The organism is Streptomyces sp. CB02261, from assembly GCF_001905665.1.
Lineage (GTDB): Bacteria > Actinomycetota > Actinomycetes > Streptomycetales > Streptomycetaceae > Streptomyces.
On sequence record NZ_LIVX01000004.1, the window covers coordinates 394,690 to 508,869 of the forward strand.

Annotated in this window: 100 protein-coding genes and 2 pseudogenes (1 of these 102 only partly in view); 57 read left to right on the plus strand and 45 right to left on the minus strand. The window is 72.9% G+C overall.

Annotated features, from left to right (window positions below; translation table 11 throughout):
- The first annotated feature begins 130 nt into the window (after positions 1–130).
- From AMK29_RS15185 to AMK29_RS15250, 14 genes are all read left to right on the plus strand, one after another.
- Entirely contained in the window at positions 131–1,144 is a 1,014-nt protein-coding gene (locus AMK29_RS15185) for an ABC transporter ATP-binding protein (RefSeq protein ID WP_073812951.1), read from the plus strand.
- Positions 1,145–1,178: 34 nt separating this feature from the next.
- Positions 1,179–1,943 (plus strand): MlaE family ABC transporter permease, encoded by a 765-nt coding sequence (locus AMK29_RS15190; protein ID WP_073812953.1) that lies wholly within the window; start codon positions 1,179–1,181, stop codon positions 1,941–1,943.
- A 5-nt stretch (positions 1,944–1,948) separates the two neighbouring features.
- Entirely contained in the window at positions 1,949–2,755 is an 807-nt protein-coding gene (locus AMK29_RS15195) for an MlaE family ABC transporter permease (RefSeq protein ID WP_073812955.1), read from the plus strand.
- A gap of 1 nt (position 2,756) precedes the next feature.
- A complete protein-coding gene (locus AMK29_RS15200) occupies positions 2,757–4,010 on the plus strand; it encodes an MCE family protein (RefSeq protein ID WP_073812956.1) in 1,254 nt (417 codons plus the stop codon).
- Positions 4,007–5,062, plus strand: a complete 1,056-nt coding sequence (locus AMK29_RS15205; protein ID WP_073812958.1) for an MCE family protein — start codon at positions 4,007–4,009, stop codon at positions 5,060–5,062. Before AMK29_RS15200 ends, AMK29_RS15205 begins: the two co-directional genes overlap by 4 nt.
- Positions 5,059–6,105 carry an MCE family protein gene (locus tag AMK29_RS15210; RefSeq protein ID WP_073812961.1) on the plus strand — a complete coding sequence of 349 codons (1,047 nt, stop codon included), beginning with the start codon at positions 5,059–5,061 and terminating at the stop codon, positions 6,103–6,105. The genes AMK29_RS15205 and AMK29_RS15210 overlap by 4 nt, the downstream gene beginning before the upstream one ends.
- Positions 6,102–7,130 (plus strand): MCE family protein, encoded by a 1,029-nt coding sequence (locus AMK29_RS15215; RefSeq protein WP_073812962.1) that lies wholly within the window; start codon positions 6,102–6,104, stop codon positions 7,128–7,130. Before AMK29_RS15210 ends, AMK29_RS15215 begins: the two co-directional genes overlap by 4 nt.
- The gene (locus AMK29_RS15220; protein WP_073812964.1) at positions 7,127–8,356 is read left to right on the plus strand and encodes an MCE family protein; all 1,230 of its coding nucleotides are present in this window, start codon (positions 7,127–7,129) and stop codon (positions 8,354–8,356) included. The genes AMK29_RS15215 and AMK29_RS15220 overlap by 4 nt, the downstream gene beginning before the upstream one ends.
- The gene (locus AMK29_RS15225; protein WP_073812966.1) at positions 8,353–9,627 is read left to right on the plus strand and encodes an MCE family protein; all 1,275 of its coding nucleotides are present in this window, start codon (positions 8,353–8,355) and stop codon (positions 9,625–9,627) included. The genes AMK29_RS15220 and AMK29_RS15225 overlap by 4 nt, the downstream gene beginning before the upstream one ends.
- The gene (locus AMK29_RS15230; protein WP_073812968.1) at positions 9,624–10,175 is read left to right on the plus strand and encodes a hypothetical protein; all 552 of its coding nucleotides are present in this window, start codon (positions 9,624–9,626) and stop codon (positions 10,173–10,175) included. The genes AMK29_RS15225 and AMK29_RS15230 overlap by 4 nt, the downstream gene beginning before the upstream one ends.
- Entirely contained in the window at positions 10,172–10,858 is a 687-nt protein-coding gene (locus tag AMK29_RS15235) for a hypothetical protein (protein WP_241845372.1), read from the plus strand. The genes AMK29_RS15230 and AMK29_RS15235 overlap by 4 nt, the downstream gene beginning before the upstream one ends.
- A gap of 26 nt (positions 10,859–10,884) precedes the next feature.
- Complete coding sequence (locus AMK29_RS15240; RefSeq protein WP_073812970.1) at positions 10,885–11,415, plus strand: nuclear transport factor 2 family protein; 531 nt, start codon at positions 10,885–10,887, stop codon at positions 11,413–11,415.
- A 48-nt stretch (positions 11,416–11,463) separates the two neighbouring features.
- Positions 11,464–12,183, plus strand: coding sequence for a hypothetical protein (locus AMK29_RS15245; protein ID WP_073812973.1), 720 nt, complete (start codon positions 11,464–11,466; stop codon positions 12,181–12,183).
- A gap of 149 nt (positions 12,184–12,332) precedes the next feature.
- Positions 12,333–13,541 (plus strand): nitric oxide synthase oxygenase, encoded by a 1,209-nt coding sequence (locus AMK29_RS15250; protein WP_073812976.1) that lies wholly within the window; start codon positions 12,333–12,335, stop codon positions 13,539–13,541.
- Positions 13,542–13,596: 55 nt separating this feature from the next.
- Here AMK29_RS15250 and AMK29_RS15255 read toward each other — a convergent pair whose 3' ends face one another.
- Positions 13,597–13,887 carry a hypothetical protein gene (locus AMK29_RS15255; protein WP_073812979.1) on the minus strand — a complete coding sequence of 97 codons (291 nt, stop codon included), beginning with the start codon at positions 13,885–13,887 and terminating at the stop codon, positions 13,597–13,599.
- Between the two features lie 128 nt (positions 13,888–14,015).
- On the minus strand, positions 14,016–14,921 hold the full coding sequence (locus AMK29_RS15260; protein WP_073812981.1) for an NAD(P)-dependent oxidoreductase: 906 nt from the start codon (positions 14,919–14,921) through the stop codon (positions 14,016–14,018).
- Between the two features lie 60 nt (positions 14,922–14,981).
- Here AMK29_RS15260 and AMK29_RS15265 point away from each other — a divergent pair, with 60 nt between their 5' ends.
- The gene (locus AMK29_RS15265) at positions 14,982–15,332 is read left to right on the plus strand and encodes a winged helix-turn-helix transcriptional regulator (RefSeq protein WP_073812985.1); all 351 of its coding nucleotides are present in this window, start codon (positions 14,982–14,984) and stop codon (positions 15,330–15,332) included.
- A 146-nt stretch (positions 15,333–15,478) separates the two neighbouring features.
- Here the strand turns inward: AMK29_RS15265 and meaB are convergent, their stop codons facing one another.
- Genes meaB through AMK29_RS15280 form a run of 3 tightly spaced genes read right to left on the minus strand, consistent with a single transcriptional unit; the run spans position 15,479 to position 20,444 of the window.
- Positions 15,479–16,462: a methylmalonyl Co-A mutase-associated GTPase MeaB gene (gene meaB, locus AMK29_RS15270; protein ID WP_073812988.1), complete on the minus strand. Its 984-nt coding sequence runs from the start codon at positions 16,460–16,462 to the stop codon at positions 15,479–15,481.
- A complete protein-coding gene (scpA, locus tag AMK29_RS15275; RefSeq protein ID WP_073812991.1) occupies positions 16,459–18,633 on the minus strand; it encodes a methylmalonyl-CoA mutase in 2,175 nt (724 codons plus the stop codon). The genes meaB and scpA overlap by 4 nt, the downstream gene beginning before the upstream one ends.
- Positions 18,633–20,444 (minus strand): methylmalonyl-CoA mutase family protein, encoded by a 1,812-nt coding sequence (locus AMK29_RS15280; RefSeq protein ID WP_073812993.1) that lies wholly within the window; start codon positions 20,442–20,444, stop codon positions 18,633–18,635. The genes scpA and AMK29_RS15280 overlap by 1 nt, the downstream gene beginning before the upstream one ends.
- A 155-nt stretch (positions 20,445–20,599) precedes the next feature.
- On the opposite strand from AMK29_RS15280, the gene AMK29_RS15285 reads away from it, so the two are divergent.
- The gene (locus AMK29_RS15285) at positions 20,600–20,875 is read left to right on the plus strand and encodes a hypothetical protein (RefSeq protein ID WP_073812995.1); all 276 of its coding nucleotides are present in this window, start codon (positions 20,600–20,602) and stop codon (positions 20,873–20,875) included.
- 93 nt (positions 20,876–20,968) lie between these two features.
- Here AMK29_RS15285 and AMK29_RS15290 read toward each other — a convergent pair whose 3' ends face one another.
- The 3 genes from AMK29_RS15290 to AMK29_RS15300 all read right to left on the minus strand — a co-directional run bounded on the left by AMK29_RS15290 (position 20,969) and on the right by AMK29_RS15300 (position 23,591).
- Entirely contained in the window at positions 20,969–21,628 is a 660-nt protein-coding gene (locus AMK29_RS15290) for a class I SAM-dependent methyltransferase (RefSeq protein WP_073812998.1), read from the minus strand.
- Positions 21,629–21,690: 62 nt separating this feature from the next.
- The gene (locus AMK29_RS15295; RefSeq protein ID WP_073813001.1) at positions 21,691–22,161 is read right to left on the minus strand and encodes a hypothetical protein; all 471 of its coding nucleotides are present in this window, start codon (positions 22,159–22,161) and stop codon (positions 21,691–21,693) included.
- A 104-nt stretch (positions 22,162–22,265) separates the two neighbouring features.
- Positions 22,266–23,591, minus strand: a complete 1,326-nt coding sequence (locus AMK29_RS15300) for a hypothetical protein (RefSeq protein WP_073813003.1) — start codon at positions 23,589–23,591, stop codon at positions 22,266–22,268.
- A gap of 214 nt (positions 23,592–23,805) precedes the next feature.
- Here AMK29_RS15300 and AMK29_RS15305 point away from each other — a divergent pair, with 214 nt between their 5' ends.
- The 5 genes from AMK29_RS15305 to AMK29_RS15325 all read left to right on the plus strand — a co-directional run bounded on the left by AMK29_RS15305 (position 23,806) and on the right by AMK29_RS15325 (position 29,243).
- Positions 23,806–24,510 carry a DUF2470 domain-containing protein gene (locus tag AMK29_RS15305; RefSeq protein ID WP_073813006.1) on the plus strand — a complete coding sequence of 235 codons (705 nt, stop codon included), beginning with the start codon at positions 23,806–23,808 and terminating at the stop codon, positions 24,508–24,510.
- Positions 24,511–24,634: 124 nt separating this feature from the next.
- A complete protein-coding gene (locus tag AMK29_RS15310) occupies positions 24,635–26,911 on the plus strand; it encodes an MMPL family transporter (RefSeq protein WP_073813009.1) in 2,277 nt (758 codons plus the stop codon).
- Positions 26,912–26,965: 54 nt separating this feature from the next.
- Positions 26,966–27,520 carry an HD domain-containing protein gene (locus AMK29_RS15315; protein ID WP_073813012.1) on the plus strand — a complete coding sequence of 185 codons (555 nt, stop codon included), beginning with the start codon at positions 26,966–26,968 and terminating at the stop codon, positions 27,518–27,520.
- Positions 27,517–28,182 carry an RNA polymerase sigma factor gene (locus AMK29_RS15320; RefSeq protein ID WP_073813015.1) on the plus strand — a complete coding sequence of 222 codons (666 nt, stop codon included), beginning with the start codon at positions 27,517–27,519 and terminating at the stop codon, positions 28,180–28,182. The genes AMK29_RS15315 and AMK29_RS15320 overlap by 4 nt, the downstream gene beginning before the upstream one ends.
- Positions 28,179–29,243, plus strand: a complete 1,065-nt coding sequence (locus AMK29_RS15325) for a CU044_5270 family protein (protein ID WP_073813017.1) — start codon at positions 28,179–28,181, stop codon at positions 29,241–29,243. The genes AMK29_RS15320 and AMK29_RS15325 overlap by 4 nt, the downstream gene beginning before the upstream one ends.
- A 42-nt stretch (positions 29,244–29,285) precedes the next feature.
- On the opposite strand, the gene AMK29_RS15330 is transcribed toward AMK29_RS15325, so the two are convergent.
- Positions 29,286–30,221, minus strand: coding sequence for a glycerophosphodiester phosphodiesterase (locus tag AMK29_RS15330; protein ID WP_073813020.1), 936 nt, complete (start codon positions 30,219–30,221; stop codon positions 29,286–29,288).
- A gap of 147 nt (positions 30,222–30,368) precedes the next feature.
- Here AMK29_RS15330 and AMK29_RS15335 point away from each other — a divergent pair, with 147 nt between their 5' ends.
- Together AMK29_RS15335 and AMK29_RS15340 are read left to right on the plus strand one after the other, a co-directional pair.
- On the plus strand, positions 30,369–31,106 hold the full coding sequence (locus AMK29_RS15335; protein WP_073813022.1) for an IclR family transcriptional regulator: 738 nt from the start codon (positions 30,369–30,371) through the stop codon (positions 31,104–31,106).
- Between the two features lie 166 nt (positions 31,107–31,272).
- Complete coding sequence (locus AMK29_RS15340) at positions 31,273–31,743, plus strand: hypothetical protein (protein ID WP_241845374.1); 471 nt, start codon at positions 31,273–31,275, stop codon at positions 31,741–31,743.
- A gap of 64 nt (positions 31,744–31,807) precedes the next feature.
- On the opposite strand, the gene AMK29_RS15345 is transcribed toward AMK29_RS15340, so the two are convergent.
- From AMK29_RS15345 to AMK29_RS15360, 4 genes are all read right to left on the minus strand, one after another.
- Entirely contained in the window at positions 31,808–33,241 is a 1,434-nt protein-coding gene (locus tag AMK29_RS15345) for a GH1 family beta-glucosidase (protein WP_073813027.1), read from the minus strand.
- A gap of 77 nt (positions 33,242–33,318) precedes the next feature.
- Entirely contained in the window at positions 33,319–34,233 is a 915-nt protein-coding gene (locus AMK29_RS15350; RefSeq protein ID WP_073813030.1) for a carbohydrate ABC transporter permease, read from the minus strand.
- 4 nt (positions 34,234–34,237) lie between these two features.
- The gene (locus tag AMK29_RS15355; protein ID WP_073813032.1) at positions 34,238–35,242 is read right to left on the minus strand and encodes a carbohydrate ABC transporter permease; all 1,005 of its coding nucleotides are present in this window, start codon (positions 35,240–35,242) and stop codon (positions 34,238–34,240) included.
- Positions 35,243–35,334: 92 nt separating this feature from the next.
- Positions 35,335–36,684: an ABC transporter substrate-binding protein gene (locus tag AMK29_RS15360; RefSeq protein ID WP_073813035.1), complete on the minus strand. Its 1,350-nt coding sequence runs from the start codon at positions 36,682–36,684 to the stop codon at positions 35,335–35,337.
- Between the two features lie 370 nt (positions 36,685–37,054).
- Between AMK29_RS15360 and AMK29_RS15365 the strand changes: the two genes are divergently transcribed.
- A complete protein-coding gene (locus AMK29_RS15365) occupies positions 37,055–38,083 on the plus strand; it encodes a LacI family DNA-binding transcriptional regulator (RefSeq protein WP_073813038.1) in 1,029 nt (342 codons plus the stop codon).
- Between the two features lie 42 nt (positions 38,084–38,125).
- On the opposite strand, the gene AMK29_RS15370 is transcribed toward AMK29_RS15365, so the two are convergent.
- The 3 genes from AMK29_RS15370 to AMK29_RS15380 all read right to left on the minus strand — a co-directional run bounded on the left by AMK29_RS15370 (position 38,126) and on the right by AMK29_RS15380 (position 42,390).
- Positions 38,126–38,875 carry a D-Ala-D-Ala carboxypeptidase family metallohydrolase gene (locus AMK29_RS15370; RefSeq protein ID WP_073813041.1) on the minus strand — a complete coding sequence of 250 codons (750 nt, stop codon included), beginning with the start codon at positions 38,873–38,875 and terminating at the stop codon, positions 38,126–38,128.
- Between the two features lie 192 nt (positions 38,876–39,067).
- Positions 39,068–40,813, minus strand: coding sequence for a glycoside hydrolase family 6 protein (locus tag AMK29_RS15375; protein WP_073813044.1), 1,746 nt, complete (start codon positions 40,811–40,813; stop codon positions 39,068–39,070).
- 17 nt (positions 40,814–40,830) lie between these two features.
- Positions 40,831–42,390: a cellulase family glycosylhydrolase gene (locus tag AMK29_RS15380; protein ID WP_079196894.1), complete on the minus strand. Its 1,560-nt coding sequence runs from the start codon at positions 42,388–42,390 to the stop codon at positions 40,831–40,833.
- 271 nt (positions 42,391–42,661) lie between these two features.
- Between AMK29_RS15380 and AMK29_RS15385 the strand changes: the two genes are divergently transcribed.
- The 4 genes from AMK29_RS15385 to AMK29_RS15400 all read left to right on the plus strand — a co-directional run bounded on the left by AMK29_RS15385 (position 42,662) and on the right by AMK29_RS15400 (position 48,030).
- Positions 42,662–45,574 carry a glycoside hydrolase family 48 protein gene (locus tag AMK29_RS15385; RefSeq protein ID WP_073813050.1) on the plus strand — a complete coding sequence of 971 codons (2,913 nt, stop codon included), beginning with the start codon at positions 42,662–42,664 and terminating at the stop codon, positions 45,572–45,574.
- Positions 45,575–45,768: 194 nt separating this feature from the next.
- Complete coding sequence (locus AMK29_RS15390; protein ID WP_073813053.1) at positions 45,769–46,842, plus strand: LacI family DNA-binding transcriptional regulator; 1,074 nt, start codon at positions 45,769–45,771, stop codon at positions 46,840–46,842.
- Positions 46,823–47,362, plus strand: a complete 540-nt coding sequence (locus AMK29_RS15395) for a SigE family RNA polymerase sigma factor (RefSeq protein WP_073813055.1) — start codon at positions 46,823–46,825, stop codon at positions 47,360–47,362. Before AMK29_RS15390 ends, AMK29_RS15395 begins: the two co-directional genes overlap by 20 nt.
- Positions 47,362–48,030: a hypothetical protein gene (locus tag AMK29_RS15400; protein ID WP_073813058.1), complete on the plus strand. Its 669-nt coding sequence runs from the start codon at positions 47,362–47,364 to the stop codon at positions 48,028–48,030. The genes AMK29_RS15395 and AMK29_RS15400 overlap by 1 nt, the downstream gene beginning before the upstream one ends.
- A gap of 15 nt (positions 48,031–48,045) precedes the next feature.
- Here the strand turns inward: AMK29_RS15400 and AMK29_RS15405 are convergent, their stop codons facing one another.
- A complete protein-coding gene (locus AMK29_RS15405) occupies positions 48,046–48,525 on the minus strand; it encodes a DUF2269 family protein (RefSeq protein WP_073813060.1) in 480 nt (159 codons plus the stop codon).
- A gap of 95 nt (positions 48,526–48,620) precedes the next feature.
- Here AMK29_RS15405 and AMK29_RS15410 point away from each other — a divergent pair, with 95 nt between their 5' ends.
- The 3 genes and pseudogenes from AMK29_RS15410 to AMK29_RS15420 all read left to right on the plus strand — a co-directional run bounded on the left by AMK29_RS15410 (position 48,621) and on the right by AMK29_RS15420 (position 51,230).
- Positions 48,621–48,965 carry a PadR family transcriptional regulator gene (locus AMK29_RS15410; RefSeq protein ID WP_073813064.1) on the plus strand — a complete coding sequence of 115 codons (345 nt, stop codon included), beginning with the start codon at positions 48,621–48,623 and terminating at the stop codon, positions 48,963–48,965.
- On the plus strand, positions 48,962–49,660 hold the full coding sequence (locus AMK29_RS15415; RefSeq protein ID WP_073813067.1) for a permease prefix domain 1-containing protein: 699 nt from the start codon (positions 48,962–48,964) through the stop codon (positions 49,658–49,660). The genes AMK29_RS15410 and AMK29_RS15415 overlap by 4 nt, the downstream gene beginning before the upstream one ends.
- 71 nt (positions 49,661–49,731) lie before the next feature.
- Positions 49,732–51,230 (plus strand): annotated as a pseudogene (locus AMK29_RS15420) (carboxylesterase/lipase family protein).
- A gap of 49 nt (positions 51,231–51,279) precedes the next feature.
- On the opposite strand, the gene AMK29_RS15425 reads toward AMK29_RS15420, so the two are convergent.
- The 12 genes from AMK29_RS15425 to AMK29_RS15480 all read right to left on the minus strand — a co-directional run bounded on the left by AMK29_RS15425 (position 51,280) and on the right by AMK29_RS15480 (position 64,893).
- A complete protein-coding gene (locus AMK29_RS15425; protein ID WP_073813070.1) occupies positions 51,280–52,416 on the minus strand; it encodes a pectinesterase family protein in 1,137 nt (378 codons plus the stop codon).
- Between the two features lie 25 nt (positions 52,417–52,441).
- Positions 52,442–53,737 (minus strand): pectate lyase family protein, encoded by a 1,296-nt coding sequence (locus AMK29_RS15430; protein WP_073813073.1) that lies wholly within the window; start codon positions 53,735–53,737, stop codon positions 52,442–52,444.
- Entirely contained in the window at positions 53,734–54,540 is an 807-nt protein-coding gene (locus AMK29_RS15435; protein ID WP_073813075.1) for a rhamnogalacturonan acetylesterase, read from the minus strand. The genes AMK29_RS15430 and AMK29_RS15435 overlap by 4 nt, the downstream gene beginning before the upstream one ends.
- On the minus strand, positions 54,537–55,874 hold the full coding sequence (locus tag AMK29_RS15440) for an ABC transporter substrate-binding protein (RefSeq protein ID WP_073813078.1): 1,338 nt from the start codon (positions 55,872–55,874) through the stop codon (positions 54,537–54,539). The genes AMK29_RS15435 and AMK29_RS15440 overlap by 4 nt, the downstream gene beginning before the upstream one ends.
- 96 nt (positions 55,875–55,970) lie before the next feature.
- Positions 55,971–57,512: a glycoside hydrolase family 43 protein gene (locus tag AMK29_RS15445; protein WP_241845377.1), complete on the minus strand. Its 1,542-nt coding sequence runs from the start codon at positions 57,510–57,512 to the stop codon at positions 55,971–55,973.
- Positions 57,509–58,354: a PmoA family protein gene (locus AMK29_RS15450; protein ID WP_073813081.1), complete on the minus strand. Its 846-nt coding sequence runs from the start codon at positions 58,352–58,354 to the stop codon at positions 57,509–57,511. Before AMK29_RS15450 ends, AMK29_RS15445 begins: the two co-directional genes overlap by 4 nt.
- The gene (locus AMK29_RS15455; RefSeq protein ID WP_073813084.1) at positions 58,351–59,544 is read right to left on the minus strand and encodes a Gfo/Idh/MocA family protein; all 1,194 of its coding nucleotides are present in this window, start codon (positions 59,542–59,544) and stop codon (positions 58,351–58,353) included. The genes AMK29_RS15450 and AMK29_RS15455 overlap by 4 nt, the downstream gene beginning before the upstream one ends.
- On the minus strand, positions 59,541–60,461 hold the full coding sequence (locus AMK29_RS15460; RefSeq protein ID WP_073813086.1) for a carbohydrate ABC transporter permease: 921 nt from the start codon (positions 60,459–60,461) through the stop codon (positions 59,541–59,543). The genes AMK29_RS15455 and AMK29_RS15460 overlap by 4 nt, the downstream gene beginning before the upstream one ends.
- Positions 60,458–61,396, minus strand: a complete 939-nt coding sequence (locus tag AMK29_RS15465; RefSeq protein WP_073813089.1) for a carbohydrate ABC transporter permease — start codon at positions 61,394–61,396, stop codon at positions 60,458–60,460. The genes AMK29_RS15460 and AMK29_RS15465 overlap by 4 nt, the downstream gene beginning before the upstream one ends.
- A gap of 145 nt (positions 61,397–61,541) precedes the next feature.
- A complete protein-coding gene (gene araD, locus AMK29_RS15470; RefSeq protein ID WP_073813091.1) occupies positions 61,542–63,326 on the minus strand; it encodes an L-arabinonate dehydratase in 1,785 nt (594 codons plus the stop codon).
- The gene (locus AMK29_RS15475) at positions 63,323–64,246 is read right to left on the minus strand and encodes a dihydrodipicolinate synthase family protein (RefSeq protein WP_073813094.1); all 924 of its coding nucleotides are present in this window, start codon (positions 64,244–64,246) and stop codon (positions 63,323–63,325) included. Before AMK29_RS15475 ends, araD begins: the two co-directional genes overlap by 4 nt.
- On the minus strand, positions 64,243–64,893 hold the full coding sequence (locus tag AMK29_RS15480) for a GntR family transcriptional regulator (RefSeq protein ID WP_073813096.1): 651 nt from the start codon (positions 64,891–64,893) through the stop codon (positions 64,243–64,245). The genes AMK29_RS15475 and AMK29_RS15480 overlap by 4 nt, the downstream gene beginning before the upstream one ends.
- A 174-nt stretch (positions 64,894–65,067) precedes the next feature.
- Here AMK29_RS15480 and AMK29_RS15485 point away from each other — a divergent pair, with 174 nt between their 5' ends.
- From AMK29_RS15485 to AMK29_RS15505, 5 genes are all read left to right on the plus strand, one after another.
- Entirely contained in the window at positions 65,068–65,526 is a 459-nt protein-coding gene (locus tag AMK29_RS15485) for a pyridoxamine 5'-phosphate oxidase family protein (RefSeq protein ID WP_073813099.1), read from the plus strand.
- Between the two features lie 1,126 nt (positions 65,527–66,652).
- Positions 66,653–68,353, plus strand: a complete 1,701-nt coding sequence (locus AMK29_RS15490; protein ID WP_073813102.1) for an extracellular solute-binding protein — start codon at positions 66,653–66,655, stop codon at positions 68,351–68,353.
- Positions 68,350–69,408, plus strand: coding sequence for an ABC transporter permease (locus AMK29_RS15495; protein ID WP_073813823.1), 1,059 nt, complete (start codon positions 68,350–68,352; stop codon positions 69,406–69,408). Before AMK29_RS15490 ends, AMK29_RS15495 begins: the two co-directional genes overlap by 4 nt.
- Positions 69,405–70,322, plus strand: a complete 918-nt coding sequence (locus tag AMK29_RS15500) for a carbohydrate ABC transporter permease (protein ID WP_073813104.1) — start codon at positions 69,405–69,407, stop codon at positions 70,320–70,322. The genes AMK29_RS15495 and AMK29_RS15500 overlap by 4 nt, the downstream gene beginning before the upstream one ends.
- 37 nt (positions 70,323–70,359) lie before the next feature.
- Positions 70,360–72,651, plus strand: coding sequence for a glycosyl hydrolase family 95 catalytic domain-containing protein (locus AMK29_RS15505; protein WP_241845379.1), 2,292 nt, complete (start codon positions 70,360–70,362; stop codon positions 72,649–72,651).
- Positions 72,652–72,788: 137 nt separating this feature from the next.
- Here AMK29_RS15505 and AMK29_RS15510 read toward each other — a convergent pair whose 3' ends face one another.
- Positions 72,789–73,817 (minus strand): LacI family DNA-binding transcriptional regulator, encoded by a 1,029-nt coding sequence (locus tag AMK29_RS15510; RefSeq protein WP_073813106.1) that lies wholly within the window; start codon positions 73,815–73,817, stop codon positions 72,789–72,791.
- A 471-nt stretch (positions 73,818–74,288) separates the two neighbouring features.
- Complete coding sequence (locus AMK29_RS15515; protein ID WP_073813107.1) at positions 74,289–75,566, minus strand: ROK family protein; 1,278 nt, start codon at positions 75,564–75,566, stop codon at positions 74,289–74,291.
- A gap of 154 nt (positions 75,567–75,720) precedes the next feature.
- Between AMK29_RS15515 and AMK29_RS15520 the strand changes: the two genes are divergently transcribed.
- The 5 genes from AMK29_RS15520 (at position 75,721) to dgoD (ending at position 80,482) form a co-directional block, all read left to right on the plus strand.
- Entirely contained in the window at positions 75,721–76,626 is a 906-nt protein-coding gene (locus AMK29_RS15520; protein WP_073813110.1) for an SMP-30/gluconolactonase/LRE family protein, read from the plus strand.
- Positions 76,627–76,803: 177 nt separating this feature from the next.
- Positions 76,804–77,472: a bifunctional 4-hydroxy-2-oxoglutarate aldolase/2-dehydro-3-deoxy-phosphogluconate aldolase gene (locus AMK29_RS15525; RefSeq protein ID WP_073813112.1), complete on the plus strand. Its 669-nt coding sequence runs from the start codon at positions 76,804–76,806 to the stop codon at positions 77,470–77,472.
- The gene (locus AMK29_RS15530; protein WP_073813115.1) at positions 77,469–78,428 is read left to right on the plus strand and encodes a sugar kinase; all 960 of its coding nucleotides are present in this window, start codon (positions 77,469–77,471) and stop codon (positions 78,426–78,428) included. Before AMK29_RS15525 ends, AMK29_RS15530 begins: the two co-directional genes overlap by 4 nt.
- 159 nt (positions 78,429–78,587) lie before the next feature.
- Positions 78,588–79,340 carry an SDR family NAD(P)-dependent oxidoreductase gene (locus AMK29_RS15535; protein WP_073813118.1) on the plus strand — a complete coding sequence of 251 codons (753 nt, stop codon included), beginning with the start codon at positions 78,588–78,590 and terminating at the stop codon, positions 79,338–79,340.
- Positions 79,337–80,482, plus strand: coding sequence for a galactonate dehydratase (gene dgoD, locus AMK29_RS15540; RefSeq protein WP_073813121.1), 1,146 nt, complete (start codon positions 79,337–79,339; stop codon positions 80,480–80,482). The genes AMK29_RS15535 and dgoD overlap by 4 nt, the downstream gene beginning before the upstream one ends.
- Before the next feature lie 145 nt (positions 80,483–80,627).
- On the opposite strand, the gene AMK29_RS15545 is transcribed toward dgoD, so the two are convergent.
- Together AMK29_RS15545 and AMK29_RS15550 are read right to left on the minus strand one after the other, a co-directional pair.
- Positions 80,628–81,224, minus strand: a complete 597-nt coding sequence (locus AMK29_RS15545) for a DUF1349 domain-containing protein (protein WP_073813124.1) — start codon at positions 81,222–81,224, stop codon at positions 80,628–80,630.
- Positions 81,225–81,359: 135 nt separating this feature from the next.
- Positions 81,360–82,184, minus strand: coding sequence for an MBL fold metallo-hydrolase (locus tag AMK29_RS15550; protein WP_241845381.1), 825 nt, complete (start codon positions 82,182–82,184; stop codon positions 81,360–81,362).
- Between the two features lie 310 nt (positions 82,185–82,494).
- Between AMK29_RS15550 and AMK29_RS15555 the strand changes: the two genes are divergently transcribed.
- The 4 genes from AMK29_RS15555 (at position 82,495) to AMK29_RS15570 (ending at position 86,702) form a co-directional block, all read left to right on the plus strand.
- Positions 82,495–83,970, plus strand: a complete 1,476-nt coding sequence (locus AMK29_RS15555; protein WP_073813127.1) for an ABC transporter permease — start codon at positions 82,495–82,497, stop codon at positions 83,968–83,970.
- Between the two features lie 37 nt (positions 83,971–84,007).
- Positions 84,008–84,715 carry an ABC transporter ATP-binding protein gene (locus tag AMK29_RS15560; protein ID WP_073813129.1) on the plus strand — a complete coding sequence of 236 codons (708 nt, stop codon included), beginning with the start codon at positions 84,008–84,010 and terminating at the stop codon, positions 84,713–84,715.
- Positions 84,716–84,795: 80 nt separating this feature from the next.
- Positions 84,796–86,229, plus strand: a complete 1,434-nt coding sequence (locus tag AMK29_RS15565) for a WGR domain-containing protein (RefSeq protein ID WP_073813132.1) — start codon at positions 84,796–84,798, stop codon at positions 86,227–86,229.
- Positions 86,226–86,702 carry a hypothetical protein gene (locus AMK29_RS15570; protein WP_073813135.1) on the plus strand — a complete coding sequence of 159 codons (477 nt, stop codon included), beginning with the start codon at positions 86,226–86,228 and terminating at the stop codon, positions 86,700–86,702. Before AMK29_RS15565 ends, AMK29_RS15570 begins: the two co-directional genes overlap by 4 nt.
- A 19-nt stretch (positions 86,703–86,721) precedes the next feature.
- On the opposite strand, the gene AMK29_RS15575 is transcribed toward AMK29_RS15570, so the two are convergent.
- From AMK29_RS15575 to AMK29_RS15585, 3 genes are all read right to left on the minus strand, one after another.
- A complete protein-coding gene (locus AMK29_RS15575; RefSeq protein ID WP_073813137.1) occupies positions 86,722–87,144 on the minus strand; it encodes a DUF350 domain-containing protein in 423 nt (140 codons plus the stop codon).
- A gap of 441 nt (positions 87,145–87,585) precedes the next feature.
- A complete protein-coding gene (locus tag AMK29_RS15580) occupies positions 87,586–88,974 on the minus strand; it encodes a pyridoxal phosphate-dependent decarboxylase family protein (protein ID WP_073813140.1) in 1,389 nt (462 codons plus the stop codon).
- A 287-nt stretch (positions 88,975–89,261) separates the two neighbouring features.
- Entirely contained in the window at positions 89,262–89,987 is a 726-nt protein-coding gene (locus tag AMK29_RS15585; protein ID WP_073813143.1) for a dienelactone hydrolase family protein, read from the minus strand.
- A 542-nt stretch (positions 89,988–90,529) separates the two neighbouring features.
- Between AMK29_RS15585 and AMK29_RS15590 the strand changes: the two genes are divergently transcribed.
- Together AMK29_RS15590 and opcA are read left to right on the plus strand one after the other, a co-directional pair.
- On the plus strand, positions 90,530–91,063 hold the full coding sequence (locus AMK29_RS15590; RefSeq protein ID WP_073813827.1) for a DoxX family protein: 534 nt from the start codon (positions 90,530–90,532) through the stop codon (positions 91,061–91,063).
- 147 nt (positions 91,064–91,210) lie between these two features.
- The gene (gene opcA / locus AMK29_RS15595; protein WP_073813146.1) at positions 91,211–92,122 is read left to right on the plus strand and encodes a glucose-6-phosphate dehydrogenase assembly protein OpcA; all 912 of its coding nucleotides are present in this window, start codon (positions 91,211–91,213) and stop codon (positions 92,120–92,122) included.
- 82 nt (positions 92,123–92,204) lie between these two features.
- Here the strand turns inward: opcA and AMK29_RS15600 are convergent, their stop codons facing one another.
- The gene (locus AMK29_RS15600; protein WP_241845384.1) at positions 92,205–93,392 is read right to left on the minus strand and encodes a cytochrome P450 family protein; all 1,188 of its coding nucleotides are present in this window, start codon (positions 93,390–93,392) and stop codon (positions 92,205–92,207) included.
- A gap of 275 nt (positions 93,393–93,667) precedes the next feature.
- Here AMK29_RS15600 and AMK29_RS36380 point away from each other — a divergent pair, with 275 nt between their 5' ends.
- The 3 genes from AMK29_RS36380 (at position 93,668) to AMK29_RS15615 (ending at position 96,260) form a co-directional block, all read left to right on the plus strand.
- A complete protein-coding gene (locus tag AMK29_RS36380) occupies positions 93,668–94,858 on the plus strand; it encodes a cytochrome P450 (RefSeq protein WP_158071316.1) in 1,191 nt (396 codons plus the stop codon).
- A 273-nt stretch (positions 94,859–95,131) separates the two neighbouring features.
- Positions 95,132–95,413: a hypothetical protein gene (locus tag AMK29_RS37640; RefSeq protein WP_073813155.1), complete on the plus strand. Its 282-nt coding sequence runs from the start codon at positions 95,132–95,134 to the stop codon at positions 95,411–95,413.
- Positions 95,414–95,579: 166 nt separating this feature from the next.
- A complete protein-coding gene (locus AMK29_RS15615) occupies positions 95,580–96,260 on the plus strand; it encodes a class I SAM-dependent methyltransferase (RefSeq protein ID WP_073813829.1) in 681 nt (226 codons plus the stop codon).
- Between the two features lie 114 nt (positions 96,261–96,374).
- Here the strand turns inward: AMK29_RS15615 and AMK29_RS15620 are convergent, their stop codons facing one another.
- Positions 96,375–96,827: a phospholipase gene (locus AMK29_RS15620; protein ID WP_073813158.1), complete on the minus strand. Its 453-nt coding sequence runs from the start codon at positions 96,825–96,827 to the stop codon at positions 96,375–96,377.
- 204 nt (positions 96,828–97,031) lie between these two features.
- Here AMK29_RS15620 and AMK29_RS15625 point away from each other — a divergent pair, with 204 nt between their 5' ends.
- Positions 97,032–97,685: a RusA family crossover junction endodeoxyribonuclease gene (locus tag AMK29_RS15625; protein ID WP_073813161.1), complete on the plus strand. Its 654-nt coding sequence runs from the start codon at positions 97,032–97,034 to the stop codon at positions 97,683–97,685.
- Positions 97,686–97,746: 61 nt separating this feature from the next.
- Here AMK29_RS15625 and AMK29_RS15630 read toward each other — a convergent pair whose 3' ends face one another.
- The gene (locus AMK29_RS15630) at positions 97,747–99,753 is read right to left on the minus strand and encodes an acyl-CoA dehydrogenase family protein (protein ID WP_073813164.1); all 2,007 of its coding nucleotides are present in this window, start codon (positions 99,751–99,753) and stop codon (positions 97,747–97,749) included.
- A gap of 320 nt (positions 99,754–100,073) precedes the next feature.
- Between AMK29_RS15630 and AMK29_RS15635 the strand changes: the two genes are divergently transcribed.
- Complete coding sequence (locus AMK29_RS15635; RefSeq protein WP_073813166.1) at positions 100,074–100,688, plus strand: response regulator transcription factor; 615 nt, start codon at positions 100,074–100,076, stop codon at positions 100,686–100,688.
- Between the two features lie 35 nt (positions 100,689–100,723).
- On the opposite strand, the gene AMK29_RS15640 is transcribed toward AMK29_RS15635, so the two are convergent.
- The 4 genes from AMK29_RS15640 to lanKC all read right to left on the minus strand — a co-directional run bounded on the left by AMK29_RS15640 (position 100,724) and on the right by lanKC (position 107,290).
- Positions 100,724–102,409 carry an ABC transporter ATP-binding protein gene (locus tag AMK29_RS15640; RefSeq protein WP_338012732.1) on the minus strand — a complete coding sequence of 562 codons (1,686 nt, stop codon included), beginning with the start codon at positions 102,407–102,409 and terminating at the stop codon, positions 100,724–100,726.
- Between the two features lie 137 nt (positions 102,410–102,546).
- On the minus strand, positions 102,547–104,313 hold the full coding sequence (locus AMK29_RS15645) for an ATP-binding cassette domain-containing protein (protein ID WP_073813168.1): 1,767 nt from the start codon (positions 104,311–104,313) through the stop codon (positions 102,547–102,549).
- Between the two features lie 174 nt (positions 104,314–104,487).
- A complete protein-coding gene (gene ramS / locus AMK29_RS15650) occupies positions 104,488–104,616 on the minus strand; it encodes a mycelium formation morphogenetic lantipeptide SapB (RefSeq protein WP_015037662.1) in 129 nt (42 codons plus the stop codon).
- Between the two features lie 43 nt (positions 104,617–104,659).
- On the minus strand, positions 104,660–107,290 hold the full coding sequence (gene lanKC / locus AMK29_RS15655; protein ID WP_073813169.1) for a class III lanthionine synthetase LanKC: 2,631 nt from the start codon (positions 107,288–107,290) through the stop codon (positions 104,660–104,662).
- 474 nt (positions 107,291–107,764) lie between these two features.
- On the opposite strand from lanKC, the gene AMK29_RS15660 reads away from it, so the two are divergent.
- Together AMK29_RS15660 and AMK29_RS15665 are read left to right on the plus strand one after the other, a co-directional pair.
- Positions 107,765–108,196, plus strand: a complete 432-nt coding sequence (locus AMK29_RS15660) for a subtilase-type protease inhibitor (protein ID WP_073813171.1) — start codon at positions 107,765–107,767, stop codon at positions 108,194–108,196.
- A 76-nt stretch (positions 108,197–108,272) separates the two neighbouring features.
- A complete protein-coding gene (locus AMK29_RS15665; protein ID WP_198942248.1) occupies positions 108,273–110,669 on the plus strand; it encodes a SpoIIE family protein phosphatase in 2,397 nt (798 codons plus the stop codon).
- A 60-nt stretch (positions 110,670–110,729) separates the two neighbouring features.
- Here the strand turns inward: AMK29_RS15665 and AMK29_RS15670 are convergent, their stop codons facing one another.
- A complete protein-coding gene (locus tag AMK29_RS15670) occupies positions 110,730–111,821 on the minus strand; it encodes a PP2C family protein-serine/threonine phosphatase (protein ID WP_073813172.1) in 1,092 nt (363 codons plus the stop codon).
- A 270-nt stretch (positions 111,822–112,091) separates the two neighbouring features.
- Here AMK29_RS15670 and AMK29_RS37080 point away from each other — a divergent pair, with 270 nt between their 5' ends.
- The 3 genes and pseudogenes from AMK29_RS37080 (at position 112,092) to AMK29_RS36710 (ending at position 112,653) form a co-directional block, all read left to right on the plus strand.
- Positions 112,092–112,262 (plus strand): glycosyltransferase, encoded by a 171-nt coding sequence (locus AMK29_RS37080; protein WP_241845386.1) that lies wholly within the window; start codon positions 112,092–112,094, stop codon positions 112,260–112,262.
- Between the two features lie 41 nt (positions 112,263–112,303).
- Positions 112,304–112,357, plus strand: a pseudogene (locus tag AMK29_RS37085) (hypothetical protein); the annotation flags it as partial.
- A 59-nt stretch (positions 112,358–112,416) separates the two neighbouring features.
- Positions 112,417–112,653, plus strand: a complete 237-nt coding sequence (locus AMK29_RS36710) for a hypothetical protein (protein ID WP_198942268.1) — start codon at positions 112,417–112,419, stop codon at positions 112,651–112,653.
- Between the two features lie 18 nt (positions 112,654–112,671).
- Here AMK29_RS36710 and AMK29_RS15685 read toward each other — a convergent pair whose 3' ends face one another.
- Positions 112,672–114,180, minus strand: the 3' portion of a protein-coding gene (locus AMK29_RS15685) for a SpoIIE family protein phosphatase (RefSeq protein WP_241845388.1). 618 nt of this gene lie beyond the right edge of the window; only the last 1,509 of its 2,127 coding nucleotides appear in the window; the start codon falls outside the window, past its right edge — the gene reads right to left on this strand; the stop codon is at positions 112,672–112,674.

A 114,180-nucleotide genomic window follows, 5' to 3' on the forward strand; every position in this document is an offset into this window, starting at 1 on the left:
GTGTTTGTCTCCGTGGTGACAAATACGGAAGCGGATCAAGGATTCTGGCGCCCGGCTATTGTCCGGGTGATCCGCACCGACTTACCGTGCGCCCGCGGCGCACACCCGACGCACGCTTGCTGGAGGTGGGATGGGAATCGAAGTAGTCGTTGAGGGTCTGACCATGTCCTTTGGCAAGCAGAACATCTGGCAGGACGTGACGCTGACATTGCCGGCCGGAGAGGTGAGCGTGATGCTCGGCCCTTCCGGTACCGGAAAGACGGTCTTCCTGAAATCGCTCATCGGACTGCTCAAGCCCCAGCAGGGCCGCGTCCTCATCAACGGCGTCGACATGGTCAGCAGTCCGGAACGCGACATCTACGAGACCCGGAAGCTCTTCGGCCTCATGTTCCAGGACGGCGCCCTCTTCGGCTCCATGACCCTCTTCGACAACATCGCCTTCCCGCTGCGCGAGCACACCCGCAAGCGGGAGTCCGAGATCCGCCGCATCGTCATGGAGCGGATCGAACTCGTCGGCCTGCTGGGCGCGGAGGGCAAACTGCCGGGCGAGATCAGCGGCGGCATGCGCAAACGCGCCGGCCTCGCCCGGGCCCTCGTGCTCGACCCGCAGATCGTGCTGTGCGACGAACCCGACTCCGGGCTCGACCCCGTCCGCACCGCCTACCTCTCCCAGCTGCTCATCGACCTGAACGCCCGGATCGACGCCACGATGCTGATCGTCACCCACAACCTCGACATCGCGGCCACCGTCCCCGACAACATGGGGATGTTCTTCCGGCGCAACCTCGTCACCTTCGGACCGCGCGAGGTCCTCCTCACCAGCGACGAACCGGTCGTCACCCAGTTCCTCGCCGGCCGCCGCGAAGGCCCCATCGGCATGTCCGAGGAGAAGGACGCCGCCCTGCTCGCCGCCGAGTCGGCCCACGCCGCCCCCCACCGGGCGGGCGGCCCTCCCGGCATCGTCCCGCAGCTGGAACCGTCGCCCGGCCTGCCGCCGCGCGCCGCCGTCGCCCGCCGGCGCGAACGGGTCCTCGGCATGCTCGACCAGCTGCCGCCCGCCGCCCGCGCCGCGATCCGCGACACGTACGCGCGCGGTGCCGCGGCACCCACCCTGACCATGCCGGCCCCGGGGAGCGGCTCGTGATCACCCAGACCGCCCCGGCGCCGGGGAGCCGCTCGTGATCACCGGCGCGCTGCGGCAGACCGGCCGTCTCTTCGCCCTCACCGCCGAGGTGAGCCGCGCCGTCTTCCGGCGGCCCTTCCAGTTCCGCGAGTTCCTCGAGCAGTTCTGGTTCGTCGCGAGCGTCACCATCCTGCCGGCCGCTCTCGTCTCCATCCCGTTCGGCGCCGTCATCGCCCTCCAGGTCGGCTCGCTCACCCAGCAGCTCGGGGCCCAGTCGTTCACCGGCGGGGCCAGCGTCCTCGCCGTCATCCAGCAGGCGAGCCCGCTCATCGTCGCCCTCCTGATCGCCGGCGCCGGCGGCTCCGCCATCTGCGCCGACCTCGGCTCCCGCAAGATCCGGGAGGAGCTCGACGCGATGGAGGTCATGGGCGTCTCGCCCGTCCAACGACTGGTCGTCCCGCGCGTCCTCGCCACCATGGCCGTCGCCGTCCTCCTCAACGGGATGGTCTCCGTCGTCGGCACCCTGGGCGGCTACTTCTTCAACATCATCCTCCAGGGCGGCACCCCCGGCGCCTACCTCTCCAGCTTCTCCGCCCTCGCCCAGCTGCCCGACCTCTACATCAGCGAACTCAAGGCCCTCATCTTCGGGTTCATCGCGGGCATCGTCGCCGCCTACCGGGGGCTCAACCCCCGCGGCGGCCCCAAAGGCGTCGGCGACGCCGTCAACCAGTCCGTCGTCATCACCTTCATGCTGCTGTTCTTCGTGAACATGGTGATGACGGGCCTCTACCTCCAGATCGTCCCGCCGAAGGGAGGCTGAGACCGATGGCCTCCCCGTTCGTCTGGCTCGACCGGTCCGGCGACCAGCTCCTGTTCTACGTCAGAGCCCTGCTCTGGATCCCACGGACGCTGCGCCGCTACCTCAGAGAGGTGCAACGCCTGCTCGCCGAGGTCGCCTTCGGCTCCGGAGGCCTAGGAGTCATCGGCGGCACCATCGGCGTCATGATCGCCATGACGCTGTTCACCGGGACCGTCGTCGGCCTCCAGGGCTACGCGGCCCTCGAACAGATCGGCACCGCCGCCTTCACCGGCTTCGTGTCCGCGTACTTCAACACCCGGGAGATCGCCCCGCTCGTCGCCGGGCTCGCCCTCTCCGCGACCGTCGGCGCCGGATTCACCGCCCAGCTCGGCGCCATGCGCATCAACGAGGAGGTCGACGCCCTCGAAGGCATGGGCATCCGCTCCATGCCGTATCTGGTCACCACCCGCATCATCGCGGGCGTCGTCGCCATCGTCCCGCTGTACGCCGTCGGACTGCTCTCCTCCTACCTGGCCTCCCGCTATGTGACGGTCCTCTTCAACGGCCAGTCCCAGGGGACGTACGACCACTACTTCAACCTCTTCCTGTCACCGACGGACGTCCTCCTCTCGGTGCTGAAAGTGCTGATCTTCAGCGTGATGGTGATCATCGCCCACTGCTACTACGGCTTCCGTGCCTCCGGCGGCCCCGCCGGCGTCGGCATCGCCGTCGGCCGTTCCGTACGGAACGCCATCGTGCTGATCAGCGTCACCGACTTCTTCCTGTCGCTGGCCCTCTGGGGCGCGACCACGACCGTGAAGGTGGCGGGGTGAGATGAGCGACTCAACGGCCGAGACCCTGCGCCGCCGGTCCGCCGGCGTCGTGTTCCTGCTGGTGCCCGCGCTGCTCGCCTGGCTGGCGATCGCCGTCTACGACAAGCGCTTCACCGCGTCGGACCCGATCGTCGTCGAGACCGGCAGCGTCGGCAACGAGATGCACCTCGGCGCCGAGGTGAAACTGCGCGGCGTCGTCATCGGCGAGGTCCGCGCCATCGACGCCACCGACGGCGGAGCCCGGCTCACCCTCGCCATGCGGCCCGGGAGCCTCCGCCACGTCCCCTCCGACGTACGCGCGCAGATGCTGCCCACGACGCTCTTCGGCGAACGGTTCGTGGCCCTCGTACCGCCCGGGAACCCCTCCGCGCGACCCCTGGGGCCCGGAGCCGTCATCCCCGAGGACCGTTCGAGCAACGCCGTGGAACTCCAGCAGGTCCTCGACAACGTCCTGCCCCTGCTCACCGCCGTCCAGCCGCAGAAGCTCTCGGCGACCCTGTCGGCCGTCTCCCGGGCCCTCGAAGGGCGCGGCGAGCACCTCGGCGAGACGCTCGCCCGACTCGACGCCCACCTGCGCGAGTTCAACCCCCACCTGCCCGCCCTCACCCGCGACCTGAAAGAACTCGTGAAGGTCAGCCACCTCTACGCGGACGCCGCCCCGGACATCGTCACGGCGCTCACCGACTTCACCACCACCAGCGGCACCCTCGCCGAGAAGGAGGGCGAGCTGGCCGGCACCCTCGGCGTCACCACCCGCACCGCCCAGGACCTGACGGCCTTCCTGCGGCAGAACAAGGACAACATCATCCGGCTCGGCGCCACCGGCAGGCCCACCCTGGAACTGCTCGCCGAGTACTCCCCGTCCTTCCCCTGCACCCTGCGCACCCTCGCCCAGTTCGTCCCCGCCATGGACAAGGCGCTGGGCAAGGGCACCGACCGCCCCGGACTGCACGTGAACGTGACCACCGTGCCCTCGCGCGGCGCCTACGTCCCCGGCCGCGACACCCCCTCCTACGGATCGGGCGGCGGCCCCCGCTGCTACCCGGTGCCCTACCTCGGCGTCCCGGCCGCCCCCGCCGTGAGGGCCTCCTCCGCCGCCGACCAGCCCCTCGGGCCCGCCAACTCCCCGCAGGAGAACGACCTCGTCAACGAGCTCCTCGCCCCCGCCGCGAAGAAGCGGCCCGGCGACCTGCCGGACTGGAGCAGCCTGCTCGCCGGCCCCGCGTTCCGCGGCGCGGAGGTGACCCTGCGATGACGACCCGACCCACGCACACCCGCCGCCGCGGCCTGACCGGGACCCTCCTGAAGTCCCTCGCGTTCGTCCTGGTCACCGCCCTCGCCACCACCGTGCTCGGCTTCAGCATCGCCAACACCGGCGTCGGCTCCGCCACCCGCACCTACAAGGCGCTGTTCACCGACGTCACCGGCCTCGTCGACGGCGACTCCGTACGCATCGCCGGAGTGAAGGTCGGCGAGGTGACCGACGTACGCGTCGTCGAACGACGCACCGCCCAGGTCACCTTCACGGTCCGCGAGGACCGCCCCCTGCCCCTGTCCGCCACCGCCGCCGTGAAGTACCTCAACATGGTCGGGCAGCGCTACATCTCCCTGGGCCGGGGCAGCGGCGACCTCACCGGCACCCTGCGCGCCGGCGACACCATCCCGCTCGACCGCACCACCCCCGCACTCGACCTGACCCTGCTCTTCAACGGCTTCAAGCCGCTGTTCGAAGGCCTCTCGCCCGGCGACGTCAACGACCTGGCCGGCTCGCTCGTCCAGGTCCTCCAGGGCGAGAGCGGAACCGTCGACAGCCTCCTGCGGCACATCGGCTCCCTCACCAGGACCGTGGCCGCCAAGGACCAGGTCGTCGGCCAGGTCGTCACCCACCTCAACACCGTCCTCACCACCCTCAACGACCGCGAGGCCGCGTTCGGCGACCTCGTCGTCACCCTGCAGAAACTCGTCACCGGTTTCAACACCGACCGCAAACCCCTCGGCGAGGCCGTCCGGGCCATCGGCGACCTCACCACGACCACCGCCGGGCTCTTCCAGGAAGGCCGCGCCCCCCTCAAGAAGGACATCCGCGAACTGGGCCGCCTCTCGGGGACCCTCGGCGACCACACCCCCGCCATCGAGAGGTTCCTCGCGAACACCCCCGCCAAGATGACGGCCCTGGCCCGGCTCTCCTCGTACGGCTCGTGGTTCAACCTCTACCTCTGCGAGGCGCGCGTGACCGGAGTGGAGACGTCCGACGGCTCCGAGCCGCCGACCGGCATCGCCGTGACCGAACCGAGGTGCCGAGGATGAGCCGCAGCCCCCGGTTCAAGCCGGTCAAGGAACGCAACCCCGTCGCCGTCGCCGTCGTCGGACTCGTGGTCCTCGCCCTGATGGCCGCCCTCGCCTACAACGTCGAACGGCTCCCCCTCGTCGGCGGCGACACCGCCTACAGCGCCGACTTCTCCGAGGCCGCGGGGCTCGACGCGGGCGACGAGGTCCGCATCGCCGGGGTCAAGGTCGGCAAGGTCACCGAGGTCTCCCTCGACGGACCCAAGGTCAAGGTGACCTTCGAGGTCGGGGACGCCTGGATCGGCGACCGGTCGACCGCCGCCATCGCCATCAAGACCCTGCTCGGCGAGAAGTACCTCGCGCTCGACCCGCTGGGCTCCGCCCCGCAGGACCCCGGAACCCGCATCCCGCGATCACGCACCACCTCCCCGTACGACGTGACCCAGGCCTTCCAGGACCTCAGCGGCACCGTCGACGCCATCGACACCGAGAAACTCGCCGAGAGCTTCCAGACGATCTCCGACACCTTCAAGAACTCGCCGCCGCACGTGCGCAACGCCGCCACCGGCCTGTCCGAACTGTCGAGGTCCGTCTCCAAGCGCGACACCGAACTCGCCCGACTCCTGCGCAACAGCGAGAAGTTCACCAAGACCCTGGAGAACAAGAAGTCCAGCTTCGAGACACTCATCGAGGACGGCGGTTCACTGCTAGGCGAGCTCAAGAAGCGCCGCGACGCCATCCGCGCCCTGCTCAAGGGCTCCCGGGACCTGGGCACCCAGCTCAGCGGCCTCGTCGGCGACAACGACCGGCAGCTCGGACCCACCCTCAAGGCCCTCAGCCGGGTCACCGGCGTCCTGGAGAAGAACAGCGGCCAGCTCGACAGGACACTCGCGCTCGTCGGCCCGTACTACCGGCTCGTCGGCAACACCCTCGGCAGCGGCCGCTGGTTCGACAGCTACCTGTGCGGCGTCGTGCCCCGTACCTACCTGCCCGAAGCCTCGCAGCCCACCACCGGATGCCTGCCGCCGAAACAGACGGCGACGGCCAAGGGGAGCGGTGAATGAAGACCAGGACCAGAACACCCCTCGTCGCCGGCCTCGCCCTCGCGGTGCTCGCCGCCTGCGGTCTCGTCGCCGTACGCGTCCTCGACACCGGCGGCATCCGCGTCACCGCGTACTTCGACCGGGCCGTCGGCATCTACGCCGGATCCGACCTGCGCGTCCTCGGGGTACGGGTCGGCGAGGTGGAGTCCGTGGAACCCCAGGGCACCCGGGTACGCGTCGCACTCCGCCTCGACGACGGCGTACGCGTCCCCGCCGACGCACGGGCCCTCGTCGTCGCCCCCAGCATCGTCGCCGACCGGTACGTCCAGCTCAGTCCGGCGTACAGCACCGGCCCCGCCCTCGGCGACGGAGCCCAGCTGCCCGCCGCCCGCAACCGCACCCCCGTCGAGATCGACCAGCTCTACGACTCCATCACCGAACTGAGCCGCGCCCTCGGCCCCGACGGCGCCAACGCGTCCGGAGCCCTCTCCGAACTCCTCGACACCGGCGCGAAGAACCTCAAGGGCAACGGCGCCGCCATCGGCACCTCCATCGCCGAGTTCGGCAAGGCCGCCAAGACCCTCGACGGCAGCAGCGACCACCTCTTCGCCACCCTCACCCAGCTCCAGACCTTCACCACCATGCTCAAGAAGAAGGACGGCGACGTCCGCACCGCACAGGAACGACTCGACGAGGTCGTCGGCTACTTCGCCGAGAACAAGGACGACCTCGCCGGCGCCCTCAAGGAACTCGGCAAGGCCCTCGCCCAGGTCAAGACGTTCCTCAAGGACAACCGCGGCGAGCTGAAGAAGAACGTCGACCGGCTGGTCCCCCTCACCCAGGCCCTCGTCGACCAGCGCGCCTCCCTCGCCGAAGCCCTCGACGTCGCCCCGCTCGCCGCGGGCAACCTCGTCAACGCGTACGACAAGGACACCCGCACCCTCGACGGCCGCGCCAACCTCAACGAGATCAGCATGGGCGGCCCGCTGCTCCCGCTGCCCGTCACCGGGGGCGCCGCGGCGGGCACCGGAAAGGGGGAGCGATGAGACGCGGCCCCCTGCCCTCCGCCAGGGCGACCGGAGCCGGCGCCGCCGGACTGGTCGCTCTCGGCCTCGGACTCGCCGTCGTCCTCGGCGCCCTCCCCGCGCCCCCCGTCCGGTTCGACGGCATCGAGGACCTGCCGCTGCCCGGCGGCGCCGACCTCGGCCCCCACCCCTACACCGTCACCGCCGAACTCGACGACGTCCTGAGCCTGGTGCCCCAGTCCGCGGTGAAGGTGAACGACGTCGCCGTCGGCCGCGTCACCGCCATCGACCTCGGCACCGGCACCTGGTCCGCCCGCGTCACCCTGGAGATCAACGGAGACGTCCGGCTGCCCGCCGACGCCGGCGCCCGCCTGGAACAGTCGAGCCTCCTGGGCGAGAAGTACATCCAGCTCGTCGCCCCCCGGAAGGACAGCGGACGGCGGCTCACCGACGGCAGCGTCATCCCCCTGGCCCGCACCAGCCGCAACACGGAGGTCGAGGAGGTGTTCGGCGCGCTGTCCCTGCTGCTCAACGGCGGCGGCGTCAACCAGCTCAAGACCATCACCAGGGAACTGAACGCGGCGCTCGGCGGCCGCGAGCCCGAGGTCCGCTCCATGCTGAAGCGCGTGAACACGCTCGTGGCGAACCTGGACGCCCACCGCGGCGACATCACCCGCGCCCTCGACGGCGTCAACCGGCTCTCCGCCACCCTCGCCGGTCGCAGGAAGGACGTCGACACCGTCCTCACCGGCCTCTCGCCCGGCCTGAAGACGCTGGAGAACCAGCGGGGCTCCCTGCTGACCATGCTGCGCGCCCTGGACACCCTCTCCGGCGTCGCCGTCAGCACCATCGACGCCGGCAAGGAGGACATGATCGCCGACCTCAAGGCCCTCGCCCCCACCCTGACGGCCCTCGCGGACGCCGGCGCCGACCTCCCCGAGTCGCTCCAGGTCCTCCTGACGTACCCCTTCACCGACGAGGTGCTGCGGGGCGTCAAGGGCGACTACCTCAACACCTACCTGCATCTCGCCGCCGCCCCCGGGACCCAGATCGTCCCGCCCCTGATCCCCAGGGCCGACCCCACCCCCACCCCCACCCCTTCGCCCCCGACCCAGGACCCGGCCTCCGGCACCGCCCGCAGCCCGCGGACGGCGCTGCCCCTGCCGCCCGTCCAGACGGCGAGCCCCTCCGGAACCGGCACGACCGGGCCGGCCACCGCACCGAAGGACGGAGGCGAGACCCGGTGATCACCCGCACCGTACGGCTGAAGAACCTCGCGTTCCTCGTCATCGCCGTCCTCGTCCTCGGCTTCGTCGGCGTCCGCTACGCCGACCTCGGCCGCTACGCCGGCGTCGCCGACCACTACACCGTCCGGGTCCATCTCGCCCGTACGGGAGGCCTGTTCACCCACTCCGACGTCACCTACCGGGGCGTCTCCGTGGGACGCGTGGGAAGCATCGGCCTCACCGCCGACGGCGTCGTGGCGGAACTGCGCATCAAGAAGTCCGCCCCCCGGATCCCCGCCGACGCGCGGGCCGTGGTCGCCGGGCTCTCCGCCGTCGGCGAGCAGTACATCGACCTGCGCCCCGAGAGCGACGACGGCCCGTACCTCGCCGACGGCGCCCGCATCGAACAGACCGACACCCAGGTACCGGCACCCGTCACCGACGTGCTCGCCGGCATGAACGACCTCACCGGCTCCGTACCGCTGGAGTCCCTGCGCACGGTCGTCGACGAACTCGGCAAGGCCTTCGAGGGACACGGCGACGACCTCCAGGTCCTCCTCGACAACGGCAGCAGCTTCGTCGAAGCCGCCGACAGGTCCCTGCCGGCCACCACCCGCCTCATCCACGACGGAGAGGTCGTCCTGCGCACCCAGGCCGAAGAGAGCCGCGCCATCCGGGACTTCGCCACCGGCGCGCGCGACCTCGCCGCCACCCTCAAGGGCTCCGACGCCGACCTGCGCCGCCTCCTCGCCGTCACCCCCGACGCCGCCGGGCAGGTCAGCGGTCTCCTGCGCGACCTCGACCCCAGCCTGAGCGTCGTCCTCGCCAACCTCCTCACCACCTCGGAACTCGCCGTCACCCGGCAGCGCGGCACGGAGGAACTGCTCGTGAAGCTCCCGGCGGCCGTCTCGGCCGGAGCCACCGCCGTCGACGGAGGACGCGTCAACATCGGCCTCGCCCTCACCTTCTTCAAGCCACTGCCCTGCACCGCGGGATACGGCGGGACGCGGTACCGCAACGGACTCGACCTCGGGACCGCGCCCGCCCTCAACACCGGCGCCTCCTGTACGGGCTCCGCCGCGGCCGGCGTCAACGTACGCGGCTCGGCCCACGCCCCCAAGGGCGGCCGGGTGCCCGAACCGGCCAAACCCGGCTCCCTGCCCTCGGGCAGCGGCCGCACCACGACCGGCCCACGCGCGACCCTGCCCGGTGCGCTCGCGCTGCCCGGCCAGACCGGCGGGCCGACGGACATGGCCGGCCTGCTCGGCCTGACCACGGGGAGCGCCCGGTGAGGCGGGCGAGGATCCTCGGCGCAGGCGCCCTCCTCGTCGCCCTCGGCTTCTGCGCGACCGGCGCGTGGACCTACGTGGAGGCCCGCACCGACCAGGAACTCGCCTTCAGCCGCGAACGGGACACGGCGCTCGCGGAGGGGCGGCACGGCATCACCGTCCTGAACACCCTCGACGCCTCGACCCTCGAGCGCGCCGAAGCGGGCATCCGGGCCTGGCGCGAGGCCTCCACCGGACCCCTCCGCACCGAACTCGGGCGCACCGAGCCCGCCGTGGGCGCCTCGGCGCGCGCCACGGTCACCGAGGCCGCCCTCACCGCGCTCGACGCGCGAGCCGGTACGGCGAAACTCATCGCGACCGTCCGGGTCGACGTCACCCCGCGCGGGGCCGCCGCGGCGACCTCCGACCGCAAGCGTCTGGAGGCGGTCCTGACGCGCACCGGCGAGGACACCTGGAGGGTCGCGGCACTGAGCGCGGTCCCGGTCGCCGGCGCGCGGGAGACCGGGAGTGGGAACGAGAGCGAGAACGAGAGGGAGGGCGGGGGCCGGTGACGCGACTGCCGAGCGGGACCACCACGGACGAGGACGCTCCGTCGACCACCGAGGACGGGCCGGGATTCCCGGAGGACCACGGCACGAAGAGCGCGGACGGGGACGGAACGGGGACCGCGGACGGCGGCGGTGTGGCCGGAGACAGCGGCGGTGCGGCCGGAGACGGCGGAGGCCGCCGATCCGCCACCGCCTGGCGCAGGGGCGCCCTCGCCGCCGCCGTCGCGGTCCTGCTCATCGGCGGGGGCGCGTTCCTCCACAGCGCCCACCAGCTCCGGTCGACCCCGTCCGCACGCAACCAGGCGCTCACCGACACCGAGGCCACCACCCGCGTCGGCGGCGACGTCGCCGAGGGCCTCGCCCGGATCTTCTCCTACGCCCCCGCCGGCGCCGACGCCGCCGAACGCTCCGCCCGCACCGTGCTGGCGGGACGGGCCGCCCGTCAGTACGAGGACCTGTTCGCGCAGGTCCGGGCGAGTCTGGCGGAGCAGCGGATCACCCTCACCACCCAGGCCGTCCGCACGGGAGTGATCGAACTCGACGGGGACAGCGCGCGCCTCCTCGTGTTCCTCGACCAGACCTCGCGGCGGGACAAGGCCGCCGCCGCCTCCGCCGCGGCCCAGCTCACCGTCACCGCGAAGTTCCAGGGGGACCGGTGGCTGATCGTCGACATCAAGGCCCGCTGACGATGAGCGGGAGACGGGAGCACCTCATGACACGCCCGGTGGGCATCCGGCCGGCCCTGGCCGTGGCCCTCGTCCTCACCCTCGTCGCGGGAGCCTTCGCGGCCTGGGCCGGCCGGGACTGGTACGCCGCCGCCCACGACGACTCCGCCGCGTACGCCGTGCAGCGCGACCGGGCCCTCGCGGCGGGAGAGCAGGCCGTGCAGAACCTCAACACGCTCGACCACCGGCGCGTGGAGCAGGGGCTCGACCTCTGGGAGTCCTCCACGACCGGTGACCTGCACCGGCAACTCGTCGACGGCCGCGCGGAGTTCACCGGCCAGGTGAGGACGGCGAAGACGGTGACCACGGCCCGGGTGCTGTCCGGCGCCGTCACGGAACTCGACGACCGGGCCGGCCGGGCCCGGGTGCTCGTCGCCCTGCGCGTCACCGTCACCACGCCCGACAGCAGGAGCACGGACAAGGACAGCCGCATGCTGGGCGAACTCACCCGCACCGACGGCCACTGGAAGCTCAGCGCGCTCGGGCAGGCCCCCGTGGGCGGCTCGGCGGCCGGCTGACCGGGCCGTACCCGCGAGAGCCGTCCGCACCCCGAAAGGACACGCAGGATGTCGACCACCCGCCACCTCGTCAACCGCCAGCGCCGCCGCCAGGCCCTCGCGGGCCCGCCGGCCGAGCCCACCGCCACGCGGACCCGGCAAGGGCCGGCGGCGACGCCCGTACGGGAGAAGCCCGTACGGGAGACGGCCGCGGCACCGAAGCGGAAAGCCGAGGGCCCGGCGCGGCCGCGTCATCTCGTCCCGCTCGTGGTCCTGTGCGTCCTGACGCTCCTCCTGGGCGGCTTCGCCGGGTGGGCGTCCAGCAGGGCGGGGGAGCTCCGTGACGACCCCGCCCGCAGCAACACGGCCCTCACCGACCTCGCCCGTACCAGTGAGATCAAGGGGCAGACCGCGGCGGCCGTCGCCGCGCTCTTCTCCTACGACCACGCCGACCCGGCCCCCTTCGAGCGGGCCGGGAAGACCCTCCTCACGGGGAAGGCCGTCGCCCAGCACCGGACGCTGCTCGGCGGGGTCCTCGCGCAGGCGGCCCGGCAGAAGACGGTGATCACCACGACGGTCACCGACAGCGCGGTCGAACGGATCGACGGCGACCGGGCCCGCGTCCTGGTCTACGCCGACCAGAGCAGCGTCAGCACGGCCGGCACCGGCGGCAAGCAGGGGAAGAAGGCCCAGGACCAGGGCGTCTACGCGGGCGCCATGTTCGCGGTGGACGTCGTGCACCGCGACGGGCGGTGGATCGTCGAGAACCTCGACACCTTCGGCCGCTGAGCCCTCCCGCTCCCGTCCCTCATCGCCGCCTCCATGACGTCGAGCAGCCCCGCGAGGTCCGGGCGAGGGGGCGGAAGCGTACCAGCGCGGTCCTCGCCCCGGGCGGACTTCACGTACTCTCCGCGCCCGACCGAGTCCGTACGGTAGTCATGGCGTCGGGAGGGAACACATTGATCTTCAGTCGTCGCCGCCGGAAGCCTGTCCCCAGCGCGGGTAGCTGCCCCTACGCGGCAGGGGCCCCGGCCCCCGCCACCCCCGAGCCGCCCGCCCCGGCGCCGGACCTCACGGACCGGCAGCAGGCGGAACGGTTCATCCGGCAGTTCCACGACGAGCAGCCGGGCGCCGGAGCGTGCGACAGCCGGCTCCGCGAGGTGCTCGCCGAGATCGACCGCACCGGAACCTACGCGCACACCGGGGACGAACTCGCCTTCGGCGCGCGCGTCGCCTGGCGCAACGCGGCCCGCTGCATCGGCAGGCTCTACTGGCGCAGCCTCGTGGTGCGCGACCTCCGGCACGTCACCTCCGCCGACGACATCGCCGCCGCGTGCTTCGCGCATCTGCGGCTGGCCGGCAACGACGGCAGGATCCGGCCGGTCGTCTCCGTCTTCGCCCCCGACCGGCCCGGCCGCCCCGGCCCCCGGATCGTCAACGACCAGCTGGTCCGCTACGCCGGACACCGCACGCCCGACGGCGCCTCGATCGGCGACCCGCGCAGCGCGTCGCTGACCGCGTACGCCCGCGAGCTGGGGTGGAAGCGGGACGAGGAGCCCTTCCAGGTACTGCCGCTGATGGTGCGTGAACACCCCGGAGAGCGGCCGGAGTGGTACGAACTCCCGGACGACTCCGTACGGGAGGTGCCGCTGACCCATCCCGAGCACGCCTGGTTCGCGGAGCTGGGACTGCGCTGGTACGCCGTGCCCGCGATCAGCGACATGACCTTGGAGATCGGCGGCGTACGGTATCCGGCGGCGCCGTTCAACGGCTGGTACATGGGCACGGAGATAGGGGCCCGGAACCTCGCGGACGCCGAGCGGTACGACCTGCTCCCGGTGGTGGCCGACCGGCTGGGCCTCGACCGCTCGACCGAGCGCACGCTCTGGCGGGACCGGGCGCTGGTGGAACTCAACCTGGCGGTGCTCCACTCCTACCAGGAGGCGGGGGTGACGATGGCCGACCACCACACCGAGTCCCGGCGCTTCCTGCGGCACATCGCCCAGGAGAGCCGGCACGGCAGGACCACGCCCGCCGACTGGAGCTGGATCGTCCCTCCGGTGTCCGGCTCGGCCACGCCGGTCTTCCACCGGTACTACGACCCGGTGGACCCCGCACTCCGCCCTGCCTTCCTCCCCCGTACCTGAGTACGGGCGCCGGCCCTCCTCCCGCGCGTCCGGGCGGCGGCTGGCCGCCCCGCCGTCAGCCGCCGAGTCCGGGGACCCAGTGGTTGTGCACCTGAAGGACCCGGGGACGGCCCTCGGTCGTCGGCCAGCCGAGGTCGGCCGCGACCGGCATCATGCGCTCGGCGAACGCGTTCATCTGCTGCTCGGACTCCCAGACGTCGAAGACCTCCAGGCCGTCGTCCGTCGTGACGCACGCGTGGGACACACAGCCGTCGAAGATGCCGGGCAGCTCCTGGAGTCTGGCGTGGAGGGTGTCGTACTGGTCGGTGGTGATGCCCGAGAGGACGGCGTGGACGAAGATCGCCATGGGGATTTCCTCCTCGTGAGGTGGGGCGGTACCTCACGCGCCGCCCCGCGGCCACACCCCCCTCCAAGCCAGCACACCACGACCCGCCGGGGACGGCATCCGAGGAGCCGTCCCCGGCGGGTGCCCGGTCAGCGGCGTCCCAGGACCTCGACGACCCGGGTGAAACCCTCCGCGCCGTGGCCCAGGGCCACCGTGCGCCGCGACAGTCCCTCGACGGCCCGCATCACGCCGGCGTCGATGCCGTGCGCCTCGGACGCGTGCACGATGTGCGTCATCGTCGAGACCGCCGAGGTGAGCGGACTGGCCTCGCCGGAGTACCCGCCGCTCTCGACGTCCTCCGCCCACTCCTGGAACAGCGGCGGCAGGATCGCGGCGATGCCCTGGGCGAACGGAGCCAGTTCCGTCGGGGCGATCCCCTCGGCGCGCGCCACCGCGAGCGCGTGGGTGTATCCCGCCATCGCCGTCCAGAAGATGTCGAGCAGCGCGATGTCGTACCCCGCCGCCCGGCTGATCTCCTCCCCGAGGTGGGTGTGGGTGCCGGCCAGGGCGTCGAGCACCGGCCGGTGCTCGCGGTAGAGCGCGCCGGGACCGCTGTAGAGGAACACGCCGTCCGGCGTCCCGATCGCCGGGGTCGGGGTCATGATGGCGCCGTCGAGGTAGCCGATGCCGTGCTCGTCGGCCCAGGCCCCGGTGTCCCTGGCCCGCTCGGGGGTGTCGGCGCTGAGGTTCACGACGGTCCGTCCCTTGAGGGCGCGGGTCACGGCCTCCTGCCGCAGGACGGAATCGGTGGCGTCGTAGTTGACCAGACAGATCACGGTCAGCGGGCTCGCCGCGACCGCTTCCTCGGCGCTCGCGGCCGACACGGCACCGGCGGCGACCAGCTCCCGGTCCCGGCCGGGCGTCCGGTTCCACACGGTGGTGCGTACGCCCGCCGCGAGGAACGCGCCGGCCAGCGCCCGCCCCATCGGCCCGAGGCCGACGACCGTGACGGCGTGCTCCTCGGCGGGAGAAGAGGGCGTGCGGGAAGAAGACATGGGTGAACTCCCTTGTAGACACATGAGGAAAGAAATCCCGGAGGAAGGAGAGGGACGCGGATGAATCGCGCCCGGGCCCGGAACACCGACATCTGCGGAGTGAGCGCCGCGCTGGTGGTCATCGAGGGCAAATGGAAGACGGCGTTGCTGTGGCTGCTCGAGTCCGGCCCGCACCGCCCCGGCGAACTGCGCCGGAAGCTTCCCGGGCTCAGCGAGAAGGTGCTGACCCAGGCGCTGCGCGAGATGGAGGAGGACGGCCTCGTGCACCGTGAGGTCCACGACGTCCTGCCGCCGAAGACCGTCTACTCGCTGACCGGCTTCGGACGCGAACTCTCGTCGGCGCTGGCCCCGTTGTCCGACTGGGGGTACCGGCGCCTGGACCGGCTCACGGCCGTGCCCACCGCTTCCTGAGGCCCTGTCGTACTCCCTTCCTCCGGGCCGCTCCCAGCATCGCCCGGGGAGCGCGCCCCCGACCAGTACGCACAAAAAAGTGGGTATGCCGGGGAGCGCGGAAAGGGGGCCTCCCCGTACGGGAAGGCCCCCTGAGATCGGAGGTGTCAGCCGCGCCGCTCGCCCAGGGCGTGCAGGATGCGCTCGGCGGCCAGGGTCGCCGTCAGCTCCCCGGCGCGGACCCGCCGTTCCAGGGCCGGTGCCAGGTCCCGGACCGCCGGGTCGGTGTGGAGACGGCGCAGGAGTTCGTCACGGACCATCGCCCAGGTCCAGTCGACCTGCTGGTCCTGGCGCTTGGCCGCGAGGCGGCCGGTCGAGTCGAGCAGCGTCCGGTGCTGCCGGAGCCGCTCCCAGACCTCGTCGAGGCCGGCCGACTCCCGGGCACTGCAACTGAGGACCGGCGGCGTCCAGAAGGAGTCGGCGCCGTGCATCAGCCGCAGCGCGCCCGCGAGTTCGCGGGCCGCGGCGCGGGCGTCCCGCTCGTGCGGGCCGTCGGCCTTGTTCACGGCGACCACGTCGGCGAGTTCCAGGACGCCCTTCTTGATGCCCTGGAGCTGGTCGCCGGTGCGGGCCAGGGTGAGCAGCAGGAAGGAGTCGACCATGTCGGCGACGGCGGTCTCGGACTGGCCGACGCCGACCGTCTCGACGAGCACCACGTCGTGGCCGGCGGCCTCCATCACGACGATCGACTCCCGGGTCGCCTTCGCGACGCCGCCGAGCGTGCCGGCGGTGGGGGAGGGGCGTACGAACGCCGCCGGGTCGACGGCGAGGCGCTCCATCCGGGTCTTGTCGCCGAGGATGGAGCCGCCCGTACGGTTCGACGAGGGGTCGACGGCGAGCACCGCGACCCGGTGTCCGAGCCCCGTCAGCATCGTCCCGAACGCGTCGATGAACGTCGACTTGCCGACACCGGGCACGCCGCTGATCCCGATCCGCACGGCGTTCCCGCTGTGCGGAAGGAGTTCCGTCAGGAGCTCCTGGGCGAGCGCCCGGTGCTGGGGGCGGGTCGACTCGACGAGGGTGATCGCGCGGGCGACCAGCGCCCGCTTCCCCTCGCGCACACCCCGCACGTACGTGTCGAGATCGATCACCGCTCGTGCCCGAGGTCGGCCGCCAGACGCGTCACCAGGTCGTGGGCCGCGTCGGGGATCACCGTCCCCGGCGGGAACACGGCGGCCGCGCCCATCTCCAGGAGCGTCGCCACGTCCTGCGGAGGGATCACCCCGCCGACCACGATCATGATGTCCTCGCGGCCCTCGGCGGCCAGCTCCTCGCGGAGCGCCGGTACGAGGGTGAGGTGCCCGGCGGCCAGCGAGGAGACCCCGACGATGTGCACGTCCGCCTCGACGGCCTGGCGGGCCACCTCGGCCGGGGTCTGGAACAGCGGGCCGACGTCGACGTCGAAGCCCAGGTCGGCGAAGGCGGTGGCGATGACCTTCTGGCCGCGGTCGTGACCGTCCTGGCCCATCTTGGCGACCAGGATGCGCGGCCGGCGCCCCTCGGCCTCGCCGAAGGCGTCGACCAGGGCCCGGGTGCGCTCCACGGAGGGGGACTCGCCGGCTTCGGTGCGGTACACACCGGAGATCGTACGGATCTGCCCGGCGTGCCGCCCGTACACCTTCTCCAGGGCGTCGGAGATCTCCCCGACCGTCGCCATCGCGCGGGCCGCGTTCACGGCGAGCTCCAGCAGGTTGCCCTCGCCGCCGGCCGCCCGGGTGAGCGCGTCGAGCGCGTCCTGGCAGGCCCGCTCGTCGCGCTCCTCCCGCAGCCGCTTCAGCTTGGCGATCTGCTGGGCGCGTACGGAGGAGTTGTCGACCTTGAGCACGTCGATCTGCTCATCGGTCGCGACCCGGTACTTGTTGACGCCGATCACGGGCTGGCGCCCGGAGTCGATCCGGGCCTGGGTGCGGGCGGCGGCCTCCTCCACGCGCAGCTTCGGGATGCCGGCGTCGATCGCCTTCGCCATGCCGCCGGCCTGCTCGACCTCCTGGATGTGCTTCCAGGCGCGGCGGGCGAGGTCATGGGTGAGCTTCTCGACGTACGCGCTGCCGCCCCACGGGTCGATCGTCCGGCAGGTGCCCGACTCCTGCTGGATGAGCAGCTGGGTGTTGCGGGCGATCCGGGCCGAGAAGTCCGTGGGCAGCGCGAGCGCCTCGTCGAGGGCGTTGGTGTGCAGCGACTGGGTGTGGCCCTGGGTGGCCGCCATCGCCTCGACACAGGTGCGGGTGACGTTGTTGAACACGTCCTGCGCGGTGAGCGACCAGCCGGAGGTCTGCGAATGGGTGCGCAGCGACAGGGACTTGGCGTTCTGCGGGTCGAACTGCTTGACCAGCTTGGCCCAGAGGAGCCGTGCCGCGCGCAGCTTCGCGATCTCCATGAAGAAGTTCATGCCGATCGCCCAGAAGAACGACAGGCGCGGCGCGAACGCGTCCACGTCGAGCCCGGCCTCCCGCCCCGCGCGGATGTACTCCACGCCGTCCGCGAGCGTGTACGCCAGCTCCAGATCGGCCGTCGCACCCGCCTCCTGGATGTGGTAGCCGGAGATGGAGATGGAGTTGTAGCGCGGCATCCGCTGCGAGGTGTAGGCGAAGATGTCGGAGATGATCCGCATCGAGGGCCCCGGCGGATAGATGTACGTGTTGCGGACCATGAACTCCTTGAGGATGTCGTTCTGGATGGTCCCCGCCAGCTTCTCGGGCGGCACGCCCTGCTCCTCGGCCGCCACGATGTACAGCGCGAGCACCGGGAGGACGGCGCCGTTCATCGTCATCGAGACCGTCATCCGGTCCAGCGGGATGCCGTCGAACAGCTGCCGCATGTCGTAGATGGAGTCGATGGCCACGCCGGCCATGCCGACGTCACCGGTGACGCGCGGGTGGTCGCTGTCGTAGCCGCGGTGGGTCGGCAGGTCGAAGGCGACCGACAGGCCCTTCTGGCCCGCCGCCAGGTTGCGCCGGTAGAAGGCGTTCGACTCCTCGGCCGTGGAGAAGCCCGCGTACTGCCGGATCGTCCACGGCTGGTTGACGTACATCGTCGGGTACGGGCCGCGCAGGTACGGGGCGATGCCCGGGTACGTGCCCAGGAAGTCGAGGCCCTCCAGGTCCTGCCCGGTGTACAGCGGCTTGACGCCGATGCCCTCCGGGGTCTCCCAGAGCAGGTCCTCGCCGCCCGTCGCCTTCTCGACCGCCGTACGCCAGGCGTCGGGGTCGCCGTCGGCGGTCGGCGTCCCGAGCTCGATCCCGGAGAAATCGGGGATGGACATCAGGACACTCCCATGCGGTCGAGGGTGGTGGAGAGCAGGGCGACGGCGTCACAGCCGGCGAACGCGTACGTGTCGACGCCGGTGTACGGCCCGGGGCGGCCGGCGAGGAACACGTGCCGGGCGCCCGCCTCCCGCAGGTCCCGCGCGGTGGCCTCGGCCTGCTCCTCGTACACCGTGTCGCTGGAGCACAGACAGACCTCCTGGGCCCCGCTCTCCTCGAACGCGCCGTCGGTGACCGGCTCGATGCCGCCCGTCCGGAACAGGTTGTCGGCGAAGGCGAGGCGGGCCGAGTGCGCCGCCGCCGGGCCGAGCGCCGCCAGATAGACGCGGGGCCGCGCGCCGGTCGCCGCCAGGTGGGCGTCGGAGCGGGCGCGCAGCGCCTCGAAGGCCTCGTCGCGCCGGACCCTGGGGAGACCGCCGGCCGGCGGCTCGGGCGCGGGGGCGCGGTCGACGGGCTTCTCCGTGAGGTTCGGGAACTCGCTGACGCCGGTGATCGGTTCGCGGCGGGTGGCGAGCTTCGCGCTCCGCGCCGCCCAGGTCGCGGCGAGGCGCTCGCCGACGGCCCCGGACCGCAGCGCGGCCTGCTGGCCGCCCGCCCGCTCGATGTCCTGGAAGAACTCCCAGGCCGCGTGGGCCAGCTCGTCGGTCAGCCGTTCCACGTACCAGGAACCGCCCGCCGGGTCGATCACCCGTGAGAGGTGCGACTCCTCGATGAGGACGGTGGAGGTGTTGCGGGCGATACGGCGCGCGAACGCGTCCGGCAGGCCGAGCGCCTCGTCGAAGGGCAGCACGGTCACGCTGTCGGCGCCGCCCACTCCGGCGGCGAGCGTGGCGACCGTGGTGCGCAGCATGTTCACCCACGGGTCGCGACGGGTCATCATCACCGGCGAGGTCACCGCGTGCTGACGCTGCGCGCCGGCCTCCCGGGCGCCGCAGACCTCGGCCACCCGGGCCCACAGCCGGCGCGCCGCGCGGAGCTTGGCGATCGTCAGGAACTGGTCGGCGGTCGCCGCGTAACGGAACTCCAGCTGCGCGCACGCCTCGGTGACGCTCAGGCCGGCCCCGGTCAGTCCGCGCAGATAGGCCACCCCCGTCGCGAGCGAGCAGCCCAGCTCCTGCGCGGCCGACCCGCCGGCCTCGTGGTACGGCAGCGCGTCGACGGTCAGGGCCCGGACGCCCGGGTACCGGTCGGCGCAGCGGCGCGCGAGACCGGCGACGGACGCGAGGTCGTACGCGGGTCGGCCGGTGCGGGCCTCGTGGCCCAGGGGGTCGGCGCCCAGGTTGCCGCGAGCGGCGTCCGCGGCGACGCCCCGCTCCTCGTAGAGCCGGAAGAGCCGCTCGGCGGCCGCCTCGGTGGCCTCGCCCGCGTCGAGGACGACGGGGGCGAGGTCGAGGTAGACGCCGTCGAGGACCGAGCCCAGGGAGGCGACCGGGATGCCGGTGCCGCCGACGCCCAGCCACAGGGACGTGACGCCGTTCTCCAGGTCGGCGAGGACGGCGTCGCCGTCGGCCGCGAGGTGGCGCTGGCGTACGTCCCAGCCGCCGGGGGTGTTGCCCTCGGCGCGTCCGCCGCGCGTGAAGGGCGCGAAGCCGGGGAGTCCGGCGTCGGGGGCGGTGTCGCGCGCCGTGTACAGGGGGCGGGTGTCGAGGCCGTCCTCGAGGAGCGTGGACAGGGCGGCCTCGGCGGCGTCGCCGGAGACCTCCTTGCCGGACTTGCGCAGGACACCTGCCACGAGGTGTTGCCACTGCTCGTGTGGCGCGTCAGGAAATTCGGACGCCAGGGGGAGCCCGTCGTCAGGCAGGACCGTCATGCTCGGATGCTAGGGGAGATCGACAAAGGAGCAGGAGGGCGTACGACTGTGACCTTCTTCTCGTCGACCTGCGGCGTTCCGTGTGGTGGGGGTTGCGGCGGCCACCTCGGGGCCCCTTCCGGGCGTTGTCAGTGGCGGCTGGGAGGCTGGGCCGTATGGACAGGGACGAGGAGCTGTTGAGAGGCCGGGTCTACGGCCAGGAGCACGACGACCCGCGCCCGGGCCCCCGGCCCGGCCGGGTCTACGCCGAGCTGGTCGGCGGGCCGCTCGACGGTCTGCTCCTCGACGTCACCGACCGGCCGCCGGCCGCCGGTGCCGACGGTGTCGCCCTGGAGACGGAGCTCGGCCGCTACGGCGCCGACGGCCGCTCGCTCTACGACCCGCGTCCGGGCGACCCGGGCCGCTTCGACTGGTCGGGCGACGCGCCCTGACCACCCGTGACCCGGCAGGGCCCGGGAGGGCCCTGCCGTGGCCGCTCAGCGACCCGCCCGCCGTGGCGGCTCAGCCACGCCCGCCGGGGTCGCTCAGCCACGCCCGCCGGGGCGGCGGGCGTAGCAGAAGAGGTGCTCCTCCGGGGCCGCCGTCTCGTCGTCCGGGTGGAAGACGGAGACGTCGTGATGGAGGACGTCGAGACCGCAGTCCTCGCGGAGGGTCCTCAGGTACTCCTCGGCCGAGAAGCTGGACACCCTGACGGGCCGGCCCATCCACTCGATCTCCACACCGTCGACGTCGGCCGGCACCGTGGCGCTCACGAGGTAGCCGCCGGGCGCCAGCCAGCCCGCCATCCGCTCCAGGGCCGCGGCGGCCTCCGCCCGGCTCATCATGAGGAGCGGGAAGAAGGCGCAGACGGCGTCGAAGCTCCCGGGAGGCGCGTCGAAGCCGCGGACGTCGCCCTGCTCGAACCGGGCCCCGGGCACCTGCGCCCGCGCCAGGTCGACCATCGTGCCGGACACGTCGATGCCGGTCACCGCGCACCCGGACCGCACCAGGAGGTCGGCGACGGGCCGCCCGGTGCCGCTGCCGACGTCGAGCACGCGGGCTCCCGCGTCCAGGCGGCCCGTGAGCCAGTCGACGGCCGCCAGCTGGGCGGGCAGGTGCCCGAAGGCCCGCTCGTACGCGAGTCCCAGACCGTCGAACAGCTCCGCCGCCGACAGCGGTCTCCGCTCGGAACCCTCTTCCCGCATGGTGCTCCCCTTTCCCGGGTGTCCCGGGACGAACTACCCGTCCCGGGAGGGTTCTACCGGTCTCAGCGCAGGACGGAGGAGAAGTTGTCGAGCTGGATCCAGGTCACCTTGTTCGTCGTCTGCGGGCCGTAGACGTTGACGGCGCCGGCCGTGTTGGCCTCGATGCGGATCGCGTTGATGCCCTGGCTGTTGTTGCGGGGGCAGACGCCGCGGGTCAGCTTGGGCGGGCGGATGGTGGCGGGCAGCGTGCCGAGCCGGCCGTCGGCGGTGAAGTCGCAGGTGACCGTGCCGCGCAGCTGGAGGAACTCCGTGCCCGCGAGCCGGATCACGCGGGCCTCGGCCGGTGCGCCGGCCACGTTCGTCACGGCGGGGTCCACGGTGATCGGGGTCCAGTCGACGACGGTCTGGCAGCCGTCGACGGGGTCGACGGCGGCGGCCGGGGTGGCCGTGAGCAGCGGGGCGCCGACGGCGACGGCGGGAGCGGCGAGGGCCGCGGTGAGCAGGGAGCGGCGGCTGGTCGTGGGCTGGGTCATGCGCGATCCTCCGGATCGGGTGGGGCCGGCTGGCGGGGTGACGTGGGGGGCGACGGGTCCGGGACGGCCCGTGCCGAGGGGGGTGGCGGGGGTCGGCCGGGCGCTCATCGCCAGGCGACCGTGACGCCGTCGAGGTCGATCCAGGTGGTGGCGTTGTCGCTGGTGGCGCCGTACGCCCAGAGCGCGCCGTGGACGTCCGCCTCGATCCGGCACACGTAGCGGCCGGTGTTGTTGTTGCGCGGCACGTTCTGCCGGGTGAGGTGGGTGGGGCGCAGCCGGTGCGGGAGGGTGCCGATCCTGCTGTCGGCGGTCAGGGAGCAGGTGACGGTGCCGCGCAGCTGGAGGTAGGTGGTGCCGGCGAGGGCGATCAGCCGTCCGCGCGGGGGCTGGGCGCCGGGGTTGACGCCCGGTTCGAGGGCGAGGTCCTCCCAGTCCGCGAGCACCTTGACGCCGTCGACGGCGGGCTTGGTCGGGTACCAGCCGATCGTGACGTCGCGTGAACCCGTGGTGCCGGGGACGGTGTTGCTGAAGCCGAACAGGAGCCGGGTCTCCGCGGTCGCGGGGTCGACCTCGACGGCGACGCCCTCGGGCTCGCGGCGGGTGAGGCCGTCGGCGTTGGTGACCACCTGCCGGTCGAGGCGGGCCCCGGTGCTCCACGAGTAGGAGGTGAGGAAGGCGATCCCGGGGAACTCGCTGGGGATCGTGGGGTTGCCGTCCTTGTCGTACGGCGCCCACTGGTACGAGTAGAGGACGTCTCCGAGTGCCGTGAAGCCCTGCGAGACGAGGGTCTTCTGCAGCGGGTAGGGCGAGGGCACGTCGGGGGTGACGTCCTCACCGGCCGGCATCACGAAGGTGGTGCCCACCGGGACCCATGACCCGGCGGCGGCCGCGGCGGGGTCGTATCGGGTGAAGTGCCGCTTTCCGTCCTTGTGGTACATCACGCAGAGCAGGTTGTTCACCGGGTCGAGCGACGGGCCGACGCCCGACGTGCTGCCGGGCGGTGTGAACTTCTGCCCCTGCGGTATGAGGGCGCCGTCGAGGACCGAGCCGTCGACGAAGCGGAAGCGGGTGACGGCCTTGCCGAAGGTCGCCGTGACCGTGGTGCCGCTCATGCTGGTGTGCAGCGGGCCGACCTCGGTCCAGAGGTACGTGTCGGCGCCGACGGGCTGGGCACCCATCGAGAGTCCGTGGCCGAAGCCCTTCAGCTGCATCGAGCCGGTGACCTTGCCGGTCCGGCGGTCGATGCGGTTGAGCCACATGTTGCCCTGCGGCATGGTGGCCGAGCTCTCCACCTGGAGCACGAAGACGTGCCCGTTGACGGTGTCGGTGGCGATCGCCTGGGGGGCGGGGCCCTTCACCAGGTCGACCGTCTGGATGAGCCTGCCGGTGACGCCGGACAGGTCGACGCCGTTGGCGTCCGTGTAAGCCATGTTCTCTCCCCGGGATCCGCGCGGGATCCGTTTGACGAAGAGCAGATCATCACACGGCACGTCAGCGACCCCTCCGGGTGGGCACCCCTCTCCTTCCGCGTCGGCCTTCCGTGACCCCGACCTTCCGTGCCCGGCGACGATAAGTTAGCTTAGGCTTACCTAAGTAATAGACCTGAGTAGCAGCGTCTCCGTCACCTGTCCCGGGAGAACTCGGATGCGACCCTTCAGCCCCCGCGCCACGCGGCCCACCCCCGCCGAGCGCGTGCGATCGATCCTGGCGGCCGCCCACTCGATGACCGTCGTCTCCGACGGAGTCCACCAGGAGGTCCACCTCCTGGACGGGACCGGGCCGATGGGGCACATCCACCTGCACGACCCGTCCGAGGAGAGCCACGCCGGTCAGACCGCGCGGATCCCCGTACGCCTGGAGTTCACGGACATCGCCCCGACTCCCGTACGCGAACGGCTGCGGGCGCGGGTCACCCTGACGGGGCTTCTGGCCGCGCCCTACGCACCGGAGGCGAGCGCCAGCATCTGCATGGAGTTCGGCCAGGCCCTCCTGGAGGACGCCGAGGGCCGGACGTACATCACCCTCGACGAGCTCCACGCGACCGACATCGACCCGATGGCCTCCTGCGAGGCCTCGATGCTGACCCACCTCGTCGACGGCCACGGCGAACTCGTGCCCCTGCTGCTGCGCCTCGTCCGCCCCCGCCCCGACCGGGACATGGTCCGCGCCCTCCCCGTCGCCCTGGACCGCTACGGCATCACCCTGCGGCTCGAACACCCCGCTGGACACCAGGACGTGCGACTGCCCTTCCCGAGCCCCGTCACCGACATCGAGGAGGCGGGCCCCCGGATGCACGCCCTCCTCGCCGCGGCCCGCCGCTCCTCCCACCCCAACCGGCTGCTGACCTGAGCGAACGCCCGCGCCCCCGGCCGAGATGCCGGAGCGCGGCGGCAGGCGAACAATGGACGGGTAGACCCGCCCACGGTCGGTGCGGGGACCGCTCGGGGACCTCCCAACCGGACACGGCCTCGCCATGAACACAGGAAGCCCGGCCGCACGCCGGCCCGCGCCACCCAAGGGCGCCCTGTACCGCCTCGGGCACTGGTGCGCCCGTCACTTCGTCGTCGTCATCGCCCTGTGGCTGGCGGCGATGGTGGGACTCCAGATCACCGACCGGGCCGTCGGAGGACAGTACTCCGACGACTTCGACCTGCCCGGGGTGCAGTCGGCGGAAGGCCTCGACGTCCTCAGGGCGCACGATCCCGCGGCCGGCGGCTACGCCGCCCAGATCGTCCTGAACAGGCCCTCCGGACCCCTCACGGACGAGGCGTCCGCCGTCAACTCGACCGTCGCCGCCCTGGAGAAGCTGCCCGACGTCCTCGGCGCGCAGAACCCACTGCCGCCACCGGGCACCACCCCGCCGCCCCCGCCGGCCGGCACCACCAACACGGGCCCGCTGTCCACGGACGGCAGGACCGCGTACATCACCGTCCGCTTCAGCGTGCCGCCGTCCACCCTCGGCACCGGCTACCTGCCCGGCGTCGACACCGCCGTACAGCCGCTCCGCGACGCCGGCGTCACCGTCGAGTACGGCGGCACGCTCGGCGAACTGGCCCGGCCGCAGGCCGACGACCGCACCAGCGAGGCGATCGGCTTCGGCGTCGCCATCGTGGTCCTCCTCATCGGCTTCGGCAGCGTCATCGCCGCCGTCCTGCCCCTGGTCACGGCCCTCATCGGCGCCATCTGCGGACTCGCCCTGCTGGGCCTGGCGGCGGCCGCCTTCACCTTCGGCACGGTCTCTCCCACCCTGGCGACCATGATCGGCCTCGGCGTCGGCATCGACTACGCGCTGTTCCTCATCACCCGCCACCGCCAGAACCTCATGAACGGGCACGATCCCGCCGACTCGGCCGGCCTCGCGACCACCACCAGCGGCCGGGCGGTCCTCGTATCAGGCTGCACCGTCATCATCGCCCTCTCGGGTCTGTGGGTCTCCGGCGTCACCTTCATCGGCAAACTGGGGCTGGCGGCCGCCTTCACCGTCGTCACCGCCGTCCTCGCCGCGCTCACCCTGGTCCCGGCCATGCTCGGACTCGTCGGCAGGCGCGTCGACCGCTACCACGTCCGCAAGCCCGTGGCCGAGACCGACGCCGAGCCCGGAGCGCCCGCGCACGGCACCTGGCACCGGTGCGCGCAACGCGTCGAGAAGCGCCCCTGGTGGTTCCTCACCGGCGGCGTCCTGGTGCTGCTCGTCCTGGCGTTCCCGCTGCTCTTCATCCAGCTCGGCCACATCGGCGACGGGGCCGACCCCGAGTCGTTCACGGACCGCCGCGCCTACGACCTCGTCTCCACCGCCTTCGGGCCCGGCGCCAACGGGCCGCTGACCCTCGTCGTCGACCAGACGACCGTGCCCGCCTCGGACCGGGCGGACCTCGCCGACAAGCTGAAGCAGGCGCTGACCGGAGTCCCGGACGCGGCGTCCATCACCCCGCTCCAGGCCACCTCCGACGGGGACGTGCTGGTCGGCACCGCCTACTCGGTCGCCGCCCCGCAGGACGAGAAGACCACCCGGTTGACCGACCACCTCGTCGACGACGTGCTGCCGCAGGCCGTGGCCGGCACCGACGCGCAGACCTACGTCACCGGCACCACGGCCGCCCAGGTGGACTTCCTCGACATCGTCTCCAGCCGCCTCCCCCTGATCATCGCCGTGGTGGTGGGGCTGGCCTTCCTCGTCATCCTCATCGTCTTCCGCGGCCTGCTCGTGGCGCTGAAGGCGGCCGTCCTCAACGTCCTCTCCATCGCCGCCTCGTACGGCGTGGTCGTCGCCGTCTTCCAGTGGGGCTGGGGCGGGCCGGCGCTCGGCGTCTCCGGCAAGGTCCCCATCGAGAGCTACGTGCCGATGATGATGTTCGCCATCGTCTTCGGGCTCAGCATGGACTACGAGATCTTCCTGCTGTCCCGCGTCCGCGAGGCGTGGCTGCGCACCGGGGACCCGAAGGCCAGCGTGGCCCACGCCCTGGAGATCACCGCCCGGGTCATCACCTGCGCGGCGCTGATCATGGTCAGTGTCTTCGCGGCCTTCATCGTGTCGGACAACATCGTCGTCAAGATGCTCGGACTCGGTCTCGCGGCCAGCGTCCTCATCGACGCCACCGTGGTGCGCCTGCTGCTGGTACCCGCGGTGCTGACCCTCCTCGGCCGGCGCGCCTGGTGGACCCCCCGTTGGCTCGACCGGATCCTGCCCCACCTGGACACCGAGGGCGAAGGCGAGGTGACCCCGGAGCCGGAACCGACGGGCAAGCGCTGACCGCACCGGGGGACGGGTACGACCGGCCGTCACCCGCCCCGCCATGATGGGGAGATGAAGACCCTCGCAGAGGTGGACGCGCTCGCCGACCGCGCGCACGCCGGACAGACCGACAAGACCGGCGTCCCGTACGTCCGGCACGTCCGCGCGGTCGCCGCGGGCCTGGAGCCGTTCGGCCCGCACCTGACCATGGCCGGACTCCTCCACGACGTCATCGAGGACACCCCGTGGACGGCGGACGCACTCCGCGCCGCCGGGGTCCCCGACAGGGTCGTCACCATCGTCGAAGCCGTCACCAACGCCCCCGGTACCCCCTACGAGGAGAAGATCCGCCGCATCACGGAGGATCCCGACGCCACCCTCGTGAAGATCGCCGACAACGCGCACAACAGCCGCACGGACCGGGCCGACCGGCTGCCGCCCGACCGGCGCGAGCGACTCGCCCTCAAGTACCGGGCGGCCCGGGACGTGTTGTGGGCGGCGGCCGATCCCGAGCGGATCGCGACGATCCTGCGCGTCGTCAACCCCGAGCTCCTCGACGAACTGGAAACCCGGTGTGACCGGGGTCACGGGAACCCGTCCCGGGGCCCGGACAGACCAGAGAGGTGAACACAGACACGCGCGCACGCATCCGGGACGGAGACCCTGCGGCCTTCGCCGAACTCTTCGACTCCTACGCCCGGAGCGTCTACAACCACGCCTTCCGGCTGACCGGCGACTGGTCGGTCGCCGAGGACGTGATGGCGGCCACCTTCCTGGAAGCCTGGCGGCTACGGCGGAAGGTGGACCCCGAAGGCGGGTCGCTCCGGCCCTGGCTGCTCGGCGTCGCCACCAACGTCGCCCGCAACCACTGCCGCGGCAACCGCCGGTACCGGGCGGCCGCCGCCGCGTACGCCGAAGCCGGCCCGGCCGGAACCCCGGTACCCGACCACGCCGCCGAGGTCGCCGGCCGGATCGACGACCGGCGCCGCATCGCGGCCACCCTCCGGGCCCTCGGCACGCTCCGCCGCACCGAACGCGAGGTCCTGGTGCTCTGCCTCTGGGAAGGCCTCGCCTACACCGAGGTGGCCAAGGCCCTCCGCGTCCCCGTCGGCACCGTCCGCTCCCGGCTCTCCCGCGCCCGCGCCCGGCTCCGCACCGGAGCCGAGGCCGAACTCGCCCGAGAGGCGGCAGAACCCACCCGGCGAGAACGGGAACCCGCCCCCCGCGCCCGACAGACAACAGGTGATCGCGTGAACGCGGTCCGGCCCGCGCAGGAAGGAATCCGATGAACCTCGGCCCGCACCAGCCCCGTACGGCGAACCGACACGAGAACGGAGACCTCCCCGCGACCGAGGAGCACGACCTTCCTCCGGGCCGCCACCAGTTCCACAAGGAGCGCCTGATGAGCCAGATCCACGACGACCGCCGCGCCGCCACCCCGCGCGCCCCGCGCAACCCCTTCCTGCGGAAGGCGATCCTCCTGCCGGCCGCGACCGCGCTCGCCGGCGCCCTCGCCGTCGGCGTCCTCCTCCTCACCCCCGGCGGGCCCCAGGGCTCCGACGACCTCGCCGCCGGGCCCGCCCTCACCACCCGGATCGGCACCGTCGACGCGCACGGCGCGCCCCGCCTCCTCGACCGGATCTCGCTCGCCGCGGCCGGCGCGGACGCCCCGAAGGGCCGCGCCGGCCAGTACGTCTACATCGAGACGCGGAGCGCCAACACGTACGTGAAGAGCGTCGGGGGAGTGAGCAGCCTCGTCAGCCGGCCCCTGCACACCCGGCAGTCCTGGCGCTCGCCGGACGGCCTCGACGGCTGGCTGATCGAGCCCGGCACCACCGGCCCCGAGGGCATCACCCTGGCGGGCCCGGACGAGACCGGCAACGTCCCGAAGCCGCACCTCGGCGCCCCTTCGCACGACTACCTCGCCACCCTCCCCACGGACCCCGACGCCCTCCTGCGGAAGATCTACGAGGAGACCGAGGGGCAGGGCAACGGCAGGGACCAGCAGGCCTTCACCACGATCGGGGACCTGCTGACCGAGAGCTGGCCGACGCCCCGGCTCACCGCGGCGCTCTACAAGGCCGCCGGGAAGATCCCCGGTGTCGTCCTGGTGGACGGCGCCACCGACGCCGCCGGCCGCAAGGGGATCGCCGTCGCCCGGCTCGACGAGGCGAGCGGCGCCCGCACCGAATGGATCTTCGACAGCAGGACCCTCACCTTCCTCGGCGAGCGCACCGTGCAGGTGAAGGGCGACAGCGGCGAGGGCGGGCTCATCAAGCCCGGCACCGTCGTCTCCACCCACGCGATCATGGTCAGGGCCTTCGTCGACGAGCTCAAGGCCACCCCGTAGGCACCGGGGCCGGCACCGAGCGCCCGGCCGGGTACGCCCCGGTCAGGGCGTACGGCCCGCCGACCAGCCGCCCAGCTCGGTCGGGCGGTTGGTGATGATGCCGTCCACGCCGAGGTCGTCCAGCGCCTTCCAGCGGTCGGCCTTGTCCACCGTCCATACGTGGACGGCCACACCCGCCGCGTGCAGCTCGTCCACCAGCCCCGGACGGGTGGCGAGGGCGGCGTCCGAGACGTTGTACGCGTCGAGGTCCAGCTCCTCGGCGAGCGCGACCGGGTCGGCGTCGAGCGTCCCCCGCAGCAGACCGACCGGCAGCTCGGGCGCCAGCTCGCGGGTGTGCTTCAGGGACGCGATGTCGAAGCTCTGGACGAAGACCCGGTCCGTCATGCCCTGGTCCCGGACGTCCTGGACGATCCGGGCCACCTCGGCGCGACTGTGGCGGCCCTTGATCTCCAGGAGCAGCTTCCCGCCGCGCGCGCGGAGGTCCGCCAACTGGGCGGCGAGGGTCGGCACCCGGGTCCCGGCGTAGGCGGGCGCGAACCAGGAGCCGGCGTCCAGGGCGTCCAGCTGGGCGGACGTCAGGGAGCGGACCGGGCCCGTGCCGTCGGTCGTCCGGTCGACGGTCGTGTCGTGGAGGATGTACGGCACGCCGTCCTTGCTGGGCTGGACGTCGTTCTCGATCCAGACCGCTCCGCCCCGCCGGGCCACCTCGTCGGAGACCAGGGTGTTCTCGGGGGCCGCCGAGGAGGCACCCCGGTGGGCGATCACCGTCAGCGGCGCTCCGGCCGCGCGCATCCAGGGGCTCGCCTCCGCCGTGGCCTCCGCCGCAGTGACCTCAGGGGCCGGACGGGGCGCGGACCGCGAGGGCGGGGCGGCGACGACGAAGGCGGTCGCGAGCCCCGCCACGGCCGTGGCCACGGCGACCAGTCCGACGACCGTACGACGACGGTTCCGGGAGGTGGGCGGGTGAGCGTCTCTCATGTCCGGACACCCTACGGGGCACCGCCCTGCGACACGACGGGCGCCCCGAACCCTTGGCGGGAATCGCCCGGACTGCGGCACCGTGGGGGTGTGCCCGGAGCCGAACCATCGGGGGTCCACGGCCGGGCGTGGCAGTCGGGGGGACTCATGGACAGCGGAAGCACCGCCCACAGACGCGACGGCGAGGCGGCGCGGGGAACCGGCCGCGACACCGTGCAGGGCCGCGGCCGGGGGGTGCTCGAAGGGGCGTTCGCCCTGCTCGACGCCCTGCGCAGGAGCGGCGACGAGGCCGGGGTGACCGAGCTGGCGCTCCTCTGCGGAGTGCCCAAGGGCAGCGTCCACCGGCTGCTCGACCAACTCGTCACACTCGGCGCCGTCGAACGGAAGGGCAACCGCTACCGGGTCGGACCGCAGCTCTACCGCCTCGGCCAGGCCTGGGAGCCGCACCCCGGGCTGCGGCCCGCCGCCCGGCTGCCGCTCCAGCGGCTCCGGGCCGCCACCGGCGCGAGCGTGGTCCTCGCCGTACTGCGCGAGGACATGGCGATCACGATCGGCTCCGTGCCCGGAGACCTGGAACCGCTGCTCCCGGTACGGGACGGCCTCGCGTTCCGGCTCGACACCGCCGCCGGAAAGGCGCTGCGGGGACCCCTCCGCGGGGGCGCGATCCTCGACCGCGAGGACGTCATGGACGGCGTGTGCTGCGCCTCGCTGCCGATCCGCACCCCGGACGGGCGTACCGTCGCCGCCCTCGCCGGCATGGTCCCGGCCGGCCGGCCGCTCGACGCGCTCGCCCGGGGCGTCGCCGAGGCGGGCGCCGCGATCAGCCGCGCGCTCGCCAGGGGAGGGCCGAGGAGCAGGGTCCCGGCGGCCGCGCCGGTGCTCTGAACCGGCCGTCCGGCGGCGCTGTTCCGTCCAGCGGAACGCGCGTAGAACCGGCGGGGGCGGACGGGCACAGTAGGTGATGTGCCGAGGGGAACGGCACACCGGCCCCGCCGAGCGAGGCGGGCCGGGACCACCGTCACGAGAGTGACCCGATGTGTGGGGGGACCACATGCGCAAGAACCGGATCGTCCGAACGGCCGCCACCGCCCTTCTCGGACTCGGCAGCATCGGCGTCTTCGCCGGCACCGCCCAGGCCGAGCCGATCGACTACGTGAAGATCGAGCTGCTCGAACTGCACTGCCAGAAGAACAGCGAGGGCGACCACGACGAGGCGTACCTCAAGATCACGGACGCCAACGGCAATCCCGTCAAGGTCTGGCCCGGCAACGGCATCAAGTACCAGACCATGGGCACCGGGTACGTCCGCTCCATGGCCGACGGCAACGGCAACGCGGCCCTCATCCTCGGCAAGGAGCAGGCCCGCACGATGACCCTCTGGGACTACGACTCGACCAGCGGCGACGACAAGCTCGGCGCCACGCTCGTCACCGGCAGCGAGGTCGGCGCCGAGACCCAGTGGCGCACCGTGGAGGGCTCCGGCGGCGTCTACGTCATCGCCTACCGCGTCGTCGACATCTGACCGACGCCCACCCCATGAGGCAAGGCCGTGCCGGCGAACCCGGCACGGCCTTCTCGTTGTGACCTCAGGGGGCGTGCAGCTCACCCGTGCGCGCCACCCGCGCGTACCAGCGGGCACTCGACTTCGGCGTCCGCTCCAGGGTGTCGTAGTCCACCCGCACCGCGCCGAACCGCTTCGCGTAGCCGTACGCCCACTCGAAGTTGTCGAGCAGCGACCACAGGAAGTACCCGCGCACGTCCACCCCGTCGCCGATCGCCCGGTGCACCGCCTCCAGATGGGCGTGGACGTACGCGGCGCGCTCCGGGTCGTGCACCGAGCCGTCCGGGGACACCACGTCCTCGTACGCGGCCCCGTTCTCGCTGATGACCAGCGGGAGCTCGGGATACGCCTCGGACACCCGGCTCAGCAGGTCGTACAGCGCGCCCGGGTCGACCGCCCAGCCCATCGCGGTCGGCTCGCCAGGACCCCGGTGGAAGGCGACCGAGTCCGCGCCGGGCCACGGCGAGAACTCGCTGTTGCCGTGACCGTCGTCCTGCGGCTTCTCGGCGCCCTCCGCCACCTCCGAGACGATCGTCGGCGCGTAGTAGTTGATCGCGAGCAGGTCCAGCGGCTGGTGGATCGCCGCGGTGTCCCCGTCCTCGACGAAGGACCAGTCGGTCAGCCGCGCCGTGTCACGGATCAGGTCCTCCGGGTAGGCGCCCTCCAGCATCGGGCCCAGCCAGACCCGGTTGCCGACGGCGTCGATCCGGCGGGCCGCCTCCAGGTCACCGGCGGAACCGGTCAGCGGCCGCACCTCGTGCAGGTTCAGCGAGACCGAGAGCAGCCGGTCCGCGGGCAGCGCCGACCGCAGCGCCTGCACCGCGAGGCCGTGCCCGAGGTTGAGGTGGTGGGCGGCGCGCAGCGAGGCCACCGGGTCGGTGCGGCCCGGGGCGTGGACCCCCGAGCCGTACCCGAGGAAGGCGCTGCACCAGGGCTCGTTGAGCGTGGTCCAGCGGGTCACGCGGTCGCCGAGCGCGTCGGCGACGATCCCCGCGTACTCGGCGAACCGCTCGGCGGTCGCGCGCTCGGGCCAGCCGCCCGCGTCCTCCAGCTCCTGCGGGAGGTCCCAGTGGTAGAGGGTGAGCGACGGTTCGATCCCGGCGGCGAGCAGCTCGTCGACGAGCGCCCGGTAGAAGTCCAGGCCCTTCTGGACGGCGGGCCCCCGGCCGGTGGGCTGCACCCGGGACCAGGAGACGGAGAACCGGTAGGAGTTCAGGCCGAGTTCGGACATGATGCCGACGTCCTCGCGGAACCGGTGGTAGTGGTCCACGGCGACGTCGCCGGTGTGGCCCTCGAAGACCTTGCCGGGGGTGTGCGAGAAGGTGTCCCAGATGGAGGGGGTACGGCCGTCCTCCGCCGCGGCTCCCTCGATCTGGTACGCGGCGGTGGCCGCGCCCCAGAGGAAGTCGGGCGGGAACGAGCGGGTGGCGGTGAGCGGCCGGGTTTCGGACGCGGTCATAGGAGAGAGCTCCCAACGCGGGTACGGGGTCACGTGCGGTGTGTGCGTCACGTGCGGTACGGAGAGGTGGCGGGCCGTCAGCTCTTGACGGCGCCGGCCGTGATGCCGCCCACGATGTGCTTGCCGAGGAAGGCGAAGACGAGCAGCAGCGGCACGGTGGATATCAGGGCGCCCGTCAGCACGACGGCGTGGTCCACCGTGTGGTTGCCCGCGCCGAGACCGGCGAGCGCCACCTGGAGGGTCGGACTGCCGTCCGGGGTGAGGGCGATGAAGGGCCAGAAGAAGTCGTTCCACGCCTGGACGAAGACCAGCATGCCGAGCACGGCCATGGCCGGCCTCGCCACCGGGAAGACCACGTGCCAGATGATCCGGAGGCTGTGGGCGCCGTCCATCCGGGCCGCCTCCACCAGCTCCATCGGCAGCGCCTCCAGCAGGAACTGGCGCATGAAGAAGACACCGAAGGCGGCGACCAGCGAGGGCAACACGACCGACTGGAGCTGGTCGAACCAGCCGAGGTCGGTGATGATCCGGTACAGCGGGATGACGCTGAGCTGCGGCGGGATCGTCATGGTGGCGACCACGAGGGAGAGCATCATGCCCCGGCCCCGGAAGGGCAGCTTGGCGAAGGCGAACCCGGCGAGCGTGGAGAACAGGACGGTGGACAGCGCCACCAGGCTCGCCACGACCGTCGTGTTGATCAGCGCCTCGCCCATGTCGACCTGGTTCCAGGCGAAGCTGAGGTTGTCCATGAGGCGGGAGCCGGGCAGCAGCGGAGCCGGGGCCTCCACGACCCGCTCGCCGGAGTGCGAGGCGGCGACCACGTTCCAGTACAGCGGGAAGAGGGAGACGAACGCGGCCACGACGAGCAGGACGTAGGTGAGCGGCCCCGCGTGGTGCTGGCGGCCGGCCGTCTGACGGAAGCGGTTTCCCCTGCGGGCCTCCGCAGGTGCCTCGGTCTCGATCGGCGGTGTCGTGTCGAGTGTGCGGGCCATCGGGTCAGCCCCCCAGCTTCTTGCGGTTGTGGCGGGAGACGAGCGCCTGGACGCCGCCGACGAGCAGCAGGAGCAGCAGCATGACCCAGGCGATGGCCGAGGCCTGGCCCAGCGCGCCGGTGATCCACCCCTTCTCGTACATCAGCAGGCTCAGCGTCTGGAACTGGTTGCCGCTGCCGCCGCTGATGCCGACGCTGCCGCCGAAGAGCATCGGCTCACCGAAGAGCTGGGTGGCGCCGATGGTGGAGACGACGATCGTGAAGAGGATCGTCGGCCGGATGGAGGGGATCGTGACGCTGATGAACTGGCGCCACCGCGAGGCCCCGTCCAGCGAGGCCGCCTCGTACAGGTCCTGCGGCACGGCCTGCATGGCGGCCAGGTAGATCAGCGCGTTGTAGCCGGTCCAGCGCCAGGTGACGATCACCGAGATCGCGATCTGCGCCGGCCACTTGGACGACTCCCAGTTCACCGGGTCGAAGCCGACCCAGCCCAGGACGCCGTTGATCATCCCGTAGTCGGTGTTGAACAGCTGGGCGAAGACCAGGGTCGCCGCCGCGATCGAGGTGGCGTACGGGGCGAGGATCGCGACCCGGAAGAAGCCGCGCCCGCGGAGCTTGTAGTTGAGCAGGTGCGCCAGGCCCAGGGCCATGAGCAGCTGCGGAACGGTCGAGAGCACCCCGATGGTGAAGGTGTTGAAGAGCGCGTTCCAGAAGAACTCGCTGGTCGCGAGGTCGGTGTAGTTCTCGAAGCCCTTCCACGTCGGGTCGCCGCCGAGCTCGACCCGGTTGAGCGAGAGCCAGCCGGTGTAGATCAGGGGGAAGAGCCCGAAGGCGGCGAAGGTGAGGAAGAAGGGGGCGACGAAGACGTACGGGATCGCCTTGAGGTCCCAGCGGTAGAGCGTGCTGCGCCAGCTGCCCCGGGAGGAGTGGCGGCCACGCTGGCCGGGGGAGGAGGGCGGTGCGGCGGGCGGCGGGGAGCCGTCGGGCCTCGCCCGAACGGAGGTGGCCACGGGGGCGTCCTTCCAGGTCGATGCGTGCGGTGGTGCGGACGGTGCCGGTCCGCCGCCGCCCGGGAGCGGCGGCGGACCGGCAGACGCCCCCGCTACTGGTCGATCTTGTCGTCGACCAGCTTCTTGACGTTCTCCCAGGCCTTGGCCGGGTCGGTGCCGCGCTGCTCGATGTCGAGGATGCCGTTGTCGGTGAGGAAGGTCTTCACCTGGCCGTCGTAGCGGCTGATGACGGCGGGCGTGATCCCGGCCGCCGCGCTGGAGAAGATCTTGCCGACGGGGGTGTCACCGAAGTACGGCAGCTTGGCGTCCTGGACGGTGGACGAGGTGAGCGTGTCCTTGGACGAGGGGATGTTGCCGTTCACAGCGAACACCTTGGCGTGCTGCTCGGGGGCCGTCAGCCAGGCGGCCAGCGCGGCGGCCTCCTTGGTGTGCTTCCCGGACTTCGGCACGGCGAGGAAGGCGCCTCCCCAGTTGCCGGCCACCGGCGGTGCGGCGATGTCCCACTTGCCCTGGTTGGCCGGACCCGCCTGGTCCTTGATGATGCCGGTCATCCAGCTGGGGCACGCGACGGTGGCGAACTTGCCGTTCTTGAAGGCCGCGTTCCAGGTGCCCTTCTCGTCGAACTGGCGCAGCTTGGCGGTGAGGCCGCCCTGGGCCGCCTTGACGGCGGTCTCCCAGGCCTTCTTCACGCCGGGGCTGTTCTCCCAGTCGAGTTCGCCGCTGGTGTTGGCGTACTGCACCGGGTCGCTGGAGACGACGGCGTTGAAGAGGCCGCTCGCCGAGTCGTGGAAGGCGGTGCCGGCCGGCGCGGCGGCCTTGTACTTCTCGCCGGTCGCGATGAACTTGGCCCAGTCGCCGGACCACAGCTTGCCGACGGCGTCGCGCTCGGTCGGCAGCTTGGCCTTGGCGAAGAGGTCCTTGTTGTAGCAGATGGCCATGGGGCCGATGTCCGTGCCGAGGCCGATGAGCTTGCCGTCGGCGGTCGTCGCCTGCTTGACCTTCCAGTCCAGGAAGTCCTCGGGCTTGGCGCCGCCCTCCTTGCCCAGGTCGACCCACTTGCCGGCCATGGCCGGTCCGGTCGCCTCGGCGATGTATCCGACCTCGACGGCCTGGATGTCGGCGAGGCCGCTGTTCTGGGAGAGGCGCAGCTTCAGGGTGTCCCAGTACTTCTGACCGTCGGAGACGTTCGACTCCTCGATCTTGATGTTCGGGTGGAGCCGCTCGTACTCGGCGTAGAGCTTGGCGCCGGTCTTGTTGTCGTAGCCGAAGGAACCGAAGGTACCGACCCGGAGCGTGATCTTCTCTCCGGCCTTGCCGCCGGTGCCGCCCTTGCCGTTGTCGTCGTCGCTGCCGCAACCGGTGAGCAGGGTCGTGCCGGTCACGACGACGGCGACCGCCGCGATCGCCGCACGGCGTCCGCGTCTGCTGCTGGAAGTGCGCATTCCACTCTCCTCGTCCAAGGTGGTGCTCGTTGTGCGCCATGAGGCCCGGCCGGCTGATCGCGGCTCGGCGGCGCCTGCCAGGACCTGATGCAAGGCTGTGCGCGTCCCGGATGGGAGCGCTCCCACGTCGTTGCCGGAAGGTTGCTGCCTGGCGGGTACGGGTGTCAAGACATGAACGCGGTTTCGTTACCGGAAGGTTTTCCGGGGGTTTCGCGGCTCGACGGCGCGGAGTTCGCGTCACCTCCTGAACGCACGCGCGTGGCGCGGGGGCGAGGAAGTGGACTACGGTGGGAGCGCTCCCACTGCTGCTTTCGTTCCTGGCGGGCCGGTGGTGAGCTGCGCGTTGTCCTACGAGGGGAGTTCGGGAGTTGTGAGCGGACGGCAGAGCGGCAGACCCACCCTGGAGCAGGTCGCCGCCAGGGCCGGGGTCGGCCGGGGCACGGTCTCCCGGGTGATCAACGGCTCCCCGCGGGTGAGCGAGCAGACCAGAACGGCCGTCGCCCGGGCCGTCGCCGAACTCGGCTACGTGCCCAACCAGGCCGCCCGCGCCCTGGCCGGCAGCCGCACCGACGCCATCGCGCTCGTCATTCCCGAGGCCGAGGCCCGACTCTTCGCCGAGCCCTACTTCCTCGACCTCATCCGCGGGGTCAGCGCCGAACTCGCCGAAGCCGACAAGCAGTTGCTGCTGACACTGGTCCGCAGCGAGCAGGAGCGGCAGCGCTTCGAGCAGTACCTCGCGGCCCAGCGCGTCGACGGCGTGCTGCTCGCCTCCGTCCACGGCGATGACCCGCTGCCCGACCGGATCAGGGACATGGGCCTGCCGGTCGTCATGAACGGGCGCCGCGCGGAGGCCGAGCCCGTGCCGTACGTCGACTCCGACAACATCGGGGCCGGGCGCGCGGCCGTCGCGCACCTCGTGGGACGCGGCCGGAGCAGGATCGCGACCGTCACCGGACCGCTCGACATGTACGTGGCGCGCGCCCGCCTCGGCGGCTACCGGGCGGGACTCGCGGAGGCCGGACTCGGGCCCGACGAGGCACTGGTGTCGACGGGGGACTTCACCGAGGAGGGCGGCCGGCGGGCCATGCGGGAACTGCTCGACCGCAGGCCGGACCTGGACGCCGTCTTCGCCGCATCCGACGTGATGGCGGCGGGAGCGCGCGGAGCGCTGCGCGACGCGGGGCGCCGGGTGCCCGAGGACGTGGCCCTGGTCGGCGTCGACGACTCGGCGGTGGCGCGGCTGATGGACCCGCCGCTGACGAGCGTGCGCCAGCCCATCGAGGAGATGGGCCGCACGATGGCGCGGATGCTGCTCCAGGAGATCGCGGGCGCGCGGGACGGGGCCGCGGCCGTCCGCCGTGTCCTGCCGACGGAGCTCGTGGTGCGCGAGTCCTGCTGAGCGCGGGCACGCCGTGGCGTGCCCGCGCTCGCGCCGGACGGATCAGATGCCGCAGCTGGGGGCGGACCAGAAGCGGCTGCCGCGGTGGTCGAGGTGGGTGTGGTCGTCATGGCCGGCGTAGCCGGGCCCGAGGATGCCGTTGAAGCCGTGGTTCCGGGCCTGCTGCGCGAGCCGGCACAGCGAGTGCGGGCCGGAGCCGAGATCGGCCGCGTCCCCGTAGAGGTGGCGGCTCGACGCGGCGCCGCCGACCGCGTCGTTGCAGGCGTGGCTGCGGAAGCCGCTGGTGACCCGGATGGGTTCGTCGCCGAGGGCGTGGCGCAGCGCCTCCAGCTTCCACATGGTGCGCAGGGCGTTGGCCTTGGCGGTGGTGGCGCTCACCGCGCCGCCCGCCCAGGTGCTGTTGCAGTTGTTCAGTTCGGCGTAGGAGAAGTGGATGGGCGTGCAGTCGTCGTCCTGGAGCGCGTAGAGCTTCGAGAAGGTCGCGGGTCCGGCGACGCCGTCGGCGCCGAGGCCGTAGGCGGACTGGAAGCGCTGGACGGCGGCGACGGTGGCGGGCCCGTAGGACCCGTCGATCGCCAGCACGCCCCCGCTGCCGGGGTACCCGGCCACGCGGATCTGCAGCTGGGTCACGTCGGCGCCGGAAGCTCCCTGGGACAGGGTGCGCGACCAGGTGTAGCAGCCGTCCGCCCGGGCGGTCCCGGCGGTGGCGACGACGCCCGCCAGGCCGCTGACGAGGAGGGCGAGGACGAGGAGGAATCTGGGAAGGGGTGCGGGGAGAACGCGTCCGTGCATCGTGCGGGCCTCCGTCAGAGTGTTGATGTGCACCTGCCACGGGCAGAGTGGACGCTGCGGTATACGCGCGTCAACCACGCCGGGGCACTGCCAGTTGTCCGACCAATGACGGGCCGTCGGCGCGCGCGGCGGTGCCGCACCCGTCCCCCCGGACGGATGCGGCACCGCTGGTGCTCGGGTTTCCCGGTCGGCCTACAGCGCCGGGTACGCGTTCTTCATGAGCTCCTGGAACTGGGCCGAGAACCACTGGCCCGAGATCGGGGCGTCCGGCAGCGCGCCCGACATGCTGTTCCCGTTACGGGCGTTGCCCGTGTAGGTGGGGTCGCACATCCGGTCGAAGCCCTTGCCCTCGTTGTTCGGGATCTCCTTGGAGGCGCCGTCGGACTCGCCCGGCGGCTTCATCCAGACGTACGCGTCGATGCCCGCGGCCGGGGCCGCCGTGGGTCGTTCGCCGAGGCCCGCGCCGGACTGGTTGCACCAGTTGCCGAGGTGGATGCGGCGGTCGTACTTGCCCCCGTTGACGTAGGTGTCGACGCTGGTCAGGGCGCCCGGGCCGGTGGGCCGCTGGGTGCCGCCCCAGCCGTTGCGGGAGGTGTCGATCAGCATGCCGAGGTTGCTGTCGAAGCCGAGCGAGACCAGCTTGGTCCGCATGGCCTGGGCGTAGGACAGCTCGTCGGTGTACCGGTTCCAGTCGACCCACTTCGACTGGCGCACGGAGACGCCGTTGACGGAGTCCTCGATCTTGAAGTTGTTCTCCTTCAGGGCGCTGTAGTTGGCGGTGTTGACGATGAAGCCGTGGACGTTGGAGACCGTGGAGCCCTCGGCCGTGGCGGCCTGCTTGAACAGCTCGGCGGAGGCGCCGAAGTTGTCGTCCCAGCCGAGCCAGCCGTGGTGGCCGGCGTCCACGTAGTTGTAGACGTTGCCGATCGAGCCCAGCTTCTTGAGCGCGTAGCCCACGCCGGTGATGTAGTTGCCGTTGGCCTTCATGACGTCACAGTTGGGCGTGGCCGTCGGGCGGCCGGAGACGTTGGTGACCAGGTTCGGCAGCGAGTCGATCTCGACCGTGGTGACGATCCTCAGGCCCGCGTACTTGGGGTCGCCGAGGATCGCGGCGATCGGGTCGATGTACTCGGTCTTGTAGCGGCCGATCTCGGTCGGGCCGAGCTCGCCGTTGGAGGCGAGCGCGGCACAGTCGCGGCCCGGCAGGTTGTAGACGACCAGCTGGACGACGAGCTCGCCGCTGCCCTTCTGCTTCAGGGCCTCGTCGAGGTGGGCGCGCAGACCCATGGAGGTGGCGGAGCCGTTGATGGCGGCGATGCGGTCCAGCCAGACGCCGGTGGGCTGGCCGGAGATCCTGGTGCCCCCCGGCTCGGCCGCCGCCTTCGCGGACCATTCGGGGTTCACGTACACCTTGGCGCCGGCGTACGGGTTGTCCGCCTTGGTGCCGGCCGGCGGCGGGGTCGTCGGGGGAGTGGTCGGCGGGGTGGTCGGGGGCTCCGTCGGCTCGGTGGCCCCGTTGCAGACGACGCCGTTCAGCTTGAAGGTCGCGGGCACGGCGTTGGTGCCGCTGTACGAGCCGTTGAAGCCGAAGGAGGTGGAACCGCCGGTGGCCAGGGTCCCGTTGTAGGAGACGTTCTTGGCGGTGACGGCGGCGCCGGACTGGGTGATGGTGGCGTTCCAGCCCTGGGTGACCTGCTGGTTGCCGGCGTAGGTCCACTCCAGGGTCCAGGCGGAGACCGGGTCACCGGTGTTGGTGACGGTCACGTTGGTCCCGAAGCCGGTGCTCCACTGGTTGGTGACCTGGTAGGTGACCTTGCAGCCGGGGGCGGCGGCGCCGGCGGTGGCGGTGCCGAGGACGGTGGCGGTGGCCCCGGTGGCCGTGATGAGGCCGAGGGCCGCCAACAGGGCGGTGCGGCTGGTGCTACGGGTGCGGCTCATGCGGGTGGGGATTCCTTTCAGGGGGTGCGGGCGCGCAGGTGGTCGCGCAGCCCGATGCCGAATGCGGTGGGAGTGCCGTCGTACGAACTGATCAGGGCGGGACCCGAGGCGCAGTTCCAGGTGTTCCAGGTCCAGCCCAGGTACGAGAGGCCGCGGTCGTCGAACCACTTCATGACGCGGTCGACGAACGCGTGTCCGCAGGTGTTCTCACCGATCTCGCCCGCCAGCAGAGGTACCTGGGCGGCTACCGGGGCGAGGGTGTCGTTCCAGCACGTCTCGGTGGAGCAGGTGTTGAAGTTGTAGACGTGCCAGGCGGCGGCCAGATTCTCCGCCGGGTCCGTGGGGCGGTACGTGAGCCACTGGCTCAGGTCGTTGGAGTACGCGATGCCCGGGACGAGGACGAGGTTCTTCGCCCCCGTCGCCCGGACCGCGTCCACCAGGTCCTGCATGCCGGCGACCTCGTAGCCGATGCCGGGGCAGGTGCCGCCGTCGCGCCAGCAGGACCAGGCCTGTGCCGCGGTGGAGGTCGCCCGGTCCGGATAGGGCTCGTTGAACAGGTCGAGGACGACCCGCTCGTCGTGCTTGAAGGTGTTCGCCACCGAGGTCCAGAAGGCCGGGGTGTACCGGGCGTTCGGCATCGGCTTCTGGCAGGAGGCGTGCGCGTCGGAGCAGCCGGCCGAGTTGCCGGTGTACTGGCCGTGGGTCCAGTGCAGTTCGAGGACAGGGGTCATGCCGTGGGCGAGGACCCTGGTCACCAGGTCCTTCACGGCGTTCGTGTAGTTCGCGCCGCGGTACTCGGGCTTGATGTTGTCCAGGCCGAGCCAGCACTCCTCGTTGAGGGGGATGCGGACCGTGTTGGCCTTCCAGCCGGCGATCGCCTTGATCGAGGCGTCGTCGACGGGACCGTCCCAGATGCCGTGGCCCTGGACGCACATGAACTCGCCGCCGGAGCGGTTGACGCCGAGCAGGCGGCGGACCGCGCCGTTCTGGTCGACGAACTTGTTCCCGACCACGCCGAGTTCGGGCGCGCCGGTGACCGGGGTCGGCGGGGGAGGAGTCGGAGGGGGCGTCGGGGGAGTGGTCGGGGGAGTGGTGGGCGGTTCGGTCGGGGGACTGGTGGGGTCGGTCGGGGTCGGGGTCGGGGTCGGGGTGCTCCCGTCCGTGGCGCAGGGCGTGCCGTTGAGCGTGAACGCGGTGGGCGCCGTGTTGGCGCCCGACCAGGAGGCGATGAAGCCGCCCGAGACCTTCGCGCCCGTGCCGAGCGCGGCGTTCCAGCTCTCGTTCACGACCGTGACGTCCGTGCCGGACTGGGACCACTTTCCGCCCCAGCCCTGGCTGACGACCTGGCCGGCGGGGAAGCCGAAGCCGAGGCTCCAGCCGTTCAGCGCGGAACTGTTGTTGGTGACGGTGACGGCACCCTGGTAGCCGCCGGCCCACTGGCCGACAACCGAGTACTCCACCGTGCAGACGGGTGCGGCCGCGGCTCCTGAGGCCGTACCCATGAGGGCGAACGCGGTGCTCGCCATCGCGAGCGCCACTCCGGAGAGCAGCGCCGACAGGCGTGGGGGATGTCGCATGAGCGAGTCCTCGCAGCGAGGGCACACCCTGACGGTGCGCCGGCCGGACGGATTCGCTCCCACTGGTCGGGCAGACCGTAGCGGCAACTGACGCCAAGCAAAAGAGGGGTTGGGTAAATTCCTTCGTCGATTGCCTTCGACTCTTCGCGCACCTTGACGCCGTTGCGTCCCAACTGCACAGTGGGAGCGCTCCCACTGGTTCAGAGCTTGTCTCCATGCACCTTCCGCTCTTCGCTCCCCCGCCTCACGAGCCGCGAGGAGAACAACCCGCATGCCACGCCCACGAGCAAGAACGAGACCGCGCCGACCGCTGACCGCCCTCGCCGCGGCGCTCTCCCTCCCCCTCGGCCTGTTGGCCGTCGGCGCCACCACCGCCCAGGCCGCCGCCGTCCAGTGCAGCGTCGACTACAAGACCAACGACTGGGGTTCGGGCTTCACCGCCGAACTCACGCTGACCAACCGGGCCACCACGGCCCTCGACGGCTGGACGCTCACCTACTCCTACGCCGGTGACCAGAAGCTCACCAACGGCTGGAGCGGCGTCTGGTCCCAGTCCGGCAAGAACGTCACCGTGACGAACGCCTCCTGGAACCGCACGGTCGCCGCCGGGGCGGCCGTCACCACCGGCGCCCAGTTCACCTACAGCGGGACCAACGCCGCACCCGCCTCCTTCGCCGTCAACGGCACCCCCTGCACGGGCGCGCACCAGCCGCCGGTCGCGGTCCTGACCAGCCCCACCGCCGGAGCCGTCTACAGTCAGGGCGACGCGGTGCCGCTCGCCGCCACCGCCGCCGCGGCCGACAGCGCCACCGTGGCCAAGGTGGAGTTCTACAGCGACACCACGCTCCTCGGCACCGACACCACCGCGCCCTTCACCCACAGCGCGGCCGGCCTCGCCACCGGGGCCCACTCCCTCTACGCCAAGGCCTACGACAGCCTCGGCGCCTCCGCCGAGTCGGCCCCCGTCGGCATCACCGTCGCCGCCGGACCCGCGCTCGTCGCCTCCCCGACCCAACTCGGCGTGCGCCAGGGCGCCACCGGCACCTTCGACCTGAAGCTCTCCACCGCGCCGACCGCGAACGTCACGGTGAGTGTTGCCCGTACCTCCGGCAACACCAACCTCACCGCGACCCCCGCCACGCTCACCTTCACCCCGGCGAACTGGAACACCGCCCAGAAGGTGACCGTCGCCGCCGCGGCCACCGGCACCGGCTCCGCCGTCTTCACCGCGTCCGCCCCCGGCCACGCCAAGGCCGAGGTGACCGTCGCCCAGCTGGCCGCGGACTCCACGTACGACGCGCGCTTCCTCGACCTCCACGGGAAGATCACCGCCCCGGCCAACGGCTACTTCTCGCCCGAGGGCATCCCGTACCACTCCGTGGAGACCCTGATCGTCGAGGCCCCCGACCACGGGCACGAGACGACCTCGGAGGCGTACAGCTACCTGATCTGGCTCCAGGCCATGTACGGCAAGATCACCGGTGACTGGACCAAGTTCAACGGCGCCTGGGACACCATGGAGAAGTTCATGATCCCCACCCACGCCGACCAGCCCACCACCGGCTCCTACAACGCCTCGAAGCCGGCGACGTACGCCCCCGAGTGGGACCTGCCCTCGCAGTACCCGGCCCGGCTCGACTCCGGCGCGGCCTCCGGCCCCGACCCGATCGCCGCCGAACTGAAGAGCGCCTACGGCACCGACGACATCTACGGCATGCACTGGATCCAGGACGTCGACAACGTCTACGGCTTCGGCAACGAGCCCGGGAAGTGCTCCGCGGGTCCGACGGCGACCGGCCCCTCGTACATCAACACCTTCCAGCGCGGCCCGCAGGAGTCCGTCTGGGAGACCGTCACCCACCCGACCTGTGACAACTTCACCTACGGCGGGAAGAACGGCTACCTGGACCTCTTCACCGGGGACGCCTCCTACGCCAAGCAGTGGAAGTTCACCAACGCCCCCGACGCCGACGCCCGCGCCGTCCAGGCCGCCTACTGGGCCGACCTCTGGGCCAAGCAGCAGGGCAAGGGCACCCAGGTCTCCGCGACCGTCGGCAAGGCCGCCAAGATGGGCGACTACCTGCGGTACGCCATGTTCGACAAGTACTTCAAGAAGGTCGGGAACTGCGTCGGCCCGACCGCCTGCCCGGCCGGCACCGGCAAGGACAGCGCCCACTACCTGATGTCCTGGTACTACGCCTGGGGCGGGGCCACCGACACCTCGGCCGGCTGGTCCTGGCGCATCGGATCCAGCCACGCCCACGGCGGCTACCAGAACCCGCTGGCCGCCTACGCCCTCAGTTCCTACGCCCCGCTCAAGCCCAAGTCGGCGACGGGCCAGGCGGACTGGGCGACCAGCCTCGACCGGCAGCTGGAGTTCTACCGCTGGCTGCAGTCCGACGAGGGCGCCATCGCGGGCGGTGCCACCAACAGCTGGCAGGGCCGCTACGCCACCCCGCCGGCCGGCACCCCCACCTTCCACGGCATGTACTACGACGAGAAGCCCGTCTACCACGACCCGGCGTCCAACCAGTGGTTCGGCTTCCAGGCCTGGTCGATGGAGCGGGTCGCCGAGTACTACCAGCAGACCGGTGACGCCGAGGCGAAGACCGTCCTCGACAAGTGGGTCTCCTGGGCGCTGTCCAAGACCACGATCAACCCGGACGGCACCTACCGCATCCCCTCCACCCTCCAGTGGTCCGGCAAGCCCGACACCTGGAACGCGGCCGACCCCGGTGCCAACGCCGGTCTGCACGTCACCGTCGCCGACTACACGAACGACGTCGGCGTGGCCGCCGCCTACGCCAAGACACTCACCTACTACGCGGCCAAGTCCGGCCACGCCGAGGCCAAGCGCGTCGCCAAGGCCCTGCTCGACGGCATGTGGGACCACCACCAGGACCCGCTGGGCATCGCCGTCGAGGAGACCCGCGCCGACTACAACCGCTTCGACGACCCGGTGTACGTGCCGAGCGGCTGGACCGGCGTCATGCCGAACGGCGACACCGTGAACAACACCTCCACCTTCGCCTCGATCCGCAGCTTCTACCAGGACGACCCTGCCTGGCCGAAGATCGAGGCCTACCTGGCGGGCGGCGCCGCCCCCGTCTTCACGTACCACCGGTTCTGGGCCCAGGCGGACATCGCCCTGGCCATGGGCTCGTACGCGGAGCTGCTCGAATAGCAGCCGCCCCGCTCGGAGACGCTCCGCGTACGACGAGACCGGGCGGACCCCGCGAGGGGCCCGCCCGGTCCCGATACGCCCCATGACCCGGCCCCGCCTGGACAGTTTCCCGAGCGGCCGCTTAGGGTCGGGGTCCGAATCACCGACGGGCACCGGACGCCCGGAGCACCGGGAATCTGCCGAGGAGCGCGCACGTGGTCACCCTCGCCGATGTCGCCCGCCACGCCGGGGTGTCGGCCAGCACCGTCAGCTACGTGCTGAGCGGCAAACGCTCCATCTCCGCGGCCACCCGCGAGCGGATCCAGCACAGCATCGACACCCTCGGCTACCGGCCGCACGCCGGGGCCCGCGCGCTGGCCAGCAGCCGGACGGGCATCCTCGCCCTGATGATGCCGCTCCGCACCGGTCTCTACGTGCCGGTCCTGATGGAGATCGCGATGGCCGTCACCACCACGGCCCGCTCCCACGGCTACGACGTCCTGCTGCTCACCGGCGAGGAGGGCCCCGAGGCCGTCCGCCGCGTCGAGGGCAGCGCCATCGCCGACGCCATGATCGTCATGGACGTGGGGATCGACGACCCCCGGCTCCCCTGCCTCCGGGAGGCCGCGCGGCCCTCCGTCCTCATCGGGCTCCCCACCGAGTCGGCCGAGGCCGCCGACACCGCCGGACTCGACTGCGTCGACCTCGACTTCGAGGCCGCCGGCGCCCGCTGCGTCGACCACCTCGCCGGGCTCGGCCACACCGGGATCGCCGTCCTCGGTGAACCGCCCGCCGTGTACGAGCGGGGTACGGGCTTCGCCGCCCGCACCCTCACCGGCCTGCGCGCCGCCGCCGGCGCCCACGGCGTCGGGCTGCTCCACCGGCCCGTCGACGGCACCTACGCGGCCGTCACCGCCGCCGTCACCCGGATCTTCGAGGAACGCCCCGGCACGACCGGCCTCGTCGTCCAGAACGAGGCCGCCGTCGAACCGCTGCTCGCGCTCCTGCGCCACCAGCGCCGCGCCGTGCCCGAGGACGTCTCCGTCGTCGCGATCTGCCCCGACCAGATCGCGCTCCACGCCTCCGTACCGCTCACCGCCGTGTCCGTACCCGCGCGGGAGATAGGGCGGCTCGCCGTCGAGCGGCTCGTCCGGCGGCTCGCGGGGGAGGAGCCCCGGGGTACGGAACTCATCGCGCCCCGCCTCACCGCCCGCGCCAGCACGGGGCCGGCCGCGCCCGGCGTCCCCTCCGCCCGCACCGAGGACCGTCATGGCCACGGCGGACACTGAGACCGGCGACAGCGCGGCGGAGTTCCGGGCCTTCTTCGAGCGCCACTACGCCGAACTCGCCCGGCTCGCCCATCTGCTGACCGGTGAGACCGACGCCGCCGACGACCTCGCCGCCGACGCCATGCTCGCCCTCTGGCACCGCTGGGACCGGGTCCGCGCAGCCGACCACCCCGCCGCCTACGCCCGGGGCGTCGTCGCCAACCTCGTCCGCACCCGGATCCGGGGCACCGTCCGTGAGCGGCGCCGCATCGCCGCGTTCTGGGACCGGCGCCCCGACCACACCGAGGACCCGGACGTCCCCGCCGTCCTCGACGTCCGGGCGGCGCTGCGGGCCCTGCCGTTCCGCAAGCGCGCCTGCGTCGTCCTCCGGCACGCCTTCGACCTCTCCGAGCGCGACACCGCCCTCGCGCTCGGCGTCTCGGTCGGTACGGTCAAGAGCCAGACCGCCAAGGGCATGGCGGAACTCCAGCGGTCGCTCGGTCCCCGGGCCGCCTCCGAACTCGCCGCGGGAAGGCGCTGATGGACGAGACACGGCTCCGCCGCGAGCTGCGGGAGGCGGCGCTCGCGCACCGGCCCGACCACGCCCGCATGCTCGCCCGGGTGGAACGCGGCCTCGCCGCGCCCGCCCCGGTGGCCCGGCCGCCCCGGCCCGCCGGCCGGTGGAGCGGCCGGCGCTGGACGGCGGTCGTCGCCGTGACCGCGGCCGTCGCCGCCGTGGTCGGCCTCGGCGGCCTCGCGGCGACCACCCTGGGGGAACGGCCCGCCGGGCCCGCCACGACGCTGCCCGCGCCCGGTCCGGTGGCGCGGGTGACCGCCTCGATCGCCCCCGGCGGCAACCGCTGGTGGGCGCAGAGCGAACTCGCCGTGACCACGGACACCCCGGTCGGCGGGCTCGCCGTCGAACTGCGGATCGCCCGCACCCCCGGCGTGGTGAGCACCGGCCACTGGCGCACCCGCCCCGCGGAGGACTTCACCGTGACGGTGACCGAGGAGGCCGGGGTCCTGGTCTACCGGTGGACCCTCAGGCCGGGCCGCACGGTCCCGCCGGGCCCCCATGTCTTCGCGGGCCAGTACAACCACGCCGAGGGGGTACGGGACGCCTCGGCCGACACGTACACCGTGGTCCTCACCGGTGGCGACGGCGGCCGGTCCACGCTGCGGGGCGGCTTCGGGGCCTCCCCGAAGTGACCGCCGGGGGTGCGGTCACGCGCCCGTCGTGGAGCCGGGGCGGACGATCATCAGGACGACGACGATCGCCCAGAGGAGGTTGAAGACGCCGGTGAGCATCGCCAGCCGGGTCGCCGTTGGCCGGGCCTGCTCCTCGGTCGAAGGGCCTTCGGCCAGGGCGAGCAGGCGCCGCTGGCCGGGCAGGACGGCCAGCCCGAGGAGGGCGGCGGCGATCGTGGTGAGGACGAGCGAGGCGATCAGCCAGGCGTCGGTCAGGACGCCGAGCCGGGCGCCCGTGGCGATCCCGAACACCGGCACGACGACCCCCGCGACGGCGTAGACGGAGCAGACGCGGTGCAGGAGCACGGCCGTCCCGAGCCCCTCCGGAGAGCCGTCCGGCCCCTCGCCGCGGCAGGCCCGCAGCGCCTGGCGCGGGAACATCGACGCGGCCACGGCGATCGATCCGACGGTGAGGATCGCCACCAGGACGTGGACGGACAGCAGGAACTTGGTCACGGCACGGGCCTCCGGCTCGGTTCAATATGTTGGCTGCCAATACGTACAGCGCCAATACATACACTGCCTACCTGTCTCTTGGGTAGGCTGCCCCCATGAAGGCGGATGCGGTGCGAGGGCACCTCGACGGACTGTTGCTCGCGGTGCTCGAACCAGGCCCGCTGCACGGCTACGCGATCATCGCCGCGGTGCAGCAGCGCAGCGGCGGTGTCCTCGAACTGCGCACGGGCACGATCTATCCCGCGCTGAACCGGCTGGAGCGGACCGGTCTGCTGAGCAGCAGCTGGCAGTCCTCGGGCGAACGGCGGCGGCGGGCCTACGAGCTGACCGACGCGGGCCGCCGCACGCTGGCCGGCGAACGGACCGCGTGGAACGAGTTCACCGCCGCGATCGGCTCGGTCCTGAACCCCGTCACGCCGCCGCCCGGGCTCGCCACATGACCGCCGGCGTCGAGGGCGACACCGACCTCGTCCGGGAGTACGCCGATGACCTCGCGGCCGCCCTGCACGGACCGGCCCGCGCCAAGGCCCGCATGGTCGAGGAGATCCGCGGCGGCCTCCTGGACACCACGGACGCCCACGCCGACCGGGGGCTGCCCCGCCGCCACGCGTTCCGGGCGGCGGTACGGGAGTTCGGGACCGTCGACGAGCTCGTGCCCGGCTGCCAGCGGGAGCTGACGCTCGCCCAGGCCCGGCACACCGCCCGGTCCGTCGCCCTCACCGCACCCGTCCTGGTCGCCTGCTGGTTTCTCGCCGGCGCCCACGACCCCGCACCGTCCGGCCCGGTCTCCCGCGCCGCCCAGCTCCTGGCCGTGAACGCGGCGGGCGTCGCGGTGGTCGCCACCCTGCTCGCCGGCGCGACGCTCGCCGTCACCGGCGCCTTCACCGGCCGGACGCCCACGCCGCGCCGCCTGCCGCTCCTGGTCGCCTGGACCGGTACCACCGCCGGCATCGCCATGGCGGTCACGACGCTCGCGCTGGCCACCGCCGCCGCCCTCGCCGAGAACCGGCCCCTGCTCGCGTGCGCCGGCGTCCTCGCGGCCGCCTCCCACGCGGCGGTGGCGGCCTCGGCCCGCGCCTGCCGCCGGTGCGCCCGCCTGTCGGCGCCGAAGTCCCGGTCCGTCCCCGCGCATTGACATCATGAGTGCGTGAATCTTCGTGATCTTGGTGTTGGAGTCGTCCCAGGTCACGCTGACACGCTGAGGCCATGGACATCTTCAGGACGACCCACGGCGCGGTGCGGGGCTTCCGGGCCTCCGCCGACGTCGTCGCCGTACTCGGCATCCCCTACGCCGCCCCGCCGTTCGGCCCCGACCGGTTCCGGGAGCCCGCCCCGGCGTCCGCGTGGACCGGCGTACGGGACTGCACGGCCTTCGGCCCCATCGCCCCGCAGTCGGCCGAGCTGCCCGGCTCGCCCGCGTGGTCACCCGGCGACGAGGACATCCTCACCGTCAACATCTGGACGCCCGCCCCGGACGGCGGCGCCCTGCCCGTCCTGGTCTGGATCCACGGCGGCGCCTACACCTTCGGTTCCTCCGCCCAGCCCGACTTCGACGGCGACGCGCTCGCCCGCGCCGGTCTGGTCGTCGTCACCCTCAACTACCGCATCGGCTTCGAGGGTTTCGGCCACATCCCCGCCGACGGCACCACCGCCCACCCCGACAACCGGGGCCTGCTCGACCAGATCGCGGCCCTGCGCTGGGTACGGGAGAACATCGCCGCGTTCGGCGGCGACCCCGACCGGATCACGCTCGCCGGACACTCCTCAGGAGCCGCCTCCGTCGCCTGCCTCATGGTGATGGACCGCGCTCGCGGTCTGTTCCGCCGGGCCGTCCTCCACAGCCCCGCCAGCCCCTGCTACCCCCTCGACGTCGCCGTCGCGACCACCCGCGAGGTGGCCGCGGCGGCCGGCTGCGCCGCCACGCCCGAGGGCCTCGCGTCCGCGAGCCCCCAGGCCCTGGTCCTCGCCTCCGACGCGGTCGTCGACACCTACCGGCGCGATCCGTCCTCCGGCTCCCGGCACTACGACCCCGGGCTCTACGCCCCCGTCCTCGACGGCGACGTCCTGCCCACCGACCCCCTCACCGGGATGGCCGCGGGACTGAGCCGGGGGATCGACCTCCTGGTCTGCCACACCACGGAGGAGTACCGGCTCCTCGACGCCGTCGGCAGCAGCGCCAAGGTCACCACGGAAGAACAACTGGCCCGCTTCGCAGGAGACTTCGGCCTCCCCGACGGCCTCCCCGCCGGCTACCGCGCCGCGCTGCCCGGAGCGCCGGTGCTCGACGTCTACCTCGCCGTCTTCGGTGACCTCCTGTTCGTCGAGTACGCCCACCGGCTCGCCGAGCGGCACGCCCGCGCCGGCGGCCGGACGTTCCTCGCGCGCTTCGACCGCCGACGGCACGGCCCGGACGGGGCCGTGCGGGCCTGGCACTGCGCGGACATCCCCTTCGCCTTCGGCAATGTCGGCACGGAGGCCATGGCCTTCCTCGTCGGAGGCGCCCCCACCCCCGAGGACCACGGGCTCGCCCACCGCATGGTGCGCGCCTGGGCCGACTTCGCGGCCACCGGGGACCCGGGCTGGCCGGCCGTCGACGACTCCGCCACCCACATCAGGACGTGGCGCACCGACCTCCGGCCGCCGACGTCCCCGCGGCGCCCCGCGCCCTGTGGGCCGAGGTCCGATTCCCCCTGCCGTGTCCGTGACAGGCGAGACCACCGGACCCCGCGCGGGGTCCGGTGGGGGGTGTCCCCGTCAGCGGCAGGGCCGCCGGGGGACCCAGTCGCCCAGGTACGCCGCCGCCGTCACGGTGGCCGCGTCGGCCGGGGTGAGCTGCGGACGGTTCTCCGGGACGCCGATCACGGCACCCGGACCGGAGTTGCGGTACTCGGCGAACCGCTGCTCCTGCCACGGGAACGTCTCCCGCATGTTCGCGTACGGGGCCACGGCGTCGACGCCCGCGCCGAGGACGCTGTCCCGGACGACCAGGGACGGCCGCGCGGTGAGGTCCGAACTGGGGACCCACGGCCGGGCCAGCTTGTAGAAGCCGTCCGGTGCCGAGCTGCTGACCCGGCAGCGGGCCGCCAGGAACCCGTACGGGTTCGCCCGGGCCGTGGACGGGGCGAAGACGAAACCGTGCGGCGCCGACGCCAGGTCCGGACGGAGCAGCGCCCGGAAGTGACAGTGCTCGAAGACGGCGGTGCCCCGGCCGAAGACGAAGTCGACGTCACCCTCCACGAAGCAGTGCGCGAAGTACTGGCGGGCGAAGGCGGACAGCGCCGTCGAGTCGGCGTACAGGGTGTCCTGGTGGCCGAGGAAGCGGCAGTGGAAGAAGGCCGACCGGTCCCCCTGCACCTTGAGGGCGACCGCCTGGGTACCGGGGTTCCCCGGGAGGTCGGTGCGGAGGAAGTCGTTGGCGAAGGTGACCCCCTGCGCGGTGAAGCCGTCCGCCTGGACGGTGGTCGTGGCGGAGCCGGAGGTGCCGTATGTGCCGCCCTCCGGCCGGGGCGTCCCGGCCGCGTTGGCGTACACGACGACGACGTCCCGGGGGTCCCCGCTCGCGCCGATCCAGGTCATGCCGGTCCGGGTGGCACCGACGGCGACCGTCTCCCGGTACGTGCCGGGGGCGAGCACCAGGGTCCAGCCGGGGCCGTCCGCGGCGGTGACCGCCGCCTGGACCGTCGTGTGGTCGCCGAGCCCGCCGGGGTGCACGTACAGCGTCCGCCCGGTGAGCCGGTCGGCGGGCGAACCGAACCGGCCGAAGGGGCGGCGGCGCGGCAGGGGCGAGGCCGCGGCGGGCGCGGCCGGCAGAGCGAGGGCGAGCGCGGCTCCGGCGCCGCCCAGGAGCAGGGAGCGGCGTCCTGGGACGGCTCCGACGGGGTACGGGGACATGCGGGTCCTCCTGGGAAGGGGAAGCTCAGCGGGAACGGCCGGCGCCCGCGCGGAGACCGACCAGCCAGGGCACGGCCCTCGGGTGGTCGACCCGGGTGCGCAGCACGGGAGTCCAGCCCGCGTCGGCCCGCAGCAGTTCCCCGGGGAACTCCGTGTTGTGGACGGCGAGGAGGTCCACCGGCCTGCCGTTCACGTAGTTGCCGACGGTGGTGACGGGCGCGTCCTTCCACTTCTTCAGGATCTTCCCGGCCGGTACGCCCGCGGCGAGCGTGAACGCGTTCTTCTCCGCGACCAGCTGGGACTCCTGCCCGATGCCCAGGCTGTACGCGTAGGCCGTGCTCGGCACCACGAAGTGGTTGTTGTACGCGTCGACCTGACCGAACCGGACCCGGGGTGCCCGCTCGATCACGTTCCTGAAGAGGTTGTGGTGGAGGGTGACCCGCAGCTTCCCCCGGTCGGTGGCGCCCGCGCTGTCGCTGTTGCCGATCATCAGGGTCTTGTCGTGGTCGGCGAAGACGTTCCAGGACACCGTGACGAGGTCCGCGCCCCGCACGATGTCCAGCTCGCCGTCGTGCTGCTGGTAGACCTCCCCGTAGTACGAGGGCAGCGAACTGTCCGGATGGGCCCCGTCGGTGAACGTGTTGTGGTCGATCCACACATGGCTGGAGCCGTACACGACGAGGCTGTCGTACTCGGAGTTCCACGCCCCGGTCGCGCCGTCGGTGGGGTCCCACTGCGGGAAGCAGTCGAGGGGGCTCTCCAGGGTGAGGTCGCGGATCACGACGTTGTCGACGCCCTGCACCTGGAGGCTGGCGCCGGTGATCCCGGCGCTCTTGCCGACACCGGAGATCGTGGTGTTCGACGGCACCTTGACCTTGATCGCCTCGCCCTGGGCGGTCGCGGAGGCGGCCCGCAGCTCCTCCTGGGGGCCGCTGACGGTGTTCTCGTACCCCCAGACGGCCGGGTCGTAGTCGGCGAGGTAGCGGGCGAAGTCGTAGCCGGGGGCCTCGAAGGCGGCGCAGCCGGCGGCGGTCGCGTTCAGCGTGCCCACCACCTTGACGATCCTCGGCTCGGTGCCCGGCACGGCGAGCGCGGCCCGGAACTCCTCCCAGGTGGTGACGGTGAAGACGCGGGAGGCGTCGGCGGCGGCCCCTCCGGTGGTGCCGGTCCCCGTGGACGCCCAGCCGTCACCGGACGGCAGGGTCGCGCGGGCGGGGTCGGCGCCGGGCCGGTGGCCGGCGTGGGCGCCGGCCACGGGGGCGGTGACCGTCAGGGCGAGCGCGGTCGCGGCCACCACTCCCAGGTGCTTGCGTCGGTTCATGGACGGTTCTCCTCGGCATCGGGCCAGGTGATGAGGTCGGTGGGGATCCCGTCGTCCAGGCGGCGCGTCTCACGCGGCGCGAGGACATGGGTGCGGAGCAGCTCGGCGGTGACCAGACGGGCCACCTCGATCGCGCCCAGCGGATTGAAGTGGGTGTTGTCCTGCTCGGTCTCGGTCCAGTTGAAGTACGGCTTCGTCGCTTCGGGGCCGAGCCGTTGCCACAGCGCCAGCGACAGGGCCTCGACGTCGAGGAGCGGGACGTCGGACGCGCGGGCGGTCTCCCGCATCGCCGCCGGGTACGCGCCGAGCGTCCTCTGGGCGCCGCCGTCGGCGTCGAACTTCCGCCGCTCCACGGAGGTGGCGAGCACCGGGAGGGCGCCCCGGGACCGCGCGGCCTCGACGAAGACCCGCAGGTTGTCCTGGTAGGTCGTCCACGGTTCGGTGTAGCGGGAGGGGTCGGCGACCTTCTGGTCGTTGTGGCCGAACTGCACCAGCAGCAGGTCGCCGGGCCGGATCGCCGTCAGGATCGCGTCGAGCCGCCCCTCGTCGAGGAAGCTCTTGGTGCTGCGCCCGTTGACGGCGTGGTTGGCGACCCGTACGCCCCGGTGGAGGAAGAAGGGGAGTGCCATGCCCCAGCCGGTCTCGGGTGCGGCGTCGGCGTACTTCTGGGCGGCCGTGGAGTCGCCCGCGAGGAAGAGGGTGCGCATACGGGGGTGTCCTTGGGAACGGGCCGGGGGAGCCCCGGCCAGGGCGAGCGCGAGACCCGCCCCGGCCGTGACGACCGCGCGGCGGCCTACGCTCACGGGTTCTGCTGCTGCCACTCGGCCTGCGCCGCGTTCAGCTGCTCGGCGAGGTGGTCGAGGAACGCCTTGGCCGTGGTCGTGCCGAGCAGGACCTTCTGGAAGCCGGACTCGTTCTCCGCCTTGGAGATCGAGTTCCAGTCCGGCAGGTAGTACGGCAGCTCCACGATGGTGGCCTCGCCGCTGAACAGGACCTCGGCGCCCAGCTTGGTCGGCTCGGACTCCTGGAGCCACGGGTCCTTGGCGGCGTCCGTGTTGGCCGGGATGGCGCCGGCCGACTTGTTCCACTTGCTGTTGGACGCGTGCGAGGCCGCGAACTCGATGAACTTCCAGGCGGCGGCCTTGTTCTTGCTCGTGGAGAACATGCCGAGACCGTCGACCGGGTTGGAGACCTGCACCCGGGTGCCGTCGTCGAGCGTCGGGTTGGGGATGCCCCGGAACTTGTCCGTGCCGAGCGCCTTCACATGGTCCTGGTAGGAGCCCAGGTTGTGGTTCAGCATGCCGATCTGGCCGCTGTCCCACTGGGCGACCATCTTGGTGAAGTCGTTGTTGACGTCGGCGGCCGGGGTGGTCCGCTTGAACAGGCCGGCGTACTTCTCCAGGGCCGCCACGTTCTTCGGGTCGTTGACGGTGGTCTTCTCGCCGTTCCAGAAGCTGGTGATGCCGCTCTGGCCGTACATGGCGTCCAGGGCCTGCGCGATCGAGCCCGCGCCGCCGCGGATCGTGTAGCCGAAGCGGTTCTTGTCGGTGTCGGTCAGCTTCTCGGCCGCCGCGTAGAACTTCGACCAGGTGGTGGGCGCCGGCAGCCCCGCCGCCTTGAACAGGTCGGTGCGGTAGTAGAGGACGCCGTTGCTGGCCGAGGTGGGGACGGTGAACAGCTTGTCCTGACCGCCCGCCGCCGTGACGCTCGTGACCATGGCGGTGTTCAGCTTGCCCTTGAGCGAGCTCGCCTCGATCCGCGCGTCCAGCGGCTCCAGGGCGTTCTGCGCGGCGATCCCCGCGAGCATCGCCGCGCCGACGCCGCCCACGTCCGGCAGGCCGCCGCCCTGGATCGCGGTGTCGTACTTGGACTGGACCTCCTTGGAGGCGATCCCGACGTACTCGACGTCGATCTCGGGGTTCGCCTTCTCGAAGTCCGCGATGATCTCCTTCCACACGTCGGTGCGGACACCGCCGTTGTTGTCCCAGAAGGTGATCTTTCCCTTGCCCGATCCCTCGGTGCCCTTGTCGCCGGCGCCGCTGCCGTCGTCACCGCAGGCGGTGGCGGTCAGGGCGAGGACACCGGACAGGGCGAGGGCGAGGGCGGCTCTGCGCCGTCCGCCGGGGAAGATGGTCATCGTCGGCTCTCTTCTCTCGGGGTGTTGCGGGGACTTACGGGGGATGTGACGTGGGGGTACGGGAGGGCGTCGGGGACGCCCAGGGGGGAAGGACGTTCAGGCGGGGGTGACGCGGAACGCGGAGAACACGGCCGTCCCGGCATGTCCCGCGCCAGCCGGCGCCCCGGCGAACAGACCGAGCAGCGCGCCGACCCAGCGCCAGGGCGTGGCGGCGAACTCCGGCCCGAGCCGGACCGGCCCGCCGGCGCCGTCGGAGGAGTACGAGAACCGGCAGCGCGCGTCCGCCGTGACCTCGATCCGCAGCAGGACCCGGTCCCCGGACACGGGCAGCGCGTGCGCCGCGTCCCGTTCCCGGTCGGCGTTGGCCGGGGCGAAGCGGTGCACCAGCCGGGCCGTGCCGTCCGGGGCCCGCTCCAGGCCGATCCACGCGTACGCGTCGCCGAGGACGACGAGCCCCGCGCGGGCCCCGGGAGCCCCGGAGTCCAGCCGCAGCCCGACCTCGACCACGAGGGCCCCGGCCGGCAGCCGCTGGGTGAGCACGTGCGGCACGGTCCGCAGATCGTCGAGCCGGTCCGACCGCACACAGCCGAGACGCAGACCGTCCCCCGCGTGCTGACTGGCCCAGCCCTCGACCGGGTTGGCGGTCCACTGCCACTGGCGACCGAACCGCCCGCCGGGAAACGTGTCGTCCACGGCCGGCCGCGCGGGCGGCTGCTCCGGCAGATCCGGCTTGCGGTGCACCCGGACCGGGGCGCCGCCGTCGCCGAGCACCGGCCAGCCGTCCGCCTGCCAGCGCATCGGCTGGAGGTGGACGATCCTGCCGTGCGCGCCCGCCTGCTGGAAGTGCAGGAACCAGTCCTCGCCGCGCTGGGTGCGCACCCAGCCGCCCTGATGGGGGCCGTTGACGTCGGTGTCGCCCTGCGCGAGGACGATCCGCTCCTCGTACGGGCCGAAGAACGACCGCGACCGGAACGCCCCCTGCCAGCCGGTGGCCACGCCCCCGGCGGGCGCGAGGATCCAGAACCGGCCCTCGTGCCGGTACAGCTTCGGGCCCTCCAGGGTGAACCAGCCGGGGATCCGGTCGGCGTCGACGAGGACCTGTCCCTCGTCGAGCACCTTGGTGCCGTCCGGGCTCATCCGGTGTCCGACGAGCCGGTTGTTGAAGCCGGCCCGGGACTTGGCGAAGGCGTGCACGAGGTACGCCTCGCCCGACTCCTCGTCCCACAGCGGGCAGGCGTCGATCAGCCCCCGGCCCGCCTTCACCAGGTGCGGCGCCGACCAGGGCCCCCGTACGGACGGGGCGTTGACCTGGTGGATCCCGTGGTCGGGGTCGCCCCAGAAGATCCAGAAGCGCCCGTCGTGGTGCCGCAGCGACGGCGCCCACACCCCTCGGTCGTGCCGGGGCTCCGTGAACGCGGCGGCCGGTTCGAGCCGCTCCAGGGCGTGGCCGACCAGCGTCCAGTTGACCAGGTCCCGGGAGTGCAGCAGCGGCAGGCCGGGAGCCCGGCCGAAGCTGGACGCGGTCAGGTAGTAGTCCTCGCCCACCCGCAGCACGTCCGGGTCGGACCAGTCGGCCGCGAGGACCGGATTGCGGTACGTGCCGTCGCCCAGGTCCCCGGTGACGGTCGCCGCGCTCACGACGCCACCGCCTTGCGGACCAGGGCCGCGGCGCCGTCCCGGTCGAGCCGGCCGTCGGCGACGACGGTCACCACCCGCCGTACGCAGGTCTCCCCGTCCGCCACCGCGAGCCGTTCCGCGTGGGCGAGCGAGGAGCCGACCCCCGGATACTCTGCGGCACGGACGAACCACGGGTCCTCACGGGTCCGCGCGGTCGCCCCGGCGAACACCAGGGTCCAGCCCTCGCCGGCCAGCGCCACCCAGTCGGAGCGGACCCCGTGCACCGCCTCCTCGCCGTCGGCGTCCGCCCCGAACACCACGGGCGCCGCCGGCTCCTTCGGCGCACGCCAGAAGAAGCCGCCGTACGCGGCGCCGGGCCGGCCGTTCGTCGCCGGGCTGCCGATCGACAGGTCCCGGCCCGAGGTGTTGGTGAGGGAGAACGTGAGGTCGAGCGCCCAGGCGGAGTCGGTGAGCGCGACCGCCGCCACCGTACGGTGCTCACGGAGGAGCCGCTGGCCGCCGGCCGTCCAGCTCAGCTCCTCCACGAAACCGTCCGGGTCGCGGAGCTTGAACCCGTCGTGCCGCTGCACGCCGTGGTTGTCGAGCGCGACCGGGCCGCGGCCGCGGACGAAGGTGCGACCGCCCCAGAAGTTGTGGCCCGCCACATCGGGGACGGCGACCCCGGCGCCCAGGTGGTGCCGGTGGTCCTCCGGCACCGTCTCGGTCACCGGCCGCCCGCCGAGGGTGGTGACGGGGTGGAGGTACGGCCGGGGGGAGTGGTCGGGGGCGAGCTCGGGCCGGGTGGTGTAGCGGGCGACGGCGCGGCCCGCGCAGCGCAGGACCGTCGGGTCCTCCGGTGTCATCGGACCTCCGCCCGGGCCGGCGGCGCCCAGACGGCGCCGAGTTCGGAGAACAGCCTCAGCTCGTCGGCGGCCGCGTCCACCAGGGTGTCGACGCCGTCGACGACCCGGCGCGGCGCGCTGTCGCCCGCTTCGGTGTGCCAGTGCGCGGCGGGGATCTCCCGTGGGTCGGGGGCCGTCCGTACCGCCTCGACCACCCGCATGAACGCGCCGGTCGCCGCCGGCGGCACCCACAGCGCCTCACCGTCGGTGACGTGCGCGACGAGGTTCTCCAGGAGGTCGGTGCGGCCGTACTCGGTCTCCACCGGGCCGTGCCCGGCACGCTGCACGAGGACCCGGTCCTGGCGGTACCAGAACGTGATCCGGCCCTGGCTGCCGTGGACGACCACGTACGGCTCCGAGGACGTCTCGGCGCACAGCGTCACCGCGACCGTCACCCGGACGCCCGCCGAGGTCACCACCCGTACCGCCGAGGTGTCGTCGGCCTCGATGGCGTGGGCGCGCAGCAGCTCGGTCTCGATGTGCGCGACGTCCTCGGCCCGGTCGGCGCCGGCCAGCGCGAGCGCGGTGGCGACGGCGTGCGCGAGGGGGTTGGTGAGCACCCCGTCGACGACGTCGGCCGCACCGAGCCGCCGCCGTCCCGCCCAGGGCGAGCGCCGGAAGTACGCCTCGTCGCGGACCCAGGCGCCTGCCGCGCCGACACCGAGGAGTTCACCGATCGCGCCCTCCTCGACGAGGCGGCGGATCGCGGGCACGGCGTGCGAGCCGAGCGACTGGAAGCCGATCTGGCAGGCCACCCCGGCCGCCTCGACACCCTCGGTCATCCTGCGGAACTCCGCGAACGACGGGGCGGGAGGCTTCTCCAGGAGGATGTGCGCCCCGTGCCGGGCCGCGGTGAGGGCCATGTCGGTGTGCGTCTGGATGGGGGTGCTGAGCACGGCGATCCGGGCGCCGGTCGAGGCGAGCAGCGCTTCGAGGTCGGCGGACTGCTCGGGGTCCCCGATGCCGTCGAGTTCGGCCGCGTCGAGCGGACGCAGCTCGCAGACCCCCGCCAGGCGGACGAGTCCCCGCTCCTCGAGCCGGCGGATGTTGAGGAGGTGGCTGCGGCCGTGGCCGCGGGCGCCCGCGAGGACGACGGGCAGCGGGGTGCGCGTGGTGGTACCGCCCGCGCGGTCCGGCCGGCCGCCGCTCATCCCTTCACCGCCCCGGCGCTGAACCCGGTGACCAGCCACTTCTGGATGAAACCGAAGACGATGACGACGGGGACGGCGGCGATGACGCCGCCCGCCGCGAGCGCCCCGAGGTCGACGCTGTCGGCGCCCATGAGGGTGTTCAGACCGACCGGGATCGTCTGCTTGTCCTGGCTGCTGAGGAACATCAGGGCGAAGAGGAAGTGGTTCCAGGCGTGGACGAAGGCGAAGGAGCCGACCGCGACCAGACCGGGCCTCAGCAGCGGAAGGACGACGATCCGGAAGGCGCTGAAGCGGTTGCAGCCGTCCACCCAGGCCGCCTCCTCCAGGGAGTACGGCACGTTCCTGATGAACCCGCTGATGAGGATCATCGACAGCGGCAGCTGGAACACCGTCTCGGCGATGATGACACTGCCCAGGGAGTTGATCATCTTCAGCTCGGCGAAGATCTGGAACAGCGGCACGAGGAGCAGGGCGCCCGGCACGAACTGGGAGCAGAGCAGGGCCAGCATGAAGCCCTTCTTGATCCGGAAGTCGAAGCGGGCGAGCGCGTAGCCGCCGGCCAGCGCGACGACGGTGGTGCTGATGAGCACCGCCACGCCGATGAGCAGGCTGTTCTGGAAGAAGACGCCGAAGCTGCGCTCGTTCCACACCTTCTCGAAGTGCGCGGTCGTCATCGGCCAGGGCAGCAGCGAGGTGGAGCCGGTCGGCCGGACGGCGAAGAGCAGGATCCAGTAGAAGGGGACCAGGGTGAAGAGGAGGTAGATCCCGAGGGGCAGATAGATCTGCCAGCGGGGCACCTCGTCCCAGGCCCTGCGCCTGGCGCGGGCGGCGGCGGGCGGGGTCCGGTCGGGCGGCTGCGCGGCCCGCTGCGGGGTCGCGCCGGCCGGGGCCGGGCTGAGGGTGGACTCGGCTGTCACTTGCCGTCGCCTCCGAACTTGCTCAGGCGCAGATAGATCACGGAGCAGAAGAGAAGGATCACGAACGCCACCGTGGTGAGGGCGGAGGCGTATCCGAAGTTGTGGGCCTCGACGCTGGTCTCGGCGATGTAGAGCGGCAGCGTGGTCGTCACGCCCGCGGGGCCGCCGCCGGTCAGCGTGTACAGCAGGTCGACGTTGTTGAACTCCCACACCGCGCGCAGCAGCGTCGACAGGACGATCGCGTCCCGGATGTGGGGCAGGGTGATGTGGACGAACTGGCGGACCCGGCCCGCCCCGTCGACCTCGGCCGCCTCGTACAGGTCCTTCGGCACGGACTGGAGGTCGGCCAGGATGAGGATGGCGAAGAAGGGCACCCCGCGCCAGAGGTCGGCGACGATCGCCGCGGGGAACACCGTGGCCGTGTCGGAGAGCCAGGACGTGCCGTACGTGCCGAGGCCCATGTCCGCCAGGTAACGGCTGATGCCCGTCTGCGAGTTGTAGAGCAGCACCCAGATCGCGGAGGTGAGCACGCCCGAGACGGCCCACGGCGAGAAGACCAGGGCCCGGCCCAGGGCGCGGCCCACGAACGTCTGGTTCACGATGAGGGCCAGCGCGAGACCGAAGAGGAGCTGGAGCGTCACCTCGACGACGACCCACTTGAGGCTGAAGGTCAGCGTGCCCCAGAAGTGCGGGTCCTCCGTGAAGATCCGGGTGAAGTTCTCCAGGCCGGCGAAGCCGTTCCGCCAGGGCTTCGTGGGGTTGTGGTGCTGGAGGCTGTAGTAGAAGACGCTGAGCACCGGGTAGGCGATGAAGCCCAGCATCAGCAGTCCGGCGGGGGCGATCAGCAGGTACGGCAGGCGGCGGGGGGCCGCTCCCGTGCGGCGGGGCCCCCGTGCCGCGACGGCTTGGGGCGGTGGGGTCACAGCTGAGGCCATGACGGCGGCTCCGTTCTCGGTGAAGCGCTTCGCGAACGACGTTCGAGACGTGGACAGGTCGGACGGGGTGCGGGCGGCGCGCGCGAGACGGCCCGGTCGGGGGCGCGTGGCGCGGCTGCGGCCGGCGGGGCGTGCGGGCGGGGTCTCAGCCCGCGTACGGATCGGGGGTGGCGCCCGGCCGCGCCAGGAACTCGAAGTCGCAACCGGTGTCGGCCTGCGCGATCTGCTCCATGTAGAGCGCGCCGTAGCCGCGTTCGTACCGGGGCGGCGGCGGTGTCCACGCGGCCCGCCGACTCTCCAGCTCCTCGTCCGTGACGTGCAGGTGGAGCGAGCGCGCCGCGACGTCCAGGGTGATCGTGTCGCCCGTACGGACGAGGGCGAGGGGACCGCCGACATACGACTCGGGCGCCACGTGCAGCACACACGCCCCGTAGCTCGTCCCGCTCATCCGCGCGTCGGAGATCCGCACCATGTCCCGGACCCCCTGCTCCAGGAGGTGGCGCGGGATGGGCAGCATGCCGTACTCCGGCATCCCGGGCCCGCCCTTGGGGCCCGCGCCCCGCAGCACGAGCACGTGCTCGGCCGTGATGCCGAGCGCCGGGTCGTCGATCGTCCGCTGCATCGTGCGGTAGTCGTCGAACACGACCGCCGGACCGGTGTGCTTGAGCAGGTGCGGTTCGGCCGCGATGTGCTTGATGACGGCGCCGTCGGGACAGAGGTTGCCGCGCAGCACCGCCACCCCGCCCTCGGCGGCCAGCGGCCTCGACCGCTCCCGGATCACCTCGTCGTCGTGGACGAGGGCACCGTCGAGCTGCTCCCGCAGCGTGGTGTGGGAGACGGTGGGCCGGTCCAGGTGCAGGACGTCGGTCAGCCGGGACAGGAAGCCCGTCATCCCGCCCGCGAAGTGGAAGTCCTCCATCAGATACCGGCCGCCCGGCCGCAGGTTCGCGAGCACCGGGACCGTCCGCGCGATCCGGTCGAAGTCGTCGAGCGTCAGCGTCACCCCCGACCGCCCCGCCATCGCGATCAGATGGATGACCGCGTTGGTCGAGCCGCCGAGCGCGAGCACCGCCGCGACCGCGTCCTCGTACGCCTCCCTCGTCAGGAGCCGCGAGAGGCGGAGGTCCTGCCGTACGAGCTCCACGATCCGCAGCCCCGAGGCCGCCGCCATCCGGTCGTGCCCCGAGTCCACCGCCGGCACCGACGAGGCACCCGGCACGGTCACGCCCAGGGTCTCGGCGGCGGCCGTCAGCGTGGACGCCGTGCCCATCGTCATGCAGTGGCCGGGGGAGCGGGCGAGCCCGTTCTCCAGCTCCGCCATCTCGCAGTCGCCGATGAGACCGGCCCGCTTCTCGTCCCAGTACTTCCACATGTCCGTACCGGAGCCGAGGGTCTCCCCCCGCCAGTGTCCCGGCAGCATGGGCCCGGCCGGCACGAACACGGTCGGCAGGTCGACCGACGCCGCGCCCATGAGGAGCGCCGGGGTCGTCTTGTCGCAGCCGCCCATCAGCACGGCCCCGTCCACCGGGTACGAGCGCAGCAGCTCCTCCGTCTCCAGCGCGAGGAGGTTGCGGTAGAGCATCGGGGTCGGCTTCTGGAAGGTCTCCGAGAGCGTGGAGACCGGGAACTCCAGCGGGAACCCGCCGGCCTGCCACACTCCCCGCTTCACGGCCTGGGCGCGGTCGCGCAGATGGACGTGGCACGGGTTGATGTCGGACCAGGTGTTGAGGACGGCGATCACCGGCTTGCCGAGGTGCTCCTCGGGCAGATAGCCGAGCTGCCGGGTGCGGGCGCGGTGGCTGAACGAACGCAGCCCGTCCGTGCCGTACCACTGGTGGCTGCGGAGCTCCTCGGGCCGCCGCCCTCCGGGCGCTTCCCGCCGGCCTTCCGGTGCCCCCTGCGCGGGGGGCCGGGTCTCCGGGCCGCTCATGCCGACCAGCCGGCGGCTATCGCGGCGACCTCGGCCCGCTCGCTCTCCGGGAGTTCCCGGCTCGGCGGGCGGACGGCGCGGCGACAGAGACCGAGGGAGGCGAGGGCCTCCTTGACCACGGTCACGTTGTCCGCGCTGCCGTTCGCCGCGCGCAGCTCCTCGAAGCGGCGGATCCGCTCCCACACCTTCATGGCGGCCGGATAGTCGCCCGCCCGCAGGGCGCCCAGCATCTCCAGGGAGACCGCCGGGGAGACGTTGACCAGGCCGGAGGTGAAGCCGGTGGCGCCGCTCGCGAAGTAGGCGGGGGCGTACGGCTCGGCGAGGCCCGCCACCCACACGAACCGGTCGAGGCCCGCGTCCCGGGCGAAGCCGGCGAACCGGGCCGCGTCGGGGACGGCGTACTTCACCCCGATGACGTTGGGGCAGGCGGCGCCGAGCTCGGCGAGCCGGGCCCCGCTCAGCAGCGGGTTGCGGATGTAGGGGACGACACCGAGCTCCGGGACGGCCTCCGCGATGGCCCGGTGGTAGTCGACCCAGCCGCTCTCGGAGACGTACGGGTGGACCGGCTGGTGGACCATCAGCATCCCGGCGCCGACCTCCCGGGCGTGCCGGGCGGCCTCCACGGCCGTCGGCACGTCGTGGCCGACGCCGACCAGGATCGCGGCCCGGTCGCCGGCCTCCTCGACGGTCACCTCGGTGAGGAAGCGGCGCTCCTCGGGGGTGAGGGCGTAGAACTCCCCGGTGTTGCCGTTCGGTGTGAGGGTGCGCACCCCGCCGTCGAGCAGCCGGCGCAGCAGCGCGCGGTAGGTGGCGGTGTCCACGGAACCGTCCTCGGCGAACGGGGTGACCGGGATGGCCACGACGTCCGCGAGGGCCGCTCGCCGGGTCTCGAAATCGATGCTCACGTGCTGCCCGCTCATTCGCTGTCCAGGGGGGAGTGGGGGAAGGCGCGCTCGACGAACGAGGCGATGTGGTCGTGGACGGCCCGGCCGGCGCCGTCGACGTCACCCGCGGCGGCGAGCCGCAGGATCTCCTCGTGCTCCGCCGCCTCGCGCTCCCAGGACGGGACGGCGGCCCAGGCGACGGTGGAGACGAGCGCGGCCTGGTCGCGGACCTCGTCGAGCATGCGGCCGAGCAGCGGGTTGCCGCAGGGCAGGTAGAGCGCGCGGTGGAAGTCCCGGTTGGCCAGCGACCGTTCGGCCGGGTCCTCGGCTCCCGCCGCCCGCCGCAGGGCCTCGTGGGCCGTGTCGAGCGGGGCGCGGGAGGCGACGGCGCGGCGGACCGCCTCGGGCTCCAGGAGCAGCCGCACGTCGTATACGGCGCGGGCCATGTCCGCGTCGACCATCCGGACCGTGACGCCCTTGTACTGGCTCATCACCACGAGTCCGCTGCCCGCGAGGGTCTTGAGCGCCTCGCGGACCGGGGTCTTCGACACCCCGAACCGCGCGGCGAGTTCGGTCTCCACGAGCGCCTGGCCGGGTCTGAGTCCGCCGGTGAGGATGTCGTGCTTGATCGCTTCGAGGACGTACTGCGTGCGGGAGGGGATGGGACTGGGGGCGAAGGACATGGCGCGCTCTCAGATCTCATGTATCGCGTCTCATATATGACGTACGAAGTGCAACGGGCATGAAGCTAGGGGGGCGTGGGTGTTTCGTCAATGCTTCACGCAAGCGTTTTCTACGATGCGGGGCCAGGCCTCCCTCCCGGCCCGGCCGGCGGGGCACCCCCTAGGGTCGGGTCCATGACGAACACGCGGACGGTACGAGGTCCGGAGCAGCGCAAGAAGGACGTCCTCGCACGCCTGACGGAGGAGGTGGACATCTGGGTGGCCTCCGCCGCCGGCGACGGGACGCCGTACCTCGTGCCGTTGGCCTTCCACTGGGACGGGCAGGACGTCTGGCTCTGCACCCGGCTGACCAACCCCACCGGACGCAACCTCGCCGGCGGAGGCCGGACGCGCCTCGCGCTCGGCCACACCCGGGACGTCGTGCTGCTCGACGGCGACGTGACGACGCTCCCCGTCGCGGAGGTCCCGACGGCGGTGATCGAGGAGTTCGCGGCGAAGTCGGGCTGGGACCCCCGCGGCTCGGGCCCCGCGTACGTCTGGTTCCGCGTCCGTCCCACCGCCGTGGAGGCCTGGCACGAGGAACCCGAACTCGCCGGCCGCCACCTCATGCGGGGCGGCGTCTGGGTGGTCTGAGGCGCCGGGCCGCCTCTCCGACCGGCGACCCGGTCTGGTCCTCGCCGTGGCGGGGGTGCTGCCGCTCGCGGAGCGGCCGCCGTGGCGGGGGTGCTGCTGCTCGCCGGCCGCTCTGCCGTCGCCCTGCTCGCGGAGCGGCCCGCAGTCGCGGGGCTACTGTTGCTCGCCCGCCGCCCGCCGCCCGCCGCCCGCCGCCCGCCGCCCGCCGCCCGCCGTCGCCCTGCTCGCGGAGCGGCCCGGTCCTCGCCGTGGCGGGGTGACTGCCGCTCGTCGGCCGGCCCGCCGTCGGCCTGCTCGCGGAGCGGCCCGCCGTCCTGGTCGGTCTCGTCCTGGTGCAGGGCTCACTGCAGTTCGCGCTCGACGGCACCCTGATCGCCCGCGCCCTGTACGCGGTGGCGTAGGCCCCACCAGGGCCGGTGCCTACGCCACCGCTCTCGACCTCGGCGCCGTCGTGGGACCTCTGTTCGGCGCCGCCACCCTCGGCACCGCGGCCGGGCCCCTGGGTCCGTTCCGGGGCGGTGCCGGGTTCGTCGCGGCCGCCCTGTCCGTCGGCCTCGCGGCCGTCCCCGCCCGCCGCGAGGCCGACGGGCCGTGGAGCGGGCGGACGTTCGCGCCGGGCGCGGACGCAGGGGAGCTTCCGCACGGACTCGGGGGCGCGGCAACCATCCCGCACGGATTCCGGGGACGCGGCAACCTTCCCGCGCCCGGCGGCGACAGAGACGTAGCCACCCGTCCCCCGCCGCGAAGGAGGTGCCCGTCCCATGGCTCCCGTCGTCCTCGGTGGTACGCGGCCCGATCCGGCACCTTCCTCCGCACCCAGCGAATTCGAAGCGCTTCGACAATCCCGTCCCGCATCGCGCCTGACCAGAGGTCTCTCACGCTCATGTCCTCGCCTTCGCGCCCCAGTTGACCTGACTCGCAGGGGCTGAAACCGGTGGAGTTTATCGGGAACGACTCTTGCCGCGCCTGTGACGTTCACTTAACCTCGCAGCAATGTCGAAGCGCTTCGACTCACCCGTCGACAGCGCCCGGGGTTCGCCCCGCCCGCACCATCTCCACCACCGCCGCCGGCCGGCACCTCCGCGGTCGCCGTTTGTCCTGGCGCGTGCCATGAAGGGTTGACGCAATGACGCCGAACGCCGTCTCCAAGGGCTCCCGGACATCTCCCCCGAGCCGGCGGGGCTTCCTCGCCTCCACCGCCGTCGCCGCCGCGGCGGTCGCGGGCGGCGCACCGCTGCTCACGGCCTGCGGCGGCGGAACGGACAACGGGAAGAAGGACGGCACCACCAGCGGCAAGGACGCGGCGAAGCTCCTCCCCGCCTTCGTCCCCAGCACCGTCGTCGCCCCCGACATCGCCCCGAAGAACGGCTCGGCGGCCGGCTTCACCCGCGCCCTGCCGAGCGCCCAGCTCAAGGCCTCCGTCGCCGCCAAGCGGGGCAAGGGCGGCGCCGTCACCATCATGGCCCCCTTCTGGGGACCCCCGCCCGCCCCCGGCAACCCGTACTACGCGGCCATGAACGAGGCCATCGGCGTCCGGGCGACCTGGCAGAACCAGGACGGGAACGTCTACGACCAGAAGCTCGGCGCCGTCCTCGCCTCCAGCGAGATCCCCGACGTGGTCGTCGTCCCCGGCTGGAACCTCGGCGGCAAGATCCCCAGCGCCATCGACGCCAAGTTCGAGGACCTCGGCCCGTACCTCTCCGGCGACAAGGTCAAGGCCTACCCCAACCTCGCGGCGATCCCCACCGACGCCTGGCAGCGCTCCCTGTTCGGCGGCAAGCTGCGCGGCCTGCCCATGCCGGCCTCCTACGTCACCAACATCGCGCCCTTCTACCGCAAGGACCTCTTCGAGGCGAAGGGCTGGCAACTCCCGCGGAGCGCCGACGAGTTCCTGGCCCTCGCCAAGGAGATCACCAGCGCCAGGGCCAAGGTGTGGGCCTGCGGGGACATGACCTGGACGGCGTACAACATGTTCGGCGTGCTGTCCGGCAGCGACAAGGCGCTCGGCTGGCACCTGGTCGACGGCAAGATGATCAACCGTATCGAGACCCCCGAGTACCTCGAAGCCCTGGAGTGGACCCGCAAGCTCTACGACGCCGGGGTCGTCCACCCCGACGAGAAGACCCAGAACCAGGGGGACACCGGCAACCGCTTCACCGCCGGCCAGTGTCTGATCTACAACAACGACCTCTCCCACTGGTACGCCAAGTCCTCCGAACAGGCTGCGCAGAACCCGTCGTTCGCCATGGGCGCGATGGACATCCCCGGCCACGCGGGCGGGCTGCCGAAGCTGTGGGCCACCAACCCGGCCAACATCTGGGCGTTCGTCAGGAAGGGCAGCTCCAAGGCGGTGATCGAGGACGTCCTCGCCATCGCCGACTTCACCGCCGCCCCTTACGGCACCAAGGAGCGGATGCTCACCGACTACGGCGTCGAGGGCGTCCACCACACCGTCGAGGACGGCTTGCCGGTCAAGACCGACCAGGGGAACCAGGAGGTCAGCAGCTCCTGGATGTTCGTCGCGAGCCCCGCCCCCTACATCGCCCACCCCGACACCCCCGACGTCACCCGGGCCATGATCGAGTGGCAGCAGCGCATGGGCGCCGTCACCTCCAAGTCCTCCTTCTACGGCATGACCGTCACCGAGCCGTCCCGGTGGACCGGACTCATGAACGACTTCGAGCAGCTGGAGAAGGACGTCGTCCGCGGCCGCAAGAAGGTCTCCGACATGCAGCAGGCCGTCTCCGAGTGGAAGACGAAGGGCGGCGACCAGCTCCGCGACTGGTACCGCAAGCTCCTCGACGCCACCGGCTCCGCGGCGAGCTGACCGTGAGCACGCTCGACACCCGGAGAGCCGACCCGGCCGCGCGGGCCACCGCCGGCCGGCCCCCGCGCGGCGACCGCCGGGGCCGCCGCCAGCGCCGTACGGACCGCCGCCGGAGCCGTACGGACGGGCGCGTCCCGCTCGGCCGGCGGCTCCGGCGCGACCGGACCCTCCTCCTCATGACCGTCCCGGCCCTCGCCCTCGTCGTCGTCTTCCACTACGTCCCGATCCTGGGGAACGTGGTCGCCTTCCAGGACTACGACCCGTACGTCTCGACCAACGGCGTCACCGCCGTCCTGGAGAGCCCATGGGTCGGACTCGCCCAGTTCGAACGGGTCTTCTCCGACCCCGGGTTCTGGCACGCCGTCGAGAACACCCTCGTCCTCTTCCTCCTCCAGCTGCTGCTCTTCTTCCCGGTGCCCATCGCGCTCGCCCTGCTGGTCAACAGCGTCCTGCGGCCCCGGGTCAGGGCGGTCGTCCAAGCCGTCCTGTACCTGCCGCACTTCTTCTCCTGGGTGCTCGTCATCACGGTCTTCCAGCAGATCCTGGGCGGGGCCGGCATCATCGCGCAGACCCTCCGACAGCACGGCTACGAGGGCTTCGACCTCATGACCGACCCGGGGATCTTCAAGTTCCTCGTCACCGCCGAGGGCATCTGGAAGGACGCGGGCTGGGGCGTCATCGTCTTCCTCGCCGCGCTCGCCGCCGTCAACCAGGACCTGTACGAGGCCGCCGCCATGGACGGCGCCGGGCGGTGGCGCCGGATGTGGCACGTCACCCTGCCCGCCCTGCGGCCCGTCATCGCGCTGCTGCTCGTCCTCCGCGTCGGCGACGCACTGACCGTCGGCTTCGAACAGCTGCTGCTCCAGCGCGACGCCGTCGGGCCGGGTGCGGCCGAGGTCCTCGACACCTTCGTGTGGTGGACCGGCCTGCGCAGCCAGGACTTCAGCTACGCGGCCGCCGCCGGTCTCGTCAAGGGTGTCGTCGGCCTCGTCCTCGTCCTGTCGGCGAACAAGATGGCCCACCTCATGGGCGAGCAGGGGGTGTACCGGAAGTGAACCAGCGTCCCAGGTCCCGGTGGGCGGCGCCCGCCCGACCCGTCTGGGAGGAGCCGCCCGGCAGGGCGGGCCTCGCCGCCAAGGGCGCGGTCCTCGTCCTCGCCTGCCTCGCGGTCCTCTTCCCGCTGTGGATCGTGGTGGTCACCAGCCTCTCCTCCAAGAAGACGATCACGGAGACCGGCGGTCTGGTGATCGTCCCCAGGGACCTCACCTTCATCGCCTACCAGGAACTCCTCGGCGGCGGGCAGGTCACCCGCGCCGCCGTCGTCAGCGTCCTCGTCACCCTGACCGGCACGCTCTTCTCGATGGCCGTGTCGATCCTCTGCGCGTACGGACTCTCCCGGCCCGGCTCGCTCGGCCACCGCTTCATCCTGCTGACCCTGATGGCCACCATGTTCTTCGGGGCCGGCCTCATCCCCACGTACCTGCTGGTGCAGACGCTCGGGCTGACCGACACCTATCTCGCGCTGATCCTCCCGAGCGCCGTCAGTGTCTTCAACATCCTCGTCCTGCGCGGCTTCTTCATGGGGGTCTCACCCGAACTCGTCGACAGCGCCCGTATCGACGGCGCGGGAGACCTGCGGATCCTCTGGCAGATCGTGATGCCGCTCTCCCGGGCGGTCATCGCCGTCATCACCCTGTTCTACGCGGTCGGCTACTGGAGCGCCTGGTTCAACGCCTCCATCTACCTCAGCGACCAGAACATGATGCCGTTGCAGAACGTCCTCATCCAGCTCGTGCAGAAGCAGGAGATCCCCGTCGGCCTCGGCCAGGCCGTGAAGGCGGGGAACCTCTCCGGACTCGCGGTCCAGATGGCCGTCATGGTCCTCGCCCTGCTCCCCGTCGCCGTCCTCTCGCCCCTCGTCCAGAAGCACTTCAGGAAGGGCATGCTCACCGGCGCCGTCAAGGGCTGAGCCCACCCCGAAGCCCTCACCTCCCAGGGAGAGCCCGATGCCGAGCCCCGACGACATGACCCGAACGCGCCGCGCCCGCGGGACCGCGGCCGGAACCGGGACCGGTCCTGGCGGCGAGGAGGCGTCCGTCCGCCACGGCACCTGGGAACCGGCGCCCGCCGCCCGCTGGGAGGACGCCTTCCTCGCCGGAAACGGCCGGCACGGCGCGCTGGTCTTCGGCGACCCCGAGGACGACCGGCTGATCGTCACCCACCACACCCTCGTACGGCCGAACAACCCGCCCGGCACCACCGCGCCGCCCCGGCTCGCCGCCGCACTGCCCGCCCTCCAGGACGCCCTGCTCGCGGGTGACCGGTGGGCCGCCGACGAATTCACGGACGGGCGGCCGCTGCGCTGGGTGCGGCCCTTCCACCCCGGGTTCCTGACCCGGATCCGCCGTGCGCCCGCCGTCCCCGCCCTCCCCGTGCGCCGCGCCGTCGACTTCGCGACCGGGGTCGTCTCCTGCCGGTACGGGGAGCGGCGGGCGGAGGTCTTCGTCTCCCGCGCCGACGACGTCATCGTCCAGTACGTGACCTCCCCCGGCCCCGTCGTCGAGATCGAGCTCGACCACCGGCTCCCCGGCGTCCCCGCCGACCTCGGGGCCGGCCGCGGCGTCGCCACCGCCCGCGGGGAGACCGTCCTCACCCTGCGGGCCCGCTACCCCGGCAGCACCGCCGGCTACACCGGCCTCACCCTCCTGCTCACCGACACCGGACGCACCACCGTCACGGCCTCCGGCATCCGCGTCGAAGGTGCCGAGCGGCTGCTGCTCCTCACCCGGGTACGGCGGCACGAGGGGGATCTCGACCCGACCGGGGAGACAGAGGCCCTGCGGACTTTGGCGGGTGGCGGGTCGTCCGCCGACCCCGCCTCCCTCCACGCCCGGCTGCTCGCCCGTCACACCGCCCTGCACGGCGCCGCCTACCGGCGTGTCACCCTCGACCTCGGCGCGGACGAGACCGAACGGGCCCTGCCGGGCTCGGCCCTGCTGCGCCGGCCCGACAGCACCGCCCTCCTGGAACGCCTCTTCGCCGCGGGCCGTTACCACCTGCTCTCCTCCTCCGGTACGGGTCCGCCCCGGCTCACCGGCCTCTGGACGGGCGACTGGGAGACGGCCTGGTCGGGGGCGTACACCACCGACGCCAACCTCAACCTCCAGACAGCGTCCGCCGTCGCCGCCGACCTCCCCGAGGTGACGGACGCCCACGCGGCCCTGCTGCACGGGCAGGCGGGGGACTGGCGGGACAACGCCCGCGCGATCTTCGGCGCCCGTGGCGTCGTCGCCCCCGCCCACACGGACGGCGTCTCCGGGCACGCGTACCACTTCAGCCGGGAATACCCCCTCCACCTGTGGACGGCGGGTGCCGACTGGCTCCTCAAGCCGCTCCTCGACGCCGAGGAGGCGAGCGGACGGCAGGACCCCAGGACGACGGAACTCCTCGCCGAACTGGCGCTCTTCTACGAGGACTTCCTCACCCGCACCGGTCCCGACGGGCGGATCGCGATCGTCCCCTCCTACTCGCCGGAGAACCGGCCGCGCGGAGGGAGCGCGGGCGCGGTCAACGCCACCATGGACATCGCCGCCGCCCGGCACGCCCTGCGCGCCGCCGCCGACCGCGCCCCGGCGCGGGACGCGGCCCGCCTGCGGGCGCTCGCCGACCGGCTCCCGGAGTACCGGGTCAACGACGACGGAGCGCTCGCCGAGTGGGCCCGGCCCGGACTCCGCGACCGCTACGACCACCGGCATCTCAGCCACCTCTACCCCGTCTGGCCGCTGGACGAGATCAACCCGTACGACACCCCCGCCCTCGCCGCGGCCGCCCGGCGCGCCCTCGAACTCCGGGGCACCGAGAACGACTCGGCCCACGGGCACCTCCACCACGGCCTGATCGCGGCCCGGTTGGGGGACGCCGGGCGCACGGGCGCCGCGCTGGCGCGCGTCCTCACCGGCGACCACTTCCACGACTCCCTGATGAGCGCGCACTACCCGGCCCGCGACGTCTACAACGCCGACGCCGCCCACGCCCTGCCCGCGCTCCTCGTCGAGGCCCTCGTCCAGTCCGCGCCCGGACGGCTCGTCCTGCTGCCCGCGCCACCGGACCGGTGCCCACGCGGCCGGCTCACGGGCGTCCGGACCCGCTTCGGCGCCCGCCTGGACCTGACGTGGTCACCGGGGTCGTACCGCGCGGTCCTCCGTCCCGACCGGGACGCGGACATCGACCTCAGGTCCCCGACGGGCACGACCCGCCTCGCACTGCGCGCGGGCGAGGAACGGACGCTCGGCTCCTGAGCGCACGGCAGGGGACCGGCAGGTCCCGAGGACACGCGCGGGGACGGGCGGTCTCCCGGAGTGCGCGCACGGACCGGCGCGTGCCGGCTCCCGAGGAACGCGAACCACCTCGCGCCGCGCGGGTGACGCGTCGGCGCTCAGCTCCCGAGCGTCCGTGGCGAGGGTCCCGAGCTGTCCCGTACGGTCAGCTCGGGCGTGAGGAGTTCGACTCCGACGGCGTCCTCCGCCTCCGGCCGGGCCAGGCGGGCGACGAGCCGCTCGACCGCCCTGCGGCCCAGCTCCTGCGCCGGGATCGCCACCGAGCTCACCGCCACCGAGGCCTGGGCCGCGATCTGGTCCGCGCAGACCGCGACCACCGACACGTCCTCCGGTACGGCCCTGCCCGTGCGCCGCAGCAGCGTGAGCAGCGGCTCGACCGCCGTCTCGTTCTGCACGACGAAGGCACTGGTCGCCGGCCGCTCGTCGAAGATCCGGGCGAGCACGCCCGCCACGGCGTCGTGGCCGCCCTCGCAGGGCCGGTGCAGCAGCCGCACCCCGAGCCCGGCCGCCCGGTCGCGCAGCCCGCGCAGGGTCCGTTCGGCGAAGCCCGTGTGCCGGGCGTAGACACCGGGGGACTCGCCGATCACCGCGATCTCCCGGTGTCCGAGACCGGCCAGGTGCTCGACGCAGAGCGCGCCGGCCGCCGCGAAGTCCAGGTCGACGCAGTTCAGCCCCCCGGGATCGGCGGGCATGCCGACCAGGACGGCCGGCGGGCCCTCCGCGCGCAGCACCGGCAGCCGCTCGTCGTCGAGTTGCACGTCCATCAGGATCACCGCCTCGGCGAGCCCGCTGCCGGTGACCCGGCGCAGCGCCGCCGGGCCCTCCTCCCCGGTGAGGAGCAGGACGTCGTAGCCGTGGGCCCGGGCGGCGGTCGCGACGGCGACCGCGATCTCCAGCATCACCGGGACGTACATGTCGGTGCGCAGCGGCACCATGAGCGCGATGATCCGCGAACGGCTGCTGGCGAGCGCGCGGGCGCCGGCGTGGGGCTGGTAGCCGAGCCGGTCGATGCTCTCCCGCACCCGCTGCCGGGTGTCGTCCGAGATGGGCCGCTTGCCGCTGAGGACGTAGCTCACCGTGCTGGCCGACACCCCGGCGTGCCGGGCGACCTCGGCAAGCGTGACCATCCGTTCTCCCCGCGGGCAGTGACTGAGGCGAATCGCTTCGACGACGTCTGTCGAGCTCCGGTCGAATCCGTCGGACGATCACGTCGACAGGCTCAGCGAGACCGTAACGCGCAGGAGTTGACGTGTCCAGAGATCGTGCTCAGACAGATCGAAGCGCTTCGACACGGAAGGTCTCGTGGGGGATCGTGGCCGCCCGGACGGTTCGCCGCGGGCCCTCGTGGTGGTCGGTCCGGTCCGCGTGCGGGGTGCGTGGCCGCCTGGGCGGTCCGCCGCGGGCCCCCGCGCTGGCAGACCCCGGCCCGGGTCCAGCGGGGGCCCGTGGCCGCCCGGACGGTTCGCCGCGGGCCCTCGTGGTGGTCGGTCCGGCTCGCGTGCGGGGTGCGTGGGCGCCCGGGCGGTCCGCCTCAGGCCCCCCGCCGGCGGACCCGGCCCGGGTTCCGCGGGGGACCGTGGCTGCCCGGACCGTTCGCCTCAGGCCCCCGCCGCGGCGGACCCGGTCCGCTTGCCGTCACGCCGCTCCCGCGGCTGGCGCATCCGGCTCACCGGGCCGAAGACCTCCCGGTCGTCGAGGAAGCCCTCCAGGGCGAAGGCGGCCGCGCCCCGGGTGACCGCGTTGTGCGGCACCGCGCTGCGCCGCAGCGACGCCGCCCGGTGCGGCAGCGGCAGCGCGTGCCGGGTGACCGCCTCGTACGTGGCGCTCAGCAGGCGCTCGCCGAGCAGGTCGACGACCTGGTTGCCGAGGACGAGGACCCGGGGGTTGAGCAGATTGACCAGGTTCGCCGTCGCCGCGCCCAGGTAGCGCCCGGTGCGGTCGATGACCTCGACCGCCGTCGGATCCCGGTCGTCTGCCGCGCGCGCCAGGGCGGCGACCGTGGCCGCGTCGTCGGTGCCGGTAGCCCGCTCGTCGCCGGGTGCCAGCTCGCGCCAGGTCTGGGCGATGCCCCGGGTGCTGACGTACGCCTCCACGCAGCCCCGGTTGCCGCAGGTGCAGAGCCGGCCGTCGATCTCGAGGCAGGTGTGGCCCCATTCGCCCGCGCTGTTGGTGAACCCCCGGTAGAGCTGGCCGCCGATCGCGATCCCGGCGCCGACCCCGGCCCGCAGGGTGAGCACGACCAGGTCGTCCACCTCCCGCCCGGCGCCGAACCACAGCTCGGCGACGGTGCTGGCGCGCAGCGGGTTGTCGAGCCGCAGCGGCAGCCCGAGGCGTTCGTCGAGCAGGGCGCGCAGCGGCACCTCGTGCCAGGACCAGTACGGGGAGAAGGAGGACACCCCGCCCTCGCGCTCCACCATGCCCGGCACGCTGACGCCCACGCCGAGCACGCGCGCGCGGGGCACCGTGGAGACGCGCAGCAGTTCCTCGACGCACCCGGCGAGCTGCTCGACCACGTCGGCGGGCCGGACGTCGCCCGGGGGGAGCGGGCGCGCGACGGAGTGCCGGACGTCCAGGGCCAGGTCGAAGAGTTCCGCCTGGACGCTGGTCTCGGCGATGTCGACACCGATCAGCGCGCCCCGGTCGGCGTTGACCGCGAGCCGTGCGCGGGGGCGGCCGCCGCTGGAGTCCTCGTGGCCCGCCTCGACGAGGACGCCGGCCTCCAGGAGTTCGGAGGTCAGATTGGCGACGGTGGCGAAGGAGAGGCCGGTCGCGGCCGCGAGGTCCTGGCGGCTGACGGCGTCGGCCCCCGCGTAGAAGCGCCGAAGGACCTCGAAGCGGTTGAGGCGGCGAATGTCCTGCGACGTCCGCTTCAGCATGGCTGGTGTCCTCCGCTCGTACGGCCCCGGGTGGGCCTCCGCTACCGCGATCTTATTCAAAGGGTTGGAAGAAGCGGCGGGCGGCATATTTACAACCGTTAGACGAAGCCGTAGTTTTTTGCCTGCCGCACCACCCGCCGACCGAGGAGGCCAGATGCAGCACCTCAGGGCCGAACCCTGTTCCCCCCTGCCAGGACGTCTGACGGAAGGGCCCGTCTGGGACGACCGGCGTCAGGAACTGCTCTGGGTCGACATCCCCGACGGCCTCGTCCACCGGGCGGCGCTCACCGACGAGCAGGGACGATCCGACCTCGCGCCCGTCGCCACGCTCCGGTTCGACCGTCCCGTCGGCGCCGTCCTGCCCTGCGCCTCGGGAGCCCTGCTCGTCGCGGCCGGCACCTCCTTCCTGCGCCTGGAGCAGGACCGTCCGGTCACCGAGGCCGTCGAGATCGCCGCGCCCGTGCTCCCCGACGACGGCCTGCCGCGCCGGATGAACGACGCCGCCGTCGACCCCGCGGGCCGCCTCCTCGCCGGGACCATGGCGTACGACGAGAGCCCCGGCGCCGGCGCCCTCTACCGCCTCGACAGCGAGGGCCTCACCACCCTCGTCGACTCCGTCACCATCTCCAACGGCCTCGGCTGGAGCCCCGACGGAACCCGCCTCTACTACGCCGACAGCCCCACCGGCAGGGTCGACGTCTTCACCTACGACACGGTGACCGGCGCCCTCGGCGACCGCCGCCCCTTCGCGGTCATCGACAGCGGCCTCCCCGACGGCCTCACCGTCGACAGCGAGGGACGCGTGTGGGTCGCCGTGTGGGGAGGCGCCGAAGTGCTCGCCTTCACCCCCGACGGCGCCCCCCACGCGCGCGTGGAGCTGCCCGCCTCCCACGTGACGAGCTGCGCCTTCGCCGGACCCGACCTCGACGTCCTCGTCATCACCACCGCGACCGTGGGCCTCGACGAGGACCGCCGCCGCGCGGAACCCGACGCGGGCCGCCTCTTCACCTGCCGCCCCGGCGCCCGCGGCCTGCCCACCCCGCCGTACGCCGACCGCTGAGCCGCACGGCCACGGCCGAACCGTACGGCTCACCCTTCGAGCCGCACGGCCACGGCCGACCTGTCCGGCTCCCCTCCCCGAGCCGCACGGCCACCTCCGCGCCGCGCGACCGCGACCGGCCCCTACGGCTCGCCCCCGAGCCGCACCCCTGCCCCGCACCCAGGAAGAAGCACCACCATGACCACCCCGACAGCCACCCGGTACGAGGGATCCGCCCCGCACGACGCGCTCAGGGCCGCCCTCGCCGCCGCCCCCGTCATCGCGATCCTCCGCTCCACCTCCGCCGCCCGCTTCGCCGAGGCCACCGACACCCTGGTGGCGTCCGGCGTCCGCGCCGCCGAGTTCACGCTCACCACCCCCGGCGTGCTCGACGCCCTGCGCGAGTACGCCGCCGACGCCCCGCCCGGTCTCGCCCTCGGCGCCGGCACGGTCACCACGCCCGCCGAGGCGCAGGCTGCCGTCGAGGCCGGAGCCACCTACCTCATCACCCCCACCACCTCCACCGAGGTCATCGCGGAGGCCGTCCGCCTGGGCGTCCCGGTCCTCCCCGGCGCGTACACCCCCACCGAGATCCTCACCGCCTGGCGGGCGGGGGCCACCATGGTGAAGCTCTTCCCCGCGGCCACGGGCGGACCGGACTACCTCAAGGCCGTCCGCGCCCCGCTGCCCGACGTCCCCCTCGTCCCGACCGGCGGGATCGGCGCCGCCGACGCCCCGGCCTACCTCGCCGCCGGCGCCAGCGCCCTCGGCGTCGGCAGCCCCCTCGTCGGTGACGCCTGCGAGGGCGGCTCGCTCGCCGCGCTCGCCGACCGCGCCGCCGCCTTCCTCGACGGGATACGCCGATGACGGCCGGCAGCCCGCCCGCCCTCGTCACCCTCGGCGAGGCCATGGCGGTGGCCGCCGCGATCGTGCCCGGTCCACTCGCCACGGGCACCCCCCTCCGGCTCGCCTGGGCGGGCGCCGAGGCGACCGTCGCCATCGGCGTCAGCCGCCTCGGCCACCCGGCCGCCTGGACCGGCCGGGTCGGCGACGACGCGGCGGGCGCGATGATCCTCGCGGGACTCCGCGGCGAGGGCGTCGACGTCTCCGCCGCCCGTACGGACCCGGCGGCGCCCACCGGCCTGATGCTCCGTGAGCGCCGCACCGCCGACCGGCTCCGCGTCAGCTACTACCGGTCCGGGCTCGCCGGATCCCGGCTCGCCCCCGAGGACCTCGACGAGGCGCAGATCAGCGGGGCGCGGGTGCTCCATGTCACCGGCATCACCCCCGCGTTGAGCGCCACCGCGCGCGCCGCCGTCGAGCGCGCCGTCACGGTCGCCCGCGCCGCCGGCGTCACGGTCTCCTTCGACGTCAACCACCGCGAGCGCCTCTGGAGCCGCGCGGACGCCGCCGGTGCGCTGGCCGGCCTCCTCCCGTACGCCGACATCGTCTTCGCCGGTCCAGAGGAGGCGGCGCTCTTCGTGCCGGAGGAGTCACCGGAGCGGATGGCCCGCGCCCTCACCCGGCTCGGGGTGGGGCAGGCCGTGCTGAAACTCGGCGCGCAGGGGGCCCTGGTGGCCACCGGCGACGACGCGCTCCACGTGCGGCACGCCGTCCCCGTCACCGCCGTCGACCCCGTCGGCGCGGGCGACGCCTTCGTCTCCGGCTATCTCGCGGCCGTCCTCGACGGCTCCCCGGTGGAGGAGTGCCTGCACCTGGCGGCGGTCTGCGGGGCCTTCGCGGTCTCGGTCCCCGGCGACTGGGAAGGCCTCCCGCGCCGCGCCGAACTCGGCCTCCTCACGGCCCAGGACATCACGCGCTGACCGGCGGCCCGGCCCCCACCGACGGCCGGACCGCACCGCCGTAGGACCCGCGCCCGCCCGGCCGGACCACCGCCACGGCGCCGCCCGCCGGGCCCGCACCCGGGCGGGCGGCGCTCTCCCCTCCGTATCCGCACCCGGAAACACCAGGAACCCACAGCCATGAACCGTTTCTCCGGACAGACCGCCGTCGTCACCGGCGCGGCCTCCGGCATCGGGGCGGCCAGCGCCGCCCGGCTCGCCGCCGAGGGCGCGTCCGTGATCGTCGCCGACATCGCCGACGAGGCCGGCGAGGCCGTCGCCGCCGCGATCCGCGCCGACGGGGGCAGCGCCGCCTACGTCCACTGCGACGTCGCCTCCGAGGAGGACTGGACCGCCCTGCGCGCCGAGACCCACGCGCGCTTCGGCCGGGTCGCCATCCTCCACAGCAACGCCTTCACCCACACCTCCGCCGCCGCCCACGAGCTCCCCGTCGCCACCTGGGACCGTGAGATGGCCATCAACCTGCGGGCGCTGTACTTCGCCACCCGCACCTTCCTCGACGACCTGCGCGCCGAGCGCGGCAGCCTCGTCGCCACCTCCAGCGTGCACGCCGACTTCGGGCTGCCCGGATACGCCGCGTACGCCGCCGCGAAGGGCGGCATGTGCGCCCTGGTCCGGCAACTGGCCGTCGAGTACGGGCCCGACGTGCGCTTCAACTCCGTCCTGCCGGGACCCATCCTCACCGAGGTCTGGAACGACGTCGACGAGGAGGGACGCCGGCTCTCCGCCGACGCCACGGCCCTCGCCCGGCTCGGCCGTCCCGAGGAGGTCGCCTCCGCGGTCGCCTTCCTCGCCTCCGCCGACGCCGCCTACATCACCGGAACCAACCTGGTCGTCGACGGCGGCTGGACCGTGAAGAAGGAATCCAAGTGAAGATCACCTCCCTGCGCACCTACATCGTCGCCCCGCGCTGGTGCTTCCTGCGCGTCGACACCGACGAGGGCATCACGGGCTGGGGCGAGCCCGTCGTCGAGGGCCGCGCCCACACCGTGGCCGCCGCCGTCGACGAGCTCTCCGACTACCTCATCGGCCAGGACCCGATGAAGATCGAGGACCACTGGCAGGTCCTCACCAAGGGCGGCTTCTACCGGGGCGGCCCCATCCTCTCCAGCGCCATCGCCGGCATCGACCAGGCCCTGTGGGACATCACCGGCAAGGCCCTCGGCGTCCCCGTCTGGCAGCTGCTCGGCGGCAACGTCCGCGACCGCGCCCGCGTCTACAGCTGGATCGGCGGCGACCGCCCCGACGAGGTCGCCTCGGAGGCCCTGGCCCGCAAGAACGAGGGCTTCACCGCGATCAAGTTGAACGCCTCGGCGCAGCTGCGGCTCATCGACACCCCCGCCGCCACCCAGGCCATTGTGGACCGGGTCGCCTCGATCCGCGAGGCCGTCGGCGACGAGTTCGACATCGCCATCGACTTCCACGGCCGCCTCACGGCACCGATGGCCCGCCGGGTCCTGCCGCTCCTGGAGCCGTACCTGCCCTTCTTCGTGGAGGAGCCGGTCGTCCCGGAGATGAGCGACCACATCGGCGACATCGTCCGCTCCACCTCGATCCCGATCGCGACCGGCGAACGCCTCTACTCCCGCTGGGACTTCAAGAAGGTCCTCGACCAGGGCATCGCGGTCGCGCAGCCGGACCTCTCGCACGCCGGCGGCATCTCCGAGGTGCGCAGGATCGCCGCGATGGCGGAGGCGTACGACGTCTCCCTCGCCCCGCACTGCCCGCTGGGTCCGATCGCGCTCGCCTCCTGCCTCCAGGTCGGCTTCGCCGCGCCGAACCTGCTGATCCAGGAGCAGAGCCTCGGCATCCACTACAACACCGGCTCCGACCTGCTCGACTACCTGGTCGACCCCTCGGTCTTCCGGTACGAGGACGGGCACGTGGCCCTGCCCACCGGCCCGGGCCTCGGCATCGAGGTCGACGCGATGGCCGTCGAGCGGGCCGCCGAGGTGGGGCACCGCTGGCGCAACCCGGCCTGGCGCCGCGACGACGGCTCGCTCGCCGAGTGGTAGTCACGACGACCGGAAGGGGCGGACCCGCGCGCGGATCCGCCCCTTCCTCGTGGCGACCGGGTCCGGCCGGACCCGGTCGCCCTCCGGGCCGGAGCTTGCCGGTGCCGATCTCGTCGCCGATCGGGACGCACCGGCGGTCAGGCGGTCACCTGCCGTCGAAGAGGTGGGCCAGCGTCGTGGGGGCGAGACGGAACTCGTCGAAGTCGGCACGGCAGCCCTCACCGACGGGCGACTGCGCCACGATGCCGACCCGCGCGGGACCGGCGCCGTCCAGGGCGAACTGCCGGACCAGGCGCCAGGAGACACCGTCGTCCGACACGTGGAACACGTAACCCTCGCCGAGTCGACTGATCCGCAGCCACAAGGCGTCCGCCGCGACCGGGCCCCCGAGGGCGTCGTCGGACCGTCCGCGGGTCACGACCGAGTAGACGCTCGGCAGCCCGTCGTGCGACAGCTCGAAGGTGAGCTTGGCCCAGTGGTCGTCGTCCGACCACACGAGGATCCCGCCCGCGTCCCACGCGGACCCGAAGCCGACACGGAGCCGGGCCGAGAGCTGCCAGTCGCCCTCCGGCGGATCGGTCAGGGCCACGGCGGCGCCACGCCGCACGGCGCCGCCGACCGGGTCGGTGAAGTCGTCCGAGTGGGGGGCGGCCGTGACCGAGAGGACGCCTTCGGCGAGGGACCACGCCTTGGGCGCCCTCACCCAGTCCATGGCGAGCGGGAGCGAGTCGTCGTCGTTCATACGGCCATGATCGCGAGCCGGTCGGGCAGTGCGCTACGGGATCGGGCAAGGATCCACGAACCGGCGGGAAAGTCCAAGCCCTGACCGTCCACCGGGGTCGCTGTCAGGTTGGCTGACCGTCCGTCGGGGTCGCTGTCAGGCGGGAGCCGTCCGCGGTTCGACGAACGGCCGGGACAGATGGGCCGTCGCGAGCAGCGCCCCGCTGTCGGCGGCGCGCGCGAGCAGCTCCTCGCGGGAGGCGCGGGCGGTGGCCGGGTCGCGTTCGTGGCCGTAGGCCACCCCCGGGGCGGCGAGCTGGACCGCGTGCACGAGGAGGTCGCCGGTGACCAGGACGTCCCGGCCGTCCGGCCGTTCGACCAGGACGGACTGGTGGCCCGGGGTGTGCCCGGGTGTCGGCAGGAGCGTGACGCCGGGGCGCAGCCGGTGCCTCCCCTCGACCTCGTGCAGCTGCCCGGCGGTACGGAGCGGCTCCACCACCCAGTCCCAGACGGGATCCCGCCGGTCGAGGGCGGCGGTCTCCGCGCGCTGGACGACGTACCGGGCCTGGGGGAAGAAGGGCTGTCCGGCGGAGTCGGCGGCCCAGCCGGTGTGGTCCTCGTGCAGATGCGTCAGGACCACCGTGTGGACGTCCGCCCGGTCGATCCCGGCCGTCACGAGCAGCTCCGGCAGCCGGCCCGGCACAGGACACCAGGGCGCCCCGGGGCCCTCGGCGGGGCCCACGCCCGCGTCGATCAGGGTCCAACCGCCTGTACCGCCCGGATCCGCGACGGCGAAACAGCGGAAGGCCAGCCGCCACGCGTCCCCGGGGCCGAACGCCTCCGGGTCGAGCGCGGCCGCGGCCGCCCAGTCCGCCGCGCCGGCGCCGGGGAAGGCGTCCCGCGCCGACTTGAAGAACACCCCCGTGGCGTCGAGCAGCGCCGTCACGTCCCCGTCCCGCGCCAGGTCGAGGCACCCGGTCACATCACCGCTCCGGGCCACTCCACCACCCCGCGCCGGGTCGCCGATCCCCGTCACTCCACCGACCCCCGTCATCCCGCCGTCCCCCGCCGTCCCGCGTCACTCCGCCACCCCCGTCATTCCACCTCTCGGTGCGGTCCTCGTCAGCGGCAGACCGCCGATCCGCGCTCCGACTCTGCCATCAGGAGGGCGGACAGGCGAAGGAGTTCACGTACTCGCCCGGCGCTCCGCCCTACCCCACCCCGCTCCGCTCTCATCCCGCTCTCACTCCGGCCTTATCCCGTCATCACACACCGCCCCTAGCTTCACGCCCATGTTCCTCACCTACCTCCGGCGCGAACTGCGCCGCCGCAGAAGGGCGGCGCTCGTCGTCGCCTCCGGGCTCGCGCTCGGGATCGCGCTGGTCATCGTCGTCAACTCCGTCTCCTCCGGCATGAACAGGGCCCAGGGCAAGGTCCTGGAGTCGCTCTACGGCCTCGGGACGGACCTGACGGTGACCAAGGCGCAGGAACGGCCCGAGGAGGGCGCGCGCGTACAGCGGCCCCGGTTCGAGTTCCAGGGCGGGGAGGACGGCGAGGAACAGAGCAGTGACCGGCTGATGGTCCAGGGCTTCCAGACCCTCGCGGACTCCACCGTCGCCACCGTCGGCCGACAGCCCGGCGTCGACCGGGCGGTGGGCGGGCTCAGCCTCGTGAACCTGAAGATCAACGGGGAGTTCGAGCGCGGCCGGATCCAGCGCGGCCAGCCGCAGCCGGCCCAGCCGGGCGGCGGAACGGGCGGCGGCTCCGGAGGCGGCTCCGGGCCCGGCGACACCGTCACCGGCGGCGGCGCGGCCTTCGACGTGGACTCGTTCACCCTCTACGGCACCGACGTCACGGCGCCCGACCTCGGCCCGCTCACCACCTCCACGGTCTCCGAGGGCCGTACCTTCAGGACCACCGAGACCGACGCGAAGGTCGCCGTCGTCGACAGCGCCTACGCCCAGCAGCAGGACCTCGCCCTCGGGGACGAAATCACCGTCAAGGGGGTGGAGTTCGAGATCGTCGGCCTCGCGACCGCCGACCGGGGGCAGTCCGCCGCCCAGGTCTATCTGCCGCTGAAGCAGGCGCAGACGCTCTCCGCCTCCACGGCGAAGATCACCACGATCTACGTGAAGGCGACCGACTCGACGCGGATCGACGCGGTGAAGGCCGCCATCCAGAAGAACGTCACCGGCACCACGGTGACCACATCGGCCGACCTCGCGCAGACGGTGTCCGGCTCGCTCGACACCGCCGCCGGCCTCGCCGAGAACGTCGGCAGGTGGCTCTCGTACGCCGTACTGCTCGCCGCCGTCCTGGTCGCCGGACTCCTCACCTCCGCCGCCGTCACCCGGCGCGTCCGCGAGTTCGGCACGCTCAAGGCGCTCGGCTGGACGAGCGGCCGGGTCACCCGACAGGTGGTCGGTGAGGCCCTCGTCAACGGTGTCATCGGCGGCGTCCTGGGCATCGCGGTCGGCCTGGCCGGAGCGTACGCCGTGACCGTCGCGGGCCCGAAGCTCTCCGCCGAACTGGGCGGAGGAGGGGGCGCGTTCGGCGGTGGCGGACGGGGCGGAACGGTGTTCGGCGCCGGCCCCGCCGGCACGGCAGCCGGCAGGACCGTCGACATCGCCCTCACCGCCCCGGTCTCCCTCGCCACCGTCGGCCTCGCCGTCCTCCTCGCCCTCGGCGGCGGTCTCGTCGCGGGTGCCTTCGGCGCCTGGCGCGCCTCGCGCCTGCGTCCCGCCGACGCCCTGCGCCGCGTCGCGTAGCAGCCCCCGCCCACCCACGTCATCCAGGAGTCGCACCGTGTACGAACTCATCGGCGTCACCAAGCGGTACCAGCGAGGGCAGGAGAGAGTCGACGCGCTCGCCGGGGTCGACCTCACCCTCGCCCAGGGTGACCGGCTGGTCATCCAGGGCCCCACCGGCGGCGGCAAGTCCACCCTCCTGCAGATGCTCGGCGGCCTCGACCGGCCCACGTCCGGTCGGGTCCTCCTCGACGGCACCGACCTCGCCGGGCTCTCCGAGCGCAGGCTGACGGCCGTACGCGGCCGGACCATCGGCTTCGTCTTCCAGAGCTTCAACCTCATCCCCACACTCACCGCCCAGGAGAACGTGGAGACCGCCCTCGTCCCGCTCGGCGTTCGCCCGTCCGAGCGTCGCGGCCGTGCCGTCGAGGCCCTGGAGTCGGTGGGGCTCGGCGCCCGCCTCGGGCATCTGCCGTCCGAGCTCTCCGGCGGCCAGCAGCAGCGCGTGGCGATCGCCCGCGCCCTGGTGAAGCGCCCCAAGGTACTGCTCGCCGACGAGCCCACCGGAAACCTCGACGAGTCGATGCGTGACGAGATCGTCGACCTGCTCGAAGGGCTCTGGAAGGAGCACGGACTCACCTTCGTCCTGGTGACCCACGACAGCGCCATCGCCCGCCGCGCGCCCCGTCTCGCCACGATCCGCAAGGGCCGGATCACGATCGAGGAGAGACGCCCGGTGTCCGCACCGGACCCGGTCGAGGCCTGACGACCCGCGCCGCACGCACCGCACGCGCCGCGAGGCTTCGTGCGGAGGCGTTGTCAGTGGGTGCCCCTACCGTTTTCCCCATGACGACGACCTATCTGGAGCTGTCGCAGGACGGCGGCGGTGCCCACAAGTTCTACGAAGTGGCCGTGGACGACCTCACGGTGTCGGTCCGTTACGGCCGGATCGGCACCGCGGGCACGACGCAGCGCTCGACGTTCCCGACGCAGGCGAAGGCGCAGGCCGCCGCGGCGAAGAAGCTGGGGGAGAAGGTCCGCAAGGGGTATGCGCCGGCCGTGCGCGGAGAGCGTGCCGCCCGTGCCGTGACCCGCCGTGCGGTGACCTCCGCGCCGTCCACCGCGCGCGCCGTCGCTCCTGTCCTGTGGCGCTTCCGGACCGGGTCGGCGGCCTTCGGCATCCACGTCGACGAGGAGCGCTGCTGGGTCGGCAACCAGGCGGGGGACGTGTTCACCCTGGACCGCTCCGGCGAGGTGCAGGCCCGCTTCAGCCTGCCGGACGGCGTCAAGTGCCTGGTCGCCGACGACTTCTGGATCTACGCGGGCTGCGACGACGGCAAGGTGTACGACCTGTCGTCCAAGCTGCCCTTCGCCGCGTACGACATCGCGACCGACGTCGACATCTTCTGGCTCGACATCCACGAGGGCGTCCTGCACGTCGCCGACCGCTCGGGCCGGCTCACCGTCATCGACCACGAGGACGAGCACCAGTGGGCGCGCGGCGGCCAGGGGGAGCACGCCTGGATGGTCCGCGCCGACGGGGACGCCGTCTACTACGGGGACACGCGGGGCGTCGCCGCCCACGCGCCGGACGGCGGCGGCGAGCTGTGGCACACGGCCACCGAGGGCGGCGTCCTCTTCGGCTGGCAGGAGGACACCGCGGTCTACGCGGGCACGGCACGCAGGAAGGTCCAGCGGCTCGCGAAGAAGGACGGACGCGTCGAGGCGGTCTACGCCTGCGACAGCCCCGTGTACTCGTGCGCCACCTCGCCCGGCGGCGGATTCGTCTTCGCCGCCGACTCGGCCTCCTCCGTCTACTGCTTCGCCGAGGACGGCACCCGCCTGTGGAAGCTCGGGACGGGCGGAGGGTCGGCGCTCTCCATGCAGTACCGCGACGAGCGGCTCTACCTGGTGACCACGGACGGATCGCTGGTGTGCGTGGACGCGAGTGAGACGGCGATCCGGGCCGCCCAGGAGGGCACGGTGCCGGTCGCCCGGGACATCAAGCTCGCAGCCGCCCTGCCGGTGTACGAGCCGGCGACGACGGTGACCGCGGTGAGCACCGTCAGCGACGCCCCGGCCGGCTCGATCGTCGTGGAATGCGTGAGCGAGTCGGGCAGGACGCGGGTGCGCGTCGTCTCCCAGGGCTACGACTCCGCGTGGAACGTGCAGTTCCCGAGGGCGATCCGGGAGCCCGGCGCGCGCTATGTGGTCGACGACCTGCATGCCGCCGCGGGCGGCTTCTACCGGGTCCGCGGCGACATCCGGCGGCTGCTGTGACGGCGGGGCCCGGCGGCGGCACCTTCGAGGCCGCCACCGGCGACGGACCGCCGCTGCCGCCGGCCGACGCCGAGCAGCGGTCCCGTGAGATCCGTGCCGCCGTCGACGGACTGCTCCAGATCAGACGGCTCACCGCGGACCAGGGCGCCGACCCGAGGACGGTGCCCGCCGACTGGGAGCGCCGGCAGCCGGTGCGCGCCGTGGCCCTCGCCCTGGAGTCCGGAGGTCTCGTGCCCTCGTCCGTGGACGCCTCGGGTGCGCGGATCGCCACCGGATACCGGGTCCGTGCCGGGGACCGGCCCGCCACGGCCGTGGTGGAGTGGCTGGGACCGTCGGGCTCGGGCGCCGCGCGTGAGGAGGCGGAGGCGCTCGGAGCGTGCGTGCCGGCCCTGGCGCGGCTGGGCTGGGAGGCCCTCCTCTACAAGGGGCCGCGCGGACGCCGCTTCCTGGAGGTGGAACCGCTGGGAGGGTGACCCCGGAAGGGACCGGGTGTCAGGCGATGGAGGCGGAGACGATCGCCGAGACCGCGATGTTGCACGAGGCGGTCACCCAGACCGCCGGGTGCGGCTCGGGGTCGACCAGGGTGGCACCCAGCTTCCCCGGCGTGACCAGGTCCACGACCAGGAACGCCACGGCCATCATCACCAGACCGAGGAGCCCGAACGCGGCCGTCGAGACGAGGCCCTTGCCGAAGTCGTCGTACGTCGTCCAGATCGAGGTGAAGACGATGCCGCCGATGCCGAGGAGCGCCGAGCTGAGCAGGATCGCCGCGTTGCGGTTGCGGTCCTCCCAGATCTGGCGGCCGAGCTTCCCGGGGGTCAGCAGGTCCACGAGCACGATGCCGAGGATCAGCAGGACCACGCCGAGGGCGCCGTAGGCGCCGGCCCGGCCGAGGCCGTTGACGATGTCGCTCATGGGGTGCGGGCTCCGCAAGGTCACGATCCCGAAAGGGATCAGCGGTCAAGGACCGGCAAAATGTAGCGCACGCGTCAACAGCGCCCGTCGCCGCCCATGCGTCGGGCAGCGGAGCGACGTGTGCCGACAGGGCGTCAGACGCGCTGACCCGGCGCCGTCGTGCCGTGATCGGGCGGCGATTCCCCGCCCTCCGATCTGGATCCGGTACTCGACGACGCGTCCGTGCGTGACGCGATGGACGGCGCCGGCCGTCACCGTGACCCCGCGCGCCGGTCGGCGGATGGTCGTCCACGGTACGTCGGGCGAGATCGTGAGGGAGGGGTGGGGCGCTGCGGTCGGCGGGCGGCTCCAGCGGCGGCGGCCGTCGCTGCGGGCCTGCGGTCGTTCGCGTCTCCGAGGACGCCGGGTCGTTCCGGCCGCACCGGGGCGTCGAGCCGGCTCTCACACTTCGCGCGTCGCGGCGCACAGCGCCGCGGCTACCCGGCGGGCGTCGGCCTCGGTGGTCCGCCAGTTGCTGAAGGCGGCGCGCAGGGCGGGCACGCCGTCGAGGACGGTCGGCGTGAGGAAGGCCTCGTCGGCCAGCCGCTCCGCCAGCGCGGCGAGCCGCTCGACGCTGGGATCGTCGGCGAGGGTGAAGCAGACGACATTGAGGCGCACCGGTGCCAGCAGCCGCAGGCCGGGCGTGTCCTCGACGGCGTCGCCCAGGACACGCGCGCATCCGATGCACCGCTCGGTGATCTCGCGGTGGCCGTCCCGGCCGTAGGCCCGCAGGGTGAACCAGGCCGCGACCGCGCGCAGCCGCCGGGAGTTCTCCGGGGTGAGGTGCACCAGGTCGGGGGTGTCTCCCAGCGGCCCGAGGTAGGCCGCGGCGTTCTGGAAGACGCTTGTCTGCAGGTCGGGACGGCGGGTGAACTGCACGGCGCTGTCGTAGGGGACGTTCAGCCACTTGTGCAGGTCGACGCAGATCGAGTCGGCCAGGTCGAGGCCGTCGACGAGGTGTGCGTGGGCGGGGGACAGGGCCGCGAAGGCGCCGAAGGCGGCGTCCACGTGCAGCCAGAAGGAGTAGCGCTCGCGCAGCACGGCGATGGCGCGCAGGTCGTCGAAGTCGACGGTGTTGACCGTGCCGGCGTTGGCGACCACGATGCACGGACCGTCACCCTCGCCTGCGGCGAGCGCGGCCTCCAGGGCCTCCAGGTCGACGGCTTCCCGCCCGGCGAGGGTCGGCACCCGCACCAGGGCCCGGCGTCCCAGACCGAGCATCGACAACCCCTTGGGGATGCTGGAGTGCGCGGCTCCCGAGAGCACCCGTACGCTGCCGAGCGCGCCCGCTCCGTGCTCGGCCGGGGAGACCCCCCGCTGTTCTCCGAGCCACTCGCGGGCGACGGCGAGGCCGACGGTGTTGGACATGGTGGCGCCGCTGACGAACGTTCCGTGCTGGTCGTCGGACAGGCCGAACAAGGTCCGCAGCCAGGAGATCGTCTCGCGCTCCAGGTGCTGGCCCGCCCCGTCCAGGGAGGAGAACGCGTTCTGGTCCCAGGTCGCCGTCATCCAGTCGCCGGCCAGCGCGGCCGGTGTCACCCCGCCGGTGACGAAGCCGAGATAGCGCGGACCTGCGCTCGCGGAGAGCGTCGGCTCCCAGCGCGCGGCGAACGCGTCCAGTGCCCCCTGCAGCCCCGCCCCCTGCGAGGGCAGGGGGTCCGGTGCCGGCCACGGCGCCGCGGGGACCACCTCCCGCTCGGAGACCTGGGCGAGCCGGCCGACAGCGTGGCGCCGGACGGTCTCCAACAGGTGCGGCAATCCGTCGCGATCGGCGGCGAGTCGCGGGTCCATGGCATCTCCTTCGTGGCGTGTGACCACGACCGTACGGAGCCGCCGCCCCGTAACCCGGTCCCATCGGGGAAACCGGACCGGTGCGCCGCCTCGCGCGACTCCCTCGCACATCCTGGACACGCTGCCGAACCTGGGGGGTTGCGTGAAGTAGGAGGCCGCGCGCGGTCGACCCGGTCGACGACACCTACCGGCGGCAGACGAACCGGCGGCTCCCCGTGCGGGAGTCCCGCCGGAGCGGGCGAAGACGCCATTGGATGGGTAGGAGTGAGTATCTGAAACCGATCGGATCAGTCCGTGACGGGCAGGCACTCGGCGAGCAGGGCGACGATGTCACGCCAGGCTCGCTGTGCGTGCCGTGGATGGTGGCCGACGCCGTTGGGCGCGGCATGGTCGACCGGTGGGTGGTGGAAGGCGTGAAGGGCTCCTCCGTAGACCACGAGGCGCCAGTCGACGCCCGCGGCCTGCATCTCCGCGGTGAACGCCTCCCGTTGCACGGGCGGCATGATCGGGTCTTCCGACCCGACCCCGGCCCACACCGGGCAGCGAATGCGCGCCGCCTCGCCCGGTCGGCCCGTGGTCAGTGCGTTGACTGTTCCGATCGCGCGCAGGTCGACGCCATCGCGACCGAGTTCCAGTGCGACTGCGCCCCCGGTGCCGTAACCGATGGCGGCGGTCCGGTCGGGGTCGGCCCGTGGTTCGGCACGCAACACGTCGAGCGCGGCGTGGCCGATTCCTCGCATGCGGTCGGGATCGGCGAGCAGCGGCAGGCAACGGGCCAGCATGTCCTCCGGGTCTTCCAGATAACGTCCGCCGTGGAGGTCGAAGGCCAGCGCCACGTACCCCAGCTCGGCCAGAGCCTCGGCCCGCCGGCGCTCGACATCGCTGAGCCCCATCCCCTCGGGCCCGATCAGGACCGCGGGCCGGCGCCCGGCACCGGCCGGGAGCGCGAGGTGTCCGATCATCGTCAGGTTGTCGGCCGGGTATTCGACCGTGCGGGTTGCGACCGTCGTCATGCGACGGAACGGTAATGACCGCTGCGCCCGCTCGGGGCGGTGTTCACCGATGGCAGACAGCAGCCTGTCTCGACCACATCACCCGGACGCCTGGTCCGCCTGTCGTCAAGTGATCGAATGACGACAGGGGCGACCTGCTCACCCATGCACGGCCGGGTGACACCGTGCACATCTCCGAAACGTTCCGCCTGGTGCGCGGCACCGGGGACATCCTCGACGTCCCGCACCGCGACCGGCTCGCGTTGCGCAACCACGACGGCGCGGTCTCCGGCATGGACCTCCTCGCGGGCGTCGGTCACCGAGTACGGGCCGCCTACCTGGAGGGCCGGTCCATCGCCGCTCCGGGCCGCGAGTCCAGGGCCAGCCGTGGCGCGGTCGACGCCGCCGGCACAGAGCCCGGTGTGTTGCGCGACCCGCGGGGCCCGCGGTGGCGCGGCACTGACTCGTGCGGAGTACGCGCCTGGCGCCACGGCAGGCGCGCGCCGGGGAAGGCGGCGAGAGTGGAGGGCGTACGTGTCCGTCCTGCCGCACTGGAGATACCCATGGGCCACCCCAACCGACGCGACGTAGGCCTCCTCGTGCTGAGGGTCGGCACCGGTGCCGTGCTCGCCGCACACGGCACCCAGAAGCTCCTCGGCTGGTTCGGCGGAGGTGGGATCGAGGGCACCACCAAGGCGATGGAGGCCATGGGCTTCCACCCGGGCCGGCAGAGCGCCGTCGCCGCCGGGCTCGGCGAGGCCGGCGGCGGAGTGCTGCTCGCCCTCGGCCTCGCCACTCCCGCCGCCGGCGCCGCGGCCGCGGGAGCCATGGCGGGCGCCGTCGCCGTCCACGCCCCCGCGGGCTTCTTCGCCCAGGGCGGCGGGTACGAGTACCCGGCGTTCCTCGGCTTCGTCGCCGCCGCGATCGGTGTCACGGGCGCCGGCCGGTACTCCGTCGACCACGTCTCGGGCCACGTCCTCGACCGCCCCTGGGTGGTGGCCACCGCCTTCCTCGGCACCGCGCTCGCCGCCGCGGCCGTGGTGGGCCGCCGCGCCGAGGAGCAGGCCGCCGCCGAGGCGGACGCGGAAGCCCCGTGAACGCCTGGCCGGATCGGGAAAGCCGCGTGGCCCCCGGGTCCGAGACGGTTCCGGAACGCGTCTGACCGGCACCGCGACGGGGGCCCGCAACGTGTCCGCCGCGAGGGAGGGTTAGGCTCGCCGCAGAGGAAGGGACGGCCGCCGCGCATGAAGATCGATCTGACGGACACCGACTCCAGCAAGATCAACAAGGCCATTCTGCAAGGCCGCAGGGCCGTCGGCACCCCCGCCGCCGGTGCCGTGCTCACCCTTGTCGTCGTCACCGACGAGGAGAACGCCTACGACGCGGTCAAGGCCGCCAACGAGGCCTCACGGGAGCACCCTTCCCGCATCCTCGTGGTCATCAAGCGCCACGCCCGCTCACCCCGCGGGCGCCACGAGACCCGGCTCGACGCCGAGGTCCGCCTCGGCAGCGACGCCGGCTCCGGGGAGACGGTCCTGCTCCGGCTCCACGGCGAACTCGGCGCCCGCGCCGACTCCGTGGTCCTGCCGCTGCTCCTGCCGGACGCGCCCGTCGTCATCTGGTGGCCGGTCGACGCCCCGGACGTGCCCTCCCAGGACCCGCTGGGCGCACTCGCGCAGCGCCGTATCACCGACACGTACGCGGTCGAGGACCCCCTCACCGCCCTGGAGACCCGGGCCGCCTCCTACGCCCCCGGGGACACGGACCTCGCCTGGACCAGGCTCACCCCCTGGCGCTCGATGCTCGCCGCCGCGCTCGACCAGGCCCCGCTGACCGTCACCTCGGCCGCCGTCGAGAGCGAGGCGGAGAACCCCAGCGCCGAGCTCCTCGCCCGCTGGATCGAGGTCCGGCTCGGCGTCCCCGTCGACCGGATCGTCACCGACGGGCCCGTCGTCACGGCCGTCCGCATGGGCACCGCGGACGGCGAGATCCGCATCGACCGCCCCGAGGGCCCGGTGGCCAGGCTCGCGATCCCCGGCCAGCCCAGCCGGGTCCTCGCCCTGAAGGTCCGTACCACCGCCGAGCTGATCGCCGAGGAACTGCGCCGTCTCGACCCCGACGAGGCCTACGCGGCCGCACTGCGCGGCCGCGCCTGACGCGCCCCCTCCGGCAGGCGTCTTCAGCCCTGCGGCCGCACTGCGCGGCCGCGCTGACGCACCCTCCCTCCGGCAGGCGGCGTCAGCCCTCGGGAGTGAACGTCACGGGGAGTGTGGCCATGCCTCGCAGGATGCCCTCGCGCCGGCTCAGGTCCGCGTCGGGGTCCGCGAGCCGTAGGTCGGGGAAGCGGCGCAGCAGGGTGCCGATGGCGATCCTGGCCTCCGTGCGGGCGAGCGGCGCACCCAGGCAGAAGTGCACACCGTGGCCGAAAGCGAGCTGTTGCGGGACCTCGCGGCGCGCCACGTCGAGGATGTCGGGACGGTCGTAGCGGGCCGGGTCGCGGTTGGCCGCGGCGAGTCCGATGATGATCATCTCGCCCGGCGGGACGGTGACGCCGCCGATCTCGTACGCGTCGACGGTGAAGCGGGCGACGCCCCGGCTCACCGGTCCCTCGTAGCGCAGGAGTTCCTCGATCGCCCCCGGCAGCAGCGAGGGGTCGTCGCGCAGCGCGGCGAACTGGTCCGGGTGGCGCAGGAGCGCGTGGACCCCGTTGGCGATGAGGCTCGCCGTCGTCTCGTGTCCGGCGAGCGTGAGCAGGATGGCCATGGCGGTCAGCTCGCGGTCGCTGATCCGCTCCTCGGCCTGGGCGGCGCACAGCGCGCTCAGCAGATCGTCCTTCGGGGCCGCCTTGCGTGCTGCGATCAACGGCTCGAAGAACGCGATGAGTTCGTCGCGTGCCCGCGCTCCCTTCGCGAGCCGCTCGGGGGTGTTGGGCGGCATGATGAGGCCGACCGCGAGACGGGCGAAGTCCGGTTGCCCCTCGGCCGGGATGCCGATCAGCTCGCTGAGCACGGCCATGGGTAGCGGCAGGGCGAACTCCGAGACCAGATCGGCTGATCCGCGTCCCGCGATCGCGTCGAGGAGGGCGTCGGTGTGTGCCTGGACGCGGGGCGCCATCCGCTCCACGCGACGGAAGGTGAAGGCCTTCGAGACGAGATTGCGCAGCCGGGTGTGGTCCTCGCCGTTCGCCACGAGCATGCTGGTCATCAGGACGTTGGTGCGTTCCTGATGGGCCATCTCCTCCTCCAGCCCCCTGACTCCGGCGGGGCTGCTGCTGAGGCGCGGATCGGTGAGCGCGGCCACCGCCTCGTCATAGCCGGTGACCATCCAGACTTCAAGGGTGGGATTCAGTCGGACGCGCTGGACGACACCGTGTTCCCGGATGCGTTCGAAGAGCGGGTAGGGATTGGGTTGTTGAGCGACGTTCACCGGGACATCGTGGACGATTGCCTGTTCCTGACCGGTCATCTTCCTTCACTCCCCGCTGCTTTGTGAAAGATCTCTGGCAAGTAGTCATACCAGCCACCCCAGTTGCGTGGTAGCGTCACCGGCGCTCGGCTCGGATGATGTACGACGCACCACCGGCGAACCGCCGGAGACGTACCGGCGAGGCGCTCCACCCACCGGTGGACCCGCCTCGCGCATCGCTCAACTTGGAAGCAGTCAAGGCCTCAACCAGGCCCCATGCACAGGGAGAGACGTTCGTGGAGCAAGCGGCAGCCGTGGACCCGATTCTGGATCTGGCCCGTCCGTCGACCCTGCGGAACCCGTACCCGGCCTACGCCCGGATGCGCGAGGCCCGCCCCGTGTTCTGGCACGAACTGCTCGGCTCCTGGGTCCTGACGCGGCACGCCGACTGCCTCGCCGTCCTCACCGACAGTCACCGCTTCGCCTCCGACTGGCGCCGCGCCGGCGAGGACATCCCCGCCCCGCTGCTGAGCGTCCAGACCCTCGACCCGCCGGAGCACACCGCCATCCGGCACCTCCTGCTCGACGGTTTCCGGGCCCAGGACCGCCAGGCGCTCCACGACGACCTGGACGGACAGATCGCGGAGCTGCTCGCCGAGCTGGCCCCGCGCCCTTCCTTCGACCTCGTCGGGGAGCTCGCCGAACCGGTCGCCCTCCGCTTCGTGACCGCGTTCCTCGGCGTCCCGGCACCCGAGCTCGACTGGTTCGTGCCCATGTCCCGTACCGTCGTCGACGGCATGGACGCCGGGCTGTGGCCGGAGAAGCACGAGCCTGCCGTCGCCGCCCGCGCCGAACTCGCCGCGTACGCGGGCGGATGGCTCGCCGATCCGCCCAAGGACGGCCTCATCGCCCATGTCGCCGAGCACGCGGCGGACAGCGGCGTGGCAGAAACGGTTCTGCGGAACAGCCTGCGGGCCGTCCTCCACGCGGGCTACGAATCCGCCTCCCGGCTCCTCGGCAACGCGGCGGCCGCCCTCCTCACCACCCCCGGCGCGCTCGCCGCGTTCCGGGAGACCCCGTCCACGGCCGTGGACGAACTCATCCGGTACGACGCACCGGTCCAGGCGGACGCCCGGGTCTGCGTCACCGACACCGAACTGGGTGGCGTCACCATGAGAGCGGGTGATCCGGTCACGCTTCTCCTGGGCGCGGCCAACCACGACCCGCTCCGCTTCGACCACCCCGCAGAGCTGCGACTCGACCGCGCGCCGAACCCGCACCTCGGGTTCGGCCGCGGGGCCCATGCCTGTCTGGGCGCGTCCATGGCGATCCGGCTCACCGGATCGGTCCTCGGGGCCCTGGCCGGGGAGTACCCCGACGCACGGGCAGTCGCGGAACCGGACCACCGGCGCAATCTGACCCTCCGCGGTCTCGACCGCTTCGAGGTCACCCTGCGTCCCGACACGGGGGAGGAGGTACGACCATGAAGTACTGGCACTGAAACCGGTGAGCGTGCGGCCCGTCCTGGAGGCGGGCACCACGCCCGTGCGCGCCACACGCGCACCCGCCGGAGCCCGAGCCGGCTGCACGGCTCGGGCTCCGGCCCGCACGCGGGAGCGGGCCGTGTGCCCGTCCGGCCGGACACTCCGCGCCGTCGGCGCCACGAGAGCGTCGTCGGGCCGATCTCCGTGACATCCTCGGACGAACCACCCACACCGTGCCCGGACGTGGGTCTTCCTCGTCCCGCGCGGAGGGTCTCCATGCTCATCAGCCATGCCGTAAGCGACCAGGTCCTGACGGTGACCCTCCACCGCGACCTGGACGTCACCAACCGGGCCGCGGGCGCCCTCCAGATCCAGGCCCTGGTCCAGGCGCACCGGCCCACCCGGGTGGTCATCGCCGTCCCGAGCGCCGACCCCACCCCCGCCACCCTCAGCACCCTCACCCGCGCCCACCGCATGTGCACCAGCCTGGGCATCCCGCTCGCCCTCAGCGGCGCGAGCGCCCGCACCCGCCGGCTCCTGGGCGTGACCGGCGAGTGAACGACCCGCCTCGGTGGCCCCGCGTCCGCGGGGGCAGCCCGGCGCGCCGGAACGGACGTGCGGTACGCAGACGGGCGTACGGTCCGCCAGGCCCGTCGCCGTCCTGGATTTGCCGGTCCGGCAACAGCGGTGGCGTGTCCGGTATGCGATGGGCAACGGTGGGTTCGTGACTGAAAACATCGCATGGGCGACGTCCGCCACCGACATCTTCCCGACCGCCGACGGATACGTCGGAGACCCCGCGGTGCGGGCGGAGTGGGACAACAGGTACGCCGACCGGCAACAGCTGTGGAGCGGTCGGCCCAACGGCGCGCTCGTGGCCGAGGTCGCCGGGCTCACCCCGGGACGGGTCCTCGACGTCGGCTGCGGCGAGGGCGCGGACGCCGTCTGGCTCGCGCGCGGCGGCTGGGACGTGACGGCCCTGGAGGTCTCGGGCGTGGCCCTGGAGCGGGCGGCCGGACACGCCCGCGACGCCGGCGTCGACATCCGCTGGGTCCACGCCACCCTGACGGAGGCGGCGCTTCCCCCGGCCTCGTACGACCTGGTCTCCGCTCAGTACCCGGTGCTGCTGCGCACTCCCGACCGCGTGGCCGAGCACGCGCTGCTCTCGGCCGTCGCGGTCGGCGGCGTACTGCTGCTCGTCCACCACGCGGGAATGGAGTCCCAGCAGGTGAACGAGACCGGCTTCGACCCGGCCGACTACGTCTGGCCGTCCATGGTCGTGCCGCTGCTCGGCGACGACTGGGCGGTGGAGGTGGACGAGCAGCGGCCGCGGGTGTCCCCGGAGGGCGGCGCCGGCGCGCACCACACGGACGACGTGGTCCTGCGCGCCCGCCGACTGCGCTGAGCCGCTCCTGCGGACCGGGACCGCCACCGGCGCGGGAACGGTCCGCAGACACGGTCGACCCGTCTCCCCGAGGCGCACCCGGACCGGCTGCGCCTCCCGGCGCGTACGGGTCGATCAGCCGAAGGCCTTGACCGCCTGGTAGTAGGTCCACGCCGTGCTGTTGCACGTCGTCTTCGTGGCGCCGCTGTAGTTGAGGCACACGCGCTTGAGGTCCTCGTACAGGGCGCTGTCCAGACGGGCCTTGTTGGCGCTGAAGGTGCCGGCGGCCTTGTAGTTGCGGTAGCCGAAGTCATGCCGGGCGCACGACGCCGAGAAGGGGAAGCCCAGGGGGTTGTCCGGCGAGGTGGAGCAGTAGTCGGTGGACCAGTCGAAGCCGTAGGCGGACCAGGCGCCCTGATTGGCTCGGGCCGCGGCCCAGAGGTTGTAGCTCGACGCGCTGGTCTGCGTCCAACTGGAGAGCACCTGGGGCTTGTCGGCAGGGGCCGCCGTGGCGACAGTGGCGGTGGCGACGGTGGTGAACAGAGCGAGGGCCGAGGCGGACAGGCCGACGGCAAGCCTTTGGTGCATCCCACACCTCCATAGGACTGCCGCCCGACGATCGGGCGGCAGGTACATGACAAAATGATCGACGGGGCGACAGCGTTTGTACAGACCTTTGCGCGTCGGCCTTGCCGCGGAGTCGTGGGCGCAACCGCCCCGCCGGGCGGACGGCGCCGGGCTCGGCATCCTCCGCGCTTGTGACGACCCTCCGGGGTTGAGAACATGCCGCCCATGTCCAGTTCAGTGGTGACCGAAGACGACTTCGAGGTGCGCGAGTTCCGCGGTCATGGCCGGGTCGACATCCTCAGCGCGGTGGACCCCGTGTCGCTCCAGGCCGGTCCGGTCAGGAAAGCCGGCTTCAAGGACGCGCTGGCCTCAGCTGTGCGGACAGCCACGACAGGTGTGTTCACCCACGACGTCGAAGTGTCCCTGGTGTGGTACATCGAGGAGTCCCGCCGCTATCAGACCCATCTGGTGGCGGACATCGACAACGTCCTCAAGCCGATCCTCGATGCGGTCACGGGGCTCGACGGCATCATGATCGATGACAATCAGGTTCAGTCGATCCGCGCTTCCTGGATGACCCCCGGACCGCGGGCAGGCTTTGAACTGCAGTTCACGGCGTTGAGGGCTGACGACTACCTGTCCCGCGAAGGGCTGTCCTTCGTGGAGTTCGGTGCAGACCGCTGTTACCTCCTGCCGAGGGCCGAGAGATCCGTTCAGGCGGTCATCGTGCGGGCATATCGCGAGGCACTGGCAGGACACCGTCACATGCTGGACACGGGAATCTCCGAGGACGTCGCACGGAGCGTTCTCCCGTCGGTACGGCCGTTTCCGCGTGCGCGGCTCGGCCAGTTCGAGGTGCGCCGCCAGGAGGATTTCTGACGGCGTCGCACCTGCCGTTCCACGAGCCGGTGCGGATCACCGGCTCGTCAACCGAACCCACTCACCGAGCGGATGCCGCAGGGCTCGGTGCCGTCGGTTCCGGATCGCCTCCCACCAGCTCCGGTGCGCGAAGCATCTCCGGGGGGATGCCCCACGCGTCGACGAGGTCGACCGCGAGGGGCCGGACCTTGCGGCAGAGGTCGTTCACCTCGCGGGTGATCGCTTTGGAGCGCTGTACGGTCAGCCGGCCGTGCTCCATGAACCAGGCCCGGTCCGCCTCGATCGTCGACAGGGCGCACAAGTCGCACAGCAGAGCCAGCGCTTCCCTCTCCCCGCCCTCGGGCATCGCGCGCACCTTGTCGACGAAGGCCTCCGCCACCAGCCGCTCCACGTGCGCGCGGGCGAGCGCGATGACGTGGTCCTGCACCTGCGAGAACACGGCGCCGGGAGCGCGCTTCTGATCCGTCCCGCGCTTGATGCGGCGCGCCACGCCGGCGAGCATGTGCTCCTCCCGGAAGCGGAGCATGGCGAGCTGGTACTCCGGGTCGAGCAGCCCGGCCTCCCGGTCCCACTCGTCGCCGCCGGGCAGGAGATCCCGTACCCGCTCCAGCAGCTTGTGGGCGGAGGTCCGCTCGATGACCGTCTCCACGGCGAGTCCGGTGACGTAACGGACCACACCCAGCTGGTCGAGGTCCTCGAACTCGCTCGCGTGATCGGTGAGCAGCCCCTTGGCCACGAGCTGCAGCAGGACGTGGTTGTCGCCCTCGAAGGTGGTGAAGACGTCGCTGTCGCTCTTGAGCGCGGCGAACCGGTTGACGGCGAGGTAGCCGGCGCCGCCGCACGCCTCGCGGCACTCCTGGACGACCCGGGTGGCGTGCCAGGTGCCGAGTGCCTTCAGACCCGCGGCCCGTGACTCGAGCCGCCGCCGCGCCGGGGCGTCGTCCTCGGCGCCGGAGAAGACCTCGTGCAGGTGCGAGCGCACCACGTCCTGCGCGAAGTGCAAGGCGTACGTCCGGGCGATGAGCGGAAGCAGCCGGCGCTGGTGCAGGCCGTAGTCGAGGAGCACCTGCTCCTCGGCGTCCGCCGAGGCCGCGAACTGCCGCCGCCGCACGGCGTACTTCGTCGCCACGGCGAGGGCGACCTTGGCGACGCCGATCCCGGCACCGGCGACGCTGACCCGGCCCTGCACGAGCGTGCCGAGCATGGTGAAGAAGCGCCGGTCGGGGTTGGCGATGGAGCTCTCGTACACGCCGTCGGGGCTGACGTCGGCGAACCTGTTCAGGAGCGCCTCGCGCGGCACCCGCACCCCGTCGAACCAGATACGGCCGTTGTCCACGCCGTTGAGGCCCATCTTGCGTCCGTCGTCCTCGATCCGGACGCCCGGCGCCACCTCGCCCGCGACCCGCAGGGGCACGACGAAGGCGTGCACGCCCTCGGACCTCCCGTCCACCTCCAGCCGGGCGAAGACGACCGCGAGCTCCGCGTGGCGGGCGGCGTTGCCGATGTAGTCCTTCCGCGCCTGGTCGCCCTGCGTGGTGATGACGAACTCCTGACGCGCGGCGTCGTACCGCGCGACGGTACCGAGTGCCTGCACGTTGGAGCCGTGCCCGGTCTCCGTCATGGCGAAGCAGCCCATCAGCTCACCGGTGATCAGACCCGGCAGGTAGGCCTCGTGGTGGCGCTCGGTGCCCAGGTGCAGGATCGCGCCGCCGAAGAGCCCGAACTGCACCCCGACCTTCACCAGCACCGACAGATCACCGAAGGCCAGCGTCTCGAACGCGGCGATCGAGGCTCCGACGTCGCCACCCCCGCCGTACGCCTCCGGGAAGCCCATGCCGGTCTGGCCGGTCGCGGCCATCTCGACGACGACCTCACGCACCCGCTCGCGGAACGCGTCGACTCCGAGGTCGTCGGCCTCCTCGAGGACGGAGGCGTACCTCGCCAGGTTGGTCCTGACGAGGCCGCGGATCCCGGCGTACTCGCCGTCGAGCACCGCGCCCAGTCTCCGGACGTCGATGGCGGGCTGCACGTAGCCGGTCGTGGCGGGGGATGCGTTGTCGGTGGCCATGCCGCTTCGCTACCCCGCCGCGAAAGGATCAACCGGGGACGATCGAGTGGCGGATCTGGCGTGGAGCGACAGGGGGGCGTGCTCCTCACGTAGGCCGTGAGGGGTGTGCGAACCGGACATTCCCCGTACGGCCCGGACGGCCCCGCACGCCCCCGGCCTGCGCCGCCTTCGAGAAGACGGAACGGATCCGGCCGAGGCGCATCGGAGTGCGCCCCCCGTGCGCCCGCTGCCCCGTTCCCCCCTGTGTGGCCGGGGCAGAGGGGTGAGGGTGTCTGCTCGCGTCGTGCACCCCGGCACGGCGGAGGACCGAAGGGGTGGGAATGATACGGGTGACGGTGGTCTACGAGGAGCGGCTCCTGCGTTCCGCGCTCGAGGAACTGCTGCGGTCGAACGGCGTCCAGGTCGTCTCCTCGCTGCCCCGATGGCCCCACGGCCCGGCCGCCGAGAGATCGGAGACGGACGTGTACGTCGCCGACGCCGAGTGTCTGCCACCCACCGCCGTGGCGCCCGCGACCGCGTCCGTGCCCCCGCGCGGAGCGGGCACCGCGGGCCGCTCCGCTCTGCTGGCCCTCGTCCCGGGGCAGCGGCCCGGGGTGCTGCGACGGGCCCACGCGGCGGGCGCGGTCGGCTTCGTCGACAAGGACAGCCCCAAGGGCCGATTACTGGAGGCCGTCCACCGGCTGGCCAAGGGGGAGCGCTTCATCGACGACACGCTGGCGCTCGGATTCCTCCAGGCGGCGGAGATGCCCTTGACCCGGCGTGAGCTGAGCGTCCTCTCGCTGGCCGCCAACGGAGCACCGATCGCCGAGATCGCCGCGACGCTGTTCCTGTCGAAGGGAACCGTCCGCAACTACATGGCGAGCGTCATCCGCAAGGTCGGCGCCCGCAACCGCGTGGACGCCATCCGGATCGCCCAGGGCGCCGGGTGGACGTGACCGCCGCCGCGTGACGTCGCCGCGGTGCCGGCCGCTCATCCGCCGGCACCGCCCCAGTGCCCCGTCAGGTCGCGGTAGAGAGCGGACCGTACGAGCAGCTCCGCGTGCGTTCCGTGCTGGGCCCGGGTGCCGTCGACGACGAGGATCCGGTCGGCCCGGAGCGCGGACGACAACCGGTGGGCCACGACGACCAGGGTCCCGGGGCGGGCGCTCAGGGCGTGTTCGGCCGTCGCCTCCGCGACGGGATCCAGGTGGCAGGTCGCCTCGTCCAGCAACAACAGCGGGGCGGGTGCCAGATAGGCGCGCCCGAGGGCGATCGACTGGCGTTCGCCGAGGGAGAGGGCGTCGGGCGCCAGCGTACGGTCGAGCCCGCCCACCCGGTCGACGAGCGGCCCCAGGGCGAGCGCGTCCACGGCCCGGTCGACAGCGGACCGGTCGGTCTCGGGCCGACCGGTCCCGGGCCGCAGATAGAGCAGGTTGTCCCGCAGCGTGCCGGTGAAGACGTACGCCTCCTGGGGGAGCAGCACGCGCAGGGCGGCGAGTTCCGGCGGGCCGCAGGCTCCGGCGGCGCGTCCGAGGAGTCGTACGTCGCCCTGTTCGGGCGTCAGCAGGCCCGCCGCCACGTGCAGGAGGGTCGACTTGCCGATGCCGCTCGGGCCGACGACCGCGAGGTGCTCCCCCTGCTCGACGGTGAGTTCCAGATCGTCGAGCACGGGGCGGGCACCGGGACCGTACGCGGCCCGTACGCGGTGCAGCTCCAGGGCCGCCGTCGTCCGGCCCGTGCGGGCCGGGCCGGGTGCGGGTGCGGACGGGGGCGGGGGTGCGGCGGGCAGTGGCCGGGTGAGCCGGTCGAGGATGACGTAGAGCCGCGCGCCGGCGGCTCCCAGGACGGTCATGAGCGTGTGCAGGGCGGGGAGCAGGGACTGCAGGACGTAGGTCAGCGCCCCCACGACGGCGCCCGCGGTCACGCCCTGACGGAGGAGCCACGGGGTGGCCGCGAGCAGCAGGAAGACGGGCAGCTGCCCCGCCGTCGCCACGGAGAGCGTGCGGACGGACGCCCAGCGGGCCAGGGCGCGCTGGGCGGCCGCGGCCTCGGCGACGGCACGGCGGTTCACCGCGGCGGTCGCCTCCTGGGCGCCGAGAGCGACGGTGTCCCGCAGGGCGTCACGGGTGATCTCGGCGCGGCGGCCGACGACCTCGTCGGCGTCTAGGTAGCGGTGCTGGGCCCGTGCCATGGGCCGCAGGGATGCCGTGAACAAGGCCAGGCCCAGCGCCAGGGGAGGGAGCACGACCAGGAGGAACTGCGGTGCTAGGGACAGCAGTCCGACGAGGGCCCCCGCGGCGACGAAGACGAAGGAACGGGTGGCGAGCACTAGGCCGGCGAAGCTGTCCCGGGCGATCTCGGTCTGGCTCGTCAGCCGGGACACCGCGGTGGCGTCCGCGCCACCGCCCGCGCTCGTGGCCGCACGCAGCGCCCGCGTCACCGACTCCCGTACGAGGTGGTCGCGCAGGGTCTCCGTGAGGTGGGGGAGTTGGGCGAAGACTCCCCGGACGACCGGAGCGCCGAGGACGATGGCGACGGCGGCCCCCACCAGCCAGAGGAGCCCCGTCCGTGGGGAGCCCCGCATGAACCCGTCGTCGAGGGAGCGGGCCACGCAGTAGCCGCCCAGGAACGTCTGGGCGGACTCGGCGAGAGACCACGCCGCCAGTCTCACCAGCACGCCCTTGCGCCGGAGCAGGAGGGACCGGACCGGGGATGTGACGCGCCGAGACCCGTCCGCGACTCCCGGGGCGGACGCCGCCGTCGGCGCCGTCGGCGCCGTCAGATCGTGCGTCCGGCCCGTGCCGGGCGCCGCTGTCACTCGCCCGCCCCCGCCCCCGCCGCAGGCGCCATGGCGCCCGGCCGGGAGGTCTCCGCCAGGAACACCGCACGGTAGTCCGGGTCCTCCCACAGCAGGGGGTGCGGTCCACAGCCCCGTACGCGGCCCGCCTCCATCCAGACCACCCGGTCCGCCCGGGCGGCTGTGGACACCCGGTGGGCGACGATCAGCCTGGTGCACGGGCGGGGTGACGCCGCGAGGGCGAGTTCCACCTGCCGCTCGGTGGCCGTGTCGAGGCTCGACGTCGCGTCGTCGAGGATCATCAGACGTCCACGGCCGATGAACGCCCGCGCCAGTCCCAGACGTTGCGCTTCGCCGCCGGACAGCGGGGCCTCGTCCACGGGGGTCCCGTAGCCCAGGGGCAGCAGCCGTACGAAGGTGTCGGCGCACGCGGCCGCCGCAGCTTCCCGGACCCCCTCCGCCGTGGCGGGACCGTGGCGGGGACCGACCCCGGCGGCCACCGCGGCGCCGACCGTGACCGTGGCACCGCCGTCGAACACGGGGCGCGCGAAGGCGTACGCGATCGCCCCGCGCAGCTCCGCGGACGACAGGTCGGCCAGGTCGACACCGTCGAGGAGGACCTGTCCGGCGTCGGGGTCGGTCAACCGGCCCGCGACGGACGCCAGGGTGGACTTGCCCGCTCCGGAGCGGCCCACGACGGCGACCGTCGACCCGCCGCCCAGGGCGAGCGTCACGTCCGCGATCAGGGGGACGCCCCCGCGCACCACGCGCACCCCCCGTAGCTCCAGGGCACCGGGCCCGTCGGCCGGCAGGACGGCGGAGCCGTACGACATCGGTGTCAGCCGCGCGAGTTCGGTGGTGCGGCGGGCCGCGGCGCGGGCTCGGACCAGGGTGCCGAGCGGCGCCGCGATCCCGCCGATCCCGGCGGCGAGTGCCGCGTACCGGGACGCGGCCAGCAGTTCGCCCACACTGACGTCCCCGGCGGCGAGACCGGCGCCCGCCACCGCGACGACGGCCGTGGTGAGCAGCGGGAGCAGGACGCCGCTGCGGGCCACGGCGCGGCCGTGGACGAGCCACATGCGCGTGCCGTGCCGGGTCAGCTCGGGAAGCGGGGCGAGGACGCGCTCCTCCTCGCGGCGGGCCGTGTCGGCGGCGGCGATGGTACGGGCGCCGCCGAGTGCTTCGGCCAGCCGGGTCGCGATGGACGCCTGAGCCCGCTGGTACCGGGCGACCGAGTCCGAGGACTGCGTGGCGAACGCGCGCAGCAGCAGCAGGAGCAGCGGCAGACCGGCGGCGAAGACGACCGCGGTCCAGGGGTGGATGAGTGCCAGGGCGACGAGCGCCCCGATCGGTACGAGTACGGACGACACCGAGGTCGCGAGGGCCGCCGGGGCGGTGCCGCTGTCGGTGGCGTTGACGCACAGCCGGGCGGCGACGTCGCCGCCCGAGAGGTGTGCGGCACGGTGGGGCGCGGTCCCGAGGAGGCCGCCCAGCGCGCGCAGCCGGTACCAGGAGGTGGCGCGGGCGTTGGAGAGCTGGGTCAGGAGCACGGCGCCGGTCTCGTTGAGGATCTCGGCGACGAGGAGCACCGCGGTCCACACGAGCCACGTCTCCGCGCCGGGCCGGTGGCGCAGCAGCATGTCCAGGGTCCTGCCGGCGAGCGCGGGTACGGCGAGCGAGCAGGCGGCGCCGACGACCGAGCAGAGCAGCAGCGCCGCGGTGAGGCCCGCGGTGTGCCGTACGGCGCCGGCGAACAGCCGGTCGGAGCCGGTCGGCCAGGCCATCCGATGCCCTCTCTTCTCCTACGGGAGCGGCCTTCTCGCGGGGCGGCGGGTGTGCGGCCCCGGCGGCGGGGCCACGGGGTGCCGCCCCGACGGCCGGTGCCCCGGGAGCAGCGCTCCAGGGGCACCGTGACTCCACACCGGCGCTCGGGGCGCCGTGCGGGAAGCCGGATGGGGTCAGTTACAGGTCGTCACGCTGAGGCTGCTGTCGCCGCAGAGCAGGAGGCTCGCGCGGCTGCCGGTCTCGACGTCGCCGATGGCCTCGTCCTTGGGGGTCTCCAGCGACTGAAGGTCGAACAGGTTCATGATCGTTGCCTTTCGTAGAGGACGGTTGTGCGGGACGACCCCGTCACGGGGCCGGTTCGTGGGGCCGCGGGAGCGGCGGGAGGAACGGCAGGTGGGCCGGGCGGTCGCCCAGCGCCGCCGCGAGGGCCAGCAGGACACCCGCGGTGCCGGTGGAGAGGTCCATGGAGAGGCGCATCATCTGCTCGCCGGGGAAGGCGAGATGGCCCTGGTAGGTCATGGCGTGCCAGGTGAGGCATCCCACCTGTCGGCGTACGTCCTCGGGGGTCGTACCGGGCCCGCCGGCGTTCGTACGAGCGAGGTGGAGGACCATGCCGGCGACGCCGCGGAAGAGACCCGGCTGGGCGTAGAAGGTGGCCTGCGCCGCCCGCACGATGTCGTGTCGCGCCCGGTCCAGGGCATCGTCGTGCCGGTGGAGCAGGTAGTCGTCGATCACCATGCCGATGCCCACGCTTCCTGCGCCGAGGTACGGCATCGTGCGCCAGCCCTCGTCGACCTGGAGGGTCCCGGAGGCGCCGCGGACGCAGCGGGAGAGGTCGTCGTGGAGCGCGTCGGCGGCGAGGTCGAGCAGCGCGGAGTCCCGCGTGCGTTCGTAGAGCCGTATGAACAGCAGGGCCCGCCCGGCACCGCCGTGCAGCAGCCCCGTCCGCACCTTGCCCGACGCGGCCCCCGTCGTCCGGGCGGACGCCCCGAGGGGGCGGGCCGACAGCTCGGCGCAGCGCAGGGCCGCCGCGTGGAGGCCGCTCTCACCGGTGGTGGTGGCCAGGGCGTCCAGGGCGAGGCCGATACCGGCCGTCCCGCCGTGCAGGTCGGGCGCGAGGGCGTCGAAGTCCTGTTCCTGGACGAGTGCGGCCAGGTCGAGCGCGGCGGCCGCGTGCCCGAGCCGGTCGAGGGTCCAGGCGACTCCGGTCAGCCCGTCGTAGAAGCCGAGCGGCGTGCCGGAGTCGGGTCGCTTGGCGTGCCGCAGCAGCCCGTCCTCGGCCTCCGGACATCGTGGGCCCCCGCTCTCGCGCAGGGCGTACAGCACTCCGGCGGTGCCGTGGCCCACGGTCATGCCGCCGCCGGCGGTGGCGAACTGGGCGATGTCGCCGGGGAAGAACCGGTCCTCCCGCTCGGGCGTCGCCGATGCCATGACGGCGCGTACCAGGGAGTCCCGGGCCGCCGGCCAGTCTCCCGGCTTCACGGGCAGGAACCGGGTGCGGTCCGAGGGGCGTTCAGGTGCCGGTCCCCTCAGGCCGGGCGGGTCGCCGGCCGGATCGCGCAGGATCTCCCGCACCGCCTCGTCCAGGAAACCGGGCGGCAGCGGGAACCGCGCCGCCGCCGCCTCCGCGAGATGCGCGGCCTTGGCCCGGTCGACGGCCAGCAGACTCGTGAGCGGGATGAACAGGGCGATCCGGAGGCACGCGAGGGCGTAACGGTCCACGTCGAAGCCGCGTCGGTCGGCCGGTGCCACGAACGCCGGGTTGGCGACGGTCTGACGACCGCCCTCCGCGGCGGGCTTGGCCGCCTCGAAGTCCAGGAGCGTCACCGAGGACTCGTCCTCGGACACCATGATGTTGAACAGGTGCAGGTCGTTGAAGACGATCCCGCGTGCGTGCACGTCGGCCACGGCCCGCTCGACGAGCCCGTGGATCCGCAGGGCCCACTCCGTGTACTCGGCGATCCTCTCGGCCGACGGCTCGGCCTCCATCAGCGGATGCCTCCGCGCGAAGAAGGTGTTGAGCGGCTTGCCCTCGACGAACTCCAGGGCCAGGAAGTGGTGCTCGCCGATCGTGAAGCTGTCGAGGACCTCCGGCGTGCAGGGGAGCCCCGACAGCTGCCGAAGCGCGTCGCGTTCGCGGTGCAGCCGGGTCACTGCGTCCGCCCCGTCCGCGGCGAGCCCGGCGTACGGGCGGGCCTCCTTGAGGACGACCCGTCGGCCGGTCCGCCGGTGCCGGGCCTCGTACACCCCGCCGCCGTTGGAGAAGTGCAGCGCCTTCTCGATCTCGTACGGCATGTCCGCCACGGTCACCGCGGCCCTCGCCGCGAGGTGCGGGCGCACGAAGGCGGGTGGCGTCACCCACTCGGGCAGGTGGAACACGGGACCGCGCCGATCGGGTACGAGCGTGCCGGAGCCGTCCTCGAGGGCCGGCCGCAGTTCCCCGTGCTCGTCGTAGCAGTGGCGGAGGGTGAAGCTTCCGTACCGCAGGTGTACGGGGCCCCGGCCCCATCGCAGGTCGCTCAGGATGTAAGGACCGGGCTCGCCGTCAAGGAGGCCCGCCAGGTCGGTGGCCACCCGCTCGCACTGCCGGTCGTCGGCCGGGTAGACGGTGATGAACTTGCCGCTCGCGGAGCGGTCCGCGTACTTGGCGTTGCGCTGGTGCAGCAGATAGCGGCTGGGGACGAACTTGAACGCCACGACCTGCTCCAGGCAGTACGCGCGGACCGTGGCGAGGACCGCCTCCGCGTTGTCGAGCCCGGCCGAGACGTGGATCTTCCAGCCCTGCGAAGGGAGCGTGTGGTCCAGGGGACGCAGGGCGAGCCAGTCGCCCGTCCGGTGCGAGGTCCAGCCCTCGGGTACCGGGAGGGTCGCCGCCCGGTAGAGGGAGCCGCTCCCGGACCCGGCGAAGACCAGACGGTGCGGCGCGTCGTAGAAGTGACGGTCGGCGTCGCAGAACACCGCGTACCCCTTGTTCACTGCGCACTCCCTCGGTCGATGACGGACACGACGTTGTCACGGCCCCCACGGGCCCCGACAGTCGCCGCTGTCACCTTCCGTATGTGCGGAACGCACGGGTCACCAGGGCGCCGCGCACACCCTCCTGGTCGCGCGGGTCGCGCCGACGTCCCCCGGCGGCAGCGGCTCCCCCTTCTCGCGTCGAGAATCGGTCGTACTGAATGACCGTTCGGTAAACCTCACACGTCCCTGGGCAGGCCGGCGGCCATGACGGGCCCGCGCGGGGGCGGGTGCGGACCAGTGCCGGAACCGCCCCGGACCGGCTCTGACCTGCTGCACACCTGTGCGAGCGCCGGTATACGGGGGGCGGTGTCCGAATAGCGACCGCGAACTTGTCATCGCTCTGCGTGTCAGACACGCTCCGAGGCGTACGCAAGGTGGTTATCTGAAGGTTGAAACCACCACTGGTCTTCGAATCGAAAGTGAGTCTCCGTCATGCTTCGCGGTTTCGTTGCAGCTTCCACGTCCGCCCTTCTTCTCCTCACCGGCGCCGCCGGTGTCGCGGAAGCCCGGACCGACAGCCTCTACGCGCCCTCCGCGCTCGTACTGAGCGTCAGCAAGGGCGCCGACGCGAGCGCTGCCACCGTCCTGCGCGCCGTGACGCTCAGCTGCGCGCCGACCGCGGCCGGAACGCACCCGGCCCCCGAGGCCGCCTGCGCCGAACTCAAGGCGACCTCGCCGGGCGGCGCCTTCGACGGTCTGCTCGCCTCCCCGAACCCGGACCGGATGTGCCCGCAGCACTTCGACCCGGTCACCGTCAGCGTGGACGGGGTGTGGGAGGGGGCCCGCACCTCATGGACCCACACCTTCGCCAACACCTGCACCATGGGTGCCACCCTGAACGGCGGGGCGGCCTTCGCCTTCTGACAGCCGCGGGCGCCGCGAGGGGCGGCCGGGCTCCGAGCGCACTGCGGCCGCGAGCGCTCGGAAGGATGATGGAGGCATGGAAGGGCTGCCGTTCACGCCTCCCGTCGGGGCGGACGAAGGCGGGCATCTCGGACCGCCCCCGGCCGCCTTCGCCCTGCTTGCCGCGGACGGAGTGCTCGTCGGGTGGAGTCGCGAGGCCGAGGCCCTCCTGGGATACACGGCGTCGCAGGTACGGGGACGCCGGGCGGTGGACCTGATCGCCACCCCGCACGCCGGCCGCGACGGACCGGACGAGCCGCGGTGGGACCGGCGGCCGCGGCTCGGTGGCGCACGCAGTGCCGTCGTGGACGTGCGCCACCGCGGCGGAGGCACCGTACGCGTGGCCGTGACCCTGCATCCCCTGACCCCCGCCCCCGACGCGGCCTCCTCGGGGCAGGCCCCCCACGCCGTCCTCATGGCGACCGAGCTGGAGAGGCTGCGCTGGTGGGAGACCCGACAGGCGATGCTGGAGGGGCTCGTCACCCAGTCGCCGGTGACCCTGACCATCTACGGACCCGGCGCGCGCCTGTTGTGGGCCAACGCATCCAGCGTCCGGGAGCTCGGCGGCGACCTCACCACCTCGCTCGGCCGCTCCATGACGGAACTCTTTCCCGGTGACGTCCTCACCGCCCAGCACCTGGCGCCGCCGGAGGACCTCTTCCGACAGATCCTGGAGACCGGTGAGCCGGTCATCGACGTGCACTTCCGAGGGCGCGCTCCGGCCGACCCCCGGCGTGAGCACGTCTGGTCCTCGTCCTACTTCCGGTTGGTGGACGGCCGGGGAGAGCCGGTGGGCGTGTGCGAGCAGTCCATCGACGTCACCGACCACTACCGTGCGCAGCAGCGCCTCGCCCTCCTCGCGGAGGCCGGCGCGCGGATCGGGTCGACACTCGATCCGTCCGGAACGGCGGCGGAGCTCGCCAAGATCGCCGTACCGCAGTACGCCGACGCCGTGTCCGTCGACGTGGCGGCAGGAGTGCTCGACGGAGAGGAACCGAAGCCCGTCACGGCATGGGACCTCGTACGCGTGGCGGATTCCGACGGGGATCCCTCCCGGGTGGGCGAGCGGGTCGCGTACGCCGCCGGATCGGCGCAGGCCGAGAGCCTGGCCCAGGGCCGCCCGACCAAGGACGCCGTGGTTCCGCAGACAAGGCTGTATGTCCCGCTGATCGTGCGGGGGACGCCTCTGGGCCTCGTCACCTTCGTGCGGGGCGACGACGCGGAACCCTTCGACGACGGCGATCGGGCAGTGGCCGAGGAGCTGGCGTCGCGGACCGCCGTGTGCATCGACAACGCCCGGCGGTACCGCCGGGAGCACACCGCCGCGTTCATGCTCCAGCGCAGCCTGCTGCCACGATCGCTGCCCGAGCTGAGCGCGGTCGAGGCGGCGAGTCGCTACCTGCCGGCCGACAGCCACCTCGGCGCCGGCGGAGACTGGTTCGACGTCATACCGCTCTCAGGGGCACGTGTCGGACTCGTCGTGGGGGACGTCCCCGGCCACGGACTCGGGGCCGCTGCCACCATGGGGCGCCTGCGCGCGATGGTGCGGACCCTGGCCGAGCTGGACCTCGCGCCCGACGAACTCCTGGCCCGGCTGAACGATCAGGTCGGCAAGGACCCGTCGGACCAGGGCGGGACAGGCGCGGACGGCAGCGGCGCCGTCGGAGCGACGTGCCTCTACGGGATCTACGATCCGGCCTCCCGGACGAGCACCTGGGCGGCCGCCGGACACCAGCCGCCGGCGGTGGTGCAACCGCACGGCCCCGTCCGGTTCCTTCGTCTGCCACCGGGGCTTCCGCTGGGTGTGGGACGGCTTCCCTACGAGGGCGCGGAAGAGGAGCTCGCCGAGGGGAGCCTGGTCGTCCTGTTCACCGACGGCCTCGTGGAGGCCCGGGGGAAGGGCGCCGACGTGGGCCTGGACCGGTTGGCGACCGTACTCGGCGAGCAGCGGGGATCGTCGCCCGACCGATTGTGCGCCCAGACCGTCGCCGCGCTGGCATCGGACGAGGTGCGGGACGACGCGACGCTCCTCGTCGTGCGCACCCGTGCGCTGGGGACACGTCAGGTGGCGACCTGGGAGCTGCCCCCGGACCCCGCGCTCGTCGCACGCGCACGGACGATGGCCGCGGAGCAGCTGGGGCGGTGGGGACTGGACGATCTGGTCTTCACCACGGAGGTGGTGGTCAGCGAACTGGTCACCAACGCGATCCGTCACGCCTTCGGCCGGATCGGTCTGCGGCTGATCCGGGACCGTTCTCTCATCTGTGAGGTCTCCGACTCGCAGCACACCTCACCGCATGCCCGGTACGCCGGCAGCGACGAGGAGGGCGGACGTGGACTGTTCATGGTCGCCCAGCTCACCGAGCACTGGGGGACGCGGTACACGCCGGCAGGGAAGACGATCTGGGCGGAACAGGCCCTGCCCGTGGCGTGAGGGCCGCGCGCCGCCCCCGCGGGTGACTCGGGTCTCGGTTCCGCTCGCCCCGGCCATGGCTCAGGGCGTGTGCAGGCGTACCGCCAAGGCGGCGATGTCGTCGTCGAGGCTGCCTCTGCTGTGACGGAGGAGGTCGTGGTGCAGGGCCGTGAGCAGATCACGGGGAGGCGTGGGAGGCTGCCGGCGCATCCATTCCGTCAGCGGGAAGAACGCACCGTCCCGGGCGCGGGTTTCGGCGATCCCGTCCGTGTAGAGGAGGAGGAGCTCGCCGGGACCGAGGTCGAAGGCGTCCGCGCGGTACTGGTCACCGAGCAGCTCCGCGAGGCTGAGCAGGGGCGACGGGGCGGACGGCGCGAGGACGCGCACGGTCCTCGGGCCGTGGATCAGCGGTGGGGGGTGTCCGCAGTTGACGATGGTGATGCGGCTGCCTCGATGCGGGATCTCGACGAGCAGCGCGGTGGCGAAGCGTTCCATCGGTGCCTCGGGTGGATGGGCGGCGTTGTGCCGGGCGCAGCTGGCGTCGAGCCTGCGGGCGACGTCGGCCATGGAGGCCTCGCCGTGTGCCGCCTCCCGGAAGGCGTTGACGATCGCCGCCGCCGCCCCCACCGCCGGCAGGCCCTTGCCCCGCACGTCGCCGATGAGCAGCCGTACTCCGTACGGCGTGTCGACCACCTCGTAGAAGTCCCCTCCGATGCGGGCCTCGGCGGCGGCCGCCAGGTACAGCGATTCGATCTCGACGTTGCGGAAACGGTGCGGCAGGGGCCGCAGCACCACCTGCTGGGCGGCGTCGGCGACGAGCCGCACCTGAAAGAGGGTGCGTTCCCGCTGCAGCCGGACGTGGCTTCCGTACGCGGCGGCCACGGTGACCGCGACGATCCCCCCGCACGTCCACCACGCCCCCAGATCGGGGAAGACGAGGCTGAGGCCGATCATCAGAAGGAGGCAGACGGTCCCGAGCAGGACGGTCGGGAGGACCGGCCACATGGCGGCGGCCAGAGCCGGCGCCGCGGGCAGGAGGCGGCTGAAGGCCATCTCCGGCGGGGTGGCGTAGGCCAGGCCGGCGATCACGACGGTCAGAATGACCGGCGACAGCCGCACGAGCCTGCCGTTGCCGTGACTTCGACGGAGCCGCGGCCGTCCGGACTCGATCATGAATCCCAGATTATCCGCGCGGTGCCCGCTCAGCGACGCGGCGGGACACCCGCCGCCCCGGCCGGGGCCGGGCCGGTGTTCCGCCGTTCGGCCTCACAGGAGGCGGGGACGGGGCGGTTGTACGACGATCGAGTCGCGGCCCGAGCGGTGCGCTCGCGGCGGTCCGCGCGACGCAAGCCGTGCCCAGGGCACCTGCGCCGCCTGCGGAGCCGAACTGGGCGGCCCGGGGGCTGGACCGACGACCCCTGGCCGCTGTTGTGCCGGGCCGACGTGGTGGTCACCCACGCCGGGCAGAACGCCGTGGCCGAGTGTGCCGCCGCCCGTGTCCCCGCCGTGGTCGTGCCGCAGTCCCGGCCGCACGGCGAACAGCATGCCACCGCCCACGCCTTGGCGGAGGGCGGACTGGCCACCGTACGGGACCACTGGCCCGAACGGTGCTGACCGGCGGTGACCACCGGCTGTTCTGGTCTCTGTCGTTCGCCGTGACCGCGGCCACGTGGCGGCGGATCGGCGGCTTCTGCGAGGACTACACCGGATACGGCGGCGAGGACACCGACTTCGCCAGGACCGCCGCCGCCCGGGGCGTGGACCTGTGGTGGTGGGCGGGGCCCTCGCCCACCACCAGTACCACCGCGTCAGCCACCCGCCCGTCGAGCACCTGGACGACATCCTCCGCAACGGCGCCCTGTTCCACGACCGGTGGGGCGAATGGCCCATGAAGGGCCGGCTGCTCGACTTCGCCCGCCTCGGACTGGTCTCCCACGACGCCCGGACCGGCTCCTGGCACCGACGGGATTCCGCGGCCGCCCGGACCTCCGACCGGCCCGGCTGAGGCCCCCGGCCCTCCGCATCAGCGGCTGCGCAACAGAAGCAGGGCGGTGTCGTCCGTGCGGGTGTGCCGGAGGGCCGCGTGGTGGTGGAGGAGGTGCTCGGCCAGTTCGTCGAGCGGCCGCCCGGCGTCCTGGGTGAGCCGCCGGGTGAGGGCGGCGATGGAGTGGGTGAGGTCGGTGTCGGGGGTCTCCACGAGGCCGTCGGTGTAGAGGGCGAGGAGAGATCCCGGGGGGAGGTCGGTGGTCGTGACGGGGTAGTCGGCCGCGGTGCACGGCTGGATGCCGAGGAGGGGGCCGGGCTCCACTTCGAGCGCGACGGTGTGCGGTGCGGGGCCGGTGCGGTGGAGCAACGGGGGCGGGTGTCCCGCGCTGGCCAGGTGGAGACGTCGTTCCGCGAGGTCGATGTGGAGGTACACGCAGGAGACGAACAGCTCGGTCTCGAGGTCGGTCAGGACGCGGTTGGTGCGGGCCAGGACGTCGCCGGGCGCCGCCCCGGCGGTGGCGTGGACGGCGGTGCGGACCTGCCCCATCAGGGCCGCGGCCTTGATGTTGTGGCCTTGCACGTCTCCGATGACGGCGGCGGCCGACGCGTCGCCAAGGCGGATCAGGTCGTAGAAGTCACCGCCGATGTCGATGCCGTGGGTCGCGGGCAGGTAGCGGGCGGTGACGTCGAGGCCGGGGACGGGAGGCAGGGCCACGGGAAGGAGTGCCTGCTGCAGTCCGTGGGCGAGGTCGTGCTTGGCGTCGTACAGCAGGGCGCGGTCCATGGCCTGGGCGATGAGGCCGGCGAGGGACACCAGGACGGCGCGGTCACCCGCGCCGAAGCGGCGGGGACGGTCGTAGGACAGGATGCAGCAGCCGACGCGGCGGTCGGAGACGAGCAGGGGCAGGAACGCCCAGGCCTGTTTGCCGCTGAGCGCGGGCGCCTGCGGGTGGGCGACGGTCATCTCTGCGGGGGCGGCGTAGAAGGCCGGGACCCCGCTGTCCAGGACGCGGCCGACCGGGGTGATGTCCGTGTTCAGCGGCAGGCCGTCCAGGCGGGCGATGGTGCGCGGGTCGTAGCCGCGGTGCCCGATGATCCTCAGACGGCCGGCGTCGGCGGCGGAGACGACCATGCCCTGGGCTCCGAAAGCGGGCAGGATCTGATCGGCCACCGCGTCGATGACGTCGGCCACGGTGACGGTCTGGCTCAGGGCGGCCGCCAGGTGCATCAGCTGGTGGATCCGTCCCGTACCGGCACCGCGGGGCGGAGTGTACGGAGCCGGGGTGACACGGGGCGGCGGGGCGTCGGGCGTCCGCTCGCGGAGGCTGGGGGAGATGAAGGCGCTGATACCGCTGTCACCGGGATAGAGCCGGATGTCGAACCAGCGGTCGGACGGACCCGGGGCGGTGTAGGCGACGGACTCGCGGCCGAAGACGGCGGCGCGGTAGTGGTCCTCGTGGACCGGGGCGTCGAGCCAGGGCACGGCCTGCCACGGCAGGGTGCCGAGGAGGCTGTCGGCACTGCGGCCGAGCATCCGGGCGGCGGC

Coding starts and splice junctions, on each gene's coding strand:
- AMK29_RS15535 (WP_073813118.1), top strand. CDS start 78,588: ATGAACCGTTTCTCCGGACAGACCGCCGTCGTCACCGGCGCGGCCTCC.
- AMK29_RS15575 (WP_073813137.1), bottom strand. CDS start 87,144: ATGAGCGACATCGTCAACGGCCTCGGCCGGGCCGGCGCCTACGGCGCC.
- AMK29_RS15545 (WP_073813124.1), bottom strand. CDS start 81,224: ATGAACGACGACGACTCGCTCCCGCTCGCCATGGACTGGGTGAGGGCG.
- AMK29_RS15635 (WP_073813166.1), top strand. CDS start 100,074: ATGATACGGGTGACGGTGGTCTACGAGGAGCGGCTCCTGCGTTCCGCG.
- AMK29_RS15215 (WP_073812962.1), top strand. CDS start 6,102: ATGAAGACCAGGACCAGAACACCCCTCGTCGCCGGCCTCGCCCTCGCG.
- AMK29_RS15670 (WP_073813172.1), bottom strand. CDS start 111,821: ATGATCGAGTCCGGACGGCCGCGGCTCCGTCGAAGTCACGGCAACGGC.
- AMK29_RS15285 (WP_073812995.1), top strand. CDS start 20,600: ATGGACAGGGACGAGGAGCTGTTGAGAGGCCGGGTCTACGGCCAGGAG.
- AMK29_RS15280 (WP_073812993.1), bottom strand. CDS start 20,444: ATGACGGTCCTGCCTGACGACGGGCTCCCCCTGGCGTCCGAATTTCCT.
- AMK29_RS15200 (WP_073812956.1), top strand. CDS start 2,757: ATGAGCGACTCAACGGCCGAGACCCTGCGCCGCCGGTCCGCCGGCGTC.
- AMK29_RS15240 (WP_073812970.1), top strand. CDS start 10,885: ATGACACGCCCGGTGGGCATCCGGCCGGCCCTGGCCGTGGCCCTCGTC.
- AMK29_RS15370 (WP_073813041.1), bottom strand. CDS start 38,875: ATGCACGGACGCGTTCTCCCCGCACCCCTTCCCAGATTCCTCCTCGTC.
- AMK29_RS15465 (WP_073813089.1), bottom strand. CDS start 61,396: ATGGCCTCAGCTGTGACCCCACCGCCCCAAGCCGTCGCGGCACGGGGG.
- AMK29_RS15360 (WP_073813035.1), bottom strand. CDS start 36,684: ATGCGCACTTCCAGCAGCAGACGCGGACGCCGTGCGGCGATCGCGGCG.
- AMK29_RS15400 (WP_073813058.1), top strand. CDS start 47,362: ATGGACGAGACACGGCTCCGCCGCGAGCTGCGGGAGGCGGCGCTCGCG.
- AMK29_RS15195 (WP_073812955.1), top strand. CDS start 1,949: ATGGCCTCCCCGTTCGTCTGGCTCGACCGGTCCGGCGACCAGCTCCTG.
- AMK29_RS15385 (WP_073813050.1), top strand. CDS start 42,662: ATGCCACGCCCACGAGCAAGAACGAGACCGCGCCGACCGCTGACCGCC.
- AMK29_RS15520 (WP_073813110.1), top strand. CDS start 75,721: ATGCAGCACCTCAGGGCCGAACCCTGTTCCCCCCTGCCAGGACGTCTG.
- AMK29_RS15295 (WP_073813001.1), bottom strand. CDS start 22,161: ATGACCCAGCCCACGACCAGCCGCCGCTCCCTGCTCACCGCGGCCCTC.
- AMK29_RS15425 (WP_073813070.1), bottom strand. CDS start 52,416: ATGTCCCCGTACCCCGTCGGAGCCGTCCCAGGACGCCGCTCCCTGCTC.
- AMK29_RS15330 (WP_073813020.1), bottom strand. CDS start 30,221: ATGAGAGACGCTCACCCGCCCACCTCCCGGAACCGTCGTCGTACGGTC.
- AMK29_RS15525 (WP_073813112.1), top strand. CDS start 76,804: ATGACCACCCCGACAGCCACCCGGTACGAGGGATCCGCCCCGCACGAC.
- AMK29_RS15415 (WP_073813067.1), top strand. CDS start 48,962: ATGACCGCCGGCGTCGAGGGCGACACCGACCTCGTCCGGGAGTACGCC.
- AMK29_RS15290 (WP_073812998.1), bottom strand. CDS start 21,628: ATGCGGGAAGAGGGTTCCGAGCGGAGACCGCTGTCGGCGGCGGAGCTG.
- araD (WP_073813091.1), bottom strand. CDS start 63,326: ATGAGCGGCCCGGAGACCCGGCCCCCCGCGCAGGGGGCACCGGAAGGC.
- AMK29_RS15335 (WP_073813022.1), top strand. CDS start 30,369: ATGGACAGCGGAAGCACCGCCCACAGACGCGACGGCGAGGCGGCGCGG.
- AMK29_RS15250 (WP_073812976.1), top strand. CDS start 12,333: ATGGCGTCGGGAGGGAACACATTGATCTTCAGTCGTCGCCGCCGGAAG.
- AMK29_RS15325 (WP_073813017.1), top strand. CDS start 28,179: ATGAACCTCGGCCCGCACCAGCCCCGTACGGCGAACCGACACGAGAAC.
- AMK29_RS15515 (WP_073813107.1), bottom strand. CDS start 75,566: ATGCTGAAGCGGACGTCGCAGGACATTCGCCGCCTCAACCGCTTCGAG.
- AMK29_RS15630 (WP_073813164.1), bottom strand. CDS start 99,753: ATGGCCACCGACAACGCATCCCCCGCCACGACCGGCTACGTGCAGCCC.
- AMK29_RS15620 (WP_073813158.1), bottom strand. CDS start 96,827: ATGCACCAAAGGCTTGCCGTCGGCCTGTCCGCCTCGGCCCTCGCTCTG.
- AMK29_RS15345 (WP_073813027.1), bottom strand. CDS start 33,241: ATGACCGCGTCCGAAACCCGGCCGCTCACCGCCACCCGCTCGTTCCCG.
- AMK29_RS15315 (WP_073813012.1), top strand. CDS start 26,966: ATGAAGACCCTCGCAGAGGTGGACGCGCTCGCCGACCGCGCGCACGCC.
- AMK29_RS15455 (WP_073813084.1), bottom strand. CDS start 59,544: ATGAGCGGCGGCCGGCCGGACCGCGCGGGCGGTACCACCACGCGCACC.
- AMK29_RS15430 (WP_073813073.1), bottom strand. CDS start 53,737: ATGAACCGACGCAAGCACCTGGGAGTGGTGGCCGCGACCGCGCTCGCC.
- AMK29_RS15380 (WP_079196894.1), bottom strand. CDS start 42,390: ATGCGACATCCCCCACGCCTGTCGGCGCTGCTCTCCGGAGTGGCGCTC.
- AMK29_RS15665 (WP_198942248.1), top strand. CDS start 108,273: ATGGAAGGGCTGCCGTTCACGCCTCCCGTCGGGGCGGACGAAGGCGGG.
- AMK29_RS15255 (WP_073812979.1), bottom strand. CDS start 13,887: ATGGCGATCTTCGTCCACGCCGTCCTCTCGGGCATCACCACCGACCAG.
- AMK29_RS15475 (WP_073813094.1), bottom strand. CDS start 64,246: ATGAGCGGGCAGCACGTGAGCATCGATTTCGAGACCCGGCGAGCGGCC.
- AMK29_RS15530 (WP_073813115.1), top strand. CDS start 77,469: ATGACGGCCGGCAGCCCGCCCGCCCTCGTCACCCTCGGCGAGGCCATG.
- AMK29_RS15590 (WP_073813827.1), top strand. CDS start 90,530: ATGGGCCACCCCAACCGACGCGACGTAGGCCTCCTCGTGCTGAGGGTC.
- AMK29_RS15260 (WP_073812981.1), bottom strand. CDS start 14,921: ATGTCTTCTTCCCGCACGCCCTCTTCTCCCGCCGAGGAGCACGCCGTC.
- AMK29_RS15245 (WP_073812973.1), top strand. CDS start 11,464: ATGTCGACCACCCGCCACCTCGTCAACCGCCAGCGCCGCCGCCAGGCC.
- AMK29_RS15490 (WP_073813102.1), top strand. CDS start 66,653: ATGACGCCGAACGCCGTCTCCAAGGGCTCCCGGACATCTCCCCCGAGC.
- AMK29_RS15375 (WP_073813044.1), bottom strand. CDS start 40,813: ATGAGCCGCACCCGTAGCACCAGCCGCACCGCCCTGTTGGCGGCCCTC.
- AMK29_RS15645 (WP_073813168.1), bottom strand. CDS start 104,313: ATGGCCTGGCCGACCGGCTCCGACCGGCTGTTCGCCGGCGCCGTACGG.
- AMK29_RS15585 (WP_073813143.1), bottom strand. CDS start 89,987: ATGACGACGGTCGCAACCCGCACGGTCGAATACCCGGCCGACAACCTG.
- AMK29_RS15350 (WP_073813030.1), bottom strand. CDS start 34,233: ATGGCCCGCACACTCGACACGACACCGCCGATCGAGACCGAGGCACCT.
- AMK29_RS15185 (WP_073812951.1), top strand. CDS start 131: ATGGGAATCGAAGTAGTCGTTGAGGGTCTGACCATGTCCTTTGGCAAG.
- scpA (WP_073812991.1), bottom strand. CDS start 18,633: ATGTCCATCCCCGATTTCTCCGGGATCGAGCTCGGGACGCCGACCGCC.
- AMK29_RS15305 (WP_073813006.1), top strand. CDS start 23,806: ATGCGACCCTTCAGCCCCCGCGCCACGCGGCCCACCCCCGCCGAGCGC.
- AMK29_RS15510 (WP_073813106.1), bottom strand. CDS start 73,817: ATGGTCACGCTTGCCGAGGTCGCCCGGCACGCCGGGGTGTCGGCCAGC.
- AMK29_RS15395 (WP_073813055.1), top strand. CDS start 46,823: ATGGCCACGGCGGACACTGAGACCGGCGACAGCGCGGCGGAGTTCCGG.
- opcA (WP_073813146.1), top strand. CDS start 91,211: ATGAAGATCGATCTGACGGACACCGACTCCAGCAAGATCAACAAGGCC.
- AMK29_RS15565 (WP_073813132.1), top strand. CDS start 84,796: ATGACGACGACCTATCTGGAGCTGTCGCAGGACGGCGGCGGTGCCCAC.
- AMK29_RS15485 (WP_073813099.1), top strand. CDS start 65,068: ATGACGAACACGCGGACGGTACGAGGTCCGGAGCAGCGCAAGAAGGAC.
- ramS (WP_015037662.1), bottom strand. CDS start 104,616: ATGAACCTGTTCGACCTTCAGTCGCTGGAGACCCCCAAGGACGAGGCC.
- AMK29_RS15580 (WP_073813140.1), bottom strand. CDS start 88,974: ATGGACCCGCGACTCGCCGCCGATCGCGACGGATTGCCGCACCTGTTG.
- AMK29_RS15300 (WP_073813003.1), bottom strand. CDS start 23,591: ATGGCTTACACGGACGCCAACGGCGTCGACCTGTCCGGCGTCACCGGC.
- AMK29_RS15450 (WP_073813081.1), bottom strand. CDS start 58,354: ATGACACCGGAGGACCCGACGGTCCTGCGCTGCGCGGGCCGCGCCGTC.
- AMK29_RS15210 (WP_073812961.1), top strand. CDS start 5,059: ATGAGCCGCAGCCCCCGGTTCAAGCCGGTCAAGGAACGCAACCCCGTC.
- AMK29_RS37640 (WP_073813155.1), top strand. CDS start 95,132: ATGCTCATCAGCCATGCCGTAAGCGACCAGGTCCTGACGGTGACCCTC.
- AMK29_RS15410 (WP_073813064.1), top strand. CDS start 48,621: ATGAAGGCGGATGCGGTGCGAGGGCACCTCGACGGACTGTTGCTCGCG.
- AMK29_RS15205 (WP_073812958.1), top strand. CDS start 4,007: ATGACGACCCGACCCACGCACACCCGCCGCCGCGGCCTGACCGGGACC.
- AMK29_RS15480 (WP_073813096.1), bottom strand. CDS start 64,893: ATGTCCTTCGCCCCCAGTCCCATCCCCTCCCGCACGCAGTACGTCCTC.
- AMK29_RS15220 (WP_073812964.1), top strand. CDS start 7,127: ATGAGACGCGGCCCCCTGCCCTCCGCCAGGGCGACCGGAGCCGGCGCC.
- AMK29_RS15625 (WP_073813161.1), top strand. CDS start 97,032: ATGTCCAGTTCAGTGGTGACCGAAGACGACTTCGAGGTGCGCGAGTTC.
- AMK29_RS15505 (WP_241845379.1), top strand. CDS start 70,360: ATGCCGAGCCCCGACGACATGACCCGAACGCGCCGCGCCCGCGGGACC.
- AMK29_RS15660 (WP_073813171.1), top strand. CDS start 107,765: ATGCTTCGCGGTTTCGTTGCAGCTTCCACGTCCGCCCTTCTTCTCCTC.
- AMK29_RS15265 (WP_073812985.1), top strand. CDS start 14,982: ATGAATCGCGCCCGGGCCCGGAACACCGACATCTGCGGAGTGAGCGCC.
- AMK29_RS15555 (WP_073813127.1), top strand. CDS start 82,495: ATGTTCCTCACCTACCTCCGGCGCGAACTGCGCCGCCGCAGAAGGGCG.
- AMK29_RS15440 (WP_073813078.1), bottom strand. CDS start 55,874: ATGACCATCTTCCCCGGCGGACGGCGCAGAGCCGCCCTCGCCCTCGCC.
- AMK29_RS15340 (WP_241845374.1), top strand. CDS start 31,273: ATGCGCAAGAACCGGATCGTCCGAACGGCCGCCACCGCCCTTCTCGGA.
- AMK29_RS15310 (WP_073813009.1), top strand. CDS start 24,635: ATGAACACAGGAAGCCCGGCCGCACGCCGGCCCGCGCCACCCAAGGGC.